We start from the raw sequence: 92849 nt of genomic DNA, 5'->3' as shown, positions 1-92849 counted from the left end.
CACGGCGGAGGCCGGTGGTTCGATTCCACCATCAGGCACGGAGCCGTCGACTAACCGGCAGGTCACCGTCCTTTCAAGTCGGAAGGTGCGGGTTCGAATCCCGTCGGCTCTACTCATTCCCTCGTCGCCTCGGCAGGGCAGCGCACTGTTGATACGTACCGGTGTCAGTTCGAATCTGACCGAGGGAGCCGCCAGGCCGGACCATGTCCGGCCTGATCGTGGGGGGCCGGCCTGGCTTCGGAACCGCGACTGGAAATCGCGGGCGCGGGCAACCGCGCGAGGGTTCGAATCCCTCCCCCTCCGCCAACCCCCGTGTAGCTCAGCGGAACGAGCGCTCCGTTCACACCGGAGAGGCCCCTGGTTCGATCCCAGGTGCGGGGACTGTGGTCGTAGCTCAGCGGTAGAGCGCCGGATTGTGGCTCCGGAGACGCGGATTCAACTGCCGTCGATCACCCCAGTGGGAGCGCCGGCGCCGATGCTCACGCTGAGTAACCCGTGGACGTGGGCTTCCGCCGGGTCGTGGCAGATCAGTGCACGCCGGCGAGGGTGGCGAATTCTGAACCTCGGGCGACCCGCACGGCCGGGGGGAGAACCGGCAATGCGAGCCGCCCGCCGCGTGCTCAGGCTTTAATCACGTCGTAGAGGGCGGTCCAGCCACGGGTACCGTGACCGGCGGCGATGGCTCGGTCGTAGTGTGACTTGACGGCCGCCGGCAGCGCGCGGTCGACGCCAGCCTGGTCACTGGTCCGCAGGATGTGCCCGGCGGTGGCCCCCATCATCAGGACGGTGCTGAGGTCGCCCGGGTGTTTCCCGGCGGCGATCTCGGCGGCGATCTCGGCGCCGCTGCCGACCATCGCCGGGACGTCGGTGAGCATCGCCATCGCGTCCGGTAGGAAGTCGGCCGCCGGGGTGCCGGCCGCGGTCACCATCGCGGTGGAGTGCAGCAGGCCGGACAGCGTGGTGAGGAAGACATTCAGATATGCCTGGTAGAACAGCTGGGCCAGTCCTGGATCGCCGCCGAGGTAGCGCGGGTCGCCGATCAGCCGTAGCGCCGGTTCGTGGGCGGCGAAGACCTCGCCCGGCCCGCTGTAGTAGACGTATGCACCGGGGCCGCCGACCGCCGGGGCCGGCACCATGATGCCGCCGGTGACGAAGCGCGCGCCCCGGTCGGCCGCCCAGGCCGCGGCCTGGCGGGACGCGTCGGGTGTATCGGAGCTGAGGTTGACCAGATCACGGCCGGTCAGGAAGTCCGGGTGTTCGCCCAAGATCCGGTACATCGCCGCATAGTCGGTGAGGCTGAGAATGGTCAGCGGGCTCGCGGTGACCGCCTCCGCTGGGGTGGCCACCAGGGTGGCACCGGCTTCTACCAGGCGGTCGGCGCGTCCGGGCGTACGGTTCCAGACGGTGACCGGGTGGCCGCCGAGCAGGAGAGCGCCGGCCATGGCCCGGCCCATCGGACCAAGGCCAATTACGGTGACAGGTTCGTGGCTCATCGGGCGGCCCTCAGCTCTTCGACCGGCCCGTCGCCGGCGACGGCCTTGTCGACGGTGTCGGCGACGACCGCGCCCCGACCGGCCAAAGGCCGCGCCCGCCGCGGGTCACGGTTCCACCCAACCACGGGAAGGCCGGCGTCCAGCAGTGTCGCGGCCAGGGCTGTACCCATCGCGCCCAGGCCTAGGAATGTGGTCATGAAATGTGTCCTCAACAGACTGGAAGGAACAGATGAGCGGCGCGCCGGTCACCATGGTTTCCCCAGTACAGTGCGGCCAGCAAGTAGCCACTATTTGGTGCGGTACTCACCTTTTCGAAAGTATGGAGGGCCGGATGGCAGCCGGTGCGAGGCGGGGACCGTACATCTGCGGCATCGACGCCGGGATGGACGTGGTGACCGGCAAGTGGAAGTCGCTGATCCTCTGGGAGCTACACAACTACGGCACCCGGCGCTTCGGTGAGCTGCGGCGGGGCCTGCCGGGGGTGAGCGAGAAGATGCTCGCGCAGCACCTGCGCGAGATGGAGGAGGACGGGCTGCTTGACCGGAAGATCTACCGCGAGGTGCCGCCCCGGGTGGAGTACTCGCTGACACCGCACGGCATCTCCCTCAACGAGGCGCTCCGCGCACTCGGCTCCTGGGGCCAGCAACGGGTCAAGCGCCTCGCCGCTGAGGGCAGCCTTATCGAGGTTTCCCCTCCGGCCTGAGCACACTTCGAGGCTGCCAGCAGTCACCGCGTACCGGTCGGCCGATCCGGCCGCCCCGGGCTCGAGGGTTCACGCCGCGTAAGGCAACCACGCTCGCGCAGCCAGCCCACCGCTTTGTGCCGTCGAAGTTTCTCCGCCGGGGTGCTTGCGGGGTCGCTATGCCGGTTCGACGGGCAGCCAGAGTTCGCAGGTCGCGGCGCTGAAGTCGTCTGTGTGCTCGAGCACTGCCACGATCTCCGGGCCTGGCCGCAGACGCCAGGGGTTGGAGGGAAACCACTCGGTTGCGGTGGTGGCCCAGGTCTTCTGCAGGGTCTGCGGATGTGGCCCCGCGGTTCGGAGGACCACCCATCTGCTGGCCGGGACCTTGATGATGTCGAGGCCGTCGGGGACCGGCGTGTCCGGGGACACGGCGACCCCGTGCAGGTAGGTCAACGCGCTGCCCTCGGCACGGTCGGGGTCGAGGTCGTCGGTGACCGCGAGCAGGCCCGCTGGCTCGGTGTCACCGAGGGCCTTCAAGCGCTGGTGCTCCTCCGTCGGCAGTGCAGTGATGTGTTGCCGGATGTGCGGATTGATGCCCTGGTGGACCAGCGGAACGCGAGCCGCGTGCCCGACCAGCCGGAACTCGCGGTGGTCGACGATGCGGGTCTCCATGCGTTCGCTTCCTTCCACGGTCAGGCGGAACCTCAGCTGTGGCTGGGTGCGCAGGGGCCCTCCGGCGTGCCGCACCTGTCCAGGGCTGACGCCGTGGACCGCCCGGAAAGCCCGCCCGAACGCCTCGGTCGAGCCGTATCCGTGCCGGACGGCGATGGTTAGCAAGTCCTCCTCACCGCGGACGACGGCGGCGGCGGCGACGGTCATGCGGCGGCGACGCAGATACTCCGACAGCGGCATGCCGGCCAACGACGAGAACATCCGACGGAGGTGGTATTCGGTCGTGCCCAGCGTCCTGGCCACCTCCTTGACATCGAAGTCACTGGCCAGGCTCTCCTCGACGAGGTCGACGAGCCGGTTGAGTGCCGCGATCATGAAGCTCCCCTCCGATGTCCACCTTGGCCGAGGCGCACCGGTCGCGCCCGATCGTTGTGGCCCGATCCGATCATGGCCGGCACCGTCGCGGCACCGACGCGCGCTTCGAGGGGCAGGCCCGACAAAGGTTGCGCGGAAAGTGTCGGGTGATCGGGGAAGGCGTCGCCGCACGATAGCGGCATGGATGACACGACCCTGGTATCCCGCTTTCTGCGCGACGGCTTCGTGAAGCTGGAAGGCGCCGTCGCGCCGCGCGTGGCCGCGGACTGCGCGCGGCTGCTCTGGCGAGAGACGGGCTGCGAACCGGACGATCCAGCGACGTGGACACAGCCTGTGCACTGGATACCCGACATGGCGCAAGGGCCGTTCGCCGCCGCACCCAACTCCCCGTTCCTGCACCACGCGTACGACCTGCTCGTCGGTGCGGGACGCTGGGAGCCGCGTTACTCACTGGGCACCTTCCCGCTGCGCTTCCCGCACGAGACCGAGCCGGATGACGCCGGCTGGCACATCGAGGGGAGCTATCTGCCGGAGGGCGAGAGCTGGTACTTCACCAACGTGCGCTCTCGGGGCCGGGCGCTGCTGATGCTGTTCCTGTTCAGCGAGGTCGGCGAGCAGGACGCCCCGACCCGAATCCGGGTCGGCTCCCACCTCGACGTGCCGAAGGTCCTGGAGAAGTACGGGCAGGACGGTGCGAGCGGGCTGGCCCTGGCGCCCGATCTGGTGGCGGCGTCGGCCCACCGGCCACTCGCCCTCGCCACCGGCGCCCCGGGCGACGTCTTCCTGTGCCACCCGTTCCTGGTGCACGCGGCGCAACCGCACCATGGGGTCCGGCCGCGCTTCATGGCCCAGCCGCCGCTGATGCCGGCCGTGCCGTACGAACTGGAGCGAGCCGACGGCGCGTATTCACCCGTGGAGATCGCGATCCGCCGGGGCCTCGGACAGGACACCCCGGGTCCGGACGCAGACGGCACCGACCGCAGCGCCGGATAGCCGAACGTGGGCATGGTCGGGTGCCGTACGACTCGGCCGACGTCGGCGACGTGCAGTACGGCTACCTCGGGCAATACCAGCGGGCCACCGACAACCCGGCCGGATGCAGGATGCGGTGCCGCCGCCGGAACCCGAGTCGAGGCCCGTTTCGCCGTGGTTGAGGTATGCCGAATGAGAGAAGACGCATCGACGGCATCCCGTGTCCTACGACCTCAGTCGAAATGGATGCGCGTCAGTTCGCTGTCAGCCCAGTCCGCCAACCTCGTCGGCCGTATGGTGCCGGGGTCGTGGGACTGGTTGAGGTCGTCGACGATGGCGGTGAGGACCGCCTCTCGCTCGGCCGGGTCGGTGACGGTGACGGCGTGAGCCGGCAGGTCTGCCCTGACGCCGTGGTCCCGACGCCGAGCCCGACTTCCGCCATGGTCAGGTCCATGGCGGAAGTCTGCTCGACGATCCCCCCACGTTGTCTACTAAGCCAGTTGAGATTGTCGAGCTTCTCGCTGCCTGGGACCATCGAGCAGGAGAGCCACGTCACTCGCCGGCATCGGCCGCGCGAAGTGATACCCCTGGGCGAACCGGTAGCCCGCACGGTGCAGACGTTCGGCCTGCTCGGCGGTCTCCACGCCCTCGGCCACCGCCTGGATCCGCAGGCCCCGGGTGATCCCGATCAGCCCGTCGAGGATCACCGCCTGCGGGCTGTCCGAGGTCACCCCGTCGACGAACGACTTGTCCACCTTCAGCCAGCTCACCGGAGTGTCGACGAGCAGGCTCAACGACGACTGGCCGGTGCCGAAGTCGTCCAGCGCGATCTTCAGGCCCAGCTCGTCGAGCCGGCGCACCACGTCCAGGGCGGCGCCGGTGCCGAGCACCGCCGTCTCGGTCACCTCGATCACCAGCTTCGCCGGATCCAGCCCGATCGTGGCGAGCAGTTCGGCCACCTCGTCCGGGAAGCCGGGCTCGTTCAGCTGGCGGGCCGAGACGTTCACCGACACCTTCCGCGGGGCGTCGGCGCCGTACTCCCGCTGCCAGTCGGCGATCTGCCGCATCGCGGTCGCCAGCACCCACCGGCCCACCTCGATGATCTGCCCGTCGCGCTCGGCGAGCGGGATGAACTGCGCCGGCGAGATCATCCCGTGCTCCGGGTGCCGCCAGCGGACCAGCGCCTCCAGCCCGGCCGGTCGGCCGCTCGGCAGCTCCACGATCGGCTGGTAGACCAGGAACAGCTCGTCGCGGGCGATGGCCCGGCGCAGGTCGGCGCCGAGCCGGGCGTCGGTGTCCGCGCGCTCGTCCATGATCGGGTCGTACCAGGTCCACCGGCCGCCGCCGGCGTGCTTGGCGGCATACATCGCCACGTCGGCGCGGCGCAGCAACTCCGCCGAGGAGTCACCGGGCGCGCTCGCGGTGACCCCGACGCTGATCCGCGGGGTCATCTCCCGGCCGCCCACGATCATCGGCTGCTGCACCGCGGACACCAGCTCGCGCAGCACCTCGTCGGTCTCCGCCGGCCCGGCCCCGGGCAGCAGCAGGGTGAACTCGTCGCCGCCGAGCCGGGCCACCGTGTCCTGCGGGCGCAGACTCTGCCGCAGCCGGGCGCTGATCGCGCACAGCAGCGCGTCGCCGGTGTCGTGCCCGTGGCGGTCGTTGACCACCTTGAAATCGTCCAGGTCGAGCAGCACCGCGACGACCGGTTCGCCCGCGGAGAGCCGGGCGGAGAGGCGCTCGACGTACGCCCGGCGGTTGCTGATCCCGGTCAGCGGGTCGTGGCTGATCTGGTGGTCCAGTTCCTTCTGGTACGCCCGCAACTGCCGCAGATTGGCGTCGACCGTCGCCAGCAGCCGCGAGTTGTCCCGCAACGTGCTGATCTGCCGGACCACCACCAGCAAGGTGAGCGCGGCCGCGGCGCTGGCGATCACCGTGTCCGTGCCGCCCTGCCGCAGCTCCTGGTTGAGCACGGTGAAGTAGAGCCCGCCCACCGCGAGGTACGGCAGGACGCTGAACCGTCGCGATCGGGACCGTTCGACCGGCGGCGCGTGCCGCCGCCGCCACTGCCGCCGAGCCGCCAGCACGCTGGTGGCCTGGGATAACGCGACCCCGAGGATGGTGGTGCTGAGGTACGGCCGGTCAGCCAGCAGTGGCGCCACGCCCCCGGTGGCCGCGGACAGCGCGACGCCCGCCGACAGGATGTGCAGCGACCCGCGGTCCAGCCGCCCGGCCCCGGCGAAGGCCAGCTTGACGATCGTGACCAGGGAGACAACCGTCACCACGACGATGATGAGAAGCGTGGCCGGGGCGGCGGTCGGCGCGTCGCCGAAGTCGACCCGGCTCAACCAGAAACGCCAGGCCAGTACCCCGCCGGTGAGCAGCACGATCGCGGTGTCCAGGCCGAACCGCAGCCAGTCGCCGGCGGACCGCTTCCAGGCCGGCAATCGCAGCAGCGCCCACAGCACGATGACGTGCAACAGGCCGAACAGGCCCAGCGTGCGCGGGCTGAAGTCCTGGGAGGGCACCGGACCACCGAGCGCGTCCTCCATGCTGCTGAACACGGCGACGATCAGGATCGCGGTGGCGACCCCCAGCCGCCCCCAGAACCGGCGGGTGCCGTCGTCGAGCTGGCGCGTGCGGGCGAGCCGCCGGCATTCGTAGATGACCAGCGCCGGCAGGATCGGCAACGGCAGCCAGCCGATGATCGGGTGCGACCAGACGTGTCCCAGACCGATAAGGAACCAGCCGAGTTCGAAGGCGAGCAGCCCGACGGCGGCGACCGACGGGACGTCGATCCGGCGCGGAGCGCGACGCGGTACGGGCATGTCAGATCCATCGGACAAACGGCCCGGATACTGAAGAAAAACTCTCTACCTCCGCTCCGGGCAGCGGGTCGATGGCGAGCCGGGTGGGCGCATCGGCACGCCACCCGGCCGCTCGTCACCGCCGACTGGATCGCCGGATGGCGTCGCGATCAGGCGCGCGGCGGGTACCCGGTCCTGGCCTGTGGTGGCGACATCGAGCTGCGCAGCGCCACCGGTGCTCGGCCGACTACGCCACGCCATCGAACGCCGCCACGACGTGTTGATCGACATTGCCGGTCTCAACCAGGACGCATTCGACGCGCTGCAGTTGCTGGCCGCCGGTGACCGGACACCCGGAGCACTCACCCGAGGCCATCAAGCCGCCGAACTGTCCGCTCCGCACACCCGCGATTTCATGTCGGCGAGAGCCGTCAGCCAGGTGTGAACCGATGTCACGCGAGCCATGGCCTTCGTCAGCCGACGTTCATCACCTGGAGCTGGCCGTCGAGCAATCGGGTCAGGTGGTGGCCGACGAGTTCGTACGCTGAGTTGAGAAGTTGGTAGTCGGCCTCGCCTATCAGTTTGCTCCGGCCGGTGGCGACGTCCAGGTCGTAGACGCTGATGGCACCCACCGGGTCGTCGGGCCGGGGCCGCAGGAGCAGCAGGCGCCCGTCGCCGATGACGGAGACCGCGGGCTGGCCGGGTACCTCGTCGCCGAGTCGCCGTCCGGTCTGCGCGTCGATGACCGACACCAGTGGTTGCCGGCCCTCGTCGGAGGTCCGCGGACTGTGGGAGGCCACGATGCGGTCCCCGAGTACGGACCAGATGCCGTAGTCGGCGGGAAGCGCCCACCGCTGCACTCCGGTTACGGGGTCGAGGCCGGCGATCCCCTTCGAGCCGGACAGGCAGACGACCGGGCCGCAGCCGTCCAGGGCACCGCCTCCGGCCTGCTCGGCCTGCCAACTCTCGGCCAAGGTGTCCAGCCGGAACGCGGTGACAGCAAACGCGCTTTCGGCACGGAACTGGACGAGCACACTGTCGCCGGCGAAGGACAGGTACCGCTCGTCGATGGCCTCGTCCGGCAGGCGACGGCTGATCAGCGGGGTGCCGTCGTCGTACCGCAACAGGATGAGCAGTTCACCGGTGTCCACGGCGATGACTCCCGGCCGACCGTCACCGAACCGGACCTGGACGCCCCCGATGCCTCCCATGGGCCGCTGCCAGATCGTCCTGCCGTCACGGGCCCCTACCAGCCGTAGCCCGGTGGACCGGCCCTCTACGTCGCTCTCGCGCAGCAGCACCGTGCCCACGGTATGAGCTTCTGTGCTGCCGGGCGACTGCCACAACGGTGCACCGGTCATGGCATCCAGGACGGTGTTGCCGTTCTCGGACGGCACCAGCACGATCCCCGCATCGGGCAGCACCGAGAACCATCCGGCCGAGACTGCCGCAGGAGTCGTCGGCCGGGTCCAGCGGGCATGCCCGGTGGCGAGTTCGTACGCGGTCAGCTCACCACCGCCGTCCACCGCCCGATGAGCCCATACCGTGTCTCGGTCGGCCTGAGTGAGCAATGTGCGTGTGGAGGGAGCCGTCCACGCCATGCGAACGGTCGGCTCACCGGTAGGCGCGGAATGCAACGTCCCGAGACAGGCGGTGACGGCGAAGCCCAAGGCGAGGCCACGCCATCGCCGGGCAGCTGGCTGTCGGCCCGTCACGACCCGATTCGGTCGGCTGAGATCCCCGAGATCGATCATCGCCACCAGTTGACCTTAGCCGTTTCCTCGTACCATCACGTATCGATCTAAGTAAATGCAATGCCCTTATGGCGCGGTGCCGGACATTGAGCCTCGTGGCTCTGTCGCGTTGTTCGACCGGGAGACGCGTTCAGCCCGGCCAGGTGGCGTGGTCAGATCGCCATGGCGAGTTCGGCGAGCGCTGCGGTGACTTGCAGGCGAGGGTGTTCGTCGACGGCGAGTTCCGGCCGGGGCGATCGACGCGTTGATCGCGTGTGCCGAGGCGTGCACGGCGTGCGCTGATGCCTGTCTGAGCGAGGACATGGTTGCTGAGCTGACGTATCTGTGCCGAGGCCTGCCGCGCCTGCGAGAACGCCTGCCGCGAGCTGCTGACCAGCATGAGCTGAGATCGGGTCGCCGGGTCGCCGCCGCATGGGTGTGCCTGGCCATCGCTGCCGCTCCGGGCGTCTTGGCAGGTCTCAATGCCGCTGGTTACGAGCTCGAGGTCATCGGAGAAGGCCCGGGTGGTACGTTTCCCTGGGCGTCGGAGGGGTAGGCGGGCCGCCATGGCGATGTTGCCCCCGGCCGCGCTCCCGGCGGCCGCCGTTGTCGCGCAGGATCCGGCGCAGATGCTGCCCGCCCGCGAGCAGATGGCGTTCACGCTGGGCTTCCACATCATCCTGGTGCCGTTCGGGGTGGCGTTCACGTTTTTGATGCTCATCGCGAACGCCCGCGGGCTGCGACGCGGCGACGCGGAGGCCTTGTTGCTGGCGCGCCGCTGGTCTCAGGTGGCGGCGGTGCTGTTCGCCGTCGGCGCCGTCTCGGGGACCGTGCTGTCGTTCGAGCTCGGGCTGCTCTGGCCGCGCCTGATGGGAACCTATGGCGCCGCGTACGGCATCCCGTTTGCGGTCGAGGGCTTGTTCTTCTTCCTCGAAGCGATCTTCGTCGCTATCTACGTCTACGGGTGGCGGCGGATGCGCCCCTGGCCACACTTCTGGACAGGGGTGCCCGTCGTGCTGTCCGGCATCGGCGGCACCCTTTCCGTGGTGGCCGCGAACGCCTGGATGAACCAGCCCGGCGGCTTCACTCTGCACGACGGCAGAGTCACGCAGGTGCGGCCGCTGGCGGTCGTCTTCAACCGGGCGTTCTGGTACGAGGCCATTCACATGCTGCTGGCCGCGTACATGGTGGCGGGGTTCATCATCGCCGGTGTCTACGCGGCCGGAATACTGCGGGGCCGCCGGGACGACTACCACCGTCTCGGCCTGGTCATCCCCCTCACCGTCGCGGCGCTCACCACGCCACTGCAGATCTTCGTGGGTGACGTGGCGGCCCGGGAGGTTTACCACTACGAGCCGGCCAAGTTCGCCGCCATTGAAGCGCTGGCGCGCAGCGGCACCCATGTGCCGGAAGTCCTCGGCGGCTACTACGCCGACGGCCAGGTTCACTGGGGGATCGACATCCCGTCGGGCGCGTCGATCCTCTCCGGCTACAAGCCGTCCACCCGGATCACCGGCCTCGAGGCGATACCGGCCGCCGTGCGGCCCTCCGACCGGCTGGTCACCGTCGTGCACCTCGCGTTCGACGTCATGGTCGGCATCGGCTTCGCGCTGCTCGCGCTCTCGGCGTGGTACGCCCTCGGCTGGTGGCGGCGACACGACCTACCGCGCAGCAGATGGTTTCTGCGGGCCACCACGGTCAGCGGGATCCTCGCCGTCGTGGCCCTGGAGGCCGGCTGGGTGGTCACGGAGGTAGGCCGGCAGCCGTGGACGGTCGTGGGCTACCTGCTGACGCGCGACGCGGTCACCACGTCGGGCAACCTCTGGCTGTTCTTCGCCGCCACGCTCGTCTTGTACGTCGCCGTCGGTGCTGCCACGTTCTACGTTCTCCGGCTGCTGCCACGGCGGTGGCGCGCCGGGGGCAACGCCGGCAGCGCCGATGTGCCGTACGGGCCGTCCCGAGCCCACGACGATGTCATCCAGGAGCAGTCGTGAGCACCTTCGCCGCCGTCGTCCTGTTCGCCGGGGTCCTCGCGTACGCCGTCCTCGGCGGCGCAGACTACGGCGCCGGGCTCTGGGACCTCACCGCCGGCGGCGCCCGCCGTGGCCAGGGCCCCCGGCATCTGCTCGACCAGACGCTCGCCCCGGTGTGGGAGGCGAACCACGTGTGGCTGATCTTCTGCCTGGTCATGCTCTGGACCGGCTTCCCGCAGGCCTTCGCCGCCATCATGACGACGCTCTACATTCCGCTGGGCCTGACCGCCCTCGGCATCGTGGTACGCGGAAGCGGCTTCGCGTTCCGCAAGGTCGTCCTCCACACCCAGCAGCAACGTGCCGTGGGCGCCGCCTTCGCAACCTCCTCGGTCATCACACCGTTCTTTCTCGGCACCGTGACCGGCGGCATCGCCTCCGGGCGTGTCCCCGCCGACGGCCACGGCGATCCGATCACCAGCTGGATCAATCCCACCTCACTGCTGGGCGGGGTGCTCGCCGTCGCGGTGTGCGCGTTCGTGGCCGCGGTATTTCTCACCGCCGAGGCGCGCCGGTTGGCCGAACCGGAACTGCAGCGCTGGTTCGGCCGCCGTGCCCAGGGCTGCGCCGTCGTGACCGGGGCGGTGGCCGTGGCCGGTGTGTGGATCCTGCGCTCGGATGCCCACCGCCTCTTCCACGGGCTGCTCACCCGGGGCCTGCCGCTGGTCGTCGTGTCGGCGGCATGCGGTCTCGCCTGCCTGGCGCTACTGCACCGGGCGGCGCCCCGGCTGCTGCAGGCCTTGGCCGCCAGCGCCGCCGGTACGGTCGTGCTGGGATGGGGCGTAGCACAGTATCCATACCTACTCGGCAGCCATCTGCGCATTACCCAGGCCGCGGCTCCGGACACAACACTCTGGGCTCTCGCGATCGTGGCGGGGGCCGCGCTGCTCCTGGTCGTCCCGGCCATGGCGTTGCTGTTCGCGCTGCAACAGCGCGGCGACCTGGACAGCACCTGATCGCCGTTCCACCGCCGGCCCATTGTACGGTCCTGCGGTCGGCCGGGTGCAACCGCTGGCCGGCGCCGAGGCGCCGGAGCTGGCCGCGCGGTTGCAGCGCCTGATCACCGCGATGCTCTGGCCCGCCACACGAGCACCATCATCACCACGACGGCTGTCGCGTTGATCGCGACCAGCACCGCCCGCGGGCCAAGGAAAAGTCCCACGAACGGCAGTGACATGAACGACAGCACGCACAGCACCGAGACCGTCGGGAACGGGACGGACGGCGAGCCCATCCGCCGAGCGAAGGCCGGGTCGCTGGCGCACAGCCGCTGCTCGATGTCCTCGAGGGCGCGGCGGTCCTTCTCCTCCAGCATGCCCTCCCCCTTCCGGACAAAAGAGGAATAGCCGATCTGCCACGAATTGAACAGTTGAAGCCTATAACAGAGGGTGAGCACTAGGTCCCCATATGCGCAGCCGAGGAGGCTGGATGACCACCGTCGCCCCGAGGCCGACCCCTGTCCGACCGCACCCGGTCCGTCGGCAGGTACGAGGCTCGGCACTGACCCGGATCCTGCGCACCACCGATGCCAAGCAGATCGGCATCATGTACATGGTCACGTCGTTCGTGTTCTATGCCATCGGTGGTTTCCTGGCACTGCTGATCCGCGCAGAGCTCGCCCGGCCCGGCATGCAGATCCTCTCGCCCGAGCAGTACAACCAGATGTTCACCATGCACGGCACGATCATGCTGCTGTTCTTCGCGACGCCGATCGTGTTCGCCTTCGCCAACTTCATCGTGCCGATCCAGATCGGCGCACCGGACGTGGCGTTCCCGCGGCTCAACGCGTTCTCCTACTGGATGTACCTGCTCGGCAGCCTGATCGCGGTGGGCGCGTTCCTGACGCCCAGCGGCGCGGCCGACTTCGGCTGGACCGCGTACACGCCGCTGAGCGACTGGGAGCACTCGCCCGGATACGGCGGCAACATGTGGGTGGTCGGCCTGGCGCTGACCGGCCTGAGCAGCATCCTCGGCAGCGTCAACATCATCACGACCGTCCTGTGCCTGCGCGCGCCGGGCATGACCATGTTCCGGATGCCGATCTTCACCTGGAACATCCTGGTCACCACCCTGCTGGTGATCATGGTGTTCCCGCTGCTCGCCGCCGCCCTGTTCGCCCTGGCCGCGGATCGGGTGCTGAACGCGCACGTCTTCGACCCGGCCACCGGCGGGCCGATGCTCTGGCAGCACCTGTTCTGGTTCTTCGGCCACCCCGAGGTGTACGTCATCGCGCTGCCGTTCTTCGGCATCATCACCGAGGTCATCCCGGTCTTCAGCCGCAAGCCGGTCTTCGGCTACAAGGGCCTGGTCGCCGCCACGCTCCTGATCGCCGGCTTGTCGATGAGCGTCTGGGCGCACCACATGTTCGCCACCGGCCAGGTGCTGCTGCCGTTCTTCAGCATCCTGACCTATCTGATCGCCGTCCCGACCGGCATGAAGTTCTTCACCTGGATCGGCACCCTGTGGCGCGGCCAGCTCAGCTTCGAGTCACCGATGCTGTTCGCCATCGGGTTCCTGGTGACCTTCCTGCTCGGCGGCCTGACCGGAGTGCTGCTGGCCAGCCCGCCGAACGACTTCCACGTGCACGACAGCTACTTCGTCGTGGCGCACTTCCACTACGTGCTGTTCGGCACGATCGTGTTCGCCGTCTTCTCCGGCGTCTACTTCTGGTTCCCGAAGATGTTCGGCCGGATGCTCGACGACCGGCTGGGCAAGGTGCACTTCTGGCTGACTTTCATCGGCTTCCACACCACCTTCCTGGTCCAGCACTGGCTCGGCGACGAGGGCATGCCCCGCCGTTACGCGGACTACCTGCCCGAAGACGGGTTCACCACGCTGAACACCATCTCGTCGATCGGCGCGTTCGTCCTGGGCGTGTCGGTGCTGCCGTTCGCGTACAACGTGTGGAAGTCGTACAAGGTTGGCCCGGTCGTCACCGCCGATGACCCGTGGGGACACGGCAACTCCCTGGAGTGGGCCACGTCCACGCCGCCGCCGCTGCGCAACTTCCACGAGATGCCCCGGATCCGCTCCGAGCGGCCCGCGTTCGACCTCAAGTACCCGCATCTCGCGGCCGGCGAGCAGTCGCTGGCGGGGCCGCCGGAGGGCGGTGCGCGGCCACTGACTCCCGAGTCCGACGGTGGTGCGACGTACTCCGAGGACATCGCCTCCGACCGCGAGCGAGGCCTGGAGCGCGACCGGAAGAAGAAACGGCGCTGACCGCTTGCGGGCGGCGGGTGGGCGCTCTGGAGATCAAAACCCGATTGCGGGGTACGACCAGAGCACACCGCCCGCCGCCCGCGCCTCTCCCGGCCGCCGCTGCGCATCGCCTGTTGTCACTGCGCTTCGCCTGTCGCCGCTGGGGCTCTGTCCCCGCTGAGCTTCGTCGCCGCTGAGCTTCGTCGCCGCTGAGCTTCGTCGCCGCTGAGCTTCGTCGACGATGCTTTGGCGCGCCGCCGAGCCCATGCCGGACGGCGGGTTCGGTGGACTGCAGGATGTCGCCGATCTGCCCGTACGATGGCACGGTCGTAGGCCTGCCAGCGCAGCCAGACGTCCTGCGCCAGATCCTCGGCCTCGGAGGCGCTGCTCAGCATGCGGTAGGGGCGATGCCGAACAGTCGCGGCCGCACGCTGGTGAGGACGCGTGCCGCTGCCTCGAGGTGATCCGCGGCGCGCCTTCGACTCCGTCACCCGCCCATGGTAGGAACCAGTTTCTGAATGCGGGTGATCCCCTCGACGAGGTCGGCGTCACTCAACGCGTACGAGAATCGCAGGTATCCGGGCGTGCCGAAGGCCTCGCCCGGGACCACCGCGACCTCGGCTTCGTCGAGGATGAAGGTGGCAAGTTCGGCAGAGGTCCGGCCGCGCAGCAGGCCCTTGACGGACGGGTAGACGTAGAAGGCGCCCTGCGGTTCCGGGCAGACGACGCCGGGGATGGCGTTGAGCATTTCCACGATGGTGCGGCGCCGCCGGTCGAACGCCTCCCGCATGCGCGCCACCGCGGACAGGTCCCCGGTGACCGCGGCGAGCGCGGCGGCCTGGGCGATGTTGCAGACGTTCGAGGTCAGGTGGGACTGCAGGTTGAGCGCCGCGCCGATCAGGTCACGGGGCCCGTACATCCAGCCGACCCGCCAGCCGGTCATGGCGAACGTCTTGGACACGCCGCTGAGCACGAGCGTCCGGTCGGCGAGTTCGGGCACCACCACGGGCATCGAGTGGAATTCGGCATCTCCGTACACCAAATGTTGGTAGATCTCGTCGGTGACCACCATCAGATCGTTCTCGGCAGCCCATCCGCCGATTTCCGCGAGCTGTTCCCGGGAATACACCGCGCCGGTCGGATTCGACGGCGAACACATCACCAGAACACGCGTCCGCGCCGTCCGCGCCGCTTCCAACTGTTCCACGCCGACCCGATACCCGGTCGACTCGTCGGTGACCACGTCGACCGGGACGCCACCGGCAAGGCGGACCGCTTCCGGGTAGGTGGTCCAGTACGGCGCGGGGATCAGCACCTCGTCGCCGGGATCCAACAGCGTAGCGAACGCCTGGTAGACGGCCTGCTTCCCACCGTTGGTGACGATCACCTGCCCGGCGTCGATCGGCTGGGCGCTGGCATGCGCGATCGCCTCCCGCAGCGCGGGCTGGCCGCCGGCCGGGGTGTACTTGTGGTTGCGCGGGTCACGGCAGGCCTCGGCGGCGGCCTCGACGATGTGGTCGGGCGTCGGGAAATCCGGTTCACCGGCCCCGAACCCGATGACCGGCCGCCCAGCCGCCCGTAACGCCTTCGCCTTCGCATCAACGGCCAGGGTGGCGGATTCCGCAATTCCAGAAATTCGCTGGGAGATTCGACGCATGAGCTGATCCTGCCAGCCGCAGCGCGCCGGAAAAAGCCAATAAAATCTACTGCGATTCCTTTCTGGTACGACAACAATCACGGTTCCCGGGTGGGACATCGCCCCGGTCTTCACCTGACACCCCCCTCTCCTGCACCACATCGCACGCCGCCCGCCAGCCGCCTCCCCTACCGAGCGCCCACGCCAACCGCATCCCCCACCCAAACGCCCACGCCGCCCACCAACCCTTGCCCCTACTCAAGCGCCCACAGCGACCAGCCCCGTCTCGTAGGCGACGATTACGAGTTGGGCCCGGTCACGCACCTCGAGTTTCGCGATGATCCGCCCGACGTGCGTCTTCACGGTGGCCAGGCTCAAGGCCAGGTGCTCGGCGATCTCCGCATTCGACAGCCCGCGGCCGATGAGGGTGAGCACTTCCCGCTCCCGCTCGGTCACGCCGTCCAGGCGGCGCGGGATCGGCCGCTCCGACTGCGGCCGGCGGGCGAACTCCGAGATCAGCTTCCGGGTCACCTTCGGCGCCAGCAACGCCTCCCCCGCCGCGACGACCCGGATGGCCCTCAGCAACTCAGCCGGCGGAGTGTCCTTGAGCAGGAAGCCACTCGCGCCGGCCCGCAACGCCCCGTACACGTACTCGTCCAGGTCGAACGTCGTCAACATCAACACCCGCACGCCGGCAAGCTTGGGATCACCGGCGATCAGACGGGTGGCCTCGATCCCGTTGAGGTCCGGCATCCGCACGTCCATGAGCACCACGTCCGGGCGGGTCTCGGCGGCTACCCGGACCGCCTCCGTGCCCGTACCCGCTTCCCCCACCGTGGTGCAGTCTCCGGCGGAGTCCACGAGCACCCGGAAGCTACCGCGCAGCAACGCCTGGTCGTCCACGATCAAGACCCGGATCATCGGGCGATCACCCCCTTCCACAACATCGGTCACTGTCGACACCGCACCATCCGCCCGTACCATTACGCGCCACCTCAGGACGCCGATCCGCTGACCGGCAGGAGCGCGGTCACGCAGAACCCTCCGCCGTCGCGCGGCCCGGCGCTGAACGTCCCTCCGTGCAGCGCCACCCGCTCACGCATCCCGATCAGCCCGTGCCCGCCACTGCTGGCCCGCGGCGGCTGTTTCCCGTCGTCGCTGACCTCCACGCGTACGTCGTCGGGACCCACCACCACGGTGACCTGGCAGTGGGCCGGCGCGGCGTGTTTGACCACGTTGGTCACCGCCTCCTGCACGATCCGATACACCGCCAGCTGAAGCGACGGGGATATCGCGTCCCGTGCCGCGCCCTCCGGAGGGTCCACGGTGAGTGTCACCCGGGCGTCGCCCAGTGAGGCCGACTCGACCAGGTTCGGCAGGTCGTCGAGCCCGGGCGTCGGCGCATACGGCGTGTCCTCGCGCAGCATGTCGAGCACCTTGCGCACTTCGAACATCGCGGATCGTCCCGTCTTCTCGATGATCTGCAAGGCGTCGCGGGCCTCGGCCGGATCCGACTCCGCGACGTGGTTGCCGATCGACGCCTTGACCACGATCAGCGTCATCGTGTGCGCGATGACGTCGTGCAGCTCGCGGGCCAGCCGGAGCCGTTCCTCCATCGCCGCTTCGCGCCGGAGCTGCTCGCTGCGCTGGGTGTTCTGCGCTCTGCGCTCACCGATCGCAAAACCCAGGATCGCGGACGGCGCGATCACCAGACCCCCGAAGATCGCCGTCAGGAACGCCGGCGGTCCGTCCGGCGGGAGGCTCTGGCCGGCGTAGAGCGCCGGCCCGCCCATTCCGGCACTGACCAAGAAGGAGCAGATCGCCACGATCAGGAACGCTCGGCTGTCCCGCACAGCCGTGCCGAAGGTGTAGAAGGCCAGGGCGAGAGCACCGACCGGACCGGGCGCGGCGAAGGACGGGATGAACTCCAAGGCCAGCGCGAGGGAGGCGGCGAGCGTGACGGCGATGGCCACCGGGAAGGGCCAGCGACGGCGGACCACGACCGGAAGCCCGATGGCAAGGGCGGTGAGCCCCGAGACCCAGACAGGCTCGGCCGGGCGGCCGTCCGTCGGCTCGGCCAGCGCACCGGCGAACGAGACCAGTACAACGACCGCCGCCGCGACGGCGTCGAGTCCGTAGAGCTCGGCCGGGCGGAGGCGCCTGATCAGCTGGGCGGCATCCATGCGCAAGACGGTAGCGGCCGCGGAGGCGCCGCGCGTCGGCCCGCGAGCCGTCATCCCCAGGGATGACGAAGGACGATTCGGAGGTACGGCGTACCACGCTGGGTGGAACGGAAAGTGTCAATCCCGGTCCGACGCGCGACCCGGCCCCGTCCCGGCATCGTTTCCGGCATGACGACGCAGACGGTTGTTCTGGAGGACATCCGCGCCACCTACGGCACGGGCGAGCGGCGATTGGTCGCGCTCGACGGCGTATCGGTTGCCTTCGAGCGTGGCACGTTCTCCGCGGTGATGGGTCCCTCCGGTTCGGGCAAGTCTACTTTGTTGCACTGCGCGGCCGGCCTCGACCGCCCGTCCAGCGGCTCGGTGACCATCGACGACGTCTCGCTCGGCGGTCTGACGGAGGACCAGCTGACGCGGCTGCGGCGCGACCGGATCGGCTTCGTGTTCCAGTCGTTCAATCTGGTCTCTTCGCTGACCGCCGAGCAGAATGTGGCGCTGCCGGCCCGGCTGGCCGGGCGTCGCCCAGCACCCGGCGCCGTCGCCGCCGCCCTCGCCGAGGTCGGCCTGGCCGACCGCCTCCGGCACCGCCCGAGCGAGCTCTCCGGAGGCGAACAGCAGCGGGTCGCGATGGCCAGGGCGCTGATCAGCCGGCCCGCGGTGGTGTTCGCCGACGAGCCGACCGGCGCGCTGGACAGCGTGACCTCGCGGCACATCCTGGATCTGCTGCGGAGACTGGTCGACGAGCACCATCAGACGGTGGTGATGGTGACCCACGATCCGGTCGCTGCCGCCCGTGCCGACCGGGTCGTGTTCCTCTCGGACGGCCGGATCGCCGACGACGTCCGGGGGCCCCTGGCGCCTGAGCAGATCGCGGCCCGCACCGCACACCTGGTGGAGAAATCGTGCTGAGGCTCCGCCGGGCAGCCGGTGCGCTGGTGGCCGTGGTTATCGGGATCGCGCTGGTAACGCTTGCCCTGCTGCTGCTCGTCGCGGGCCGGCCGAAGATTCCTGACCGTTTGGCGGGTGCGGCGGTCATCGTCCAAGCGCCGGAGAGCCACACTCCGGCTGACCCGTTCCCGCCCACCATCCCGTGGCCGGGGACGAGAGCCGAAGAGATGAGCAAACGGCTCTCGGGCCTGCCCGGGGTCGCGGCAGCCGTCGCGGACCGCTCCTTCTACGCCCAGGCCGTGATCGACGGAAGGCCGGCCCAGGACGCGGTTCAGGGACATGGCTGGTCGTCGGCCCGTCTCGGCGGTGTGCGCCTGGTGACGGGTGAGCCGCCACGGCAGCCGGGCGATGTGGTGGTGGACGAGTCACTGGGACTCCAGCCGGGAGCCGCGATCACGCTGCTGACAGCGAAGGGCCCGGTGCCGCACACGGTCACCGGACTGGCCGATCGGCCCGACTATCTGGTGCCCGACGACGTGGCCGCCCAACTGGCGCCCGGAGTGCGCGCGATCGGCCTGGTCCTCACGCCGGGTACGGACGCCGGCTCGGTGGCGGCAGCCGCTCGCGGGATCGTCGGCGCCGCAGGCACGGTGCTGACCGGTGACGCTCGCGGCGCCCTCGAACCGCGTGAGGACGCCCGCACCCGCTGGATCGGCATGCAGGTGCTCACCGGGGTCGCGGCGCTCGCCGGGTTCGTGACGGTGTTCGTCGTCGCGTCGACGTTCGCGTTCACCGTCGCGCAGCGCCGGCGTGAGCTGGGCCTGCTGCGGGCGGTCGGTGCGACGCCCCGCCAGGTGCGGCGGATGGTGTACGGCGAAGCGCTGCTCGTCGGCGGAGCCGGTGCGGTTCTCGGGGCCATCACGGGTGCCGCGGTGGCCCCGCTGGTGGGCCGGCTTCTCATCGATGCGGGATTCGAGCCGGCGACATACGAAATCCGGTACCACCCCCTCCCGATCCTCGGCGGGCTTCTGCTCGGTCCGCTGGTCGCGCTGGCCGGCGCCTGGGCTGCGGCTCGCCGAGCTGCACGGGTGCGGCCGCTGGAGGCACTGCGTGAGGCGGCCGTCGAGCAGCGTCCGATGGGACGGTTGCGCTGGATCACGGGTGCCTCGCTGGTCGCGGTCGGTGTCGCGCTGGCAATCGGTGCGGCCGGATCGGACGACGCCCAGGATGGTGCGACATTCGCGCTGTACGCGGCGATGGCCCTGGTCACCGGGATGGTTGCCGTTGCGCCCGCGGTGATACCGCTGGTCGTGCGGCTGTGGCGGCTTCCGGTGCGGGCCGGCGGCGGAGCGATCGGTTTGCTGGTTCGTGAGGGCGCGCTGACCTCCGCCCGGCGTACCGCGTCCACGGCCGCTCCGGTGCTGCTGACCGTCGCGTTCGCGGTGCTGGTCTCCGGCATGGTACGGACGTCCACGGCGGCGTATGCGGCGGGTCGGCAGGCGGACGTGGCGGCTGGCCGTGTGTTGGTGCCGGACCGTACGCCGGGGCTGTCCGACGCCGCCGTGACCGCCGTGTCCGGAGCGGCAATCCTGCCGACCACAGCGTTCGGAGCGGACCTGCGCGCGCTGAGCGGTCTCGGCGTTGATCCGGCCGCGTTCGCCCAGGCCGATCGGAGCGCGCGGGTGATCATGGGCGGCCTGGATGGCCTTCGGGACCCGGACACCGTGGTGGTCACGGAGTCTGCGCATCTGCAGCCCGGTGCGGCCTGTCCGGTCACCTTCGCCGACGGGCGGCAGATCGCCCTGCGAGTCGTCGGGGTCGTCGCCGACGGGTCGATCCGCGGTGATCTCCTGATGTCCCGCGACATGGTGCGGCGACACGACCCCTCCGCGCTGACCTCTGCCGTGTATCTGGACCGCGAGGTTCCGGCCGGCACTGGCGCGCGGGTGATCGACGTGAGGACGTGGGCCGCCGAGGCGGACAGTGCCGAGGACCATTTGGTGTGGCTGTTCACGCTCATGCTGATCGGGGTCTCGGCCGGCTACGGCGCTATCGCGGTCGCGAACACGCTGTTGATGGCTGCTCAGGGACGCGCGTCCGACTTGCGGGTGGTGCGGTTGGCCGGGGCGACGCGGCGGCAGGTGGCCGGGTATGTCGCAGCCGAGTCCGCGCTGGTCGTGGCTATCGGTGCGGTGCTCGGCGGGCTGGTCGCGTTCGGAGCTCTCCTGGCCGTCCGGGCAGGTTTGAGCGAGCAGACCGGCGCAGAGGTTCCGCTGGTCGTGCCGTGGCCGGTCATCGCCGGCGTGGTCGGGCTGTGCCTGATGCTCGCGCTGGTGGCCGGCGCGCTGCCGACCAGGCGGATGCTGCGGGCGCCCGCCCTCCGCCTCTCCCAGGCCGACCTGTGACGACTCCGCGCACCGGCACCTTGGCGAGCACTCAAGGCCCGGCACATGCCGACAGCCGCGGCACGCCCAGGGACCGGCGACCTCCATCTTCCGCGCATCCGCCACGCGCTCTGCCCTACCGGTCCGGGCCGCGGTTGAGTCAATCAGGGGCGCATAACCAAGCGTGGCCCAGGGACGCCGCGCCAGACGCGGTGTCCGGCGCAGGCCGGGGGCGCGGCGTCCAGCACCAGCCGGGGGGCGCGGTGTCCAGCACCAGCCGGGGGGCGCGGTGTCCAGCACCAGCCGAGGCACGCGTCCAGCGCGCCACCGGCACACCCGGGCGCCGCCCAAGGCGCGCCCCGGCACGGCCCGAGGCGCGCGGCAGGGCACCGTTCACTCGATGGATGCCTGGGACTCGGCGGGGTCTCGGGCTGGGCTTGGCTCAGCACGCGCAGCCGGAGTGGGAGTAGCGGATACAGCCCGAGCGGGAGTAGCGGGTACAGCCGGGCTGGGAGTGGCGCGCGCAGCCAGGGCGGGAGTGGCGCGCGCAGCCGGAATGACAGCAGCGCGCGTAGCCGAATCAACCACCTCGATAAGGACAGGAGGGTCATAAACGGGGCATTAGGCACGCGGTAGCCTCTCGGCATGAACGCAACGGAGGACTCGGCCGAGCTGATCGAGGTGCGGCCCGGTATTCATGCCTGGGTGCAACCGGACGGCTCGTGGTGGCTCAACAACGCTGGAGCGGTCACCACCGCGGCGGGGCAGCTCGTGGTGGACACCTGCGCGACCGCCACGCGGGCGCGGCGGTTCCTGGATGCGCTGGGGGCGGCTGCCGGGCGGCTGCCGAAGCTGGCGGTCAACACGCATCAGCACGGGGATCATACGTACGGCAACAGTCTTCTTCCCGCGGAAACAGTGATCATCGGGCAGGAGAAGATGCGGGAAGGGCTGCGGAGCGATCCGATCATCGACGGGTGTCCGCCGTTCTGGGCGCCGGTGCCAGACTGGGGCGACGTGGAACGGCGGTTGCCGGACGTCACCGTGGCGGACGCCCTCACCGTGCACGTCGGTGAGCGGCGGGTGGAGCTGCGGCACCCGGGCGGGCCGGCGCACACGACCGGCGACCTGATCGCCTGGGTGCCGGACGTGCGGGTGCTGTTCACCGGGGACCTGGTCTTCGCCGGGCTGACGCCGCTGGTGTTCATGGGGTCGGTGCAGGGTGCGCTGGCGGCGGTCGACTGGCTGGCCGAGTTCGGGGCCGAGGTGATCGTTCCGGGGCACGGGCCGATCCTGAGCGGTGACGACATCTCGCGGGTGCTGGACGAGCATCGGCGGTACTACCGCCTCGTCCTGCAGGCCGGCGCAGCCGGCATCGAGCGGGGGCTGTCACCGCTGGAGGCGGCTCGTGCCGTCGAGCTGGGCGAGTTCGCCGGGTGGGCGGACGCGGAACGGATCGTGCTGAATCTGCACCGGTTCTACGCCGATCACCACGATACCGAACTGGACCTGATCGCGGCTTTCATGGACGCCGTCACCTACAACGGTGGCCCGCTCCCCACCCGCGTCTGACGAAGGAGACCAGAGCGCGAGCCTGAGCGGACGGAGCGGAAGCCGACTCGGAGCGCGAGCACGAGCACAAGCGCGAACAGGAGCGGCAGCACGAGCACGAGTTGGGCAACGCGAGCACGAACGGGCAACGCGAGCACGAACGGGCAACGCGAGCACGAACGGGCAGCGCGAGCACGAACGGGCAGCGCCGGGTGCGGCGAGCCAAAGTGGGCGCGGGAGCGCGAGCCGGAACGGCTCAGACCCGGCGGGCGAGGTGGACGACGATGTCGGCGGTGAGCTCCAGCGTGTCCGGGACGGCCGCGAGGATCCGCCGGTAGACCTCCGCGCGGTGGGCCGGCGGCAGGGTGAGGTAGGCGGAGACAGTGGACAGGTGACCGACGTAATCGCGGGAGCTCACCGTCAGTCGCCGGCCGATCGTCACTTGGCGGACGTCCTCGAACAGGGGAGACTGTTCCAGCTCCGTTCCCGGCCACTGCATCTCCTGCTCCGGCGGTGTGCCGTCCGGGGACGGGAGCTCATCGGTCTCCAGGAACGGCGCGCGAGCCGCCCGGACCGCTTCCGCCACAGCGGGATCGGCCAACTGGACCGGCCCGCCGCACGAGGCGAAGACGCCGCCCGGCCTCAGGAGACCGGCGATGCGCTCCCACCGGCCCTCCGGCCGCGTCCAGTGCAGCGCCGCCGCCACATAGAACAGATCATGACGCTCACCGCCGACCGGATCACGATGCTGGCCGTCGAACAGACCACGACTCTCGCCGTCGGACAGATGATTACGGCCGCCGGCGAACAGACCACGACTCTCGCCGTCGGACAGATGGTTACGCCCACCGTCGAACAGAGCGCGACTCTCGCCGCCAGACCGGCCACGGCTGTCCTCGCCAGCCATCTCGCGGCTCTCACCGGCCCGCTCGCGACTCCCGCCAGCCAGGTCACGACGCCCGCCGGCCGGCAGGTCCTCGAGCGCCGCCCGCACCGCCCGCACCGAGGGCGGCACGTGTTTGCGCAGCTCGGCGAGCATCGCCGGATCCGGTTCGGTGGCGGTCACGGTGATCCCCGGCCTCGCGAACAGCCGAGTCGCCTTGCCCGTCCCCGCCCCGATCTCCAGAGCCGTGCGGACCGGGTGGCCCGCGTACGCCATCACCAGGTCGAACAGCTCCTCGGGATATCCCGGGCGGAACCGCTCGTACGCCTCTGCCACCGGACCGAAGCTCAACGCGCGCACCGACATGCCGAGTATCCTCACACGACCGGCCCGGCCACCGCCCGCCCCCGGGGCCACCGCCGCCTGACTCGCCAGCCGCTGACCAGCGCCACCGCGAGCAGCAACTCCGCGATGTCCCCGCCGTAGTACATCAACGTCGCCCCGGCCTCGCGCTCGGCGACGGGCACCGGCAGGTCGACGAACACCCCGGCGTACATCATCTGAGAAACGACCGCGTGGAAGGCGATCGCCACCCCGAGCGCCACCAGCCGCGCCGGAACCGACGGTCGGCGGGGCGCGGGATCCGGGCCGGCGACCACCCACGCGAAGAGGTACCCGGCAAGTAGGAAGTGGACGTGCACGAGTAGCTGCGCCCCCGGATGCCGGGTGGTCCAGGCGTACAGCGGCGTGAAGTAGAGCACTGTGAGCCCACCCAGGTTGAGCAGCAGCGTGACGACCGGGTTGGCCACTCCGCGCAGGCGGGCCAGCAGCCGGCCGACCGCACGACCGGCGGGACGCGGAATGCTCCGCAACAGCAGGGTCACCGGCGCGCCGAGGGCCAGAGCCAGCGGCGCGAGCATTCCGATCGTCAGGTGTACGGCCATGTGTGCCCGAAAACCATCGCCGTCCCAGGTGAGCGCGACCACGAGCAGCGCGCACCCGGCCAGGAACGACATCGTCCGCCGACGGGACCAGTCGCCCCGTACGGTCGCAAACAATTCATAAGTGACCGCCAGGGTGGCGCTGCCCAGCAGGAGCAGCCCGCCGTCGGGGTGATGAGCGTGGTTCACCGGCGCAGCAGCCACCCGAAGCCGACGAGCACCGCCCCGAACCCGAGGAACCCGAGGTCCCACCACAGCTGCTGCGGACCGCCGTGCACGTGGTGGATCCCCAGGATCTGGTGGTCGATCAGTCCTTCGACCAGGTTGAACAGGCCCCAGCCGACGAGCATCCAACCCCACAGCGTCCGGGAGCCCCACACCTGCCGGCGGTCCGCCGTCATGCGGTTGTACAGCAGACCGATTCCGATCAGCACGGCCAGCCACGTCACGGTGTGGAAGAGCCCGTCGGCGAACGTGTTCATCCGCAGCCCGTCGACGGTGTCCACGGAATATCTGGTGCTCAGCAGGTGGTGCCACTGCAGGAGCTGGTGCAGCAGGATGCCGTCCACGAACCCGCCGAGTCCCACACCAAGCACGATCCCCGGCAGCGCGATCCCGGAAGCGGGGGTGGTCGATGTCGTCATGCCGCGCCGACTACCCGCCATGAGCTCGTCCATGCCCGGGAATTGCCGACCGATCACCCGCTGATCGGGCCGACCACCCGGCGATGCCCTGGGCATATAGCGCAAGCTTGACCAGAAGCGGATGTGATTCTTAATTTCTTGACATGTTCTAAGTTCTGACCAATGCTGCATAAGTCCGATTCCACCGTTATGCCAGGTCATCCCCTTCCTGGCATCCCCAAGGAGTCCCCCAGATGTCCTACGCTCTCGACGACGCCACCCTTCGTCAGCTCTGCGCCCAGGCGCTCAGCGGGCACACCTCGCCGAACCGTTTCGTCGCCCTGGCGCTCGCCACCACCGACCCGATGGCCGACGTTGCGCGCACTGTCGAGCGCATGGTGTTCGAGGAGTCGTTCGGGCTGGACGCAACCGCGATGCTCGCCGAGTACGGGCCGTACGAACAGCACAGCTATTTGTTCTTGATCCTCGACCGGGAGACCGGCATGCCGGCCGGCGCGGCGCGGGCGATCGAGGGTGGCGGCAAGACCTTGGACGACGCGCCCGAGCTGATCGGCCGCTCGCTGTCCGAGATCGTCGACATGCACGGCCTGCACGACGGCGGCAAGATCTGGGAATACGCCACGCTCGCGGTCCTCCCCCGTTACCGTGCCGACCGCAACGGCCTCACCGTCAGCGGCATGCTGTACCGCGCGTTCATCAACGCCGGCCACCGCTGGCAGGTCCGTCACGTCGTCTGCATGCTGGACGCGGCGGCCTACCGCAATCTGGACATGCTCGGCGTCCGCTTCATCGCGATGGCCGGCTCCGAGCCGTTCGAGTACCTGGGCTCGGCCGCGAACCGCGCGCTCTACATCCCGTTCGAGGAGATCGCCCGTTCGATGGGCGACATGGCCGAGCAGCTGAGCCAGCCGGAGGTCCCGGACGCCGGCGGCCGCCGACGGCCGGGCCTGCGCCGCCTCACCCAGCGCCTGGCCTCGCAGGTGTCCTCGGGCGACGACCTCGACCCGCACATCACCATGCCGGGCTTCGAGCGGCGCCGCCGCCCGCGCCCCTGAGCCGGCCCAGCAGACATCCGATGCGGCCGGCCGTGCGTTCGACCCGATCCGGGCGTACCGGCTTCGTGCCAGCCCTTCGGTCAGATGACGGCGAGGTGTCCGGGTCGCCCATAGAGTGCCCCGAACACCAGCCCACCCGGGAGGACACGTGCCGGCAAGGTCGCCGAAGGCGAAACGCCGTTGGTTCGTCAAGGTTCTGATCGCCCTGGTGATCCTGGCGGTGGCAGCCGGCCTCGCGCTGTCCCGCCACCGGGCCGACGGCGCCAGGTACGGGCTCGGTCCCACGCCCAGCGCACCACCGGCCGGTGCCACCGCACCCGGCGCCCCGCTGGCTGAGATCGCCACGACCTGAGCACCGCCGGACGAGGTTCCGCGAGGTGAGCAACCCGGCTGGGATCGCCAGGACCTGAGCGGTCACCAGGGGACGACGCCGGCGTCCTCGAAGAACGAGCCCGTCGGGCCGCCGTCCGGGAGAGTAGCCAGGCGGATCGCCGTCGCCGCGCCCTGCTCCGCCGTGCGGTAGCCGCGGAAGCCGTTCAGATCCGTCGCGCAGTACCCCGGGCACGCCGCGTTGATCAGGATGTTCGTGTCCGCCAGCTCCTTGGCGTACTGCACCGTCACCGCGTTCAGGAACGTCTTCGACGGGGAGTACGCCGCGGCGATCGGCCCGCTCTCCGCACCCGGCGTCGACTGTCGGGTCAGCGAGCCGACGGAGCTCGACATGTTCACGATCCGCGGCGACGCGGACCGGCGCAGCAGCGGCAGCAGGGCGTTCGTGACCCGGATGACGCCGATGACGTTGGTCTCCACGACCGTACGAATGATCGCCGGGTCCACGACGGTCGGCTCCTGCGGGCCGCCGCCGGTGATCCCCGCGTTGTTGACCAGCACGTCGAGGCGCCCGAACCGGTCCCCGATCAGTCGCGCGGCGGCGGCCACACTCGCGTCGTCGGTCACGTCCAGCGGCACGCCGAACGCGTCCACTCCGGCGGCCCGCAGCTTCGCCACCGCCTCCTCGAGTCGCTGCGGATCCCGCGCGCCCACGCCGACGGTGCTGCCCTTCGCGCCGAGGCCGGCCGCGATCTCGTACCCGATGCCCTTGTTCGCGCCGGTGACCAGCGCAATCGTTCCCTCACTCATGCATTGATCCTGTCCGCGGCAGGATCGATGGACCAACACCGATCGGGTGGGGCCGCCATACCGCACGGGTATAGCCTTCTCGGCATGGAGACGCGGGAGCTGCGGTATTTCGTCGCGGTCGCCGAGGAGCTGAACGTCGGGCGGGCCGCCCAGCGGCTGGGGATCGCGCAGCCGCCGTTGTCCCGGGCGATCAGCCAGCTGGAGCGGCGGCTCGGGGTAGATCTGCTGGAACGGCACAGCCGCGGCGTGACGCTGACCGAGGCCGGGGCGGTGCTGCTGCGCGAGGCGCGGGCGGCGCTCGACGCGGTCGAGGCCGCCGAGCGCCGGACCCGCCGGGCCGCGTCCGGGCAGGCCGGGCTGGTGCTGGTCGCGAAGGCCGGCGCCTCGGCCGAGCTGCTGGCGAAACTGCTCGACGCGTACGCCGGTGAGCCCGACGCCGTCGGAGTCGAAGTGCTCCTGTGCGGCATCGCCGAGCAGGAACGCCTGCTGCGCGACGGGCGGGCCGACGTGGCGCTGCTGCACCACCCGTTCGACTCGACGGCCGGGTTCGACACCGAGGAGCTGGGCACCGAGAGCCAGGTGGTGATCCTGCCGGCCGGTCACCCGCTGGCCACCCGCCCGCACGTGCGGATGGCGGACATCACCGACCTGCCGGGCCTGCCGATGCCCCGGTGGCCGCGGCCGGACGGGACCTATCCGGAGGGGCCGGGCCCGGAGGTCCGCGACAGCACCCAGCTGCTGCAGCTGATCTCGCTGGGCCGGGCGTGCACGATCCTTCCCGAGTCGGTCAGGGTTCAGCTGCGCGGAGACGATCTGGTCGCCGTTCCGGTGCTGGACGCCCCGCTGGTCACCACGTTGATCGCCTGGCCTCCGCACAGCCGCTCGCGCGCCCTGGCCGCGCTGATCCGAACCGCCACCCGCCTCTGACCGTCCCCAATCGGCCGGCGGTCGGCAGCGCCTCGACCCCGCGACGCACTTCACAGCACCAGCCGTAGGCCCGTAGCCGGCGCCCAGAGGAAACGGCGAGGATGCGGGTCAGCCGCCGGGACGAGAATCCGGCCGATTCGTCACGCGGCTTCGTCGGCTAGGAGGTGGCGTCCTTGAGCAGCTTGCGAACCTCGCGTTCATCGCCACGCTCCGGCGCTTCGCCGTCCTCGTACTTCTCCAGCAGGCGGGGGTCGACATACGAGGCGCGGGCCACCGCCGGGGTGTTGCCGAGCTTGTCGGCCACCTCCCGCATCGCCCGCGCGACCACTTTGCGCCGCTTGGTCTTCGTCGGCTGCGGCCCGGCCTCGGCGAGTTCGGTGGCGGCCGTCACGGTGCCGTGCCAGGTGCGGAAGTCCTTGGCGGTCATCGGGGCGCCGCTGATCTCCCGGAGGTAGTCGTTCACCGCGTCGGCGCGGATCTCCTGCCAGCACTTGCCGGCCGGATTCCAGTAGGCGAACAGGCGGTCCTGCCCCTTGCGGCGCCGTCTGAGCGTGGAGAGCACCTCGGCGACCTCGCCGTCCTCGACGACCCGGGAGTGCTCGACGCCCGACTTGCCGGGGAATTTCAGCATCAGTTCGCCCTTGACCTGGCGAACGTGCTCCGGCCGCAGCGTGGAGAGACCGTACGACGGATCCTCCTCCCGGCTGGCGTAGCCGTCCCCGCCGATGCGGAACATCCCGAGGTCGAGCAGCCGCACGATGGCCGCGAGCACCCGTTCCCGGGTCAGGCCGCGGCCGGCGGTCAGGTCCTCGCAGAGGCGGTCGCGCATCCGCGGCAGGCGACCGGCGATCTCCCGTACCCGATCGAATTTCTCCTCGTCCCGGGCGGTCCGCCAGTCCTGGTGGTACCGATACTGTTTGCGCCCCGCGGCGTCGATGCCGGTCACCTGGATGTGCCCGCGCGGGTCCGGGCAGATCCAGACGTCCTTCCAGGCCGGCGGGATGACCAGGCTCTTGATCCGCTCCAGGGTCTCCGCGTCCTTGACCGGAGCCCCGTCCGTGTCCAGATAGCGGAAGCCGCGCCCGGAGCGGCGGCGGGTCAGTCCCGGCTTGGTGAGCACGCTTCGCCGCAACCGCTTCCCCATCGCCGCCTCCCCAGGCCGCCAGCAGCAAATCACGATCAAATTCGGCGGATCGACGTCGTACGCCGTGGCCACCGGCCGCTGCTCCCCGGGGCGGGCCCGGCGACGGTGATCGCCGGACCCTTCCACGTGAGTGGTCCCGGAGAGCCCCGGTCAGCCGACCGTGGCCGGGAACCGCTCCCAGACCCGGTGCGAGGCCATCAACTGCTGCACCGCGGCCAGCGCTCCGGCGGCCGTGTCGTGGGTGACCACGCCCGGCGTCTCGGCAAGCCCGATCCGCTGCAGCAGCTCCGCGCCCGGGCCCCACCCGCCGATCGCCTTCGCGTGCCGCCAGCACTCGTCGACCAGCAGGTTCACCCGCGGGTCCAGGGCCGCGGTCCGCGGCGCGCCGGCCTTCTCGTCGCGGGCCGGCACCGCGTCCGGAGCCGGCACCGGCGCGGCGGCCAGCAGCAGCGCGTCGAACTCGATCGAGCGGGCGGTGGCGAAGGTCCGCTGCACGGTAAGCGCGCCCACCTTGCCGCCGTGCGGCGCGATGATCAGCGGGACCATGCCGGCGGCCAGGATCGCCTCGCGCACCTCGGCCACGCCGTCGCTGTCGGTGTCGTCGACGACGATGCCGACCAGCCGCCCGTCCGCCGGCCACTGCTGGCCGACCTGCGAGAGCGCCGGGCTCGGGGTGACCTCGGACAGCTCGATGGTCGGCGCCGGCGCGGGCAGGCCCAGCCCGGCGGCGACCTGCTGGCAGAGCACCGGGTCGATGTTCGCCAGGCACTGCAGCTGCCGTTCCTTGATCGCCTGCTCGTAGCACTTGCCGAGCTCGAAGGTGTAGGCCCGGATGATGTGCTCCTGCTCGATCGGCGTCATGCTCAGCCAGAACAGCCGTACCTGGGTCCAGTGGTCCTGGAACGACACCGGCAGGTCGCGCACCTTGGGCGCCTCGGTGACGGTGACCGGCACGTCGACGAAGGAGTTCTCCTCGGTCGGGAACGGGTTGCCGCCGTCGAGCGAGTTCGGCTTGTACGGCGCCACGCCCGCGTGCACCGCGTGCTGGTGGAAGCCGTCCCGCAGCATGTCGTTCACCGGCGCGTGCGGCCGGTTGATCGGGATCTGGTGGAAGTTCGGCCCGGCCAGCCGGGTGAGCTGGGTGTCCAGGTAGGAGAAGAGCCGCCCCTGCAGCAGCGGGTCGTTCGTCACGTCGATGCCCGGCACCAGGTTGCCCAGGTGGAACGCCACCTGCTCGACCTCGGCGTGGAAGTTGGTGGGCGTCCGGTTCAGCACCAGCTTGCCGACCGGCTGCACCGGCGCGAGCTCCTCGGGCACGATCTTGGTGGGGTCGAGCAGGTCGATCCCGGCGAACGTCTCCTCCGGGGTGTCCGGGAAGACCTGCAGCCCCAGCTCCCACTCCGGGTAGGCGCCGGCCTCGATCGCGTCGTACAGGTCGCGCCGGTGGAAGTCCGGGTCGACGCCGGCGGCGATCTGCGCCTCCTCCCAGACCAGCGAGTGCACGCCCAGCTTCGGCTTCCAGTGGAACTTCACCAGCACGGTCTCGCCGGCGTCGTTGACCAGCCGGAACGTGTGGACGCCGAAACCCTCCATGGTCCGGAACGACCGGGCGATACCACGGTCGGACATGTTCCACATGGTGTGGTGCTGGGCCTCGGTGTGCAGCGAGACGAAGTCCCAGAACGTGTCGTGCGCGCTCTGCGCCTGCGGGATCTCCCGGTCCGGGTGCCACTTCGCGGCGTGCACGACGTCCGGGAACTTGATCGCGTCCTGGATGAAGAACACCGGCATGTTGTTGCCGACCAGGTCGAACGTGCCCTCGTCGGTGTAGAACTTGGTGGCGAACCCGCGCGTGTCGCGCACCGTGTCCGCCGAGCCGCGCGATCCCAGCACGGTGGAGAACCGGACGAAGACGTCGGTCTCCTTGCCCTTGTGCTTGAGGAACCCGGCCCGGGTCAGGTTCGCCGCGGTGCCGTAACTGGTGAAGACGCCGTGCGCCCCGGCGCCGCGCGCGTGCACCACGCGCTCCGGGATCCGCTCGTGGTCGAAGTGCGTGATCTTCTCGCGGAAGTGGTGGTCCTGCATCAGCAGCGGCCCGCGCGGACCGGCCTTCAGCGAGTGGTCGGTGTCGCGCAGGCGCGCGCCCTGAGCCGTGGTCAGGTAGGCGCCCTGCTGACCGAACGCGGTCGGCGGCGCGCCGGTCTCCGCGCCGGTCGGGGTCCGGGTGTCCGGCTGTCCCTGCTCTCGCTTGGGTGGCAGCGGGCCGGTCGGCGTGGTCGGCTCCTCGATCGTCGGCGTGCCGCTTCCCGGGGTGCCCGGGGCGTCCGGGCTCCGGTCGCCGGTCACGGCCGAGACAGCATCCTTGATTACCTCAGCCGGGTTACGTGATTCCATCCGGACAAACTCCTCGATAAGGTGTATTCGGCCCGGACTCCGAGTACCCAGGCCGGTCACCCGCAAACGATCGAGATCCCATGGAGTGCTCACATTTCGTTTCCCGCCGAGCCCCCGGTGAGCACCCCGATGGCCGCTCCCTCCCTCCGCCTGCGGCGACCCGCGGGCGCCTTCCTCTCCTGGCGGTGCACTGGCCCGGCGTACCGCTGATGATGTTCGCCTTCGGGATGTCCCGGGGGTTCGCCGACCACGAGCGGGAGCGGATCTCCGCGGCGCTCGGGGAGCCGGTGACGCGGCCGGACTACCGCGCCTCCGACTCCAGCAACGCGCTGCGCCGGCTGGCCACCGTGCTCGGTGACCGGCAGAGCTGGCGGGACCTGGCGCACGCGGCGCTGCGGTCCCCGCCCGGCGGCGTGGCCTTCTCGATGGTCGCGACCTGGTGGGCCGGCCTGGTCGGCGGCCTCACCTGGCGGCTGTAGGGCTGGTCGCTGCCGAGCGGCGACGTGGAGCCGCCGGAGCTGCTCGGCCTCGGCGACTCCTACCTGACCATCGTGGTGTTCTCCCTGGTCGTCGCGGTGCTCTTCGCGGCCACCCGGCCCGCCGCGATCCACACCGCGGCCCGGCTGGCGGCCCGCTTCGCCAGGGCGCTGCTCACGGCTTGAGCACGACCTTGATGCAGCCGTCCTCCTTCTTCTTGAACATCTCGTACGCACCGGGCGCCTCCTCCAGGGGCACCCGGTGCGTGACCAGGTCGTCCACCCCCAGCGGATCCGAGTCACCGGTCAGCAGCGGCATGATCTCGTCCACCCACCGCTTCACGTGGGCCTGGCCCATCCGCAGCGTCACACCCTTGTCGAACAGGTCCATCATCGGCATCGGGTCGGCGTTGCCGCCGTACACCCCGATGATCGAGACCGTGCCGGCCCGGCGCACCGCCTCGAACGCGGTCCGCAGCGCGGCCATCCGGTCCACCCCGGCGGTCTCGGTCACCTTGCGGCCGACCGCGTCGGGCAGCAGGCCAGCCGTCTTGATCGCGGCGGCCTGGAACGGCGAGCCGTGCGCCTCCATCCCGACCGCCTCGATCACGCGGTCCGCGCCCCGGCCGTGGGTCAACTGGAGCACCTCCTCGGCGCTGCCGACCACCTCGATGCCGTGGCGCTGGGCCATCGCGGCCCGCTCCGGCACGTCGTCGATCGCGAACACCCGGGAGGCGCCCAGATGCCGGGCGATGCGGGCGGACATCTGCCCGATCGGCCCCAGCCCGGTGACCAGCACGGTGTCCCCCGGCTCGACGTCGGCCCACTTCACCGCCTGCCACGACGTGGTGAGCACGTCGGAGAGGAAGAGGTAGCGCTCGTCGGGACGGCCGTCGTCGGGCACCTTGATCGGCCCGAAGTGCGCCTGCGGCACCCGCAGGTACTCGGCCTGGCCGCCGGGCACCTGACCGTAGAGCTTGGTGTAGCCGAACAGCGACGCGCCCTTGCCCTGCTCCTTGACCTGCGTGGTCTCACACTGGGCGAAGTAGCCGCGGGTGCACATCCAGCAGTGGCCGCAGGAGATGTTGAACGGGATCACCACCCGGTCGCCCGGCTTGATGTGGGTCACCTCGGATCCGACCTCCTCGACGATGCCCATCGGCTCGTGGCCGAGCACGTCGCCCTTGTCGAGGTACATGCCGAGCACGTCGTACAGGTGCAGGTCCGATCCGCAGATGGCGGTGGACGTCATCCGTACGATCGCGTCGGTCGGATCTTGAATCTTCGGGTCCGGAACGGTTTCCACCGAAACCTTGCCGGTGCCCTGCCATGTCAGCGCTCGCATGTCTCATGGGTGCCCAGCAGGATCGTGATTAACCACCCGTTTCGGGGGCACCCGGTACGACATGAACAATCCCAGTGAGAATCCCTTCGCCGTGGTCACCGGCGCTTCCAGCGGTATCGGCTTCGAGCTGGCGCGGATGCTCGCCGAGCGCGGCTTCGATCTGCTGATCGTCGCCGAGGACGACGGCATCGAGGAGGCTGCCACGCATCTGCGCCGCGACGGGGAGAACCAGATCACCGCGGTACGGGCCGATCTGGCCGACTACGACGGCGTCGAGAAGGCGTGGGCGGCGATCGCGGCCACCGGGCGCGACATCGACGCCCTGGCGCTCAACGCCGGTCGCGGCATCGGCGGCGAGTTCGTCGGCGGCACCGACCTGGCCGACGAGCTCAACGTGATCGCCGTGAACATCACCTCCACGGTCCACCTGGCCAAGCGGGCGCTGCCCGGCATGGTCGGCCGCGGCCGCGGCCGGGTGCTGGTGACCTCGTCGATCGCGTCCATGATGCCGGGCACCTACCAGGCGGTCTACAACGCGTCGAAGTCCTTCACCCAGTCGTTCGCCGAGGCGTTGCGCGCCGAACTGAAGGACACCGGCGTGACGGTGACCGCGCTGATGCCCGGACCCACCGACACCAACTTCTTCCACCGCGCCGAGATGGACGACACCCCGGTCGGCGCCGGCAAGAAGGACGACCCGGCGCTCGTCGCCGAGCAGGGCATCCGCGCGCTGCTCGACGGCGAGGAGAAGGTGCAGGCCGGCTCGCTGAAGACGAAGGCGCAGGCGGCCGCCAGCAAGGTGATGCCGGATCGGGCGAAGGCCGCGATGCACAGCAAGATGGCCGAGCCGGGCGGCGCCTCCTAGTCGCAGGCCGGCTCCAGGGGTGGGGCTCGAGTAGCGCCAGACCTGCTGCCGGCCGGCAGGTTACGGTCAAACCCGAGCCTCACCTGGTCGCACTTGTCGAGGCCGTACAGCCAGCCGGTGATTGCTGTCTGTTTTGTGTACGCCGTCGGCCATGGCGCGCTGATCAACCGTTTCGCGTCGCTGATATCAGATGATTGCAGTAACGGCGATGGCGAGGTGAATGGCGGCCCAGCCCTTGCGACACCGCGGGCTACCTGTGAGTAACAGCACCCGATTTCGGTTGCGGAAGCGCTGCGATCTTGTCTTAAGATCAGCCGCCACGTGCGAGATCACAGATCTCGACTAGCAATTCTGATAGGTCGAGACGGGAAAGAATCCCTTGAAAAAACCTCTCGCTGCGGTGTGCGCCACAGTCATCGCGACCAAGGAGGCCACGCGCTGGCTGTACCCACGCAGGCCCGCACCGGGCAGGTGGTGCACAACGGCGGGGCTGCGCTGCGAGGTCCGGAGTCGGTGAACAGCAGGCTTCGCGGATATGGTGCGTGACGCCGTCCTCGTCCGACCGGCAGCCGCACCCGGATTCTCGAACGCCGCAATCATCAATGCTCGCAGCAGCCAAATCTGGAAGAAGATCATCGCAACTTGTCGTGGCTGCACCAAAGCGAACGTCGACCGCAATGTCAGACTTCTGATCGACAGGTACAACAGCTTTTCCGTCGATGTCGCTTCGCGAAGCCTACCGGTGACGGGATTCGATGTAGCCAGCGCACTAGTAGCCGCCGGCATCAGCACAACAGCCTCCGTACGCTGGGACAGCGCAGAACTCACCATCGACCCGAAGACGGTCGGGCAACTCTCCGACGGTCTATGGTTGCGCATCGGCAGGAACGATCTGAGCCCGGCATCGATAGCCTACGCCGACGAGTACTGCGGCGCTTATCCCGGAGAAGCCCAAACAGGCACCGACCCGGTCAAGAAGATTCTCGCCGGGCCGGCCAGTTGCGGTTCTCGCGTCCCAGGACCGGTCAATGCCATCAAGCCAGTCAGCTGCCTCATCTCCGGTGTCGACGATGCCTCCGCACCGGCAGTGCTGGCTGAGACCTGGCCAGTGCGTGACGATGGCGCCCACGTCCGGTCCCGGAACCCGAAGCACTGGTTCACCGATGTCCGTGCCTGCATGAAGGACAAGAACTAATGAACATGAAACTCGCAGGCATCGCGGCGGCAGCAGTGGCCGCCGTAGCCCTTGCCGGTGTGGCGGTCACGCAGATGGACCACGACGATAGGCGCGCTTCGTCAATGCCAGACATCCCGTTCATCGATCAGAATGTCCCCGACCATCAGCTGCTGCAAGACGTTATCGAAGTGGTCACCTGGCGTGAATCCGGTGAAGCGAACCATTTCGCCTACGTGCCGAAGGACCAGCCCCCGTCACTGACGGGTCTGCACATTGGCGGCAACGGCGATGCGATCACCGACACATACGAGTTCGGGGCCGGGCTACAGGCGATCGCGGCCTTTGCTCAGAAGCCGATGGGATACTGCGACACGGCTCCCACCGGGGGATGCGCCAAAGAACTGACCATCCCCGGCGACGGAGCACCGACCCAGTACTTGAGCGTGTATTTCGTCGGCGTCACCGCGGAGTCCCAAGTCGATCTGTCGCAGCACAAGTTCTGGAAGTCCACCGAAATCGTCCCCGTCTCTCAAGCGCGATGGTTCACCGACCTGGTCGCTCGAGCCAAGGCGTCGACCGTCGACTGAACGACCCGCGATCCGAGGAGCCGGTATCAGCCCGATCCTGGTGCCACCACGATCTACGGCCAACCTCCGACGTGGCCCGCGGCGAGTGCGGAGAGGGCGCCGCCCAGGACGATCATCCGCACAACCGGCTCGAGGGGATCGCGCCGGCCTGGAGATGGTCTGGGAACTGGATGCGCATCCAGGGCGGACACGCGACGTGGCTGTCGACCACCATGCCGTCGAGTCGCTGCCTGCTAGAGATCGAACCCCATGTGTAGGCGGATGCTCGTGCCTCCGGGGCCGGTGTGGACGCGGACGAGGTCGCAGAGTTGGTTCGCCAGCAGCAGGCCTCGTCCGCCCTCGCTGGTGGCCGACGGCGGGATCCGCCCGGCGAGCGGATCGGTCAGGTGCCCGGCGTCGTCGACCTGGCAGACCAGCACCTGCGCCTCCGACCAGACCGCCAGGACGCCGCCGGCCGGACTGTGCACGATGGTGTTCTCGGCCAGCTCGTTGACCGCCACCACCAGGTCCTCCACCTTCGGCTCGGGCAGGCCGGCCCCGCGCGCCAGGCCCTCGGTGAAGCGCCGGACCGTGGAAAGATCGCCGACCACCTCGAAGGGATGCGTCGCCGCGCCGGCCGGCACGACAGGCAGCGGCTCGTCGAACCGCGCGGCCGGCGTGTAGACCGGGCTGGGTCGCTCCCCGTCCGCGGTGATCACCACCGGGTGCGTGCGCCACGCGCCGCGCAGCCAGGCGTCCGGCAGCGCGCCGGCGTCGTAGGGGCACAGAACCGCGCCGGTGAACACCACGTTGAGCAGGGCCTCGTGCAGGCCGCAGGCGGGATACTCCAGGTCGGTGCGGCCCGGCCAGACCGACTCCTGGACGACCGACACCCGGCGGCCGCGGTGCGCGGACGCGAACGGCAGCAGCAGCCCCGGCAGGATCCGGCCGGGATTGCGGCCGGCCACCGTCAGGTCCGCGTAGCGCACCGCGTCGCCGAGATCGGCGAGGGCGTCCCGCAGGACCACGAGGTTCTTGCCGGGCACGGCGACCAGCAGCGCCTCGCCGCCGGCCACCGCCGTCCGGGCGAACGACGTGACGCCCCGCAGATAGTCGTCGATGTCCTGATAGAGCAGGGCGGGGTGGTGCCGGGTCACGCCGGTTCCGACGGGGTCGTATCGACCATCACGTCCCCTCCCCACCGGTGTCGCCTGGTGAAGAGATTAGCGGTGATCCGCCAGGAAGCCGGGGCGACCGGCCCCGCCCCGGCACGTCGTGCCTGCCGGGCACGACGTCGGAACCCCGGCCGCCACCGGGCCCGCCTCAGCGGCTGTCCGGGCCCAGCTGGGTGCGCAGCTTGGTCAGCGCCTGGCCGAGCAGCCGGGACACGTGCATCTGGGACACCCCGACCCGTTCGCCGATCTGGCTCTGCGTCAGGTTGCCGTAGAACCGCAGTGTGACGATGGTGCGCTCGCGCTCGGTCAGGCAGCCCATCGCCGGGCCGAGCGCCAGATGCAGGTCGGCGGCCTCGTACCCGGGGTCCCGCTGTCCGAGCGTGTCGCCCAGCTCGGTGTCGCCATCGGCGGCGATCGGCGTGGACAGTGAGGTCGGGCGGTACGCGTTGCCGCCCTCCAGGCCCTCGATCACGTCCTCCTCGCTGACCCCGAGATGCTCGGCGAGGTCCGCGACGGTCGGCACCCGGCCCAGCGTCTGGACCAGCTGGCCGCGCGCCTTGTTGATGGCCATGTTGAGCTCCTGCAGGCGGCGCGGCACCCGGATGTTCCACATCCGGTCCCGGAAGTGCCGGCGCAGCTCCCCGAGAATGGTGGGAATCGCGTACCCGGCGAAGTCGGCGCCGCGCTCAGGCTCGAACCCGTCGATCGCCTTGATCAGCCCGACCATCGCGACCTGGGTCAGGTCCTCCAGGTCCTCGCCGCGGCTGGCGTAACGCCGGGCCAGCCGCCGGGCCATCGGCAGCCACGCGGTGATGGCCTCCTCGCGCCGCCAGACCCAGGCGGGATCGCGGCGCGGGGTCTCCACCAGCGCGGTGGCGAGATCGGTCTCGGAATCGGTCTCCGCAGCGAATCGCATGAAAGTCCCCTGACCGGCACGGGGATGTCCTCCCCGTGCAGGAAGGCACCCCGGCACCTTGATGCACACCTGGATGGATATTCGGCACACTGTTCGACCGATGCAGGAACCCTAGCCGTACGTCCCGGTTATTACCAGCCGAAAGTACTAATCGCTGCTGCTTACGCGGCCAGACCACCCCAAGGTGTGAGTGCCGTCGCGTTTGGCGGAGCAGCATTCTGGGCATCGGCGCGGGCCGAAGCGGGGATTCGGTTCGACAGTCGCGCGACAGGGAGAAGACATGGAATTCGGCTGCACGATCGAACGGCACGACGATCGGGTCGTCATCGTGCCCGAGGGCGACATCGACGCGGAAAGCGCGGGCGCGCTGCGGCAGATCCTGCGCCAGGCCGTGGACACGCCCGGCTTCACCCATCTCGAGGTGGACCTGCACCAGGTGGCCTTCCTCGACTCCACCGGCCTGGGTGTGTTCGTCGCCGCCCGCAAGGCCGCCCAGGCGCGCGGGCTCACGTTCCGGCTGCGCGACTTCGGCCCGATGGTGCGCATGCTGCTGCAGGTCACCAACCTCGAGGAGACGCTCACCGGCGAACCAGCCACCAACGTCTGACCACCGACCGCGCGGCACGCCGAGCGCCGGCTGCGGCCGCCTGCCTGCCACGCCGTGCGCCGGCCCGGCGCGTGCCGGGCAAAGCCATCGCGAGCTCCGCCGTGCGCAAGCGCGGGCGCGCCGCCGGAGCCCGGGTGGACGTGGCCCCGCGGACACGACGGCACGGGGAGCGGGCCCGGCCACGTACCACCGGTCGGGTCAGTGCCAGGGAGCGTGGACGATCCTGTCGACCCGGACGGTGAGCAGCACCCGGGTCTGCCGCCGGCCGCCGTAGTCCTGGTACGGCCCGCCGGTGTACTTGTGCGACAGCCGGTCGATGCTCTCCCGAGCGCCCTCGGTGTCCATGCTGATCACCGTCCCGGCCAGCGAGTAGTACGTCGACGGATCGGCCCCGTCCAGCACACTGACCGCCACCCGCGGATCCCGCTCCAGGTTGCGCAGCTTGCGGAAGCCCCGCACGGTGTTGATCAGCACGTGCTTGCCGTCGGTGTCCACCCAGGTCTGGGTGAGCTGCGGCGAGCCGTCCGGGTTGGTGGTGGCGACCAGGCACGGGCTGGGCGCGGCGAGCAGATCGAGCAGGCGCGCGGGCAGATCGGTCACGGTGATGGGGCTCCCTTCCCAAGCCCGGCCACCGTAACAGCCGTCGATCAACGCCGCCGGCGGAACGGCAGGACGACCGCCTCGCTCTCCGCTTCCCGTCGGACCGCGGCCTGGAAGAGGTCGTTGATCGTCCGGAGCGCGGCCTCGAACGAGTGGTAGTCCATCGGCTTGGTCACGAACGCGCTGGCCTGCTCGCGGTAGCTGGCCGCCACGTCCTCCCGCGCGGACGAGGTGGTCAGCACCACGACCGGGATGGCGCGCAGGCAGGCGTCCCGCTTCATCGCGGTCAGCACCTGGTGGCCGGACATCCGGGGCAGGTTCAGGTCCAGCAGGACCAGGTCGGGGCGCCGGGCCCGCCGGAAACAGCCGCGCCGGCGCAGGAAGTCCAGCGCCTGCGTCCCGTCGGCGACCCGGGTGACGACCGGTGGAACCGCGGCCGTCTCCAGGGCTTCCTCGATCATCAGGAAGTCCGCCTCGTCGTCGTCGACGACCAGAACGTGCAGGGCGCGGGCGCTTACCACGGTGCCCTTATACCCGCTGTATCGGTTTCCTCACTCCGCGTAGGCAGGCGATTTGCGGACCTCGTGGCCGGGTCCGCCCTGGCCGCCTGATGCCACGATGGACGGATGCGGGAGCTGCTCAACGAGATAGCGGCGTGGCAGGCGGTGCTCGCGATGCTCGGCGCGCTGGTCGGGGTCACCGGCTGGCTCGCCGCCCGCCTGCGGTCGATGCGCCGCGGCGCTCCCGAGCCGCGGTACCGGGCCTGGTTCCTGCGGGAGTACGCCGTCTACCGCAACCCGTACCTGGACGCCCGCGACGAGTTGCGCCTGGACCGGACGTACATCCCGCTGCTGGCCACCGCGCAGCACGACGCCAACCAGGTGGACGGCGACGTGGAGCGGGTCGCCGACAGCCGCGGCCACGTCATCCTGCTCGGCGAGGCCGGGGCGGGCAAGAGCACGGCCCTTCAGGCGTACGGCGTCTCGCTGCTCCTCAGACGCACCGGGGACGTCCCGTTCTTCGTCCCGGTACGCGTCCTGGCCGCCCCGTGGCAGCACGACTCCCTCGGCGACTACCTGGTCAAGCTGATGCGCACGGCGATCCCGCAGTGCTCGGAGCGGGAGGTCCGCGAGGTGATCGCCCGCCTGCTGGCCGAGCGCCGCCTGGTGGTGCTGCTGGACGGCCTGGACGAGGTGGACCCGGCCCGGTACGAGCGGGTGCTCAACGACGTCCACCGGTTCACCCACGAGACCGTCGGCGCCCGGTTCGTGGTGACCAGCCGCCGGCACAGCTTCCTGCGGAACAGCCGGGACTGGCTCGCCTCGCCGGAGCCGGGCACGCACCGCGAGGTGGCGCTGCGGCCGCTGCCCGGGGCGCCGACCCAGGTGTACGCGGTGTCCCCGCTCACCGAGACGCAGATCCTGGCCTACCTCGACCGGTTCCGGGACCGCTTCTGCGACCCGGAGGGCCCGGAGCGGTTCCTCGCCGAACTCAACCGGCTCCGGCTGGTCGAGCTGCACCGCAACCCGCTGGTGCTGTCGATGTCGGTGGGCCTGTTCGCCGACCGGATCCGGCTGGACATCCCACGCTCGGTGGCCGCCCTCTACCAGACGATGATCTCGGAGATGCTGGACCGGCACACGTTCCTGCAGAACGACAGACAGGTCGCCGCGAACCGGTTCGACAAGACCGACAAGTACGACGTGCTGCGCGGCTTCGCGCTGACCGCGCTGGACCGCGGCTGGTTCGGCGCGTTCCGCACCGAGGATCTGGTGCAGCACACCCGCAGCACCCGAGGCCGGCTGCTGATCGCCGACGACGAGGTGGAGGACCTGGTCCAGGAGATCATCGAACGGTCCGGCCTGCTCACCCCGACCGGACCCGGGCGGTACGGGTTCGCGCACCGCTCGATCCAGGAGCACCTCGCCGCCGAGCAGCTGATCGTGCTCGGCGGGCCGGGCCGGGAGCGGCTGCGCCGGCACGCCCTGGAGCAGGACTGGCGCCAGGTGTTCGTCTACTACACGGCGATGGCCGACCAGGAGCCGGTCACCCCGTTCCTGGCCGAGCTGGCGGTCGCCGCGCCGATCCTGGCCTGCGCCTGCCTGTCCGGGGCGAACTGCGCCGACGAGGTGGGCGCGGACCTGGTCGCCCGGGTCGAGCGGGTGCTGGAGACCGAGCCCGCCCGGCGCATCCCGGCGTTGGCCGCGCTGCTGAGCGCGATGGCCGCCCGGCGCCCGGCGATCCGGGCGCGGGCACGGGCGGCGGCCTTCGCCTGGATCACCAGGATCAGCGAGCCGGGGGCGATAAACGCCATCGGCGGTACGTACGAGCCGGCCCTGGAGATCGCCACCACCCTGATCGAGGAGTCGAACGATCCGGAGGTCAGCGACGATCTGGTGGCGCAGGTCGCCGAGCTGGCCCCGAACGATCCCCGGCTGGTCGGCCCGCTCTGGCGGCACCTGGGCCGCACCACCCGCCCGGCGCCGGTGATCGATCGGCTGCTGCGCCTGGCGATCGACCCGGTCTGCTTCGCCGAGTTGCAGCGGCAGCCGCCGCAGAGCCCACCGTTCGCCGACGACCGGCTGCGCCGCGAGGTGTACCCGTTCGAGCGTGGACAGAGCCGGGACAGCAATCTGGTGACGCTGCTCTGCTGGGCCGCCGAGAAGCAGGTGGTCTGCTCGGAGCCGAACCTGTTCCTGCGGGCCCGCTACGAGGACCCGCAGGCGTGGCGGCGGCTGGAACGCGACCGCGGCCACCAGCGCCGGCCGTGGCGATGGCCGCTGCACCGCGACCGGAACCGGGACCGGGACGAGCTGCTGGTCGGCGGTCTCCTGACGGTGGTGGCGCTGGGCGCGGTCGCGGTGGTCATCACCGGCCTGGCCGGGGTGGGCAACCGGCTCGGTGGCGCGCTGGCGCTGGTGCTGGCCGCGGCCGAGCTGGCGATCGCGCTGACCATGCTGGGCGTGCGCCCCGGGTCGGCCCCGGACGACGGCGCGGAGGAGCCGTCGCACTGGGCCGAGGCGTACACCAGCGACGACAGCCGCCACTGGCTGGCCCCGGCTCAGTCGGTCAGGTAGGGCGGCACGTCCGCCGGCAGCCGCATGCCGGACGTGCCGATCTGCCGGAAGACCACCACCTTGCCGCTGGCCCGGCCGTCCCCGGCCGACCGGCTGCCGAAGTCGAGCGTGCCGGCGCCGGCCTTGACGGTGTTGGCCAGCGACAGGTTCGCGAACTGGGTCTGCACGTCGGCGGCGGTGGGCACCGGGTTGCCGAGCGCCGCCAGCCGGGTCGCCGACACGGCCGCGGCGATCGCGTCGTGGTAGGAGACCGCGTACCCGTCGGAGAGCGACGCCTCGTCGAAGCCGGCGCTGAGAAACCGCTTGTGGAACGCCGGATAGCCCTCCGGCACGCCCGGCCCGCCGCGCAGCCAGCCCGGCGAGTCCCCCGACGACGCGTAGATCACCGTGACCCGCGCCTCGTCGAGCACCTTCACCCGGTCCTGGGCGGCCTGGAACCCGGTGGCGCCGACCATCACGGTCAGCGGTTTCTGCCGGCACACCCGGGTCGCGAGCGCGTCGGCGAACGCGCCGAAGTCGGCCACCCGCCCGGCGAAGAACACCGTGTCCAGCGGCGCCTGGGGGTCCAGCATCGCGCTACAGATGTTGGTGACGATCGGGACGAACACGTTGGCGGTGACCGGCGTCTCGACGGTGCTGCCGCTGAACACCTGCGGCGCCGAGATCAGATAGTCCTTCAGCTGCGTCTGCAGGGCCTGCCTGAGCGTACGGGGGTAGGGGTCGTCGTTCTGGTCCGCCACGATCAGCGCGTTCCTCACCGGCAGCGCCTGCTTCTGCGTGGTCAACAGGTGCTTGAGCGCGAGCGCGTAGTCAACGTTGCTCGGCGACACGCTGTGGAAGGTCCGCGCCGTCGCCGCGGTCAGGCTGGTCGCCGACGTCACCGCGCCGATCGCCGGGATCCCCGCCTCGGCCAGCGCCCTGGTCATCTCCTCGGTGCCGGCGAAGCTGGAGCCCAGGCCGGCGACCGCGACCACCGGGTGGTCCGCGACGCTCAGCGCCAGGATCGCGTCGCGCAGGCCGGTGACGTACTCCTGCCGGGAACCCTGCTCGACCAGCACCAGCTCGATGCCGGGCGCGTCCGGGTCGTAGAACTCGCGGGTGGAGTTGGCCCGCAGCAGCGCGGTGTAGGCGCCCTCCAGGCTGAACCGCACCTGGTCGATGGAGATCGCCGAGCGCATGTTCGCGTTCCCCGGCACGCCGAGGGGGGTGAGCAGCACGATCCGGACGTACTTGCCCTGCTTGGCCTTCATCTCCTCGTTGGCCCGGAAGATCTTGTCGGCGACCGGCCGCAGCACCGGGTCGAGCCGGGCGCTGCCGGTCACCGGCCCCAGGCACTCGCCGGTGGCCGCGGTCAGCTCCGCCGGGCAGCCGCCGGACGGCCGCGCGATCGGCTCGCCCGGCCTGCCGCCGCCCCGCGACCGCAGCGCCACCAGCAGCCCCACCAACGCGATCGCGATCAGGGCCGCGGCCGTGTAGAGCACCACCTTGCGTCCCGCGCCCGCTCCCCCAGTCACCCTGTCGCCCCCAGTAGCCGCCGGGTCACCAACAACGGAACATTTTTGCTCCACAATGGCCCGCTCGCGCAAGGGTGGAAAATGCCTGAGCACTAACGCCGTACGTGCGAAAATCTTGTGGTTTTCCCGGAAGGAGCCGAAACGTGCGGCAGATCAACGACCGGCTGCTCAACTGGGCGAGCCTGATCGAGGCGGAGACCCTGGCGCAGGCGGAGAAGGCGTCCCGGCTGCCCTTCATCCATCCGCACATCGCGCTGATGCCGGACGCGCACCTGGGCAAGGGCGCCACCGTCGGCTCGGTGATCCCGACGCTGGGCGCGCTGATCCCGGCCGCCGTCGGCGTCGACATCGGCTGCGGGATGGCCGCCGTGCGCACCCAGTACCGGGTCGAGGACCTGCGCCCGGACCTCGGGACGCTGCGCACCTCGATCGAGCGGGCGGTACCACTGTCGGCCGGCTCGTACAACAGCAGGCTGACCGAATCCGCCCAGGCGCGCGTTTCGGCTCTCGCCGACAAGGCGGACTTCGACCCGGCGAAGTACGCGAAGAACTGGAAGCTCCAACTCGGTTCGCTGGGCAGCGGCAACCACTTCATCGAGGTGTGCCAGGACGAGCAGAGCCGGATCTGGCTGTTCCTGCACTCCGGCTCGCGCGGCGTCGGCAACAAGATCGCCAGCCATCACATCCAGATCGCGCGGAACCTGATGGCGCAGCGGCGGATCGACCTGCCCGACCGCGACCTGGCCTACCTGGAGGAGGGCACCGGGCAGTTCGACGCGTACCTGCGGGAGCTGCGCTGGGCGCAGGACTTCGCGCTGGCCAACCGGGACGAGATGATGGACCGGGTGGTGGCCTGCTTCGCCGAGTTCGTCGGCGGGCCGGTGCGGGAACTGGAACGGGTGCAGTGCCACCACAACTACACCGAGCAGGAGACGCACTACGGCAAGCGGGTGTGGCTGTCCCGCAAGGGCGCGATCAACGCGGGACCCGGGGTGCCGGGGTTGATCCCGGGATCGATGGGTGACGCGTCGTACGTGGTCGTGGGCAAGGGCAACGCGCAGGCGCTGAACTCGTCGCCGCACGGGGCCGGCCGGGCGTACTCACGGTCGAGGGCCCGCCGGACGTTCACCCGGGAGCAGTTGCGGGCCGCGATGAAAGGGATCGAGTACCGCGACACGGACGCTTTCCTGGACGAGATCCCGCAGGCCTACAAGCCGATCGACGTGGTGATGCAGGACGCGGCGGACCTGGTCTCGATCCGCCACACCCTGCGTCAGCTGGTCAACGTGAAAGGCGACTGACCAGTTCCCGGCCGGCGCGGACCGTTCTCCGCCCGCGCCGGATGGTCAGTTCCTCGCCCGCCGGCTGGCCGGTTCTTCACCGGGGCCGGACGGTCAGTCCTTCACCAGCGCCGGGTAGTCGATGTAGCCGGTGTGGTCGCCGCCGTACGCCTTGGACATGTCCGGGGTGTTGAACGGCCCACCGGCCGCCAGCCGCGCCGGCAGGTCCGGGTTGGCCAGGAACAGCGCGCCGAACGAGATGAGGTCGGCGGTGCCGTCCTCGATCAGGGCCAGGTCGTCCGGGCCGGTCGGGTTCGGGTAGGTCCCCGGGTTCAGGATGTACGTGCCCGGCCACTGGGCGCGCAGCTTCCTGGTCAGCTCCCGGCCCGCGGCCTCGGCGACGTGCAGGTAGGCCAGGCGCAGCGGGGCCAGCCGGTCGAGCAGCGCCGTGTAGAGCTCCTCCACGTGCTCCTCGGCGATGTCGTTGAACACGTTGCCGGGCGAGACCCGGATGCCGACCCGGTTGGCGCCGATCGCGTCGGCGACCGCGGTCGTGACCTCGACGGCGAAGCGGATGCGACCCTGGATGTCGCCGCCCCAGCCGTCGGTGCGCCGGTTCGCGTTCGACGACAGGAACTGGTGGACCAGGTAGCCGTTCGCGCCGTGGATCTCGACGCCGTCGAAGCCGGCCGCGATCGCGTTGCGGGCCGCGCTCGCGAAGTCCGCGATGATCTCGGCGATCTCCGCCTCGGTCAACTCCTTGGGGGCGACCATGTCCTGCGGGCCGTCCTGGGTGACGATCTGCCCGGCCGGCGCGACCGGGGACGGCCCGGCCGGGTGCAGGTCGCCGGGAAGCACGCTGGGGTGGCCGATCCGGCCGCTGTGCATCAGCTGGGCGAAGATCACGCCGCCCGCGTCGTGCACCGCGTCGGTGACCTTGCGCCAGCCGGCGATCTGCTCCTCGGAGTGCAGGCCCGGGGTGTTGATGTAGCCCTGGCCGGCCGCGGACGGCTGGGTGCCCTCGGTGATGATCAGACCGGCCGAGGCGCGCTGGGCGTAGTACTCCGCGTTCAGCTCGGTCGGGCTCAGGCCCGGCCCGAACGCGCGGTTGCGGGTCATCGGGGACATCACGATGCGGTTGGCGAGCTTGGTGCCGCTGAGGTCGTACGCATCAAATGCCGTTGCCATGCGCCTATCCTTCATCCAGTGAATGGTTCACGCCGTGAACGAATTTAGTTCACGGCGTGAACATCCGCAAGTACGATGGCGGGAGGTACCGGGTGCGGAAGGAGAATGGGCAGGTGAAACAGCAACCGGGGTTCGGCCACCAACTTCTGGAACTGGCCGGGCTGATCCAGCGTCGCCATGCCCAGATCTGCGCCGAGCACGACCTCACCCCCGCCCAGTCCCTGCTGCTGTGCACCCTCAAGGACGGGCCGCGGCGGATGGCCGACCTCGCCGCCCGGCTCGGCATGGCCAAGCCCGCGCTCAGCCAGCTCATCGACCGGATCGAGAGCCGTGGCCTGGTCCGCCGGACCACCTCGGAGCAGGACCGCCGGGTGGTCACCCTGGAGGCCACCCCGGAGGGCAAGAAGATCGGGCGAGCGTTGTACGAGGATGTCGACGCGCGCCTGCCCGACGTCGCGGCCGCGCTCGGCCCCCGGGACAGGCGGCTCTTCGCGGGGCTGGTGGGTTCGGTCACGCTCGGCCCGGGAAACTGCCCGTCCGGGTAGGAGCGCCCCGCGCGGCGGCGCCTCCCGCCTCTCACCGGGCGCGGTGGTCCTCACCCACTCTCGGCGCGGTGGCCGCTCTCGCCTCTTCTCGGCGCGGTGAGCTCTCCCGTCTCTTCTCGGGGCGGTGGCCTCTAACGTCTCTTCCGGGCTCTTCTCGGCGCGGTGGCCCTCTGGCTGGGGCTCCGGTGCGGGCTGGTCGGCTAACATCGCGCAATGCCGGACCGTGGACGCCTCACCCGCACGCTGATCGGGCTCGGGGTCGCCCTCGCCGCAGGCGCCGCCCTGCTCTTCGGCTCTCCCGCCCAGTCCGGCGAGCCGGTCCCGCTGGCCCTGAGCACCGCCTGGCCGAACGCGCAGCGCGGCAGCATCCCGTCGAAGCTGCCGGACGGCAGTGACTTCTCCCCCGCCCTCTTCCTGGACGCCCGCACCGCGATCGGCACCGCCCAGAGCCAGGACGGCAAAATCCTGCGCCTGATCCTCCGCCAGTCCGACGGCGGGCTGCGCGAGCTGCGCGAGGTGCCGGCCGAGCACCGAGCCCCGTTCACGGCCCTCACCAGCACCGGAGAAACGCTGGTCTGGGTCGAGAGTGTCAACGGCAGGCAGCAGATCTGGACCGGCGACCTGACCGGCGCCACCGAACCCCGGATGCTGACCGCCGAAGCCGGCGCCATGCAGTTCTACGACACCCAGAACGACCTGGTCATCGCGGACGGCAAAGTCCACTGGGTGGCCAGCGGCACCGGCGACACCACTGAGTTCCGCTCGGTCCCGCTGGACGGCGGCAAGGTGACGGTCACGACGGAGAAGGGCACCTGGGGCCTGTCCACCTGGCCATGGGCGGTCGACGGCCAGACCTCCGCCCGCGGCGCCACCACCCTGCGCAACCTGACCACCGGCGAGACCGTCGCGGTCCCGTCAACGGACCGCACGGTCACGTCGTGCAGCCCCGCCTGGTGCCAGATGGTCTCCATCAACGACGACGGCTACTCACGGATAGATTTGTCCCACCCCGACGGCTCCGCCCGCCGCAAGGTAGCCGAGGGCACGGTCGCCACGGTCATCCCCGACGTGGCAGTCCTGGACCGCTTCGACATCCTGGCCGAGGTGACGGCCCAGTCAGAACTGACCGGAAACCAGGAACTACGAATCTACGACCTCAGCAACCGCCACACGATCCTGGTGAGCCCGGACGCCGGCAACATCTCCTACCGGGCCGGCGTCCTGTGGTGGTCCACCGGCGACCAGTCCTCCTTCGTCCGGAACAGCCTGGACCTACGCACCATCTGAACCCGTCCCACGCCAAGAACCCGCCCCACGCCAAGAACCCGCCCCACCGCGAGAAGCGAACACCCCAGGGTCGAGCAGAAGCGGATCGGCGCACCGCGACCACGGCGCACAACCCGAACACGCAGCGGCACGGAAGCAGCCCAGCGCATGGACGCGCAGACCCGCGGACGCGGGCGAACCGCGGGCGCGGGCGAACCGCGGGCGCACGCCAACCCCGGGCGCACGCCAACCCCGGACGCACGCCAACCCCGGACGCACGCGAACCCCGGACACAGGCCAACCCCGGACACAGGCGGGGCACCGCGACGATCCGCGGGTGAATAGCGCGGCCAGCCGTGCCAAGGAGAGGCACGGCGGCCGAGGGCACGGTGACCCAAGCCGACCCGGCGGCAGGGAAACGACGCCGAGTGCCACCTTGAGCACCATCGAACAGCAACCACAATATTCAAGAAATCCCGCCTCGACCCGGCCGAGGAAAAAGAAGAAGACGCTATCTCCCGGGAGGAGACCCGCGGGGCCGGGCGGTTAGGCAATGCAGACGGAGTTGGCCGCGCGGAGCGAATCGACGACCCAGAGCAGGTCGGATGCACGGAGCGAATCGACGACCCAGAGCGGGTCGCCTGCACGGAGCGAATCGGCTGCGACAGGCAGGCCAGCGCCGACGCCGAGCGGGTCGGCTGCCCCAGGCAGGCCGGCGACGCAGAGCGGGTCGGCTGCGCAGTGCGACTCTGCTGTATTCGTCGTAGCTTCTCGGCATGACGCCGCTTCAGGCCCCAATCCCGATGACGCTGATGCTCGCTACGGAACTTCTCCGCCTCGGCCGAATAATTGCGGCGCAGCGTGCGGTCACGCATTCCGGAGAGTTCCGCTCCGCTGAACAGCGACAACTGTCTCATGCATCAATCATCCCGCTTCCGGAAATTGCCGTGTCAGTGTTCGATCATTTCGAAACCATCACAGAAACTCGCGTCCATCGTCCGCACATCCGGAACGCAAAGGGCGCGAGGCGGCGCAGGCGAGAGGAATCGCGCGGGCAGGGCGGCGCGGGGCGGCGCAGGCCGGCGGGGCAGCGCAGGCCGGCAGGGCAGCGCAGGCCGGCAGGGCAGCGCAGGCCGGCAGGGCAGCGCAGGCCGGCAGGGCAGCGCGGGCCGGCGGGGCAGCGCGGGCGAGACAGCACCAGGAGGGCCGCACGGACAGGATCGCGCGGGCAGGGCGGCGCGCGGTCAGGCGTATGGCTGCTTCGGCTGGTCGATCTCCTGCCAGGACTTGATGTCGAGGTAGGCGACCTGCGCCTTGTTCACCGGATCCGAGCCCACCTCGCCGCGGTACACGCCGACCACCTCGACCCAGGCGTCCGGTGGCGCGTCGATCGGGGCGCCGGTCAGACCGACTTTGATCGGGCGGCCGTCCGCGGCGCAGCAGGTGAGGACGATGCGGGCCAGCATCGGCTTGCCGTCCGGGCCGGGAGTGATGAAGCCGGTCAGCTTAACGTCGCGGCCGGCCAGGCTCCGGCCGCCGTCGAAGACCGCGCGGGAGGCGTAGTCCAGCAGGCTCAGTTCCACCGGGTCGCCGGCCGGCAGGGGCGGATAGTCCGAGGCGGCGGCCGGGCCGACACTGCCGGCCTGGTTGGCCGCGAACGAGCCGAGCGCCGGCGGCGAGATCAACAATAGGCCCAGCACGGGGAGCAGGAGCAGCCACCCTACCCGCGGCTCGTGGTGCCCGTGGCCATGCCCGTTGTCATGGTCGTGCGCGCCGCCGCCCCCGGAGCCGTCGACGGGAGCGGCGACTTCCGGAGCGGAGCCGCCGACAGAAGTGGGGCCCTCCGGAGCAGAGCCGCCCGAAGAAGCGGCTGGTTCCGAAGCGAAGCCGCCAGGAAGAGCAGCGACTTCCGAAGCGGAGCCATCGACAGGGGCGGCGGAACCGTCAGCGGGAGCGGCGGGTTCTGGACGGCGGGCGGCGCGGAGGTCGTACCACATCGTCATTGCCGCGGCCGCGACCAACAGGATGCCCGCAAGGAGGAGGAAGGGCCGCAGGCCCTCCTTGACGTAGCGGAGGAAGACGTCCGTGACGGTCGCCTTGATGACGGCGCCGCCGAACAGCAGCATGACGACTGCCTGGGTCAGCCGGCTCACAACAGCACCAGGCCGAAGGCCGAGCCGATCAGGATGGCGGCCACGAACGTCGTGGGGGCGAAGCGGACGGCGAAGCCCCTGCCGAAGACGCCGGTCTGCATGGAGATCAGCTTGAGGTCGACCATCGGGCCGACCACCAGGAAGACCAGGCGGGACGTCAGGGAGAACTGGGACAGCGAGGCCGCGACGAAGGCGTCCGCCTCGCTGCAGATGGAGAGCAGGACGGCGAGGGTGGCCAGGGCCAGGACCGAGATGACCGGGTCGCCCGCCAGGCTCTGCAGCCACCTCGCCGGGACGACCACGTTGATGGTGGCCGCCGCGGCCGCGCCCAGCACCAGGAAGCCGCCGGCGTGCATGATGTCGTGGCGGCACGCCGCCCAGAACGCGCGCGCCCGGGACGTGTCGTCCAGGTCGGGGCGGTGCGGCAGCTTGATCCACTCCGGGCGGCCGATGCGCAGCCACAGCCAGCCCATCGCGACCGCGACGACCAGGCTGGCGACGCCCCGGGCGACAGCCATCTGCGGCTGGCCGGGGAAGGCGATCACCGTCGCGGTGAGCACGATCGGGTTGATCGCCGGGGCGGCCAGCAGGAACGCCAGCGCCGCGGCCGGGGTGACGCCACGTCTGATCAGCGAGCCGGCGATGGGCACGCTTCCGCACTCGCAGCCGGGCAGGATCACGCCGGCGACACCGGCGGCGGGCACGGCCAGCGCGGGATGGCGGGGCAGCGCGCGGGCCCAGAATCCGCGGGGCACGAACACCGCGATGACCGCGGAGAGCACCACCCCGAAGACCAGGAACGGCACCGCCTGGACCAGCACGGAGACGAACACCGTCGCCCAGGTCTGCAGGGCGGCCCCGGAGAGCAGCCCGGCGATCCGGCCGCGGGCCAGCACCAGCAGCACCAGCACGACGGCCAGCACCTCGAGCGAGCCGATCGTCGTGTTCTTCTCCGAGTCCGGGCTCGTCGACGTCGTCACCACAGGCACGCCCCTTTCCGCTCCGGGCCCGTCAGAACTTACCCGGCGCCACCGGCGGGCCCGTGCCACGCACCACCCGAACGACGTCACTATCAAATACCGAGAAAACCTGATTTGTTGGTACGGCCCCATCGCCGCGGCCCAGCTCAGCGGCCCACGAACCGCTTCACCGATGGCGTAAAGTTCCGCAATCCCCATCATCAGCCGCACGACGGGCGTACGGTTCCGGCGCCTGGGGACGCCCCGCCACGCCGCCGTCACCGGACGGTCGAGGTCGCCTCGGGGGATGCCTGGTGGTGCCGTGGTGGGCGTGCGCGGCATCGCAACCACCGCATCTGACGGTCGGCACCCGCCGCGCCCTAGGTTCCGGCCACATGGATGAGGATGTCGGTCTCCTTGACCAGTGCCGGATCGGGCGCGGTCGGCGCGGTTCCCGGTGTTTTGAGCAGTTCCGGCAGGGCGGCCGCCAGTGCGGCGGCCGTGCCCACCTGGTGCGGGTGCATACGCGTCGCGGTGGCCGGCAGATCGGGGTAGGCGGCGTCCGCGGGGTCCTGGACGGCGAGCACGCCACCGTGCATGCCGAGCGCCGCCAGCCCTGCGACGCCGTCGTCGAACACTCCGGACAGCAGGATGCCGACCGTGCGCGGACCGCCCCAGCGCGCGGCGCTGAGCAGCAGCGGGTCCACCGCCGGGCGGAGCCGGTTGTAGTGCGGCGCGGAGCTGAGCCGGACGCGGTCGTCGGGGCCCAGCAGCAGATGCCGATCCGGCCCGGCGACATGGATCTGTCCCGGTCGCAGTACGTCGCCGTCGACCGCCACCACGGCCGGCAACGGCCCGGCACTGTCGAACATCGCGAAGTCACGTGCCCGTGCCGGGGTGACGACGATCAGCAGCGCGGCGGACAGGTCCGCGGGCAACTTCCCGAGCAGGGTGGCAGCCGCCTGCAGGGCGCCCAGCGAGCCGCCGATCACCACTACGTCGCGGTCCGTCATGAATCGCCCGCCCTTCACTGCGGCGCGGAACGACCGGTACCGGCGGCGCTTTCCCGGCAAAGCGGAGAACAAACGTGGGCATCGAGGGGCGTCAGGGAGTGTTCCGCACATCCGGCAGTGGCGACCGTCGATCAAATCGTTACGTTGGGAGCGCTCCCGTTGTAGAACAGTGTCCCCATGAGATCGCTTCGTCCCGTGGCCACCGCGGTCGGGCTGTACCTGCTGCTGCGCTCGTTCAGCCTCGAGGTCATGGCCATGCTGGAGGCCCAGGCGCACGTCCGCGCCCCGGGACGGCCGGTCTACCCGGACGGCTCGATCAACAATCAGTGGCGCAGCTTCACCTCGGTCCTGGATGCGCTGGTCTCCTGGGACGGACGGTGGTACGCGAAGATCGCCGGCAGCGGTCTGGGCGGCCCGGTCGGCGCGATCGACGCCGACGGTGTGCCCTACCAGTTGCGGCTGGCGTTCTTCCCGCTCTACCCGTGGCTGGCCCGCCCGCTCACCTTCCTGCCCTTCGTCTCACCCGTCGCGGCGTGCCTGGTCGTCTCGTTCGTCGCGGCCGTCGCCGCCGCCTGGGGGATCTACCTCGTCGGCCGGCACGTGCGGGATCACCGCACCGGCCTGATCCTGGTCGCGCTGTGGGCGGTGGCGCCCGCCGCGATGACGCAGAACGGCGCGTACACCGAATCGCTGTTCACCGCTCTGGCCGCGTGGGCGCTGTACGCCGTACTCGAGCAGCGTTGGATTCTCGCCGGACTGCTGGCCGGCGTCAGCGGCCTGAGCCGGCCCACCGCCGTCGCCCTGATCGGCACCGTCGGCCTCGCCGCGCTGATCGCCGCCATCTCCCGCAAGGGCGGCTGGCGGCCCTACGCCGCGATGCTGCTGGCCCCGGCCGGCCTGCTGGCGTACTTCGCCTTCGCCGCCGCCCGCCTGGGCGGCTTCTCCCGGTACACCGAACTGCACCAGAACACGTTCGGGGCACGCTGGGACAGCGGCCGCAACACCTGGGGAATGGTCTCGGACATCCTGTTCGGCGTCGACGACGACAACGCCGCCCAGCCGATCCGGGTCCTGTCCGTGCTGATCCTGGCCGGGTTCATCGTGCTGCTCGGGCTCCTGGCGTTCCACGCGCCCTGGCAGCTGACAGTCTTCGCGGCCGCGATGCTGATCCTGTCGGCCGGCACGAGCACACACATCTCGATGATCGGGCGGCATCTGCTGCCGGCGTTCCCGGTCCTGCTCGTCCCGGCCGTCGTGCTGGCCCGCGCCCGGGACCGGGACCTGATGATCGTGCTGGGCGCGCTCGCGCTCCTCTCCGGCTGGTACGCGGGCTGGCTCCCGTTCATCTCCGGGCAGGCGATCTGACGCAGCCGGATGGCCGGCCCGGAGATGAACGCAGCGGCTGGTCCCCGGGAGCGCCCTCCCGGGGACCGGCGCTCAGATGCTCTTCACGTCCCGGGTGGGCAGGCCGAACCGCTCGGCGACCGGGTTCCAGTCGGCCAGGAAGCCGGTCTTGCGGGACCGTGCCTCGGCGTTGGCCCTCTCGACCGCGGGAAAGCCGGCCCCACCGGTGGACGGGCAGCCGTCCGCGGACCGCACCCAGCGCAGGTACGCCTGGTCCGCGGTGTACGAGGCGCGCAGGAAGCCGATCAGGCCGGACTTGAGATCGTCGCCGCCGGGCAGCGCGGCCAGGTCGGTGTCGCCGGCCTTGGCGATGAGGTCCGTGCGGGCCTGGGACGCCGCCCTCATCCCCCTGGACGCCGCCGAGGTGTCGCAGGCCAGCGCCTGGTCGATGGCCTCCAGCAGGTATCTGCGACCGGCGATGCTCTCGGTGAGCAACGCGTCCATCCGCCGCGCGGCGGCCGCGTCGGCCTGCTCGGACTCGTCCCGCCGGTCCGGTCCGCCGCCCTGCGCCGACCCGGCTCCGACGCTCCGGGCGGCGCCGGGATCCGGACCGTCCTGCTCCCGATTGGTGACCACCAGCACGACCGCCACCAGGATGCCGACGATCACGACGGCGGTCGTGAGGAGGAGCCGCAGCCGGTGCGACGGCGGCCGGCTGGAGACGTGATAGGTCCGCGCAGCGGACGCCCCGGGGCCGGCCGCCGGGGCGGTCCACGACGGCGGGGCCTGCGCAGCGGATGACGGCGGGGCCGGCGACGCGGGCGCGGATGACGGCGGCGCCCAGGAAGCCCCGGCCGGCGGCCAGGCGGGCGCCGACAGCGGCCCGGACGGCTCCGCACGCCGGCGGCTCCCTCCGCAGGCCGCGCAGGGCTTCCGCGGATCGCCGTTGACGGTCAGGCAGTCGTCGCACCGCCAGCCGGACGTCACGCCGGCTCCCGGTCGCTGAGCAGTTCGCCCCGCGACAACGACCCGGGCGGCCACCACGAGCCCGGCGACCAGGCCGCGAGGCGAACCTCGTCACGCTGGGCGGCGCTGCCGGCCGGCGGCGTCTCGGTGGCTTGCAGGAACATCGATCTCACCCCTTCGGCGGTACGCGTGTGGGTACTGACGGACCGCGCGGGCGTCAGTGTCGGCGGGCGCCGCGGACCTCCCGGATCAGCACCCGGACCACTCGGAACGGCGCGCGCAGCAGCCAGATCAGGACATCGCAGTAGGCGCGCCAGAGGTGCTCGCCGAGGTACGGCACGAATCGCCGGACCAGCAGCATGAACACGGTCGGGCCGAGCAGGACGAGGACGACGCTGGTGAGCAGGTTGCCGGCGGCTCCGGCGACGGTGTCCATGGTTCTCCTCTCAGTAGTGGTGCTCGGTCTTGCCGCCGTCGAGGATGCGGTCCCCCTTGTCCCCGAACACGACGTCGCCGGTGGCGTCGATGTGTTCGATGTGCACCGCGTAACTCACCTCCGGGTCGTCGATCGCGGCGACCACCTGGTCCATCAGGGTGTGGATCTGCTCCCGGTCCCAGCTGGCCACGACCTCGTGCAGGCCACCGGCGCTGGCGATGCTCAGCACGTGCAGAGTGGACATGGTGAGCCGGTCGATCAGCCGGATCGTGACGGCGATCAGGGCGCCCAGGACGGCCAGCTCGTAGACGGTGACGGCGGCGGTGGGCACCGTGTTGCCGGCGCACGCCAGCACCATCAGCCCGAGCAGCCCGAGCGCGGCCCAGGAGCCCGCCTGCCGGCCGTACCTGACCACGATGCGCCCACGCCGCGGGACGATCTCCAGCGGCTCCACCCGGGTGACGTGCTTGAGCGGGTAGACCTTCGCGCCCACCCACATCGTCCGGCGGCTGATCCGCACCTCGACGCCGACATGCTTGATTGCCATGGATGCCCCTGACGGACGGTCCGTCAGAGACCGTCATGGGCGACATCGTTTTCGGGCGCAAGGGCGACACGGTCTACGGCGGCAAGACGGTGAACTACGGCTCCGCGCCGCCGCCCGCCGCCCGGCCGGTCCCGGCACGCGGCACCATCCTGCTGCTCAGCGCGAACGCCGACGATCAGCGGCAACTGGCCCTGGACCAGGAACGCCGGGCGATCGACCAGGAGGTCGCCCACTCCCGCGCGGCCGGCCGGCTGGACGTCCGCACCGCCGACGCCCTGCGGCTCGACGACCTGCAGCGCGTGCTGCTGCGCCACCGCCCGGTCCTGGCCCACTTCAGCGGCCACGGGCACCCGCGGGACGGCATCCAGGTCGTCGGCCGGGACGGCTGGCCGCGCTCGGTGCCGCCGCGCGCCCTGCGCGACCTGTTCGCCATTCTCGGCGAGGGCCTGCGCTGCGTCGTGCTCAACGCCTGCCACACCGACGAGCAGGCGGAGGCGATCGCGGCGCACGTCCCGTGCGTGGTGGGCATGCGGCGGCAGGTGTTCGACGACACCGCGATCCTGTTCGCTACCGGCTTCTACCGTGGCCTCGCCGACGGGCGCAGCTTCCGTACCTCGTTCGAGCTGGCCCGCAACGGCCTGGACCTGCACGACGCGCCGGACCCGGACGTGCCCCGGCTGATCGCCCGGGCGGGCGCGGCCGACCGGCCGCTCGTGGATCTGCGGTGACCGGCGGGCGGCCCAGACCATCGGCTGTCCCGGACGCAGCAGCACCGCGACGCGGGACTCCGGCGCCGCGGGTCGTGGGCGGGCCTCGGCACGCCGCCCGGCCGCCGGCCATGTCACAGTTGCCGCCGTGGCAGGTTTGACCCGCGACGACGCGGTCACCCACAGCAGGGACAGCGGTATTCGCGAGAACGCGACAACGGGGGTCACGCAGTGCTTTCCGACAAGTCCCGGCCCGTCGTCGAGGCCACCCTGCCCGTCGTGGGGCAACACATCGAAGAGATCGCCAACCGCTTCTACGCGCACATGTTCGCCGCCCACCCGGAGTTCCAGGACGGGCTGTTCAACCGCGGCAACCAGGCGGAGGGGTCCCAGCCCAAAGCCCTCGCCGGATCGGTCGCCGTGTTCGCCTCCACCCTGCTGGCTCAGCCAGGGCGGGTGCCGGACCGGCTGCTGACCCGGATCGCGCACAAGCACGCCTCGCTCGGCCTGAAACCCGAGCTGTATCCGATCGTGCGCGACCACCTGATGTGGGCCATCGGTGACGTCCTCGGCGATGCGGTCACCCCCGAGGTGGCAGCGGCGTGGGACGAGGTGTACTGGCTGATGGCGTACGCGCTCATCCACCAGGAGCGTGGCCTGTACAGCGCGCGCGGGGTGACGGCGGACCGGGTGTGGCGGCAGTGGCGGGTCGCCGGGAAGATCCCGGAGACCCCGGACGTGGTCGGTTTCGTCATGCGGCGCATCGACGACCGGCCGGTCAAGACGTCGCTGCCCGGCCAGTACGTCAGCGTGAACCTGCTGATGCCCGACGGCGTGCACCAGCCACGGCAGTACAGCCTGACCCGGGCCGACGACGGCGAGCACCGTTTCTTCGCGGTCAAACGGGTGCGTGGCGGCGGGAAACCCGACGGCGAGGTGTCGAACCTGCTGCACGACAAGGTCGGGGTCGGCGATGAACTGACCATCAGCGTGCCGTACGGCGACGTCGTGCTCGACGACTCCGGTCGGCCGGTGGTCTTCGTCAGCGCCGGCATCGGGATCACGCCGATGGCCGGGATGCTGTCGCACCTGGTCGCGGCTGGCTCCTCACTGCGGGTCACGATGCTGCACGCCGACGCCGACGAGCAGTCGTTCCCGCTGCGCCGCCAGATCGCCGACGACCTGGCCCGGATGCCCGGCTCGGAGCTGCACCTCTGGTACGAGAACGGTGAGCGGTCACAACTGCCGGCCACGTCCGTCTCCAGCGGGATGCTGGACGTGTCGCAGATCGGCCTGCCCGACCGCGCCGTGTACTACCTGTGCGGGCCGTTGCCGTTCCTGCAGGCGGTCCGCAGCCGACTCATCGACCGGGGCGTGGCCGCCCGTGACATCCAGTACGAGGTGTTCGGGCCCGACCTGTGGCAGGCCGACACCGACTGATCCGATCGCGGGAAAGGCGCCTGCCGGAGATCGGCATCCGGCGGGCGCTCATCGACGCCGCGACACCTGTATTTTTCGTCCATGACGGACGGACGGGTCAAGCTGGCCGACGTGGCTCGGGTGGCCGGGGTGTCGCGGGCGGCCGCGTCCCGGGCGATCAACGGTGGTTACGGGGTCTGGGACGACGTGCGGCGGCGGGTGCGCGAGGTGGCGGACCGGCTCGGGTTCGAGCCGCACGGTGTGGCGCGGGCGCTGGCCACCGGCCGGGCCAGTGTCGGCTCCCGGGAGCGCATCGAGATCCTCGTCATCGACCCGGATCCGCAGGCGCTGAGCGCCAAGCCCGGACTCGACGCGATGTTCGCCGCCTGCGACGTCTCGGCGACGGGCGTGCTGCAGGCGTTGCGCGAGGCGGGCCGGCGCGTGCCGGACGACGTGGCAGTGGTCGGCTTCGACGGCAGCGCGCTGGCCGAGGCCGCCGATTTGTCCTCGGTCTACATGCCGGTCGAGCAGGAGGCGGCCTCGGCGATCCGGCGGCTGCTCGATCCCACGCTGCCGCCGCCCGCCCGGCTGCCCACCGCCCTGACGGTCCGCGGCTCTTCCCGGTGCTGACCGGCCGCCGCCGCACCGGCGCCCGGTGGGTGGCCGTCGCACGACTGGGCTGAACGCCGGGCCTCCGTCGCGCGTGGCGGAGGCCTGGTCCGTCAGCGGTGGGACCTGAGCCACCCCCGGATGTCGGTGACGACCTGCTGGTCGGGGTCGCCGAACTGCGGGGTGAACTTCGGGGTGATGTTCATGGTGTGCGCCATGCCCGGGTAGATGATGATCCGGTGGTCCCGGTTGCCGGCCGCGGCGACGGCGGCATCGGCGGTGAGCGCGACGCGGGCCGGGGTCTGCAGATCGTTCTCGCCGTTGAGCAGCAGCGTCGGGCCGGCGAACTTCGGCAGGGCCTGGGTCACCGTCGGGAAGCGGGCGATGTCGGCGACGTAGTCCCGCAGCGTCTCCAGGCCCGGCACGTCGGGCCAGGCGTCGATGCCGGTGGCCGTACGCAGCACCGGGCCGGCCTCGGCGTCGATCGCGATCCGCCCGTCGCCGTCGGTGTCGGTGCCGGGCCGGACATGGTCACCGTCGAGCAGGACGGCGCGGAACTGGTCGGCCGCCTCCTTCGGCACTCCGATCAGGCCGTCGATCGCCTCGGCAGCGGTCAGCCGGCCGTCGGCGTCCACGTCGAACTCGTCGTGCATCTGGAGCAGCAACCGGCCGTACAGCTGAAGGGTCAGCAGTTGTCTGATGTCCTGGCCGACGACGCCCATGGCGATCACGCCGGCGGGAACGGGGATGCCGTACGCCTTCGGGTCGGCGGCCAGGTTGGCGGCCACGTTCGTACCCTCGCTGTGTCCCAGCAGGAAGATCCTGGACGGATCCACCCGGCGGGACGCGGCGGCGAAGCGGATCGCCGCGGCGGCGTCCTGCTGGATCCGGGCGTACGGGTGCTCCGGGTCGAGCTGCGCCGGATCGGTGCTCTCCACCGGCCCGACGCCGGTCACGCCCCGCTTGTTGAACCGCAGGGCCGCGTACCCCTCCCGGCCGGCGGCCTGCGCGAGCGGCACGAACGTGGCGCCCTTGCCCTCGGGCAGGGTCTGGTTCATGTCGTTGTGCCCGCTGCCGTGCAGCATGACGACCACCGGCAGCCGCCCCTGGGCCTTGCTCGGGTAGGTCAGCTCCCCCTCGGTGACCCAGCCCTCGCCGAAGTCGATCCTGACCCGTTCCCGGGTGATGCCGGCCCAGCCGGTCGCCGCCGTCCGGGCGACGTCGTGCCCGCCCCCGGTCTCCGCGTGGGCGACACCCGCGCCCGCGGCCAGTACGGCGACGGCGGTCAGGGCCACCGTCCGGCTCCGGTACCTCTTCGTCGTTGTCATGCGGAAAACGCTATGGCCGGCGGACACCGACATCGATCCCGGTAACCACCCGAAACGGGTACAGCAGGCTGTACCCGGCTTCCCGGCGCTTCACAAAACCGAAACGAAACTGTTCAATGTCTGGGAGCGCTCCCACTCCTGAAGGACACCACCATGCGCCGTCTCCTGTCAGCCGTCCTGACCCTGGCCCTCGCCGTCGCCGGGCTCCCCCTGCTGGACAGCCCGGCCACCGCCGCGGGCGCCTTCGACTACGGCGAGGCCCTGCAGAAGTCCATGTTCTTCTACCAGGCGCAGATCGCCGGCCGGAAGCCGTCGTGGAGCCAGGTGTCGTGGCGCGGCGACGCCGCGGTCAACGACGGCGCCGACGTCGGGCGCGACCTCAGCGGCGGCTGGTTCGACGCCGGCGACCACGTGAAGTTCGGCTTCCCGATGGCCTTCACCACCACCATGCTCGCCTGGGGCGCCGTCGAGTACCGCGACGCGTACGCGTCCTCCGGCCAGCTGACCGCGTTGCTCAACAATCTGCGGGTGCCCAACGACTACTTCGTCAAGGCGCACCCGTCGGCCAACCTGCTCTACGGGCAGATCGGCAAGGGCGACGACGACCACAAGTGGTGGGGCCCGGCCGAGGTGATGCCGATGGCCCGGCCGTCGTACCGGATCGACGCCACCTGCGGTGGCTCGGACCTGGCCGGGGAGACCGCGGCGGCGATGGCGGCCAGTTCCATCGTGTTCCGGCCGACCGATCCGGCGTACGCCGACAAGCTGCTCACCCACGCGCGGCAGCTCTACACGTTCGCGGACACCGTGCGCAAGGCGTACAGCGACTGCATCACCGACGCGGCCGCGTACTACAAGTCTTGGAGCGGCTACCAGGACGAGCTGGTCTGGGGGGCGATCTGGCTGTACCGGGCGACCGGCGAGACCACGTACCTGAGCAAGGCGGAGAGTGAGTACGACGCGCTCGGCACCGAACCGCAGAGCTCGACCCACTCCTACAAATGGACCATCGCGTGGGACAACAAGCAGTTCGGGGCGTACGTGCTGCTGGCCGGTCTGACCGGCAAGCAGAAGTACATCGACGACGCGAACCGCTGGCTGGACTGGTGGACCGTCGGCGTCAACGGTGAAAAGGTGCGCTACTCCCCGGGCGGCGAAGCGGTGCTGGACAGCTGGGGGTCACTGCGTTACGCGGCGAACACCGCGTTCGTGGCGCTGGTCTACAGCGACCGGACCGCCGACGCCACCCGCAAGACCCGCTACCACGACTTCGCGGTCCGGCAGATCGACTACGCGCTCGGCGACAACCCGCGGCACTCGAGCTACGTCGTCGGGTTCGGCGCCGGCGCGCCGCGGAACCCCCACCACCGTACGGCGCACGGCTCCTGGTGGGACAACATGACAGTGCCCACCGAGACCCGGCACGTGCTGTACGGGGCGCTGGTGGGCGGCCCGTCCGCACCGGACGACGCCTACACCGACCAGCGCAGCGACTACGTGCGCAACGAGGTCGCCACCGACTACAACGCCGGCTTCACCTCGGCGGTGGCCCGGCTCTACCAGGAGTACGGCGGCAGCCCGCAGACCGGCTTCCCGCAAGCCGAGAAGCCGGACCTGGACGAGATCACGGTGGAATCGACGGTGATGCAGGACGAGCCTCGCGGCACCGCGCTCAAAGTCATGATCTACAACAAGTCGGCGTACCCGGCCAGGGCGCTGACCGGCGCGTCCTACCGGTACTACTTCCGCCGCGAGGGCACCGCGGCGATCCAGGTGACCCCCGGCTACACCCAGGGCTGTCCGGCCCCGGCGGCGGCCCGGCAGGCCTCCGGCGACCTCTGGTACGTCGAGGTCGACTGCACCGGGTACACGATCGCGCCGGCCGGCCAGTCGGCACACCGGATGGAGGTCCAGTTCAAGGTGGGCGTGGCCGAGGGCGGCGCCTGGAACCCGGCGAACGACCCGTCGTACCTGGCCGGGACCACGATCAACCGCAACATCCCGCTGTACGAGGCGGGCACGCTGATCTGGGGCCGGGAGCCCGACAGCACGTCGCCGTCGCCGTCGCCCTCGACCTCCCCGTCGACCTCGCCGTCCCCGTCCACCTCGCCCTCCACGTCGCCGTCCCCGTCGACCAGCCCGGCCCCGGGAGCCGGCTGCCGGGTGACCTACACGACCAGCGACTGGGGCAGCGGATTCACCGGGACGGTCACCGTCGCCAACACCGGCACCGCGCCGTGGACCTCGTGGAACCTGGGCTTCACGTTCCCCGGCAACCAGAAGGTCGGGCAGGGCTGGTCGGCGACCTGGACGCAGACCGGCGCGCAGGTCACCGCGGCCAGCCTGTCCTACAACGGCGCCGTGCCGGCCGGCGGCTCCACGAGCGCGGGCTTCAACGGCACCTACAGCGGCGCCAACCCGCCGCCGACTGCCTTCACCGTCAACGGCATGGCCTGCGCCAAGGGATGACCGGCACCGGCGGCCGGGTGCCGGCGCCGGTCAGCCCTCGACGGGCTCCAGTTCGAGGACGAACACCGATCCGCCCGCGGGGTTCGGTTCGTGGTGGATGTCCGCGTGGTTCGCGTGGGCGAGGCCACGGACGATGTAGAGCCCGAGGCCGGTGCCTCGCACGCTGCCGGCGTCGCGCTCGGCGCGGGCCAGTCGTTCGAACAGCTGTGGCCGGAACTCGTCCGGAACGCCGCGACCGTTGTCCTCGACCCGCACCCGGATGCCCCGGCGATCCGCGTCGTCACCGGTGACGATGCGGATCGCGGTGGCTCCGCCGCCGTACTTGCCGGCGTTGGACAGCAGGTTGACCAGGATCTGCTGCAGGTGCCCCCGGTTGAACAGCACGTCTTCCTCGGGGCCCAGCACGGGCACGTCGCCGGCCTCGGCGGCGGCCAGCGCCCGGACGATCTCGGAGCGCAGGGACAGCCGTTCGCGCTTGACGGTGATGGCGCCGGCGTCGATCGTGACCATGGCCAGCACTTCGCGGACGATGTCGTCGAGGCGGCCGGCTTGCCGGGCGATGGCGTCGACGGCCCGGGTACGCACCGCGTCGGTCAGGGCCGGCCAGTCCTCGGTGAGCAGTTCGGCGTAGCCGCGGATCGAGGTCAGCGGGTTGCCGATCTCGTGGCCGAGCATCCCGATGATATCCAGTTTGAGCTGGTTGGCCGCTTCCAGCTGGGTGTTGCGTTCGGTCAGCGCGGCCGCCGCGATGTCGCGGGCCTGTTCGGCGGCCCGCCGGGCGGAGATGTCCACGACGACGCCGACGAAGTGCCTGGGCCTGCCGTCGGTGTCGCGGACCAGCGACATGGTCGCCGCGACGTCGACCCAGTGGCCGTCCACGTGGCGCAGCCGGCCCTCGTGGGTGTAGGCGTCGACGTCGCCGACGACCAGAGCGGCGAGCTTCGACGTGCTCTGGTCGTGGTCCTCGGAGTGCAGCAGGTCGTCCATCCGCCGGCCGACCAGCTGCTCGGGCCGGTAGCCGAGCATCGCGGCATAGGCCGGGTTGACCTCGATCAGCCGTCCGTCGAGGCCGCGGATGATCTGACCGGCGGCCGAGTGCGCGAAGTGCGCGCGCAGGCGTTGCTCGCTGTCGGCGAGCGCCTGTTCGGCGGCGCGGGTGGCGGTGACATCGGTGTTGATCTCCAGCACCTGGGCGTCCGTGCCGGCGGCCTGCTCGCCGTTGCGGTGCAGGACCTGCTGGCTGAGCACCGTGACGGTGCGCCCGTCAGCGGCCAGATGCCGCATGTGGCCTTCCCAGCGGCCGTGCTCCAGGAGCGCGGCGCGCTGGCTGTCGGCGGTGGCGCCGGCCGGGAAGAGGGTCGCGAGCAGTTTGTGGGTGACCTTGCCGGCCGCGACGGCTGTCGGCCAGCCGTAGAGGCGGCTGGCCCCGGTGTTCCACCAGTCGACGGTGCCGTCGAGGTCGCGGACGATGACCGCGGCGGGGATCAGGTCGAGCAGCCGGGCCTGCCGGCGCAGCTGTGCGGTCGCGGCCCGCTGGGCGGTGATGTCCTCCACCTGGTTGACCACGTACTGGCCGTTGCCGTGCTCGTCGCGGACCACCGCCACGCGCACGAACACCCAGACGGTGTGGCCGTCCTTGTGCCGGTAGCGCCGCTCGACCGCGACGGTGTCCATCTCCCCGGCGAGCAGCCGGCGCATCCGGTCCAGGGAGTCGGCGGCGTCGTCGGGGTGTTGCAGATCGGTGACGGTCATCGTGGTCAGCTCGTCGACGCGGTAGCCGGTGATGGTGGCCATGGCCGGGTTGGCCTGCAGGTAACGGCCGAAGTCGTCCTCGTGCAGGCTGGAGATGATCAAGCCGAGCGGGGAGTTCTCGAACGCCAGCCGGAACCTCAGCTGGCTGATCTGCAGGTCCGCGACGGCGCGGGTCCGGTCGGCGAGCAGCGTCGCGTTGCGGGCCGCGTCGTCGGCGTGCCGCAACGCCGAGCTGAGACTGCCGGCGAGCAGGGTCAGTTGCTGCTCGTCGGCGTCGTCGAAGGCGTGCGGCGCCGCGGAGGAGATCTTCAGGACGCCGATGACGGTGTTCTCCGCTCGCAGGGGCGCGATCAGCATGGACCGGATGCCGAGACGGGCGCAGGCGGCGCGGTCGACGCGGGTGTCGGTCAGCGCGTCACCGCAGCACGCCGGCCGGCCGGTGTCGACGACCAGGCCGCTCAGCGACCCGTCGACCGGCACGCAGGCGCTCACTGCGGTGCTCAGGGCGCCGGCCGCGGCCTCGTACCTGAGCAGGTCGCCGTCGAGCAGTTCCACCACGGCGCCGTCGGCGGCGGTGAACAGATCCACGGCACGCGCCGCGACGACGCGCAGCGCGGCGTTGCGGTCCGAGGCCGCGGCCGTGACGTCGTTCTGCACCGCGACCGTCGCACGCAGGCGCTGGACCTGCCGGTCGGTAGCCGCGCGCTCGGTGGTGACGTCGAGCAGCTGCACCACTGCCGACAACGGGCCCTGCTCGTCGCTGATCAGCGAGGCACGGGCGGCCACCGTCACCTGGTCGCCCGAGACCGTCCGCAGGGACGACTCGATGGCCAGCCGGGTCGCGTCGCCGGCCGCGAGGGCCCGCAGACCGTGGACGATGTCGTCGGAGCCGGCCGAGGCGAACCTCGCGACAGGCATGCCGACCGCCTGGTCCGGCGACACGCCCAGCAGCCGGCAGAAAGCCGGGTTGGCCACGGTGACACGCCCGAAGCCGGGCTCGCGGAGGCCGACCACGATCTTGGCGACCGGGCTGGTCTCGAAGACCTCGGAGAACCGGCGTTCGCTGTCCTCGACCCGCCGCAGGGCGGCGAGGGTCGCGGTGCGTTCCTGCTCCAGGGCGGCCACCGCGCTGGTCGCCTGCCGCAACAGCTGCTCATGACGGGCCGCGGCGTCGACATGCCGGAGAGCGCTCGACAGCGCGTCGGCAAGCAGCACCAGTTGCTGTTCGTCGGCCTCGCCGAAGACGCCCGGCCGGTCACCGAAGACGGCCAGGACGCCGGAGATCCGGTCCGGGCCCGTGAGCGGCACGATGATCACCGATCGCATGCCGCATCGGCGGTGCAGGACCCCGTTCGAGCGGGGATCCGTCTTCGTGTCGTCCGACCGCACGACACCGCCCGTGCGGATCGCCACCGCGCTCAACGAGCCGGGCAGCACGACGTCGATCGCGACGCACCCGCCGGCCGGACCGGCCCACGCCACGGGGTGCAGGCGTTGCCCGTCGGCGTCGAGCATCTGCACGACGGACGCGGTACCGGCCGGCAGCACCCGCAGCACCCGGTCGGTCATCAACTTGGTGATCGCGTCGCGGTCCCCGGCGCACCCCATCAGTTCCCGCTGCACCGCGATGGTGGCGCGCAGCCGCCCGGCCTCATCCGTCGACACCGTGGCGCCGCTCTGCTGATCGACCACACTTGCCTCCACGAGCATCCTCATCGGCGGATCCGGGAGGTGAATGAGTCACCGGGGCCGCGGCGACCCCGGACGTGCCGGGTCGGAGCGGCTGTCGTGCCTCCCACCACCACGCCGGCGCGGGTCCACCGCTCACCGGCCGACGTGTCGGCTGAAGCCGGGCCAGCGCCGGCGCCGGCAGGCGTAGCGCCAGCCGGTCGGCTGACCGCCGGCGCCGGGTTCACCGAGGGCAAAAAGTGGTGATCGCCCACCGGGCCCGGCGGTGACACCGGAGACTGGAAGAGCCCTGCGACGCGACCCGCGGCGCATCGCGCCCGTCGAGTCGGCGCGGCTGGGAAGGTGGTCATCAGGCCGTTGTGGGCGCGGCCGGGCGGTGATGGTGTGGCAACGCAGGATGATCGGATCGGCAGCGAGCATGCTGAGGCGTTCTTGTCGTCGGTGGTGAAGTCGACCGCGGACGCCATCGTCGGTTGTGACGCGCAGGGGCGGATCACCGCGTGGAATCCGGCGGCCGAGCGGATCTACGGCTACCGGAGCGACGAGGTGCGGCACCGCCCGGTCCGGATGATGTATCCCGACGATGTCGCCGAACGGGACTGGCAGGTGTTCCAGGCCGCCCTGCTCGGCAACCCCACCAACCATCTGCGCACGTTCCGGCTGCGCAAGGACGGAGCCCGGATCCCGGTGCGGATGTCGTTCGCGCCGATCGAGGGCGTCGACGGGTCCGTACGTGGGGTGGTCAGCGTCGCGCACGAGCTCACCGACGAGTTGCGCGCCGAAGCGCGCATGGCGGCGCTGGCGCAGGCCACGCCGGACGCGGTGATCTGCGTGAACCGCGAGGACCGGATCACGTTCGCCAACCAGTCCTGCGAGCGCCTGCTCGGCTACCGGCCGGACGAGCTGACCGGTCGATCCGCCTCCACCCTGTTCGCCGAGGAGGTGCGCGGGCAGATGGCGGATCTGCGGCGCCGGCTGTTCGCCGATCCGCGGCTGCGGGCACGTACCCCCACGATCGCCACCCGGATGCGGCGCAAGGACGGCGTCGAACTGCCGGGCGAGACGGCACTGAGCTGGCTCGACGACGGCCCGGAAGACCAGATCCTGATCACCGCGACCCGGGACCTGTCGCCGTTGCACAGGGCGGAGTCACGGTTGCGGGCGCTGCTCGAGGCCGTCCCGGACGCGATCACCGGGATCGACCGGGAGAGCCGGATCGTCCTGGCCAATCAGGGAACCGAGCGGCTGCTGGGCCGTTCCCGCGACCTGCTGCTCGGCAAGCCGTACGCGACGCTGGTCCCGGAGGGGGAACGGGAACCGATCGCGCAGGTCGTGGCGGCGGCTTTCGAGGAGCCGCATCAGGTGTCGCGGACCGTGGTCTACGCCCCGGTCATCCGTGCTGACGGCACCCGGGTGCCGACGGAGAACACGGTGACCCGCTTCGGCGCCGGCGACGAGGACATCCTGCTCGTCGTCAGCCGGGACATCAGCGAACGCGTCGCGGCGGAACAGGAGCGTACCCGGCTGGCCGAACAGGTCGAACGGCAACGGACGGAGCAGGCGATCCTGCGGGCGCAGCGGCTGGAGGCCCTCGGGCAGCTCGCCGGCGGTGTCGCCCACGACTTCAACAACCTGCTCGCGATCGTCTCCAACTACGCCGACCTGCTCGGCGAGGAGGTAGCCGACCTCGCGGCGACCGATCCGCGGCGATGGCAGCCGTTCGCCGACGACCTGCACCGGATACAGCAGGCGGCACAGCGCGGGGCGGCGCTGACCGCGCAGTTGCTGACGTTCAGCCGCCGCGACCTCAACCAGCCGCAGGTGCTGGACCCGGCCGCGGTGATCGAGCGGCTGGTCCCGTCGCTGCGCACCACCCTCGGCGAGCAGTACGAGCTGCGGGTCGACGCCGCCGAGTCGCTGTGGCCGGTGGTGCTGGACCCGGGCCAGCTGGAGCAGATCCTGGTGAACCTGACGGTCAACGCCCGCGACGCGATGCCGGACGGGGGACTGCTGCACGTGATCGCCGGGAACGCGGTATTCCAGCAGCCGGACCCGGCCTTCCAGCCGGACCCCGAACCGGGACGGCGATACCTGCGGCTGGGTGTCACCGACACCGGCGTCGGCATGCCCGCCGAGGTCGCCGCCCGCGCCTTCGACCCGTTCTTCACCACCAAGTCCAAGACGCCGGGGGCAGGTCTGGGGCTCGCCGCGGTGTACGGCATCGTCGGGCAGGCCGGCGGCTGCCTGGCCGTGAAGTCGGAGCCGGGCGCCGGCACCACGATGACGGTGCTGCTGCCCGCCACCGACCAGCCCGCACCCACCCGCACCGGTGACGCCGGCCGGGACACCGCGGCCGTCCCGCCACCGCAACAGCGCAACATCCTGCTCGTCGACGACGAGGAAGGCGTACGGGAGTCCACCGCCCGGGTGCTGACCCGCCACGGCTACCGCGTCCTGACCGCACCTGACGGATCCGCCGCGCTCGCCGTCGCCGAGCGCCATCGCGAGAACCTCGACGTGCTGCTCACCGATGTGATCATGCCGCAGATGCACGGTGGCGAACTGGCCCAGCGCGTCACCCGCCTGATCCCCACCATCAAGGTCATTTTCATGTCCGGGTACGCGGAGCCGCTGCTGGACACCGGCCCACCCGATCCCGCCCGGGTCTACCTCACCAAGCCGTTCACCATCCCGGACCTGCTGCGAGCGGTGCAGAGCCAGGTGCCCGCTTAGCGGAGGCCGCAACCATCCGGCATGCCCGGCGCGGGCGGACCGGCCGGGCGGCGGGCGGCGGCCCGCCGAGGGGTCAGTCGGGAGGCTCGGTCGTCCCGGCCTCCGGCTCATCGGACTGCTCGGGGCCGACGCGTACGTCGTCGCCGGCCAGGACCTGTGGCGCGTCCCGCTCGTCGGCCGTGGCGTCGTCGGGAGCGGGTTCCTGCGGTTGCGCTGTCATGCCGCCCTGATACCCGGTAACCCGGGAAAGACTCCTCGCCGGGCCATGAGGGCCGGACCCCACCGTCGGCCGGACCGGTCACCTCCCGCACAGAGCACGGCCGCGGGCAGGGCCGCGACGAGGGCGAAAGGAACGCCGGGGCGTCAGCCCTTCACACCGGAACCGACGTCGGTGGAGACGAACTGCCGCTGGCAGGCGACGAACAGCGCGACCGCCGGGGCCGCCAGCACGCACGCGCCGGCCAGGATCGCGCCGACCGGGTTGGCCGCCCGCGCGGACACGTTGCTGAGGTAGTTCGCCAGCGAGACGGCCAGCGGTTGCAGGTCCGGGTTCTTGGTCACCAGGAACGGCCACAGGAACTCGTTCCACGGGCCGATGAAGGTCAGCAGCACCGTGGTCAGCACGGCGGGGCGCACCAGCGGCAGCGCCACCGACCAGAGGATCCGCAGCTCGCCGGCGCCGTCGAGCCGGGCCGCCGAGAACAGCTCGTCGGGCAGTTGCAGGAAGAACTGCCGGAAGACGAAGACCGCTGTGGTGTTGACGGCGAACGGCAGAATCATGCCGAGGTAGGTGTCGGCCAGTCCGTAGTCACGCACGACCAGCACGTAGAGCGGGATCAGCAGCAACTGGAACGGGATCACCTGGACCAGCAGCACCAGGGCGAACAGGGTGCCGCCCCCGCGGAACCGCAGCCGGGCCAGCGCGTAGCCGGCGAGCATCCCGAACACGACGGTCCCGAGCAGCACACCGCCGGTGAAGACGCCGGAGTTGACCAGTGAGCGCAGCAGGTGGACCCGCGAGTTGATGTCCCGGTAGTTGTCGAGCGTCAGACCGGTGACCGGGAACGCGCCCCGCAGCGAGGTGTCCGGCTCGGACTGCAACGAGCCGATCAGCATGTACCAGAACGGGAATAGGAAGATCAGCGCGCCGAGGAAGAGCAGGACCTGACGTACCGCCGCGGACCAGCGTCCCATGTCAGTCCCGCCCTTCGAGGAAACGGCGATTGACGTACGCGACGACCAGCACCCCGGCCACGAGGACCACCCCGAGAGCGGCCGCGAAGTCCGGCTCGCCCTGCTGGAGGCCGCGCTGGTACATGACCAGCACCGGCGAGGCCGAGGCGCCGCTCGGGCCACCGCCGCCGGTGAGCAGATAGGGCTCGGTAAACAGGTTGGCGCCGGTGATGAGCCCCAGGATCACCACGAGCGCCGTCGCGGGGCGCACGGCCGGCACGGTCACCGACCAGAACCGGTGCCACCCGTTCGCGCCGTCGACCGACGCCGACTCGTAGAGCTCCCCCGGCACGTTCTGCAGCGCGGCGAGATAGAGCAGGATGAAGAAGCCGAGCTGCTTCCAGGTCACGAACAACGCGATGACGGGCATCGCCAGGTTGGCGTTGACCAGCCAGGACGGCTCGGGCGCCAGGGGGCCGAGGAGGGTGTTGACCAGGCCGCCGGAACTGAACAGGAACAGCCACACGCCGACCACCGCGACGCTCGCGGTCACGTACGGCAGGTAGAACGCGACCCGCAGGAAGGTCCGGGCGTGCACCACCCGGTCCAGCGCGACCGCCAGCACGAGCGCGAGCCCGGTGGTCAGCGGCACGTTGACGACCAGGAAGACCAGGATGTTCCGGAAGGCCTGCCGGACCGCCGGGTCGGACAGCACCGCCCGGTAGTTGTCCAGCCCGGCGAACGGGTGGTCGACGACGACGCCGGGCGCGGCGAAGAAGTAGTCGTGGAAGCTGATCCACACCGAGAACGCGAACGGGTAGGCGAAGACGACGGCGAGATGGACGGCGTACGGGGCGGCCAGGATCATGCCCACCGGGTGCCGGCCGAACAGGGTCTCGGACCGGTTGCGCCGTACCGGGCCGGCTGGCGGAGCGGTGGTCGTCATGATCCGCCGGCCAGCCGGTCGACCTTCTCGGCGGCGCCGGCGAAGGCGGCGGCCACCGGCCGCTTGCCGAAGATCACCGATTGGCAGTACGCGTCCCGGAACGTCTGCCAGATGGCCACCGAGTTGGGCACGTTGGGCACCTCGCCGGTGCGCGCGGCCTGATCGGCGAACTGCCGGTAGGCGGCGTGCCGCGCGAAGTAGCCGGGGAAGGTGGCCGGCAGGTTCCTGCGCAGCGGCATCTGGCCGGTCGCGTCGAGCAGCTTGCCGTCCTGGTCCCGGCTGGTCGCGAACTTCAGCACCTGCCACGCCGTGGCGCGGTTGCGGCAGGCGGTGTACATCGCCGCGTTCTTCGCGTCACTGAACGTGGTGATCTGGCCGGGCGGTTTGCCGGCGGAGGTGGGCACCGGCACCGCGCCCCAGGCCACCTTGTCCCGGTAGACCTCGACGGCCCACGGTCCGACGATCGCCATGGCGGCCTTGCCGTCGGCGAACGAGTCGCCGGTGTACTGCTCCTTGGGCGCCAGTCCCTCGTCGTACAGCGTCTTCCAGAAATCGGCGACCGCCCGGCCCTGCGGGGTGTCGAACTGCGCCTTGCCGTCCCGCACGAGCTGCGTGCCGTCGGTCTCGGCGAGGAACAGCGGGTAGAAGTCGAACCAGGACTCGAAGAACTCGCTGGACGGGGCGGGATAGATGGCGGCAGGCGCGGCGCCCGACGACCTGATGGCGCGGGCCGCGGTCAGGAACCCGTCGTAGGTGGCGAGCGCGGGCTTCTCCGGGTCCAGCCCCGCGTGGGCGAAGATCTCCTTGTTGTAGAAGATCATGACCGGGTTGGACTTCCACGGCAGCTGGTAGTACCGGCCGTCCGGCGACTTGTACTGCTCCGCGGTCTCGCCGGAGCGGTCGGCGATGTACCGCGCGCCACCCTCGAAGGAGTCGAGCGGCACCAGGCCGCCCTGCTTCTGGAACTGCGGCACGGCGGCGGGTGCGGTGTTGAAGATCAGGCAGGGCGCGTTGCCCGCCGTGATGGCGGCGGCGATGACCTCCTCCGAGCTGCGGCCGGCGGGGATCTCCCGCGCGGTGATCCTCTGGTCGGCGTGCCGGCCGTTCCAGGCCTCCGTCATGGCCCGGCCCCAGGTCTGTTCCTCCTGGTTGGTGGAGAGCCAGATGGTGATCGGGCCGGTGGCGGCGTTGGCCCGGCCGGCGTCGACCACGCCTGCGCCGCGATCGCAGCCGGCCGTGAGGGCGACAGAGAGGGTCAGAAGGGCCGCCGGGAAGGTGCGCCGCATTCTTCCTCCGTTCGGACTTGCGCGCGGGCACGGTGTCGCCATCGACCGTCCCACCTCCGACGAGGCCGGGCAGGGCTTCCGCGGCTTTCCAGCCTTTCCGGCGGAGCCGGCGGCGGGTCGCGGCGGCGTCAGAGCAGGGCGAGGATCCTCTCGGCCACCCGGCCGGCGCCGGCGCCGAGGACGATCGTGTAGTGGTTGACGTCCGGCACCCGTTCGGCGTCCACCCCGGTGAGCTGGTCGGCCCGGTAGAGGCCCGGCTCCTGGTCCATCAGGCCGCGCGGCGCCCAGAGCAGCGGGAACGGCGCCGGAGGCGGGTTGCGCAGCATGTCGGCGGCGTCGCCGCGGATCGCGTCGATGTCGCAGGACGAGCCGCTGCCGGTGAAGTCGCGCAGCACGTAGGCCTCCACGTCGGGACTCCAGTACCGATCGAACGCCGGGTTCTCCCGGAAATATCTGATGTATTCGCCCGGGGACGCGAACGTCATCGACAACCGGCGCAGCGCCGGCCCGATCACCGCCTCCAACGCCACGTCCACGTCCACCGAGGCCGGCACCCCCAGCGACACCCCGCCGTCGACCAGCAACACCGGCCCGACCCGGTCCGGATGACGAAGAGCGGTCGCCGCCACCACGAAAGCACCCATCGAGTGCCCCACCAGCGGCACCCTGCCCACCCCGAAGTGCGAGGCCACCGCCAGCAGGTCAGCGGCGTGCGCCGCCATCCCGTACGGCCCCGGCAGCCCGGCGCTCGACGCCCGCCCCCGCAGGTCCGGCGCCACCAGGCGGACCCGCCCGCCCAGCGCGCGGGCGACCGGCGCCCAGCACAACGCGTTCGCGGTGATCCCGTGCGCCGCGACCACCACCGGCCCGTCCCCCGGCCAGCTCAGCGCCCGCAGCGAACCGCCGGCCACCGGAACATCGATCTCGTCCACGACAAGCGTCTCCTCAGTGCGCGGTCCAGCCGCCGTCGATGATGATCGACGAGCCGGTGATGAACGAGGCCGGGGGGCTGCACAGGTACGCCACGAGCTCGGACACCTGCTCCGGCTCGATCAGCTTCTTGATCGCCGCCCGGTCCAGCATGATCTTCTCGACGACGTCGGACTCGGCGATGCCCGTCGCCCGCGACTGGTCGGCGATCTGCTTGTCGACCAGCGGCGTCCGTACGAAGGCCGGGTTGACGCAGTTGGAAGTGACCCCGTGTGCGGCCCCTTCCAGCGCGGTGACCTTCGACAGCCCCTCCAGGCCGTGCTTCGCGGTGACGTACGCGGCCTTGTACGGCGACGCGATCAGCCCGTGCACCGAGGAGATGTTGACGATCCGGCCCCAACCGCGCGCGTACATGTGCGGAAGCACCAGTCTCACCAACCGGAACGGCGCCTCCACCATCACCCGCTGGATCAGCGCGAACTTGTCCGGCGGGAAGTCCGGCAGCGGCGCCACCACCTGCAGCCCGGCGTTGTTGACCAGCACGTCCACCCGGGCCGGCAGCGCGTCGACAGCGGTCAGGTCGGACAGGTCGGCGGCCAGCGACCGCCCGCCGATCGCCGCGGCCACCTCCTTCGCCGCGCGCTCGTCGATGTCCACCGCGAGCACCCGGGCGCCCGCCGCGGCCAGGCGCTCGGCGCAGGCGCGCCCGATGCCGCTGCCCGCGCCGGTCACCAGCGCGGTACGTCCTGTCAGGTCGAGATCGACCACCCGTGCCGTCGTCATGCCGGTGACCGTACGGACCGCCGACCACCACGAATATGTGGCCGGACCACACTTCGGGCGGGCGGCCCGTGTGAACGCCGTGGATGGCCTTCGTCACATCGACGCTCCTAGCGTGTCTGCCACACGAGGCAGATTCTTGACGGAAGGCGTTCGATGAGTTCTTTGTCGACATCCCGGCGGGCATGGCTCGGCGCCGTGCTGACCGCCGCCGTGGTCACCGTGAGCGGATGCGGCAGCCCGAAGCAGGCCGCCGATGACGGCTCGTCGATACCCGTCGGCGTGGTGTACTCCCAGTCCGGGCCGCTGGCCAGCTACGGCGCACAGTACGCGGAGGGCTTCAAGGCCGGCCTGGCGTACGCGACGAACAACACGAACAAGATCGGCGGCCGTACGATCGACGTCAGCTGGACCGACGACGCCGGCGACCCGGTCAAGGCGGTGTCCGCGGCCAAAGATCTGATCGGCGAAGGTTGCCGGGTGCTCGCCGGCTCCACCAGCTCCGGCGTGGCGCTGCAGGTGGCGCCGCTGGCCGCGGAGAACAAAGTGCTCTTCGTGTCCGGGCCGGCCGCGACCGACGCGATCACCGGGGCTAACAGGTACACGTTCCGCTCGGGTCGCCAGTCTTACCAGGACGTTCTCACCGCGAAGGCGTTCCTCGGCGACGGGCGCAAGGTCGTCGTCTTCGCGCCGGACTCCGCGTTCGGCAAGTCCAACGTCGATGCCGTGCGGGCGGTGATCAAAACCGGCGTCACCAGCGTCGCCGTCCCGGCCAGCGCCACCGACTTCACCCCGTTCGCCAGCCAGATCAAGGCCGCCGATCCGGACCTGGTCTTCGTCGCCTGGGCCGGCGCCACCGCCGGGGCCATGTGGCAGGCGCTCGACCAGCAGGGCGTCCTGGCCGGCAGCAAGGTCGTCACCGGCCTGGACATCCACGCCAGCTGGGCCGGCTTCGGCGCCGGCGCGGACAAGCTGAACCTGCTCGCGCACTACTTCGACGGCGCTGCCGACAACCCGGCCTACCAGGCGCTCAAGGCGGCCGTGCCGGGCGGGCGGACCGACCTGTTCCACCCGGACGGGTTCGCCGCGGCCCAGATGATCGTGCACGCGCTGACCGCGAGCCCGGACGACGCGGACACGATGGTGACCGCGCTGGAGGGCTACAGCTTCGACTCGGTCAAGGGCACTCTCACCGTCCGGCCCGAGGACCACGCGCTGCTGCAGCCGATGTTCCAGGCGAGGCTGACCGGCGGAGCCGCCACGCTGACCGGCACGGTCAGCCCGGACGACACCGCTCCCCCGGCCGCCGCGATGAAGGGCTGACCATGACGGTCCTCGCCGTCGAGGGCGTGTCCTGGCGCATCGGCGCGGTGCCGATCGTCGACGATGTGACCCTGCACCTGGCGCCGGACGAGTTCGTCGCGCTGATCGGCCCGAACGGCGCCGGCAAGACGTCGCTGTTCAACCTGATCAGCGGGCTGCGCCGGCCCACCTCCGGACGCATCCTGCTGGGCGGGCGGGACGTGACCGGGCTGGCGCCGTACCGCCGGGCCCGCAGCGGGCTGGGCCGGACCTTCCAGACCTCCGCGGTCTTCGGCTCGCTGACCGTCACGGAGAACGTCGCGCTGGCCGTGCAGGCACGCCGGGGCGGCGCGCTGCGGGCCTGGCGTCGCGGTTCCGACCGCGACGTCACGGTCCGCTCCGCGCAGATCCTCGCGGAGGTACGACTGGAGCACCGCGCCGGCCGCACCGCCGGCTCCCTGGCCCACGGGGAGAAGCGCAAGCTCGAGATCGCGCTGCTGCTCGCCGGCGACCCGCGGGTGCTGCTGCTCGACGAGCCGATGGCCGGCGTGAGCGCCGAGGACGTGCCCGCCCTGGTCGAGGTGATCCGTGGCCTGACCGCGGGCACCGGCCGCACCGTGCTGATGGTCGAGCACCACATGGACGTGGTGCTCGACCTGGCCGACCGGGTCGCCGTGCTGCACCACGGGGCGCTGCTGGCGTGCGACACCCCGGCCGCGGTGATGGCCGACGCGTTCGTCCAGCACGCGTACCTCGGGGAGGGGTTGTGAGCCGGGAACCGGTCCTGCGGGTGGCCGGCCTGTCGGTGCGTCTCGGTGGGTCGCACATCCTGCAGGGCGTCACCTTCGACGTGGCGCCGGCCGGGGTGACAGCGCTGCTCGGGCGCAACGGCGCCGGCAAGACCACCACGCTGCGCGCGATCCTGGGGGAGCTGCCGGCCACCGGCAGCGTCGCCTACGACGGCCGGGAGATCCTGGGGCGTCCCACGCATCGCCTGGTCCGGGACGGGCTGGCGTACGTACCGGAGGATCGCGGTGTCTTCGCGGGTCTGACCGTCGCGGAGAACCTCCGCCTCGCCGAGCGGGTCCCCGATCCCGACTACGCCCTGGTCCACGAGCTGTTCCCGGAACTCGCGACCCGCGCCGGGCAGCGCGCCGGCACGCTGTCCGGCGGCCAGCAGCAGATGGTCGCCATCGCCCGGGTGCTGCTCAACCCGAACCGGCTGCTGCTCGTCGACGAGCCTACGAAGGGCCTGGCCCCGGCCGTGGTGACAGCGGTCGCCACGGTGCTCGCCCGGGTCGCCGGGCGGGTGCCGGTGCTGCTGGTCGAGCAGAACCTCGCGGTGGTCCGCCGTCTGGCCACCGACGCCGTGGTGGTCGAGGCCGGCCGGGTCGCCTGGCGCGGCGCGGCCGGCGAACTGCTCGACGACGGCGAGGCGACGCGTTCCCTACTCGGCGTCGGGAGGCACTGAGCATGTCCACCGTGGTTCTGCTGACGCTGACCGGGCTCGGCCTGGCGGCGCTGTACTTCCTGATCGCCTCCGGTCTGTCGCTGGTGTTCGGCCTGGCCGGGGTGCTCAACTTCGCGCACGGCCTGTTCCTGTCGGTGGGCGCGTACGTCACCTGGTGGGCCGCCCCGCACCTCGGGCTGCCGCTCGCGGTGGTGTCCGGCGTCGCCGCGGCCGCCGCCACCGGAGCGCTGACCGAGCTGGTGCTGATCCGCCCGCTCTACACCCGGCACACCGAGCAGGTGCTGGTCACCGTCGGGCTGTCGCTGGCCGGGGTGGCCCTGCTGCAGTCGGTGTGGGGCGCCGACGCCCGGGTCTTCCCCCGGCCGGAATGGGCGTCGCACGTCACCGGGGTGCTCGGCGCGCAGGTGCCCGACGACCGGTTCCTGCTGATCGGCGCGGCCGTGCTGGTGCTGGTGGCGCTGCTGGCGTTCCTCCGGTTCACCCGGTACGGCCTGGTGATCCGGGCCGGCGTGGAGAACCGGGCCATGGTCCGCGCGCTCGGTATCGACGTCCGCACCGCGTTCACCCTGGTCTTCGCGATCGGCGGGGCGCTGGCCGGGCTGGCCGGGATCCTCGGCGGCATGTACTTCACCTCGGTCTCCCCCGGTCAGGGCGTCTCGCTGCTGATCTTCGCGTTCATCGTGGTGGTGATCGGCGGGCTCGGCTCGGTCACCGGCTCCGCGGTCGCCGCGGCCGGGGTGGGCCTGCTCCAGCAGTTCGTGAACTACTACGGCGCGGCCGGCGCCGGGGACGTCAGCGTGGTGGCCCTGCTCGCCGTCGTGCTGCTGCTGCGCCCCGCCGGCATCGCGGGAAAGGCGGTCGCGGCGTGACCCGCTTCGTGCCCTTGGCCCTGCTGGTGGCGGCCGCGGCGCTGCCCTGGTCCACGCTCGACGTGCCGGGCCTCTTCGACGGGCCGCTGAACTCCCCCGGCACGCTGCAACTGCTCGCGGTCTGCCTGGTGTTCGGAGCGCTGGCGCTCGGCTACGACCTGCTGTTCGGGCGGGCCGGGCTGCTCTCCTTCGGTCACGCGCTCTACATCGCGGCCGGCGCGTACGGCGTGGACATCCTGATCAGCCACTACGGCTGGGCGTTGTGGCCGGCCGCCGCGGTCACCGTGCTCGCCGCGGCGGGCCTCGCGGCGCTGCTCGGCTCGGTGGCGCTGCGCACCTCCGGCATCGCGTTCTCCATGGTGACGCTGGCCTTCGCGGAGGTCGGGCACATCCTGGTGAACCGGGACCCGGGCGGGCTGACCGGCGGCGAGGAGGGCCTGCCGATGCGGACCGCTGGGCTGCCGGACGCGCTGGTCGGGGTGACGAACACGGTGAACCTGTACTGGCTGGCGCTGGCCACGCTGGTGGTCGTGACGCTGGTGGTGCACGCCGTCGACCGGGCGCCGCTGGGGCGCACACTGACCGGGCTGCGCGACGACGAGCGCCGGGTGGCGGTGGTGGGCCTGTCGCCGTACAAGATAAAGCTCCTGGCCGTTGTTCTGGCCGCCGCTCTGGCGGCCCTCGGCGGCGTGGTCCACGCCCTGGTCGTCGGCGGCGCCTCGCCGCACGTCGCGTCCTCGGACCTCACGCTCGCGCTGATCGTGATGGCGGTCCTGGGCGGCGCCGGCACACGCTGGGGCGCGCTCGCCGGCGGCATCCTCTACGCCTACCTCGACCAGCGGCTGGCCCGGCTCGGCGGGCGACTGCCCGGGCCGCTCGGCGAACCGCTGTTCGTGCTCGGCACGCTGTTCGTCCTGGCGGTGTACTTCGTCCCGGGCGGCCTGGCCGGGCTGCGCGCCCGCCTCCGGCCGGCGCGCGACGCGACGGCCCGCGAACCCCACCCGGAGGCCGCGTAGCTTTCCGGAAGATTCGCCGGACGGGGCTTACCGGGGACCATCTCCAGCATCGGTCATCCGAGACCTTTCGGCACCATGAGCCGCAGCCGGACCCGCAAACGCTTCGCACCTGGCCGGATGTGCCATCACGTCGTGGCCGGGCCGCCGGGCGGCGTTCACAGCCGTAGTCGAGACGCTCTTACTGGCTGCCGCATCCGTGACGGCTCGCCCCGTCCCGGCCGTAGTTCCGGCGAGCGTTCGGACGCTGCCGCTGGTGGCAGTCCGGGCCTTCCTTGCGACCGGGGGACGGTCGCCCTCAGCCCGCCTAGGGGTGTCGCAGACAGCGAGCAACGGCGGGCTGAAGCTGACCCGGCTCGGCAGGCACCACGGGGATAATCCCCGCCGAGACGGGCGGTGAAGGGCGCCGGCTCTGTTCCCTGGACCCGTCCGCCGGCAAGCGGACGGCCGAAGGCCGACGCCAGGACTTGATCGCGTGGTCGGTTAGATCTCCAGGCTGCGGCGGTGCGCAGCCCAGCTTGCAGACGCATTGACCAGGCGGAGGGTCCATGCGTCCTGAGTCCGTTCGCCTTCGCTCGCCCAGAAACGGGCGTTGGCCGACGCGAACCGGGTAACTGACTCTGGTGATCCGCTCGACCAGGTCGCGACTTTCCCTGCCCACTGTTCCGCTGCCGATGGACTGTGCCCGGAAGCGATCAACCAGATCACCCATAGCGCAGGATCTAGCCAGGGCGCGCCACGCGTGGCCCATCCCCAGTCGACGAGTCGGGCGCGGTCGCTGATCAGAACGTTGGTGTCGTTCCAGTCGGTGTGAAGTAGTGATGATCCGGCGAGTTCCTCTGCCGCTGCTGGCTGGTCAACGTAATCAGCCCAACGGACCTCCGCGCGGCGGAGATCGACGGGCGGACACTTCATGGCCGCGATGTCATGCAGAAGACCCACGACAAGGGGAAGATCGGCGGAGCCGGGGCGGTAGGATGACGCACTTCTCGGCGCAGCCGTTCTTGCGCACGCCGCGTTCATTCCCGGCTGGGCGCAGCGCCGCGACGAAGCCGCCGAGCGACTTCGCGCCGCGCGCACCTACGCTCGCCGAGGCAACGCCACCCCGAACTTCTTCGCCTGGATCGATGCTGTCGAAGCCGAGTGCGAGTCCATTTGTGGACACCACGCCGATGCGCTACGCGTCATTGCTCACGCCGAGGAGACCCTTGGGGAAAACGTCGACCGCAGCTCACCGGAGTGGTTCACCTGGTTCTCTCCAGCCCGGCTCGCCGCGTTCAAAGGGAACACTCAGCTGAAGGCCGGTCGATACGCGCAGGCGCGCGAAACGCTCACCGCAGCCCTGTCCGGCCTGCTCCCCGATGAAGGCAAGCAACGGACCGTCATCCTTGCTGATCTCGCGGCGGTTGACGTCGCCCAGGAGAAGCCGGAGGTCGCCTGCGTGCGCATCCACGAGGCCCTCGATCAGTTGGCGAACACCTGGTACGCGACCGGAATGGAACGCGTTCGCGAGGTGCGTCATGCTCTGCACCCGTGGGCGGACACCGACTTCGTCCGTAAGGTCGATGACCGCCTCTACAGCTGGCAGACCACGCTCAGCGCGTTGCAGCGTTGAGCGCCGCGATTCGATCGGGGAGTTCTGTCAGCGAGTAGATCCGCATGGTCGGTAGCTGGGCCGAGTCCGGATCGTGCTGCTGGATGGTTGCCCACGGACCTCGTTTGATCAACGCAGTCTTGAAACCTGCCGCTGCGGCCGGCCGGATGTCATTGTCCAGCCGGTCGCCGACGTAGAGCGTCTCTCCCGGGCTGCATGGCGTTTCCTTCGCCAGGGCCTCGAAGAACCCTACGTCCGGCTTCGAGACCCCCCAATCGTCCGAAGTTGCGATCATGTCGGTAGGCAGATCAAGCGACCGCAAGATCCGCCCCGCGCGGGTCGTCTGGTTTCCAGCGATGCCGACCCAGTAGCCAGCGGCCCGGAGGGCGCTCAGTGCTGGGCGCACGTCCGAGTAGAGATCGTGCTCGTCGAATGACTCGGGCTGGCCAGCCTCGACGCGCCGCTCCCGCTCTTCCGTCAAGTCGAAGCCCGGCCGGAAGGCCTGGAACGTCTCTCGGTAGTCACGGCCTTGTGCGATCACCGCACCGAACATCGCGGAGAAAGTGTGTCGAGGTACGCCAAGCCAATCGGCCCAAGTTCCGTACTCGCGAGTCTCGTCGACTAGGCATTCGCCCACATCAAATACCACCGCACCGATCATGCCGTTGAGCGTAACGCCGAGACCGAATGACGCCCAGATGTGCCGAAGCGCTCTGCGAGCCCGTTTCGCGCTGCTCAGATCGGTGGACAGTCGCGGCTTGGCTGGCGCATATCGCCCGGGATCGGTACACACGTCGAGCGGTGCGATCCCAGCCTTGCTAAGGCGGACGTTGAGGGATGCACGCATCCGGTGTTGACACTTCCGAGATCGATGAGGTGCCTGAAAGACTATTCGCGTTTCGGGCCCGGCGAGCCGGACGGAACCCAGCCGGATGCTCAGTCGCCGAGAAGGTCCCAGCGGTTGCCGGCGATGTCCAGGAAGACGGCGACCCGGCCGTACGGCTCGCGGCGCGGTTCGCGGACGAACACCACGCCGGCGTCCAGCATCCGCCGGTGAGCCGCATCGAAGTCGTCGACCCGCAGGAAGAAACCGACCCGGCCGGCCAGCTGCTCGCCGACCGCGGCGCGCTGGCGGTCGCCGTCGGCCCGGGCCAGCAGCAGGCCCGTCTGGGCGCCGGGCGGGCGCACGACGACCCAGCGCTTCGGCCGGCCGTCGTTGGTCAGCGAGGGCGAGTCCTCGGCCAGCTCGAACCCGAGGACCTCGGTGAAGAACGCGATCGCCGGGTCGTACTCGTCGACGATCAGCGTCACCAGGTCCAGGCGCATCACCAGGCGCGCCGGCTGGACGCGACCGTCCGCGTGGCCAGGGCGACCAGCAGCGCGGCCGGGGCGAAGACCGCCCTATACGGCACCCGGACCGCGAGGATCGAGGCGGCCGGGGCGGAGCAGGGGAAACCCGGCGCGAGATGGCGTCGCATGCCGTCCAGAATACCGATCCTCAGTGGATGATCGCTCGCTACGCTGCCGGCATGCGACTTGGTGTCACCCTTCCCCAGACCAGCCGGTACGACCTGGCGCACGACGTCACCGAGTTCGCGCGAGTGGCCGAGGAGATCGGTTTCGACAGCCTCTGGGCGTACGAGCGGATCCTCGCGCCGGAGGACACCAGCGGCGCGCACGGTCTCTACGGGATCCCGGACCTGGCCTGGCCGCAGAGCTATTCGCACACCACTGACGCGCTGGTCACGCTGACCCTGGCGGCGGCCGTGACCAGCCGCGCCGAGCTCGGCACCGGGGTGCTCGTGCCTGGCCTGCACCTGCCGTTCCGGCTGGCCCGCACGCTGGCCGCGCTGGACGCGGCGGCCGGGGGCCGGGTGATCGCCGGGCTGGGCAGCGGGTGGTCGATCGACGAGTTCGAGGCGACCGCGCCGCGCCCGATCGGTGAGCGCGGCAAGGCGCTCGACGAGTTCCTGGACATCGCGGCGGCCGTCTGGGGACCGGACCCGGTCTCGTACACCACCGACCGGTACCACCTGGCCCCCAGCAGGGTGAATCCGAAGCCGGCCCGGCGCGTGCCGGTCTTCCTGGCCGGGTCGAACCGGACGGCGCTGGGTCGCATCGCCCGCCGCGCCGACGGGTGGCTGCCCACCGGCGTGCCACCGCGGCGGGTCGGCGAGATCCTGGCCGGCATCCGGGCACAGGCCGCCGAGGCGGGACGCGACCCCGCCGGCATCGGCTGCGCCTTCCAGCTCGGGATGCGCAGCCTGGCCGAGGTGCCGACGGCGGGCCGCCAGCCCTACACGGGCAGCGTCCAGCAGGTCGTCGAGGACATCCTCGCCCTGGAGGCGGCGGGTGTGGATCACGTCTATGTGACGCTCTCGTCGGCCGCCCAGAACCTCAAGGAGCTCGTCGGGGCCGCGGAGAACCTGCACACCGAGGCGCGCGCCGCCGGCCTCTAGGCGGGCCTGCCGGCGCGACGTGCGGCGGAAGAGGGTCAGGATCGGCGCGGCGAATCGCCCGCAGGTTGTGACGCACCACGGACCGGCCGGGGTGCCGGCTGGTCCGGCCGGTCCACCAGCGGCACCGGCAGACGTACGCTGAGCTCCTCGAACGAGATGCCGAAAGTGTCCCGCACCACCACCCCCCGGTCGGTGATCACGAACGTCGCCAGGTCGGTGTAGATCCGGTCGACGCAGCCCACGCCGGTCAGCGGGTACGTGCACTCCGGCACCAGCTTCGGCACGCCGTCCCGGGTGAACAGCGTCATCATCACGTAGACCCGCTTCGCGCCGGCGGCGAGGTCCATCGCGCCGCCGACCGCCGGGATCGCGTCCGGCTCGCCGGTATGCCAGTTGGCCAGGTCGCCCCGCGCGGAGACCTGGAACGCGCCGAGCACGCAGACGTCCAGGTGGCCGCCGCGCATCATCGCGAACGAGTCGGCGTGGTGGAAGTACGCCGAACCGGGCAGCTCGGTCACCGGCACCTTGCCCGCGTTGATCAAATCTGGGTCGGCCTGGTCGCCGGTGGCCGCCGGCCCCATGTTGAGCATGCCGTTCTCGGTGTGCAGCACGATGCCCGCGCCGGCCGGCAGGTGGTCGGCGACCAGCGTCGGCCGGCCGATGCCGAGGTTGACGAACGACCCCGGCTCGATGTCGCGGGCGATCAGCGCCGCCATCTCGTGCTCGGACAGGCTCACACCGCCACCACCCGGTCGACGTAGATGCTCGGGGTCACTATCACTTCAGGATCCAGCTGACCGGTTTCGACCACCTCGCTGACCTGCGCGACGACAAGCTCTCCGGCGGTCGCCATCACCGGGCCGAAGTTACGGGCGGTCTTGCGGTACACCAGGTTGCCCATCCGGTCCGACCGGTGGGCGCCGATCAGCGCGACGTCGCCCCGGATCGGATACTCCAGGACGTAGGTCCGCCCGTCGATGTCCCGGGTCTCCTTGCCCTCGGCCAGCGGCGTGCCCACCCCGGTCGGGCAGTAGAACGCCCCGATGCCGGCGCCGGCGGCACGTATCCGCTCGGCGAGGTTGCCCTGCGGCACCACCTCGAGCTCGATCTTGCCGGCCCGGTAGAGGCCGTCGAACACCCAGGAGTCCGGCTGCCGGGGAAAAGAGCAGATCATCTTGCGTACGCGACCCTTGGCCAGCAGGGCGGCAAGTCCGGTGTCACCGTTGCCGGCGTTGTTGGAGACCACCGTGAGGTCTGTCGCGCCCTGGTCGATCAGCGCGTCGATCAGCCGCACCGGCATGCCGGCCAGACCGAACCCGCCGATCAGGATGGTCGAGCCGTCCTCGATCCCGGCCACCGCCTCCGCTGGGGAGTCGCAGATCCGGGCAGCCGTCATGCCACGTTCTCCAGGACCACGGCGAGAGCCTGGCCCACCCCGATGCAGATGGCGGCCACGCCGTAGCGGCCGCCCGACTCCTGGAGCCGGGCCGCGAGCGTACCCAGGATGCGGCCGCCGGAGGCGCCGAGGGGATGTCCGATGGCGATCGCGCCGCCCTTGGCGTTCACGATGTCCGGGTCGATGTCCCAGGCGTCCACGCACGCGATCGACTGCACCGCGAAGGCCTCGTTGAGCTCGACCGCGGAGACGTCCGCCCAGGTGATCCCGGCGCGGGCGAGCGCCCGGCCGGCCGCCTCGACAGGCGCGAAGCCGAACATCGTCGGCTCGATCGCGGAGACGCCGCGGCCGGCGACCCGGGCGAGCGGCGCTGATCCGATCCGGTCAGCGGCACGTTCGGAGCCGAGCAGGACCGCGGCCGCCCCGTCGTTGAGCGGCGAGGCGTTGCCCGCGGTGATCGTCCCGTCCGGGCGGAACGACGGCTTGAGCCCGGCCAGTTTGCCGGGATCGCTGCCCGGCCGGATGCCCTCGTCGCGGGTGAGCTCCCCGACCGGGACGGTCAGGCCGGCGTAGAACCCGTCCTCCCACGCCGCGTGCGCCAGCACGTGCGAGCGGGCGGCGAACGCGTCCTGCCGCTCCCGGGAGATCCCGAACTTCTCGCCGAGCAGCTCGTTGCACTCGCCGAGCGAGACGGTCCACTCCGGCGGCATCCTCTCGTTGACGAACCGCCAGCCGAGAGTCGTCGACACCGCTGTCACGTCGCCGGCCGGGAACACCTTTGACGGCTTCGGCAGCACCCACGGCGCCCGGGTCATCGACTCCACGCCGCCGGCCACCACCACGTCCGCGTCGCCGGACTCGATCGCCCGCGACCCGATGATCGCCGCGTCCAGCGACGACCCGCAGAGCCGGTTGACGGTGCTGGCCGGCACCGTGACGGGCAGGCCGGCGAGCAGCACGGCCATCCGGCCGACGTTGCGGTTGTCCTCGCCCGCCTGGTTGGCGCACCCCCACACGACGTCGCCGATCGCCGCCGGGTCCAGGTCCGGAACCTTGTCCAGCACGCCCCGCAGGGCCACCGCGGCCAGGTCGTCGGGACGGGCCTCGGCGAGAGCGCCGCCGAACCGGCCGAACGGGGTGCGGGCCGCGGCGTAGAGGTACGCGGAAGTCATGCCCCCCAACGTAGGCCGACCGCACCGATCGAGGCCAATACTGAATCACGCGCGATTGATAATGTGGATGCATGGAACTGCGGCACCTGCGCGCATTCGCCGCCCTCGCCGAGGAACGACACTTCGGCCGGGCCGCGGACCGCCTGCACATCGCCCAGCCGGCGCTGTCCCAGCAGGTCAAACAGCTGGAGCGGGAATTCGGCGTGGAGCTGGTGAGCCGCACCACCCGGCGGGTCGAGCTGACCGGGGCGGGCCGCCGGTTCGCCGAGCACGCCCGCGCGGTGCTCGGCTCGGCCGAGCGTGCCACCGCCGACATGGCGCTGGTCGCCGCCGGCCGGGCCGGGCGGGTGTCGGTCGGATTCATCGGCACCGCGACGTACGACCTGCTCCCGCTGGCCACCCGGGAGGTCCGCCGGCAGTTGCCGGACGTGCGCCTGGAGCCGCACGGCGAGCTGCTCAGCCCGGCACTGGTCGACGGTCTCGCCGACGGCACGTACGACCTGGTCGTGCTCCGGCCCGACGGTGAGCGGCGGCCCTTCGACCTGCGGGTGCTGCGCGCCGAGCCGCTGGTGGCGGTCCTGCCCGAGCGGCACCCGCTGGCCGACCGGTCCCGCATCGACCTGGCCGAACTGGCCGCCGAGCCGTTCGTCACGCACTTCTCCGGCCATCGGTCGTCGATGCACGAGCACGTGCTCGCCGCCTGCGCGGCGGCCGGGTTCCAACCGGCCTCGACGATGGAGGTGGGCGAGACCGCGACCCTGGTGGTGTTCGTCGCGGCCGGTCTCGGGGTGGCGCTGGTGCCGGAGCCGGTGCGCAGGCTCGCGCTGGACGGTGTCGCCTATGTCCCGCTGGTGGATCCGCCCGCGGTGGAACTGGCGATCGCGACCCGCGCGCAGGAGAGCTCCCCCGCCGTCCACCGGGTCGCCGACATCATCGTGCGCTGCTCGGAGGGGCAGTTCGAAACCCGGGAAGCCGATTCCCGCGGTACGCCCTGAGCCCCGCCCCGACACATCCCGCCTGTGCCGGCCGCGAGCGGACGGCTGGCACAGGCAGGTGCGTCCGGACCGTCGAGTCCCCCTGACCGCCGGCCGCCGGGTGCGGGCCGGCAGCGAAGGGGGCGGTGCGCGACCTGCGGGGCCGGCCGGGGGTTGAGGCGCGACGGGCGAGGTGTGACGCGAGTGTCCAGGGGTGGTGGCGCGGTAGTATCGGGACGGTTCGAGAAACGGAGCTCCTGGTGTCAGTGGACGACGACATTTCGGGGTGAATCCCCCGATGCGGCCACCGACGTGCGCGATTCACCGCGCCGTCCGCGTGGCCCATTTCGTCGTTCCCTGACAACCGGCGGTTTCTCGTACACCTAAGGCCTTCGCATGTCTATCGTCTGCACCAGTCTGTCCTTTTCCTGGCCGGATGACACCCCGGTCTTCGACGATCTGAACGTCTCCGTGCCCGGCGGCCGCACCGGCCTGGTCGCCGCCAACGGCTCCGGGAAGAGCACCCTGCTCCGCCTGATCGCCGGCGAGCTCACGCCCGGTGGCGGCAGCGTCGTCGTCGACGGTGTGCTCGGCTACCTGCCGCAACATCTGCCGTTCCAGGCCGGGCAGAGCGTCGCCGAGGTGCTCGGCGTGGACCGGGCGCTGGCCGCGCTGCACGCCATCGAGTCCGGCGACGCGGCCGAGGAACATTTCGCCGCGATCGGCAACGACTGGGACGTCGAGGAGCGCACCCGCGCCGAGCTGGACCGGCTCGGCCTCGGCGGGATCGCGCTGGACCGGCGGCTCGGCACACTCAGCGGCGGCCAGGTGGTGTCCCTCGGGCTCGTCGCCCAGCTGCTGAAACGGCCGGACGTGCTGCTGCTCGACGAGCCGACGAACAACCTCGACGGGCCGGCGCGGGACCGGCTGACCGAGGTGCTGCGCGGGTGGACCGGCTGTCTGCTGGTGGTCAGCCACGACCGGGCGCTGCTGGACGAGATGGACCGGATCGCGGCGCTCGACCACGGCGAGATCCGGTGGTACGGCGGGAACTTCACCGCCTACGCGGAGACCGTCCGGGCCGGACGCGAGGTCGCGGAGCGGCAGGTGCGCAACGCCGAGCAGAACCTCAAACGGCAGAGACGCGAGATGCAGCAGGCGCGGGAACGGGCCGCGCGGCGGGCGTCGACCGCGTCGCGCAATCTCGCCGACGCCGGGCTGGCCCGGATCGTGGCCGGCGGACTCGAACGGGAGGCGCAGGTTTCCGCGGCGAAGACCAACGAGACGCACGCGAACCGGGTCGGCGACGCCAAGGCGCGCCTGGACCAGGCGTCGCGCGCGGCGCGGCAGGACGACAAGATCGTCCTGGAGCTCCCGGAGACCATGGTTCCGGCCGGGCGCACGGTGTTCCACGGGGAGCGGTTGCTGGTTTCGTACGACGGGAAGCCGGTCTTCTCCGGCGGCGGCGCGGATCTGGACATCCGTGGACCGGAACGGATCGCGCTCGTGGGCCCGAACGGGGCCGGCAAGTCGACGTTGCTGCGGCTGATCAACGGTGACCAGGCGCCGGACTCGGGTTTCCTGGCCCGCGCGGAGGGGCGGGTGGCCTACCTGTCGCAGCGGCTGGACCTGCTCGATCCGTCGCTCACCGTCGCGGAGAGTCTGGCGGCGTGGGCGTCCTCGCTGCCGGACGCGGAGCGGATGAACCTGCTGGCCCGGTTCCTGTTCCGGGGTACCCGGGCGCATCTGCCGGTGCGGGTGCTCAGCGGCGGGGAGCGGTTGCGGGCGACGCTGGCGTGTGTGCTGTTCGGTGCTCCGGCGCCGCAGTTGTTGCTGCTGGACGAGCCGACCAACAACCTCGATCTGGACAGTGTGGGCCGGCTCGAGGCGGCGTTGAGCGCCTATCGGGGGGCTTTCGTCGTGGTCAGCCACGACGAGCGGTTCCTGGCGGAGATCGGGGTGACGCGCTGGCTGCGGCTGGCCGGCGGCCGCCTCGCGGAGACCGCCGCGCCGGTCTCCACCCGCCGGCGGTAGCCGGACCCGCCCGGCGTGGCGGTGCGGACGCGGGCCGCGCTATTGCGGCGCGGCCCGGGGCCGGCGGTGTCGACGGTCCGGGGCGGGAGCATCTCTCGCCCCGGACCGCGTGCTTCAGGGCTGGGCGGGCACGGGCGCCACGGAGCCCTCGACGATCTCGGGGCGGTCGGCCGCGGTGACCTCACGCTTGTCGCCCGTGGTGATCGAGATGCGGCGGGGCTTGGCGGCCTCGGCGACCGGGATGGTGAGGGTGAGGACGCCGTCCTGCCAGGTGGCGGCGATGCGGTCCAGGTCGAGGCCGTCGCCGAGGGAGATGCGGCGCTCGAACGTGCCGGTGGGGCGCTCCCGGCGCAGCCACTGGACGTCGTCGTCGGTGCGGGCGGAACGCTCGGCACGGATCGTCAGAACCCGCCGGTCGACGTCGATCTCGACGGAACCCGGGTCGATGCCGGCCAGATCGCAGTGCAGGACGAAGTGGTCACCCGATCGGTACAGGTCCATCGGCATCCCCAGGCCGGCGGCGCCGTTGACAGCGGAACCGGTGCCGAACATCTGCCCGGCGAGGCGGTCGAACTCCCGGAAGGGATCGAAAGTCAGCACCACGAACACCTCCTCTTGACTGCCCACCGGCGTCTCCGGCGGGCACGTGGCGCTCGGCTAAAGATCAAATATGCCGAGGTCACCGCGGGCGGTCTCGCGGGTTCATCACCGCGATCCACCAGCAGCGACAGTTAATTTTCTAGCACTCCCACGCGAGGAGTGCCAAGTCCTTCCATCACATTTTTTCTCGCGTCGGAGGGCGGCGAAGGGCGGCGGTACAGCGGGCAGGGCGCGGCCACAGCCGCCCCGGCGCGGCGGGCCCGGGGCATCGGCAAGGATGGGGACGGTGGCCGCGGAGGCCGGCCGCCGCGCGACCCCGGGAGGCCGTCTTGCTCGCCGATCTGCCCACCCCCTGCGTGACCGTGGACGCCGGCGTCCTCGACCGCAACCTGCGGACCATGGCCGCCTCCGCCGCCGCACGCGGGCTGGCCCTCCGGCCGCACGCCAAGACCCACAAGTGCGTGGAGATCGCCCGGCGCCAGATCGAGCTGGGCGCGGCCGGGCTCACCGTCGCCACGATCAGCGAGGCCGAGGTCTTCGCCGACGCCGGGATCCGGGACCTGTTCATCGCGTACCCCGTCTGGCCCTCGCCGCAGCGCGCCGCCCGGCTCCGCGCGCTGGCCGCCCGGGTGGCGCTGCGGGTCGGCGTCGACTCCGCCGAGAGCGCCGAGGCCCTGGCCCGAGCCGTGCCCGGCCTGGAGATCCTGGTCGAGGTGGACAGCGGGCATCATCGCAGCGGCGTGGCGCCGGCCGAGGCCGGCGGCATCGCCGCCGAGGCGCAGAAAGCCGGACTGGAGGTACGCGGCGTCTTCACGTTCCCCGGGCACGCCTACGGCCCGGGACGGTCCGGCCGGGTGACGGAGGAGGAGGCGGCCGCGCTGACCGGGGCCGCCGGCACGGTGACCGCGCTCGGCCTGGACGCGGGTGTCCGCAGTGGTGGCTCCACCCCGACCGCGGCGCTCACCGATTCCGCGTCGCTCACCGAGATGCGTCCCGGCGTCTACGTCTTCGGCGACGCCCAGCAGGTCGAGCTCGGCACCTGCGGTTGGGACGAAGTGGCCCTGACCGTGACGTCCACGGTGGTGAGCCGCTCCCGCCGGAAGGTGATCGTGGACGCCGGCAGCAAGGTCCTCGGCGCCGACCGGCAGACCTGGGCCACCGGCTTCGGCCGCCTGCTGGACCACCCCGACGCCCGGATCACGGCTCTCTCCGAGCACCACGCCACAGTGATGTTCCCGGAGGGCGCGCCGCTCCCCCGGCTCGGCGAGATCCTGCGGGTGGTGCCCAACCACGTCTGCGCCACCGTCAACCTGGCCGACGAGCTGGTCGTCGTCTCCGCCGGCGAGCCGGTCGGCCGTTGGGCCGTCGCCGCCCGCAACGCCAACACGTGACGGGACGCGGGAGAACCGGTCCCGCGCGCGCAAGCTCCGGGCAGGAGACGACAGCGAGGTTCCGCCCCGCGCCGGGGTGACGGCGTCAGGGTGCGCCCCGGGAGCGGGCTCATCGCGTGCCAGCGCCGTCGGATCGTGACCGGGAAGGCCGCGGACGGATCACCGCCGGTGGTAGGTGGGCGCGGCCGGGTCGTGCATCTTTCCGCGGTAGATGCCGTGGCGCAGCTCGGAGATGTAGCCGTCGAGCTCCGGCATGCCGAGCCGGGCCGCCACGGCGATCTCGGCCTCCTGATCGCAGGGCACCCGGACGAACTGCACCGAGAACGGCGCCGGGTCCGGGGAGTCCGGAACGCCCTCGACGATCGCGTACACCGGGGTCGGATCGTCCATCGAGTTGCCGACGCTGCCGGTGTTGAACAGCGTCCGGCCGCCCGGGCCCACCTCGTAGAACGGGTCGTGCGTGTCGCCGTACCCGACGACCGCCGGCGTGACCTGCGAGCCGGTCGCCGGGGTGTTGGCGAACATCTCCAGGAACTGCTGTTCGTCGTGGTCGAAGCGGACCCGGTGGTGCACGCTGGTCGCCGAGGCGTGGAAGAGCCGCACCCAACGGCCGCTGATCCGGAAGTCGTGGCAGAACGGCAGGCCACGTAGCCACTCCGCCTGGCCCGGGCCGAGCTGCGCCAGCCACCAGGCCATCGCCTCGTTGTCGTAGGCGCGCGCCGGGTCGGGCAGGAAGTCGTCCCAGTTGCCCAGGAGGTTCACCGCGCAGCGTTGCCGGCACAGCTCCACCACCTCGCGGCCGCGCGGGCCCTTGCCCACGTAGTCGCCCAGGTTGTAGATCAGCTCGATGCCGCGGGCGTCGATGTCGGCCAGCACGGCCTCCAGCGCGGTCAGGTTGCCGTGGACGTCGGAGATCAGGGCGATGCGTTCGAGCGACCGGTGCACGAACGCCAATCGTAGGGGCACCGGACGCACTCCTGTTCGCAACCACTCTGAACTCCGGATGATCCGCTCCCTACCGAAACGGACACTGCCACCTCGACGACGTGAAGGGACGCCGTACACGATGAGCAGTGCCCGGTTCCGTACGCTCGCCCTGTCCTTTCTGCTGACCGCGTGCGCCCTGGCGCCGTCGGTGCCCGCCCTCGCCGGACCCGGTGCCCAGGCCGCCGCCCCCACCCCGACCATGCGCAGCCGGCTGGAGGCGGTCCGCACCTCGCGGACCATCAACTACTACCCGTCGGACGCCGGCTGGTCGGCGATGTGGACCCAGTTCGACGCGAAGCAGGTGGACAAGGACCTGGCCAAGGCGGCCGGGCTCGGCGCGGACAGCGTACGGATCGTGGTCTTCCCCCAGGTCTTCGGCTTCCCGAAGCCGAAACCGGAGTACCTGGACCGGCTCGGCGACATGATCCACACCGCCGCGCGGCACGGCTTGGCCGTGAAGCTGACCCTGTTCGACTGGTGGGCGGACTACGACAACGTCCAGGGCAGCGCCGCCTGGGCCGAGGCCGTGGTCGGGCCGTACGCCGACGACCCGCGGGTGATCGCGGTCGAGGTGAAGAACGAGATCTCGCCGGCGGACCGGGCGGCCATGACGTGGGTGCGCCGGGTGATTCCGGCGATCCGCAGGTTCGCGCCGCGCATGCCGCTCACCCTCTCGGTCGACGGGCACGCCGGCCCGCCCGGTCTGGCCCGGCTCAAGCGCACGCTCGGCACCGTGGCGCTGGACTACTACGACTTCCACTTCTACGGCGCCTCGGAGCAGGCACTGGCCGACATCCGCAAGGCCAAGGCCGCGGTCGCGCCGAAGCCCATGGTGATCGGCGAGACCGGACTGAGCACGACCGCGAGCAGCGCCGGCGAGCAGGCGGCGTACCTGGCCCGGGTGTTCCGCGCGGCCGCGGTGGCCGGGGTGGACTCGGTGGCGCCGTGGACGCTCACCGACTTCGCCGACGGCGCGATCCCGTCCAACTCGGTGGTCTCCACGCTGCCCGCGCAGTACCAGTTCGGCCTCTACCGCACCGACGGCACGGCCAAGCCGGCCGCGGCGGTGGTCCGGACCGCGTGGAGCGGCAGGGAACCCGGCAACGAGGTGCTCAACCTGGGCTTCGAGCAGAAGGCCAGCGACTCGCCGTGGCAGGAGAACCTGCCGGAGGCCGGCCTGGCGCAGCAGACGGGCGAGGTCGCGCACTCCGGCCGGCGGTCGGTGCGGTTCGCCCGCACCGGGCGCGCCGACAGGGGGTTGCCGTCGCTGCGGATCTCCCCCGTCACCCCGGTGCAGGCTGGCCAGCGCTGGTCGGCGTCGGCCTGGGCGCGCGGGTCGCGCGCCACCGGGCTGACGGAGATCTCGCTGAGCTGGTTCGGCGCCGAGGGCCAGTGGATCTCCGAAACCCCGTCGCGGCGGCTGCCGCCGGGCACGACCGGCTGGACGAAGCTGTCCATCGACACGGTCGCGCCGCGAGGAGCCGCCGGGGTGCAGTTGCACCTGAAGTCCGGCGACAACACCGGCGTGGTCTGGTTCGACGACGTCAGCCTGTCATGACCGCCGGAGATCCGCCCGCGCCGTCGAAGATCACCTCGAACGGGCGGGTGAAGCCGGTGGGCAGGTGCGGCGGCGCGGCCAGCCGTCTCGTGGCCGGGATGGCCGGCGCCTCACCACCGCGGATCCTCCACGGACAGCGCCCGGCCGAGCTGTTCCAGGTCCGTCTCGGCACGGCTCTGTCGCAGGTAGACGGTCAGGTCGGTGACCCGCTGCGCGTGCCCGGGGTCCTGGCAGAGCGGGCCGGCGCCGAGCGCCCGGCCGACCCGGTCGATCACCTCGGTGGCGGCCGCCTCGACTGTCGAGCGCACGCGCAGGGCGAGCCGGCGCGCGTCGGCCTCCGGGTCGGCGTCGATCCGGGCCGCCGCGTCGGCCAACACCGCGCCGGCCGCGCCCAGGGCGACGTCGACCGCGCCCAGATGGGCCAGGGCGTGCGGGTTCAGTCCCTTGCGGCGGGCCGCGGC

At 71.1% G+C, this 92849-nt stretch carries 86 protein-coding genes and 4 tRNA genes (1 of these 90 cut by a window edge); 44 read left to right on the top strand and 46 right to left on the bottom strand.

Going from position 1 to position 92849, the window contains the following annotated elements; all coding sequences use genetic code 11:
• Positions 1-39 precede the first annotated feature (39 nt).
• The 4 genes from Asi03nite_RS07415 to Asi03nite_RS07400 all read left to right on the top strand — a co-directional run bounded on the left by Asi03nite_RS07415 (position 40) and on the right by Asi03nite_RS07400 (position 457).
• Positions 40-112, top strand: a tRNA-Glu gene (locus tag Asi03nite_RS07415).
• A gap of 106 nt (positions 113-218) precedes the next feature.
• Positions 219-306: transfer RNA gene (locus Asi03nite_RS07410), tRNA-Ser, on the top strand.
• Positions 307-308: 2 nt separating this feature from the next.
• Positions 309-381 (top strand) — tRNA-Val (locus Asi03nite_RS07405).
• Between the two features lie 2 nt (positions 382-383).
• Positions 384-457: transfer RNA gene (locus Asi03nite_RS07400), tRNA-His, on the top strand.
• A 163-nt stretch (positions 458-620) separates the two neighbouring features.
• Here Asi03nite_RS07400 and Asi03nite_RS07395 read toward each other — a convergent pair.
• Both Asi03nite_RS07395 and Asi03nite_RS07390 read right to left on the bottom strand, forming a co-directional pair.
• The gene (locus Asi03nite_RS07395; protein ID WP_203677658.1) at positions 621-1493 is read right to left on the bottom strand and encodes an NAD(P)-dependent oxidoreductase; all 873 of its coding nucleotides are present in this window, start codon (positions 1491-1493) and stop codon (positions 621-623) included.
• Positions 1490-1690: an NAD(P)-binding domain-containing protein gene (locus Asi03nite_RS07390; RefSeq protein ID WP_203677657.1), complete on the bottom strand. Its 201-nt coding sequence runs from the start codon at positions 1688-1690 to the stop codon at positions 1490-1492. Before Asi03nite_RS07390 ends, Asi03nite_RS07395 begins: the two co-directional genes overlap by 4 nt.
• Before the next feature lie 134 nt (positions 1691-1824).
• Here Asi03nite_RS07390 and Asi03nite_RS07385 point away from each other — a divergent pair, with 134 nt between their 5' ends.
• Entirely contained in the window at positions 1825-2196 is a 372-nt protein-coding gene (locus Asi03nite_RS07385; RefSeq protein ID WP_203677656.1) for a winged helix-turn-helix transcriptional regulator, read from the top strand.
• Positions 2197-2352: 156 nt separating this feature from the next.
• On the opposite strand, the gene Asi03nite_RS07380 is transcribed toward Asi03nite_RS07385, so the two are convergent.
• The gene (locus tag Asi03nite_RS07380) at positions 2353-3222 is read right to left on the bottom strand and encodes an AraC family transcriptional regulator (protein ID WP_203677655.1); all 870 of its coding nucleotides are present in this window, start codon (positions 3220-3222) and stop codon (positions 2353-2355) included.
• Between the two features lie 180 nt (positions 3223-3402).
• On the opposite strand from Asi03nite_RS07380, the gene Asi03nite_RS07375 reads away from it, so the two are divergent.
• A complete protein-coding gene (locus Asi03nite_RS07375; protein ID WP_203677654.1) occupies positions 3403-4215 on the top strand; it encodes a phytanoyl-CoA dioxygenase family protein in 813 nt (270 codons plus the stop codon).
• A 470-nt stretch (positions 4216-4685) separates the two neighbouring features.
• Here the strand turns inward: Asi03nite_RS07375 and Asi03nite_RS07370 are convergent, their stop codons facing one another.
• On the bottom strand, positions 4686-7022 hold the full coding sequence (locus tag Asi03nite_RS07370) for a putative bifunctional diguanylate cyclase/phosphodiesterase (RefSeq protein ID WP_203677653.1): 2337 nt from the start codon (positions 7020-7022) through the stop codon (positions 4686-4688).
• A 214-nt stretch (positions 7023-7236) separates the two neighbouring features.
• On the opposite strand from Asi03nite_RS07370, the gene Asi03nite_RS07365 reads away from it, so the two are divergent.
• Positions 7237-7446, top strand: coding sequence for a hypothetical protein (locus Asi03nite_RS07365; protein ID WP_203677652.1), 210 nt, complete (start codon positions 7237-7239; stop codon positions 7444-7446).
• 28 nt (positions 7447-7474) lie between these two features.
• Here Asi03nite_RS07365 and Asi03nite_RS07360 read toward each other — a convergent pair whose 3' ends face one another.
• Complete coding sequence (locus tag Asi03nite_RS07360) at positions 7475-8755, bottom strand: outer membrane protein assembly factor BamB family protein (RefSeq protein ID WP_275409338.1); 1281 nt, start codon at positions 8753-8755, stop codon at positions 7475-7477.
• Positions 8756-8999: 244 nt separating this feature from the next.
• On the opposite strand from Asi03nite_RS07360, the gene Asi03nite_RS39145 reads away from it, so the two are divergent.
• Genes Asi03nite_RS39145 through Asi03nite_RS07350 form a run of 3 tightly spaced genes read left to right on the top strand, consistent with a single transcriptional unit; the run spans position 9000 to position 11720 of the window.
• Positions 9000-9290, top strand: a complete 291-nt coding sequence (locus tag Asi03nite_RS39145; protein WP_482866125.1) for a hypothetical protein — start codon at positions 9000-9002, stop codon at positions 9288-9290.
• Positions 9291-9300: 10 nt separating this feature from the next.
• Positions 9301-10728, top strand: a complete 1428-nt coding sequence (locus tag Asi03nite_RS07355; protein ID WP_203677650.1) for a cytochrome ubiquinol oxidase subunit I — start codon at positions 9301-9303, stop codon at positions 10726-10728.
• Positions 10725-11720: a cytochrome d ubiquinol oxidase subunit II gene (locus Asi03nite_RS07350; protein WP_203677649.1), complete on the top strand. Its 996-nt coding sequence runs from the start codon at positions 10725-10727 to the stop codon at positions 11718-11720. Before Asi03nite_RS07355 ends, Asi03nite_RS07350 begins: the two co-directional genes overlap by 4 nt.
• Positions 11721-11824: 104 nt before the next feature.
• Here Asi03nite_RS07350 and Asi03nite_RS07345 read toward each other — a convergent pair whose 3' ends face one another.
• Entirely contained in the window at positions 11825-12079 is a 255-nt protein-coding gene (locus Asi03nite_RS07345) for a DUF3040 domain-containing protein (RefSeq protein ID WP_203677648.1), read from the bottom strand.
• 113 nt (positions 12080-12192) lie between these two features.
• On the opposite strand from Asi03nite_RS07345, the gene ctaD reads away from it, so the two are divergent.
• Complete coding sequence (gene ctaD / locus Asi03nite_RS07340; protein WP_203677647.1) at positions 12193-13983, top strand: aa3-type cytochrome oxidase subunit I; 1791 nt, start codon at positions 12193-12195, stop codon at positions 13981-13983.
• Between the two features lie 466 nt (positions 13984-14449).
• Here the strand turns inward: ctaD and Asi03nite_RS07330 are convergent, their stop codons facing one another.
• The 3 genes from Asi03nite_RS07330 to Asi03nite_RS07320 all read right to left on the bottom strand — a co-directional run bounded on the left by Asi03nite_RS07330 (position 14450) and on the right by Asi03nite_RS07320 (position 17781).
• On the bottom strand, positions 14450-15733 hold the full coding sequence (locus Asi03nite_RS07330) for a pyridoxal phosphate-dependent aminotransferase (protein ID WP_239102507.1): 1284 nt from the start codon (positions 15731-15733) through the stop codon (positions 14450-14452).
• Positions 15734-15856: 123 nt separating this feature from the next.
• Positions 15857-16519, bottom strand: coding sequence for a response regulator (locus tag Asi03nite_RS07325; protein WP_203677646.1), 663 nt, complete (start codon positions 16517-16519; stop codon positions 15857-15859).
• 74 nt (positions 16520-16593) lie between these two features.
• Complete coding sequence (locus Asi03nite_RS07320) at positions 16594-17781, bottom strand: sensor histidine kinase (protein WP_239102506.1); 1188 nt, start codon at positions 17779-17781, stop codon at positions 16594-16596.
• Between the two features lie 168 nt (positions 17782-17949).
• Here Asi03nite_RS07320 and Asi03nite_RS07315 point away from each other — a divergent pair, with 168 nt between their 5' ends.
• The 3 genes from Asi03nite_RS07315 to Asi03nite_RS07305 all read left to right on the top strand — a co-directional run bounded on the left by Asi03nite_RS07315 (position 17950) and on the right by Asi03nite_RS07305 (position 22625).
• Entirely contained in the window at positions 17950-18690 is a 741-nt protein-coding gene (locus Asi03nite_RS07315; RefSeq protein ID WP_203677644.1) for an ABC transporter ATP-binding protein, read from the top strand.
• Entirely contained in the window at positions 18684-21074 is a 2391-nt protein-coding gene (locus tag Asi03nite_RS07310) for an FtsX-like permease family protein (RefSeq protein WP_239102505.1), read from the top strand. Before Asi03nite_RS07315 ends, Asi03nite_RS07310 begins: the two co-directional genes overlap by 7 nt.
• Before the next feature lie 624 nt (positions 21075-21698).
• Positions 21699-22625 (top strand): MBL fold metallo-hydrolase, encoded by a 927-nt coding sequence (locus Asi03nite_RS07305; RefSeq protein ID WP_203677643.1) that lies wholly within the window; start codon positions 21699-21701, stop codon positions 22623-22625.
• A gap of 235 nt (positions 22626-22860) precedes the next feature.
• Here the strand turns inward: Asi03nite_RS07305 and Asi03nite_RS37705 are convergent, their stop codons facing one another.
• The 3 genes from Asi03nite_RS37705 to Asi03nite_RS07290 are packed head-to-tail and all read right to left on the bottom strand — an operon-like array spanning position 22861 to position 25072.
• Positions 22861-23853, bottom strand: coding sequence for a class I SAM-dependent methyltransferase (locus tag Asi03nite_RS37705; protein ID WP_239102504.1), 993 nt, complete (start codon positions 23851-23853; stop codon positions 22861-22863).
• An 11-nt stretch (positions 23854-23864) separates the two neighbouring features.
• Complete coding sequence (locus Asi03nite_RS07295; RefSeq protein WP_203677642.1) at positions 23865-24617, bottom strand: cytochrome c oxidase assembly protein; 753 nt, start codon at positions 24615-24617, stop codon at positions 23865-23867.
• On the bottom strand, positions 24614-25072 hold the full coding sequence (locus tag Asi03nite_RS07290; RefSeq protein WP_203677641.1) for a DUF2243 domain-containing protein: 459 nt from the start codon (positions 25070-25072) through the stop codon (positions 24614-24616). The genes Asi03nite_RS07295 and Asi03nite_RS07290 overlap by 4 nt, the downstream gene beginning before the upstream one ends.
• Positions 25073-25305: 233 nt before the next feature.
• Between Asi03nite_RS07290 and Asi03nite_RS07285 the strand changes: the two genes are divergently transcribed.
• Positions 25306-26127, top strand: coding sequence for a hypothetical protein (locus Asi03nite_RS07285; protein ID WP_203677640.1), 822 nt, complete (start codon positions 25306-25308; stop codon positions 26125-26127).
• Between the two features lie 148 nt (positions 26128-26275).
• Positions 26276-26479, top strand: a complete 204-nt coding sequence (locus Asi03nite_RS07280) for a hypothetical protein (protein WP_203677639.1) — start codon at positions 26276-26278, stop codon at positions 26477-26479.
• 62 nt (positions 26480-26541) lie between these two features.
• Here the strand turns inward: Asi03nite_RS07280 and Asi03nite_RS07275 are convergent, their stop codons facing one another.
• Complete coding sequence (locus Asi03nite_RS07275; protein WP_203677638.1) at positions 26542-27267, bottom strand: SDR family oxidoreductase; 726 nt, start codon at positions 27265-27267, stop codon at positions 26542-26544.
• Positions 27268-27351: 84 nt separating this feature from the next.
• Here Asi03nite_RS07275 and Asi03nite_RS07270 point away from each other — a divergent pair, with 84 nt between their 5' ends.
• On the top strand, positions 27352-28194 hold the full coding sequence (locus Asi03nite_RS07270; RefSeq protein ID WP_203677637.1) for a LysR family transcriptional regulator: 843 nt from the start codon (positions 27352-27354) through the stop codon (positions 28192-28194).
• A gap of 157 nt (positions 28195-28351) precedes the next feature.
• Here the strand turns inward: Asi03nite_RS07270 and Asi03nite_RS07265 are convergent, their stop codons facing one another.
• Positions 28352-29338, bottom strand: coding sequence for a DNA topoisomerase IB (locus Asi03nite_RS07265; RefSeq protein ID WP_203677636.1), 987 nt, complete (start codon positions 29336-29338; stop codon positions 28352-28354).
• A 150-nt stretch (positions 29339-29488) separates the two neighbouring features.
• A complete protein-coding gene (locus Asi03nite_RS07260; RefSeq protein WP_203677635.1) occupies positions 29489-31732 on the bottom strand; it encodes a catalase in 2244 nt (747 codons plus the stop codon).
• 185 nt (positions 31733-31917) lie between these two features.
• Between Asi03nite_RS07260 and Asi03nite_RS07255 the strand changes: the two genes are divergently transcribed.
• Entirely contained in the window at positions 31918-32211 is a 294-nt protein-coding gene (locus Asi03nite_RS07255) for a sensor domain-containing protein (RefSeq protein WP_203677634.1), read from the top strand.
• 24 nt (positions 32212-32235) lie between these two features.
• Complete coding sequence (locus Asi03nite_RS07250; RefSeq protein WP_203677633.1) at positions 32236-32394, top strand: hypothetical protein; 159 nt, start codon at positions 32236-32238, stop codon at positions 32392-32394.
• On the opposite strand, the gene Asi03nite_RS07245 is transcribed toward Asi03nite_RS07250, so the two are convergent.
• Positions 32384-33553 carry a zinc-dependent alcohol dehydrogenase gene (locus Asi03nite_RS07245; protein ID WP_203677632.1) on the bottom strand — a complete coding sequence of 390 codons (1170 nt, stop codon included), beginning with the start codon at positions 33551-33553 and terminating at the stop codon, positions 32384-32386. The two genes, Asi03nite_RS07250 and Asi03nite_RS07245, sit on opposite strands and share 11 nt — an antisense overlap.
• 61 nt (positions 33554-33614) lie before the next feature.
• On the opposite strand from Asi03nite_RS07245, the gene Asi03nite_RS07240 reads away from it, so the two are divergent.
• The 3 genes from Asi03nite_RS07240 (at position 33615) to Asi03nite_RS07230 (ending at position 36182) form a co-directional block, all read left to right on the top strand.
• Positions 33615-34418 carry an SDR family NAD(P)-dependent oxidoreductase gene (locus tag Asi03nite_RS07240; RefSeq protein WP_203677631.1) on the top strand — a complete coding sequence of 268 codons (804 nt, stop codon included), beginning with the start codon at positions 33615-33617 and terminating at the stop codon, positions 34416-34418.
• Between the two features lie 535 nt (positions 34419-34953).
• Positions 34954-35613, top strand: a complete 660-nt coding sequence (locus Asi03nite_RS07235) for a hypothetical protein (protein WP_203677630.1) — start codon at positions 34954-34956, stop codon at positions 35611-35613.
• A complete protein-coding gene (locus Asi03nite_RS07230; protein WP_203677629.1) occupies positions 35613-36182 on the top strand; it encodes a hypothetical protein in 570 nt (189 codons plus the stop codon). Before Asi03nite_RS07235 ends, Asi03nite_RS07230 begins: the two co-directional genes overlap by 1 nt.
• A gap of 233 nt (positions 36183-36415) precedes the next feature.
• On the opposite strand, the gene Asi03nite_RS07225 is transcribed toward Asi03nite_RS07230, so the two are convergent.
• Entirely contained in the window at positions 36416-37318 is a 903-nt protein-coding gene (locus tag Asi03nite_RS07225) for an anti-sigma factor RsbA family regulatory protein (protein ID WP_203677628.1), read from the bottom strand.
• A 166-nt stretch (positions 37319-37484) separates the two neighbouring features.
• On the bottom strand, positions 37485-38252 hold the full coding sequence (locus Asi03nite_RS07220; RefSeq protein ID WP_203677627.1) for a SigB/SigF/SigG family RNA polymerase sigma factor: 768 nt from the start codon (positions 38250-38252) through the stop codon (positions 37485-37487).
• A gap of 280 nt (positions 38253-38532) precedes the next feature.
• Between Asi03nite_RS07220 and Asi03nite_RS07215 the strand changes: the two genes are divergently transcribed.
• Positions 38533-38859, top strand: a complete 327-nt coding sequence (locus tag Asi03nite_RS07215) for an STAS domain-containing protein (protein ID WP_203677626.1) — start codon at positions 38533-38535, stop codon at positions 38857-38859.
• Between the two features lie 198 nt (positions 38860-39057).
• Here Asi03nite_RS07215 and Asi03nite_RS07210 read toward each other — a convergent pair whose 3' ends face one another.
• Positions 39058-39459 carry a PPOX class F420-dependent oxidoreductase gene (locus Asi03nite_RS07210; RefSeq protein ID WP_203677625.1) on the bottom strand — a complete coding sequence of 134 codons (402 nt, stop codon included), beginning with the start codon at positions 39457-39459 and terminating at the stop codon, positions 39058-39060.
• A 47-nt stretch (positions 39460-39506) separates the two neighbouring features.
• Positions 39507-39980, bottom strand: a complete 474-nt coding sequence (locus Asi03nite_RS07205; protein WP_239102503.1) for a response regulator — start codon at positions 39978-39980, stop codon at positions 39507-39509.
• 105 nt (positions 39981-40085) lie between these two features.
• On the opposite strand from Asi03nite_RS07205, the gene Asi03nite_RS07200 reads away from it, so the two are divergent.
• On the top strand, positions 40086-42536 hold the full coding sequence (locus tag Asi03nite_RS07200) for an NACHT domain-containing protein (protein WP_203677624.1): 2451 nt from the start codon (positions 40086-40088) through the stop codon (positions 42534-42536).
• Here the strand turns inward: Asi03nite_RS07200 and Asi03nite_RS07195 are convergent.
• The gene (locus Asi03nite_RS07195; protein ID WP_203677623.1) at positions 42521-44050 is read right to left on the bottom strand and encodes an ABC transporter substrate-binding protein; all 1530 of its coding nucleotides are present in this window, start codon (positions 44048-44050) and stop codon (positions 42521-42523) included. The genes Asi03nite_RS07200 and Asi03nite_RS07195 overlap by 16 nt on opposite strands.
• A gap of 143 nt (positions 44051-44193) precedes the next feature.
• Here Asi03nite_RS07195 and Asi03nite_RS07190 point away from each other — a divergent pair, with 143 nt between their 5' ends.
• A complete protein-coding gene (locus Asi03nite_RS07190) occupies positions 44194-45351 on the top strand; it encodes an RtcB family protein (RefSeq protein WP_203677622.1) in 1158 nt (385 codons plus the stop codon).
• Between the two features lie 93 nt (positions 45352-45444).
• Here the strand turns inward: Asi03nite_RS07190 and Asi03nite_RS07185 are convergent, their stop codons facing one another.
• Positions 45445-46518 (bottom strand): alkene reductase, encoded by a 1074-nt coding sequence (locus Asi03nite_RS07185; RefSeq protein WP_239102502.1) that lies wholly within the window; start codon positions 46516-46518, stop codon positions 45445-45447.
• A 113-nt stretch (positions 46519-46631) separates the two neighbouring features.
• On the opposite strand from Asi03nite_RS07185, the gene Asi03nite_RS07180 reads away from it, so the two are divergent.
• Positions 46632-47063 (top strand): MarR family winged helix-turn-helix transcriptional regulator, encoded by a 432-nt coding sequence (locus Asi03nite_RS07180; RefSeq protein ID WP_203677620.1) that lies wholly within the window; start codon positions 46632-46634, stop codon positions 47061-47063.
• 213 nt (positions 47064-47276) lie between these two features.
• Positions 47277-48350, top strand: a complete 1074-nt coding sequence (locus Asi03nite_RS07175) for a hypothetical protein (protein WP_203677619.1) — start codon at positions 47277-47279, stop codon at positions 48348-48350.
• A gap of 1223 nt (positions 48351-49573) precedes the next feature.
• On the opposite strand, the gene Asi03nite_RS37700 is transcribed toward Asi03nite_RS07175, so the two are convergent.
• The 3 genes from Asi03nite_RS37700 to Asi03nite_RS07155 all read right to left on the bottom strand — a co-directional run bounded on the left by Asi03nite_RS37700 (position 49574) and on the right by Asi03nite_RS07155 (position 52454).
• Positions 49574-50482: a TIGR03943 family putative permease subunit gene (locus Asi03nite_RS37700; RefSeq protein ID WP_239102501.1), complete on the bottom strand. Its 909-nt coding sequence runs from the start codon at positions 50480-50482 to the stop codon at positions 49574-49576.
• Positions 50479-51462: a permease gene (locus Asi03nite_RS07160; protein WP_239102500.1), complete on the bottom strand. Its 984-nt coding sequence runs from the start codon at positions 51460-51462 to the stop codon at positions 50479-50481. The genes Asi03nite_RS37700 and Asi03nite_RS07160 overlap by 4 nt, the downstream gene beginning before the upstream one ends.
• A 359-nt stretch (positions 51463-51821) precedes the next feature.
• Positions 51822-52454, bottom strand: coding sequence for a chemotaxis protein CheB (locus Asi03nite_RS07155; protein WP_203677617.1), 633 nt, complete (start codon positions 52452-52454; stop codon positions 51822-51824).
• A 177-nt stretch (positions 52455-52631) separates the two neighbouring features.
• Between Asi03nite_RS07155 and Asi03nite_RS07150 the strand changes: the two genes are divergently transcribed.
• Complete coding sequence (locus Asi03nite_RS07150; protein ID WP_203677616.1) at positions 52632-53819, top strand: glycosyltransferase family 39 protein; 1188 nt, start codon at positions 52632-52634, stop codon at positions 53817-53819.
• A 72-nt stretch (positions 53820-53891) separates the two neighbouring features.
• Here Asi03nite_RS07150 and Asi03nite_RS07145 read toward each other — a convergent pair whose 3' ends face one another.
• From Asi03nite_RS07145 to Asi03nite_RS07130, 4 genes are all read right to left on the bottom strand, one after another.
• Positions 53892-54467 carry a hypothetical protein gene (locus Asi03nite_RS07145; protein ID WP_203677615.1) on the bottom strand — a complete coding sequence of 192 codons (576 nt, stop codon included), beginning with the start codon at positions 54465-54467 and terminating at the stop codon, positions 53892-53894.
• A gap of 314 nt (positions 54468-54781) precedes the next feature.
• Positions 54782-54928, bottom strand: coding sequence for a hypothetical protein (locus tag Asi03nite_RS07140; RefSeq protein ID WP_203677614.1), 147 nt, complete (start codon positions 54926-54928; stop codon positions 54782-54784).
• 53 nt (positions 54929-54981) lie between these two features.
• Positions 54982-55200, bottom strand: a complete 219-nt coding sequence (locus Asi03nite_RS07135) for a hypothetical protein (RefSeq protein WP_203677613.1) — start codon at positions 55198-55200, stop codon at positions 54982-54984.
• A 10-nt stretch (positions 55201-55210) separates the two neighbouring features.
• Positions 55211-55747, bottom strand: coding sequence for a DUF6232 family protein (locus Asi03nite_RS07130; RefSeq protein WP_203677612.1), 537 nt, complete (start codon positions 55745-55747; stop codon positions 55211-55213).
• Positions 55748-55782: 35 nt separating this feature from the next.
• Here Asi03nite_RS07130 and Asi03nite_RS07125 point away from each other — a divergent pair, with 35 nt between their 5' ends.
• The 3 genes from Asi03nite_RS07125 (at position 55783) to Asi03nite_RS07115 (ending at position 58503) form a co-directional block, all read left to right on the top strand.
• Positions 55783-56475: a CHAT domain-containing protein gene (locus Asi03nite_RS07125; protein ID WP_203677611.1), complete on the top strand. Its 693-nt coding sequence runs from the start codon at positions 55783-55785 to the stop codon at positions 56473-56475.
• 210 nt (positions 56476-56685) lie between these two features.
• Positions 56686-57894, top strand: a complete 1209-nt coding sequence (locus Asi03nite_RS07120; protein ID WP_203677610.1) for a globin domain-containing protein — start codon at positions 56686-56688, stop codon at positions 57892-57894.
• Between the two features lie 81 nt (positions 57895-57975).
• Complete coding sequence (locus Asi03nite_RS07115; protein WP_203677609.1) at positions 57976-58503, top strand: substrate-binding domain-containing protein; 528 nt, start codon at positions 57976-57978, stop codon at positions 58501-58503.
• Positions 58504-58595: 92 nt separating this feature from the next.
• On the opposite strand, the gene Asi03nite_RS07110 is transcribed toward Asi03nite_RS07115, so the two are convergent.
• Entirely contained in the window at positions 58596-59810 is a 1215-nt protein-coding gene (locus Asi03nite_RS07110) for an alpha/beta hydrolase fold domain-containing protein (RefSeq protein ID WP_203677608.1), read from the bottom strand.
• Positions 59811-59963: 153 nt separating this feature from the next.
• Between Asi03nite_RS07110 and Asi03nite_RS07105 the strand changes: the two genes are divergently transcribed.
• On the top strand, positions 59964-62279 hold the full coding sequence (locus Asi03nite_RS07105; protein WP_203677607.1) for a glycoside hydrolase family 9 protein: 2316 nt from the start codon (positions 59964-59966) through the stop codon (positions 62277-62279).
• Positions 62280-62309: 30 nt separating this feature from the next.
• Here Asi03nite_RS07105 and Asi03nite_RS07100 read toward each other — a convergent pair whose 3' ends face one another.
• Positions 62310-65747, bottom strand: coding sequence for a PAS domain S-box protein (locus Asi03nite_RS07100; RefSeq protein WP_203677606.1), 3438 nt, complete (start codon positions 65745-65747; stop codon positions 62310-62312).
• Between the two features lie 357 nt (positions 65748-66104).
• Between Asi03nite_RS07100 and Asi03nite_RS07095 the strand changes: the two genes are divergently transcribed.
• On the top strand, positions 66105-68453 hold the full coding sequence (locus tag Asi03nite_RS07095) for a PAS domain-containing hybrid sensor histidine kinase/response regulator (protein WP_203677605.1): 2349 nt from the start codon (positions 66105-66107) through the stop codon (positions 68451-68453).
• A 73-nt stretch (positions 68454-68526) separates the two neighbouring features.
• On the opposite strand, the gene Asi03nite_RS07090 is transcribed toward Asi03nite_RS07095, so the two are convergent.
• The 6 genes from Asi03nite_RS07090 to Asi03nite_RS07065 form a co-directional block, all read right to left on the bottom strand.
• Entirely contained in the window at positions 68527-68673 is a 147-nt protein-coding gene (locus Asi03nite_RS07090; protein WP_203677604.1) for a hypothetical protein, read from the bottom strand.
• Positions 68674-68816: 143 nt separating this feature from the next.
• On the bottom strand, positions 68817-69647 hold the full coding sequence (locus Asi03nite_RS07085; protein WP_203677603.1) for a carbohydrate ABC transporter permease: 831 nt from the start codon (positions 69645-69647) through the stop codon (positions 68817-68819).
• 1 nt (position 69648) lies between these two features.
• Positions 69649-70572: a carbohydrate ABC transporter permease gene (locus tag Asi03nite_RS07080; RefSeq protein WP_203677602.1), complete on the bottom strand. Its 924-nt coding sequence runs from the start codon at positions 70570-70572 to the stop codon at positions 69649-69651.
• A complete protein-coding gene (locus tag Asi03nite_RS07075) occupies positions 70569-71858 on the bottom strand; it encodes an ABC transporter substrate-binding protein (RefSeq protein ID WP_203677601.1) in 1290 nt (429 codons plus the stop codon). Before Asi03nite_RS07075 ends, Asi03nite_RS07080 begins: the two co-directional genes overlap by 4 nt.
• Before the next feature lie 128 nt (positions 71859-71986).
• Positions 71987-72790, bottom strand: a complete 804-nt coding sequence (locus Asi03nite_RS07070; protein WP_203677600.1) for an alpha/beta fold hydrolase — start codon at positions 72788-72790, stop codon at positions 71987-71989.
• A gap of 13 nt (positions 72791-72803) precedes the next feature.
• Positions 72804-73571: a 3-hydroxybutyrate dehydrogenase gene (locus Asi03nite_RS07065; RefSeq protein WP_203677599.1), complete on the bottom strand. Its 768-nt coding sequence runs from the start codon at positions 73569-73571 to the stop codon at positions 72804-72806.
• A 153-nt stretch (positions 73572-73724) separates the two neighbouring features.
• On the opposite strand from Asi03nite_RS07065, the gene Asi03nite_RS07060 reads away from it, so the two are divergent.
• Genes Asi03nite_RS07060 through Asi03nite_RS07040 form a run of 5 tightly spaced genes read left to right on the top strand, consistent with a single transcriptional unit; the run spans position 73725 to position 78226 of the window.
• Positions 73725-74891 carry a substrate-binding domain-containing protein gene (locus Asi03nite_RS07060; RefSeq protein ID WP_203677598.1) on the top strand — a complete coding sequence of 389 codons (1167 nt, stop codon included), beginning with the start codon at positions 73725-73727 and terminating at the stop codon, positions 74889-74891.
• A gap of 2 nt (positions 74892-74893) precedes the next feature.
• Positions 74894-75640: an ABC transporter ATP-binding protein gene (locus tag Asi03nite_RS07055; RefSeq protein ID WP_203677597.1), complete on the top strand. Its 747-nt coding sequence runs from the start codon at positions 74894-74896 to the stop codon at positions 75638-75640.
• Positions 75637-76341 carry an ABC transporter ATP-binding protein gene (locus Asi03nite_RS07050; protein ID WP_203677596.1) on the top strand — a complete coding sequence of 235 codons (705 nt, stop codon included), beginning with the start codon at positions 75637-75639 and terminating at the stop codon, positions 76339-76341. Before Asi03nite_RS07055 ends, Asi03nite_RS07050 begins: the two co-directional genes overlap by 4 nt.
• Before the next feature lie 2 nt (positions 76342-76343).
• A complete protein-coding gene (locus Asi03nite_RS07045; protein WP_203677595.1) occupies positions 76344-77210 on the top strand; it encodes a branched-chain amino acid ABC transporter permease in 867 nt (288 codons plus the stop codon).
• Positions 77207-78226, top strand: coding sequence for a branched-chain amino acid ABC transporter permease (locus tag Asi03nite_RS07040; protein ID WP_203677594.1), 1020 nt, complete (start codon positions 77207-77209; stop codon positions 78224-78226). The genes Asi03nite_RS07045 and Asi03nite_RS07040 overlap by 4 nt, the downstream gene beginning before the upstream one ends.
• Before the next feature lie 480 nt (positions 78227-78706).
• On the opposite strand, the gene Asi03nite_RS07035 is transcribed toward Asi03nite_RS07040, so the two are convergent.
• Complete coding sequence (locus tag Asi03nite_RS07035) at positions 78707-79165, bottom strand: hypothetical protein (protein ID WP_203677593.1); 459 nt, start codon at positions 79163-79165, stop codon at positions 78707-78709.
• A 79-nt stretch (positions 79166-79244) separates the two neighbouring features.
• On the opposite strand from Asi03nite_RS07035, the gene Asi03nite_RS39140 reads away from it, so the two are divergent.
• Positions 79245-79838, top strand: coding sequence for an NsdA family TPR-like regulatory protein (locus Asi03nite_RS39140; protein WP_482866160.1), 594 nt, complete (start codon positions 79245-79247; stop codon positions 79836-79838).
• Here the strand turns inward: Asi03nite_RS39140 and Asi03nite_RS07025 are convergent.
• Entirely contained in the window at positions 79819-80478 is a 660-nt protein-coding gene (locus Asi03nite_RS07025; RefSeq protein WP_203677591.1) for an HAD family hydrolase, read from the bottom strand. The genes Asi03nite_RS39140 and Asi03nite_RS07025 overlap by 20 nt on opposite strands.
• Positions 80479-80753: 275 nt before the next feature.
• Positions 80754-81143 (bottom strand): VOC family protein, encoded by a 390-nt coding sequence (locus Asi03nite_RS07020; RefSeq protein WP_203677675.1) that lies wholly within the window; start codon positions 81141-81143, stop codon positions 80754-80756.
• A 203-nt stretch (positions 81144-81346) separates the two neighbouring features.
• Between Asi03nite_RS07020 and Asi03nite_RS07015 the strand changes: the two genes are divergently transcribed.
• The gene (locus Asi03nite_RS07015) at positions 81347-82276 is read left to right on the top strand and encodes a TIGR03619 family F420-dependent LLM class oxidoreductase (RefSeq protein ID WP_203677590.1); all 930 of its coding nucleotides are present in this window, start codon (positions 81347-81349) and stop codon (positions 82274-82276) included.
• Positions 82277-82311: 35 nt separating this feature from the next.
• On the opposite strand, the gene Asi03nite_RS07010 is transcribed toward Asi03nite_RS07015, so the two are convergent.
• The 3 genes from Asi03nite_RS07010 to Asi03nite_RS07000 are packed head-to-tail and all read right to left on the bottom strand — an operon-like array spanning position 82312 to position 84844.
• Positions 82312-83013 carry a 3-oxoacid CoA-transferase subunit B gene (locus tag Asi03nite_RS07010; RefSeq protein WP_275409337.1) on the bottom strand — a complete coding sequence of 234 codons (702 nt, stop codon included), beginning with the start codon at positions 83011-83013 and terminating at the stop codon, positions 82312-82314.
• On the bottom strand, positions 83010-83672 hold the full coding sequence (locus Asi03nite_RS07005) for a 3-oxoacid CoA-transferase subunit A (RefSeq protein WP_203677589.1): 663 nt from the start codon (positions 83670-83672) through the stop codon (positions 83010-83012). Before Asi03nite_RS07005 ends, Asi03nite_RS07010 begins: the two co-directional genes overlap by 4 nt.
• On the bottom strand, positions 83669-84844 hold the full coding sequence (locus tag Asi03nite_RS07000) for a thiolase family protein (protein ID WP_203677588.1): 1176 nt from the start codon (positions 84842-84844) through the stop codon (positions 83669-83671). Before Asi03nite_RS07000 ends, Asi03nite_RS07005 begins: the two co-directional genes overlap by 4 nt.
• 71 nt (positions 84845-84915) lie before the next feature.
• Here Asi03nite_RS07000 and Asi03nite_RS06995 point away from each other — a divergent pair, with 71 nt between their 5' ends.
• Positions 84916-85839, top strand: a complete 924-nt coding sequence (locus tag Asi03nite_RS06995; protein WP_203677587.1) for a LysR substrate-binding domain-containing protein — start codon at positions 84916-84918, stop codon at positions 85837-85839.
• A gap of 375 nt (positions 85840-86214) precedes the next feature.
• Positions 86215-87852 carry an ABC-F family ATP-binding cassette domain-containing protein gene (locus tag Asi03nite_RS06990; protein ID WP_203677586.1) on the top strand — a complete coding sequence of 546 codons (1638 nt, stop codon included), beginning with the start codon at positions 86215-86217 and terminating at the stop codon, positions 87850-87852.
• A gap of 114 nt (positions 87853-87966) precedes the next feature.
• Here the strand turns inward: Asi03nite_RS06990 and Asi03nite_RS06985 are convergent, their stop codons facing one another.
• Positions 87967-88479: an Hsp20/alpha crystallin family protein gene (locus Asi03nite_RS06985; RefSeq protein ID WP_373872094.1), complete on the bottom strand. Its 513-nt coding sequence runs from the start codon at positions 88477-88479 to the stop codon at positions 87967-87969.
• A gap of 302 nt (positions 88480-88781) precedes the next feature.
• Between Asi03nite_RS06985 and Asi03nite_RS06980 the strand changes: the two genes are divergently transcribed.
• Positions 88782-89843 carry an alanine racemase gene (locus Asi03nite_RS06980; protein ID WP_203677585.1) on the top strand — a complete coding sequence of 354 codons (1062 nt, stop codon included), beginning with the start codon at positions 88782-88784 and terminating at the stop codon, positions 89841-89843.
• A 159-nt stretch (positions 89844-90002) separates the two neighbouring features.
• Here Asi03nite_RS06980 and Asi03nite_RS06975 read toward each other — a convergent pair whose 3' ends face one another.
• On the bottom strand, positions 90003-90809 hold the full coding sequence (locus Asi03nite_RS06975; protein WP_239102499.1) for a metallophosphoesterase family protein: 807 nt from the start codon (positions 90807-90809) through the stop codon (positions 90003-90005).
• Between the two features lie 100 nt (positions 90810-90909).
• Between Asi03nite_RS06975 and Asi03nite_RS06970 the strand changes: the two genes are divergently transcribed.
• On the top strand, positions 90910-92388 hold the full coding sequence (locus Asi03nite_RS06970) for a cellulase family glycosylhydrolase (protein ID WP_203677584.1): 1479 nt from the start codon (positions 90910-90912) through the stop codon (positions 92386-92388).
• A gap of 110 nt (positions 92389-92498) precedes the next feature.
• Here Asi03nite_RS06970 and Asi03nite_RS06965 read toward each other — a convergent pair whose 3' ends face one another.
• Positions 92499-92849: the 3' end of an acyl-CoA dehydrogenase family protein gene (locus tag Asi03nite_RS06965; RefSeq protein WP_239102498.1), read on the bottom strand. It continues 552 nt past the right edge of the window; 351 of the gene's 903 nt are visible here — the last part of the coding sequence; the start codon falls outside the window, past its right edge — the gene reads right to left on this strand; it ends in the stop codon at positions 92499-92501.

Origin of the sequence: Actinoplanes siamensis (genome assembly GCF_016862395.1) — a bacterium.
Classification (GTDB): domain Bacteria; phylum Actinomycetota; class Actinomycetes; order Mycobacteriales; family Micromonosporaceae; genus Actinoplanes; species Actinoplanes siamensis.
Note: the sequence above shows the minus strand (reverse complement) of the source record. Positions and strands in the feature narration are given on the sequence as shown.

Coding starts and splice junctions, on each gene's coding strand:
- Asi03nite_RS07055 (WP_203677597.1), top strand. CDS start 74,894: ATGACGGTCCTCGCCGTCGAGGGCGTGTCCTGGCGCATCGGCGCGGTG.
- Asi03nite_RS07130 (WP_203677612.1), bottom strand. CDS start 55,747: ATGGCAATCAAGCATGTCGGCGTCGAGGTGCGGATCAGCCGCCGGACG.
- Asi03nite_RS07265 (WP_203677636.1), bottom strand. CDS start 29,338: ATGGGGAAGCGGTTGCGGCGAAGCGTGCTCACCAAGCCGGGACTGACC.
- Asi03nite_RS07220 (WP_203677627.1), bottom strand. CDS start 38,252: ATGCGATTCGCTGCGGAGACCGATTCCGAGACCGATCTCGCCACCGCG.
- Asi03nite_RS06995 (WP_203677587.1), top strand. CDS start 84,916: ATGGAACTGCGGCACCTGCGCGCATTCGCCGCCCTCGCCGAGGAACGA.
- Asi03nite_RS07105 (WP_203677607.1), top strand. CDS start 59,964: ATGCGCCGTCTCCTGTCAGCCGTCCTGACCCTGGCCCTCGCCGTCGCC.
- Asi03nite_RS07215 (WP_203677626.1), top strand. CDS start 38,533: ATGGAATTCGGCTGCACGATCGAACGGCACGACGATCGGGTCGTCATC.
- Asi03nite_RS07385 (WP_203677656.1), top strand. CDS start 1,825: ATGGCAGCCGGTGCGAGGCGGGGACCGTACATCTGCGGCATCGACGCC.
- Asi03nite_RS07325 (WP_203677646.1), bottom strand. CDS start 16,519: ATGATCCGGGTCTTGATCGTGGACGACCAGGCGTTGCTGCGCGGTAGC.
- Asi03nite_RS07290 (WP_203677641.1), bottom strand. CDS start 25,072: ATGACGACATCGACCACCCCCGCTTCCGGGATCGCGCTGCCGGGGATC.
- Asi03nite_RS07370 (WP_203677653.1), bottom strand. CDS start 7,022: ATGCCCGTACCGCGTCGCGCTCCGCGCCGGATCGACGTCCCGTCGGTC.
- Asi03nite_RS07395 (WP_203677658.1), bottom strand. CDS start 1,493: ATGAGCCACGAACCTGTCACCGTAATTGGCCTTGGTCCGATGGGCCGG.
- Asi03nite_RS07355 (WP_203677650.1), top strand. CDS start 9,301: ATGGCGATGTTGCCCCCGGCCGCGCTCCCGGCGGCCGCCGTTGTCGCG.
- Asi03nite_RS07075 (WP_203677601.1), bottom strand. CDS start 71,858: ATGCGGCGCACCTTCCCGGCGGCCCTTCTGACCCTCTCTGTCGCCCTC.
- Asi03nite_RS07015 (WP_203677590.1), top strand. CDS start 81,347: ATGCGACTTGGTGTCACCCTTCCCCAGACCAGCCGGTACGACCTGGCG.
- ctaD (WP_203677647.1), top strand. CDS start 12,193: ATGACCACCGTCGCCCCGAGGCCGACCCCTGTCCGACCGCACCCGGTC.
- Asi03nite_RS07115 (WP_203677609.1), top strand. CDS start 57,976: ATGACGGACGGACGGGTCAAGCTGGCCGACGTGGCTCGGGTGGCCGGG.
- Asi03nite_RS07230 (WP_203677629.1), top strand. CDS start 35,613: ATGAACATGAAACTCGCAGGCATCGCGGCGGCAGCAGTGGCCGCCGTA.
- Asi03nite_RS07110 (WP_203677608.1), bottom strand. CDS start 59,810: ATGACAACGACGAAGAGGTACCGGAGCCGGACGGTGGCCCTGACCGCC.
- Asi03nite_RS07375 (WP_203677654.1), top strand. CDS start 3,403: ATGGATGACACGACCCTGGTATCCCGCTTTCTGCGCGACGGCTTCGTG.
- Asi03nite_RS07060 (WP_203677598.1), top strand. CDS start 73,725: ATGAGTTCTTTGTCGACATCCCGGCGGGCATGGCTCGGCGCCGTGCTG.
- Asi03nite_RS07260 (WP_203677635.1), bottom strand. CDS start 31,732: ATGGAATCACGTAACCCGGCTGAGGTAATCAAGGATGCTGTCTCGGCC.
- Asi03nite_RS07240 (WP_203677631.1), top strand. CDS start 33,615: ATGAACAATCCCAGTGAGAATCCCTTCGCCGTGGTCACCGGCGCTTCC.
- Asi03nite_RS37705 (WP_239102504.1), bottom strand. CDS start 23,853: ATGTCGGTGCGCGCGTTGAGCTTCGGTCCGGTGGCAGAGGCGTACGAG.
- Asi03nite_RS07100 (WP_203677606.1), bottom strand. CDS start 65,747: ATGAGGATGCTCGTGGAGGCAAGTGTGGTCGATCAGCAGAGCGGCGCC.
- Asi03nite_RS07005 (WP_203677589.1), bottom strand. CDS start 83,672: ATGACGGCTGCCCGGATCTGCGACTCCCCAGCGGAGGCGGTGGCCGGG.
- Asi03nite_RS07000 (WP_203677588.1), bottom strand. CDS start 84,844: ATGACTTCCGCGTACCTCTACGCCGCGGCCCGCACCCCGTTCGGCCGG.
- Asi03nite_RS07045 (WP_203677595.1), top strand. CDS start 76,344: ATGTCCACCGTGGTTCTGCTGACGCTGACCGGGCTCGGCCTGGCGGCG.
- Asi03nite_RS07235 (WP_203677630.1), top strand. CDS start 34,954: ATGGTGCGTGACGCCGTCCTCGTCCGACCGGCAGCCGCACCCGGATTC.
- Asi03nite_RS07270 (WP_203677637.1), top strand. CDS start 27,352: ATGGAGACGCGGGAGCTGCGGTATTTCGTCGCGGTCGCCGAGGAGCTG.
- Asi03nite_RS07140 (WP_203677614.1), bottom strand. CDS start 54,928: ATGTTCCTGCAAGCCACCGAGACGCCGCCGGCCGGCAGCGCCGCCCAG.
- Asi03nite_RS07275 (WP_203677638.1), bottom strand. CDS start 27,267: ATGAGTGAGGGAACGATTGCGCTGGTCACCGGCGCGAACAAGGGCATC.
- Asi03nite_RS07200 (WP_203677624.1), top strand. CDS start 40,086: ATGCGGGAGCTGCTCAACGAGATAGCGGCGTGGCAGGCGGTGCTCGCG.
- Asi03nite_RS07080 (WP_203677602.1), bottom strand. CDS start 70,572: ATGACGACCACCGCTCCGCCAGCCGGCCCGGTACGGCGCAACCGGTCC.
- Asi03nite_RS07090 (WP_203677604.1), bottom strand. CDS start 68,673: ATGACAGCGCAACCGCAGGAACCCGCTCCCGACGACGCCACGGCCGAC.
- Asi03nite_RS07175 (WP_203677619.1), top strand. CDS start 47,277: ATGCCGGACCGTGGACGCCTCACCCGCACGCTGATCGGGCTCGGGGTC.
- Asi03nite_RS07245 (WP_203677632.1), bottom strand. CDS start 33,553: ATGCGAGCGCTGACATGGCAGGGCACCGGCAAGGTTTCGGTGGAAACC.
- Asi03nite_RS07065 (WP_203677599.1), bottom strand. CDS start 73,571: ATGACGACGGCACGGGTGGTCGATCTCGACCTGACAGGACGTACCGCG.
- Asi03nite_RS07390 (WP_203677657.1), bottom strand. CDS start 1,690: ATGACCACATTCCTAGGCCTGGGCGCGATGGGTACAGCCCTGGCCGCG.
- Asi03nite_RS07085 (WP_203677603.1), bottom strand. CDS start 69,647: ATGGGACGCTGGTCCGCGGCGGTACGTCAGGTCCTGCTCTTCCTCGGC.
- Asi03nite_RS07380 (WP_203677655.1), bottom strand. CDS start 3,222: ATGATCGCGGCACTCAACCGGCTCGTCGACCTCGTCGAGGAGAGCCTG.
- Asi03nite_RS07285 (WP_203677640.1), top strand. CDS start 25,306: ATGTCCTACGCTCTCGACGACGCCACCCTTCGTCAGCTCTGCGCCCAG.
- Asi03nite_RS06990 (WP_203677586.1), top strand. CDS start 86,215: ATGTCTATCGTCTGCACCAGTCTGTCCTTTTCCTGGCCGGATGACACC.
- Asi03nite_RS07360 (WP_275409338.1), bottom strand. CDS start 8,755: ATGATCGATCTCGGGGATCTCAGCCGACCGAATCGGGTCGTGACGGGC.
- Asi03nite_RS07345 (WP_203677648.1), bottom strand. CDS start 12,079: ATGCTGGAGGAGAAGGACCGCCGCGCCCTCGAGGACATCGAGCAGCGG.
- Asi03nite_RS07305 (WP_203677643.1), top strand. CDS start 21,699: ATGAACGCAACGGAGGACTCGGCCGAGCTGATCGAGGTGCGGCCCGGT.
- Asi03nite_RS07150 (WP_203677616.1), top strand. CDS start 52,632: ATGAGATCGCTTCGTCCCGTGGCCACCGCGGTCGGGCTGTACCTGCTG.
- Asi03nite_RS06970 (WP_203677584.1), top strand. CDS start 90,910: ATGAGCAGTGCCCGGTTCCGTACGCTCGCCCTGTCCTTTCTGCTGACC.
- Asi03nite_RS07155 (WP_203677617.1), bottom strand. CDS start 52,454: ATGACGGACCGCGACGTAGTGGTGATCGGCGGCTCGCTGGGCGCCCTG.
- Asi03nite_RS07025 (WP_203677591.1), bottom strand. CDS start 80,478: ATGATCGGTGCGGTGGTATTTGATGTGGGCGAATGCCTAGTCGACGAG.
- Asi03nite_RS07020 (WP_203677675.1), bottom strand. CDS start 81,143: ATGCGCCTGGACCTGGTGACGCTGATCGTCGACGAGTACGACCCGGCG.
- Asi03nite_RS07125 (WP_203677611.1), top strand. CDS start 55,783: ATGGGCGACATCGTTTTCGGGCGCAAGGGCGACACGGTCTACGGCGGC.
- Asi03nite_RS07185 (WP_239102502.1), bottom strand. CDS start 46,518: ATGGCAACGGCATTTGATGCGTACGACCTCAGCGGCACCAAGCTCGCC.
- Asi03nite_RS07135 (WP_203677613.1), bottom strand. CDS start 55,200: ATGGACACCGTCGCCGGAGCCGCCGGCAACCTGCTCACCAGCGTCGTC.
- Asi03nite_RS07320 (WP_239102506.1), bottom strand. CDS start 17,781: ATGGATGCCGCCCAGCTGATCAGGCGCCTCCGCCCGGCCGAGCTCTAC.
- Asi03nite_RS07315 (WP_203677644.1), top strand. CDS start 17,950: ATGACGACGCAGACGGTTGTTCTGGAGGACATCCGCGCCACCTACGGC.